Source organism: Geothermobacter ehrlichii, from assembly GCF_008124615.1.
Taxonomy (GTDB): Bacteria; Desulfobacterota; Desulfuromonadia; order Desulfuromonadales; family Geothermobacteraceae; genus Geothermobacter; species Geothermobacter ehrlichii.
The window spans coordinates 168,425-280,451 of the sequence record NZ_VNIB01000002.1; the positions used below are offsets into that span (position 1 = coordinate 168,425).

The 112,027-nt window shown below is 59.5% G+C and carries 100 protein-coding genes, 2 tRNA genes and 1 pseudogene; 83 read left to right on the forward strand and 20 right to left on the reverse strand.

The features are described from left to right. Positions 1-252 precede the first annotated feature (252 nt). The 7 genes from EDC39_RS03470 (at position 253) to EDC39_RS03500 (ending at position 5,550) form a co-directional block, all read left to right on the forward strand. Entirely contained in the window at positions 253-504 is a 252-nt protein-coding gene (locus tag EDC39_RS03470) for a GIY-YIG nuclease family protein (protein WP_148894929.1), read from the forward strand. A gap of 395 nt (positions 505-899) precedes the next feature. Next, complete coding sequence (locus EDC39_RS03475; protein ID WP_148894931.1) at positions 900-1,298, forward strand: nucleotidyltransferase substrate binding protein; 399 nt, start codon at positions 900-902, stop codon at positions 1,296-1,298. After that, positions 1,280-1,612: a nucleotidyltransferase domain-containing protein gene (locus EDC39_RS03480; protein WP_148894933.1), complete on the forward strand. Its 333-nt coding sequence runs from the start codon at positions 1,280-1,282 to the stop codon at positions 1,610-1,612. The genes EDC39_RS03475 and EDC39_RS03480 overlap by 19 nt, the downstream gene beginning before the upstream one ends. 80 nt (positions 1,613-1,692) lie before the next feature. Continuing rightward, positions 1,693-2,469: an SIR2 family NAD-dependent protein deacylase gene (locus tag EDC39_RS03485; RefSeq protein ID WP_148894935.1), complete on the forward strand. Its 777-nt coding sequence runs from the start codon at positions 1,693-1,695 to the stop codon at positions 2,467-2,469. Positions 2,470-2,605: 136 nt separating this feature from the next. Next, positions 2,606-4,240 carry a formate--tetrahydrofolate ligase gene (locus EDC39_RS03490; protein ID WP_148894937.1) on the forward strand — a complete coding sequence of 545 codons (1,635 nt, stop codon included), beginning with the start codon at positions 2,606-2,608 and terminating at the stop codon, positions 4,238-4,240. Positions 4,241-4,421: 181 nt separating this feature from the next. Then, positions 4,422-4,643, forward strand: coding sequence for a hypothetical protein (locus EDC39_RS03495; RefSeq protein ID WP_148894939.1), 222 nt, complete (start codon positions 4,422-4,424; stop codon positions 4,641-4,643). Positions 4,644-4,686: 43 nt separating this feature from the next. After that, the gene (locus EDC39_RS03500; RefSeq protein ID WP_148894940.1) at positions 4,687-5,550 is read left to right on the forward strand and encodes a Rossmann-like domain-containing protein; all 864 of its coding nucleotides are present in this window, start codon (positions 4,687-4,689) and stop codon (positions 5,548-5,550) included. A gap of 58 nt (positions 5,551-5,608) precedes the next feature. On the opposite strand, the gene EDC39_RS03505 is transcribed toward EDC39_RS03500, so the two are convergent. Next, positions 5,609-6,109 (reverse strand): Hsp20/alpha crystallin family protein, encoded by a 501-nt coding sequence (locus tag EDC39_RS03505; protein WP_148894942.1) that lies wholly within the window; start codon positions 6,107-6,109, stop codon positions 5,609-5,611. Positions 6,110-6,297: 188 nt separating this feature from the next. Between EDC39_RS03505 and EDC39_RS03510 the strand changes: the two genes are divergently transcribed. The 14 genes from EDC39_RS03510 (at position 6,298) to EDC39_RS03570 (ending at position 20,817) form a co-directional block, all read left to right on the forward strand. Then, positions 6,298-7,230: a DNA cytosine methyltransferase gene (locus EDC39_RS03510; protein ID WP_246140165.1), complete on the forward strand. Its 933-nt coding sequence runs from the start codon at positions 6,298-6,300 to the stop codon at positions 7,228-7,230. Positions 7,231-7,262: 32 nt separating this feature from the next. Beyond that, the gene (locus tag EDC39_RS03515) at positions 7,263-7,790 is read left to right on the forward strand and encodes a hypothetical protein (protein ID WP_148894944.1); all 528 of its coding nucleotides are present in this window, start codon (positions 7,263-7,265) and stop codon (positions 7,788-7,790) included. A gap of 15 nt (positions 7,791-7,805) precedes the next feature. Further along, positions 7,806-7,979 (forward strand): hypothetical protein, encoded by a 174-nt coding sequence (locus EDC39_RS15265; protein WP_187426627.1) that lies wholly within the window; start codon positions 7,806-7,808, stop codon positions 7,977-7,979. A 20-nt stretch (positions 7,980-7,999) separates the two neighbouring features. Continuing rightward, positions 8,000-8,671, forward strand: coding sequence for a Crp/Fnr family transcriptional regulator (locus EDC39_RS03520; RefSeq protein ID WP_148894946.1), 672 nt, complete (start codon positions 8,000-8,002; stop codon positions 8,669-8,671). Positions 8,672-8,845: 174 nt separating this feature from the next. Next, positions 8,846-10,525 carry a sensor histidine kinase gene (locus tag EDC39_RS03525; RefSeq protein ID WP_246140166.1) on the forward strand — a complete coding sequence of 560 codons (1,680 nt, stop codon included), beginning with the start codon at positions 8,846-8,848 and terminating at the stop codon, positions 10,523-10,525. Next, on the forward strand, positions 10,492-12,630 hold the full coding sequence (locus EDC39_RS03530; protein WP_148894950.1) for an ATP-binding protein: 2,139 nt from the start codon (positions 10,492-10,494) through the stop codon (positions 12,628-12,630). The genes EDC39_RS03525 and EDC39_RS03530 overlap by 34 nt, the downstream gene beginning before the upstream one ends. 21 nt (positions 12,631-12,651) lie before the next feature. Continuing rightward, on the forward strand, positions 12,652-13,551 hold the full coding sequence (locus EDC39_RS03535; protein ID WP_148894952.1) for a response regulator: 900 nt from the start codon (positions 12,652-12,654) through the stop codon (positions 13,549-13,551). Continuing rightward, positions 13,536-14,885, forward strand: coding sequence for an HD domain-containing phosphohydrolase (locus EDC39_RS03540; protein ID WP_148894954.1), 1,350 nt, complete (start codon positions 13,536-13,538; stop codon positions 14,883-14,885). Before EDC39_RS03535 ends, EDC39_RS03540 begins: the two co-directional genes overlap by 16 nt. 440 nt (positions 14,886-15,325) lie before the next feature. Further along, positions 15,326-15,736 (forward strand): type 2 periplasmic-binding domain-containing protein, encoded by a 411-nt coding sequence (locus EDC39_RS03545; RefSeq protein ID WP_148894956.1) that lies wholly within the window; start codon positions 15,326-15,328, stop codon positions 15,734-15,736. 1 nt (position 15,737) lies between these two features. Then, complete coding sequence (locus EDC39_RS03550) at positions 15,738-17,186, forward strand: HAMP domain-containing protein (RefSeq protein WP_148894957.1); 1,449 nt, start codon at positions 15,738-15,740, stop codon at positions 17,184-17,186. 45 nt (positions 17,187-17,231) lie between these two features. Then, positions 17,232-18,305: a WD40 repeat domain-containing protein gene (locus tag EDC39_RS03555; RefSeq protein WP_187426628.1), complete on the forward strand. Its 1,074-nt coding sequence runs from the start codon at positions 17,232-17,234 to the stop codon at positions 18,303-18,305. Then, positions 18,302-19,585, forward strand: a complete 1,284-nt coding sequence (locus tag EDC39_RS03560) for a multiheme c-type cytochrome (RefSeq protein ID WP_148894962.1) — start codon at positions 18,302-18,304, stop codon at positions 19,583-19,585. Before EDC39_RS03555 ends, EDC39_RS03560 begins: the two co-directional genes overlap by 4 nt. Before the next feature lie 44 nt (positions 19,586-19,629). Then, on the forward strand, positions 19,630-20,001 hold the full coding sequence (locus tag EDC39_RS03565; protein WP_148894963.1) for a nitrous oxide-stimulated promoter family protein: 372 nt from the start codon (positions 19,630-19,632) through the stop codon (positions 19,999-20,001). 63 nt (positions 20,002-20,064) lie between these two features. Continuing rightward, a complete protein-coding gene (locus EDC39_RS03570; protein WP_148894965.1) occupies positions 20,065-20,817 on the forward strand; it encodes an ATP-binding protein in 753 nt (250 codons plus the stop codon). Between the two features lie 78 nt (positions 20,818-20,895). Here the strand turns inward: EDC39_RS03570 and EDC39_RS15270 are convergent, their stop codons facing one another. After that, complete coding sequence (locus EDC39_RS15270) at positions 20,896-21,201, reverse strand: hypothetical protein (RefSeq protein WP_187426629.1); 306 nt, start codon at positions 21,199-21,201, stop codon at positions 20,896-20,898. A gap of 419 nt (positions 21,202-21,620) precedes the next feature. Between EDC39_RS15270 and EDC39_RS03580 the strand changes: the two genes are divergently transcribed. The 7 genes from EDC39_RS03580 to EDC39_RS03615 all read left to right on the forward strand — a co-directional run bounded on the left by EDC39_RS03580 (position 21,621) and on the right by EDC39_RS03615 (position 27,418). Next, positions 21,621-22,025 carry a bacteriohemerythrin gene (locus EDC39_RS03580; protein WP_148894967.1) on the forward strand — a complete coding sequence of 135 codons (405 nt, stop codon included), beginning with the start codon at positions 21,621-21,623 and terminating at the stop codon, positions 22,023-22,025. Between the two features lie 49 nt (positions 22,026-22,074). Then, a complete protein-coding gene (locus EDC39_RS03585) occupies positions 22,075-22,863 on the forward strand; it encodes a PilZ domain-containing protein (RefSeq protein WP_148894969.1) in 789 nt (262 codons plus the stop codon). Between the two features lie 66 nt (positions 22,864-22,929). After that, positions 22,930-23,454, forward strand: a complete 525-nt coding sequence (locus tag EDC39_RS03590; protein ID WP_148894971.1) for an HD domain-containing protein — start codon at positions 22,930-22,932, stop codon at positions 23,452-23,454. Positions 23,455-24,047: 593 nt separating this feature from the next. Further along, entirely contained in the window at positions 24,048-25,259 is a 1,212-nt protein-coding gene (locus EDC39_RS03600) for a hypothetical protein (protein ID WP_222862831.1), read from the forward strand. Between the two features lie 65 nt (positions 25,260-25,324). After that, entirely contained in the window at positions 25,325-25,867 is a 543-nt protein-coding gene (locus EDC39_RS03605; protein ID WP_148894973.1) for an FMN-binding protein, read from the forward strand. A gap of 1 nt (position 25,868) precedes the next feature. Beyond that, positions 25,869-26,423 carry a hypothetical protein gene (locus EDC39_RS03610; protein WP_148894975.1) on the forward strand — a complete coding sequence of 185 codons (555 nt, stop codon included), beginning with the start codon at positions 25,869-25,871 and terminating at the stop codon, positions 26,421-26,423. An 80-nt stretch (positions 26,424-26,503) separates the two neighbouring features. Then, on the forward strand, positions 26,504-27,418 hold the full coding sequence (locus EDC39_RS03615; RefSeq protein ID WP_148894977.1) for an IPT/TIG domain-containing protein: 915 nt from the start codon (positions 26,504-26,506) through the stop codon (positions 27,416-27,418). A 494-nt stretch (positions 27,419-27,912) separates the two neighbouring features. Here EDC39_RS03615 and EDC39_RS15275 read toward each other — a convergent pair whose 3' ends face one another. Next, the gene (locus EDC39_RS15275) at positions 27,913-28,929 is read right to left on the reverse strand and encodes a helix-turn-helix transcriptional regulator (RefSeq protein ID WP_187426630.1); all 1,017 of its coding nucleotides are present in this window, start codon (positions 28,927-28,929) and stop codon (positions 27,913-27,915) included. A 90-nt stretch (positions 28,930-29,019) separates the two neighbouring features. Between EDC39_RS15275 and EDC39_RS03625 the strand changes: the two genes are divergently transcribed. The 6 genes from EDC39_RS03625 to EDC39_RS03650 all read left to right on the forward strand — a co-directional run bounded on the left by EDC39_RS03625 (position 29,020) and on the right by EDC39_RS03650 (position 34,245). Continuing rightward, a complete protein-coding gene (locus tag EDC39_RS03625) occupies positions 29,020-31,104 on the forward strand; it encodes an AAA family ATPase (RefSeq protein ID WP_148894979.1) in 2,085 nt (694 codons plus the stop codon). A 75-nt stretch (positions 31,105-31,179) separates the two neighbouring features. Further along, positions 31,180-31,434, forward strand: a complete 255-nt coding sequence (locus EDC39_RS03630; RefSeq protein WP_148894981.1) for a hypothetical protein — start codon at positions 31,180-31,182, stop codon at positions 31,432-31,434. Between the two features lie 152 nt (positions 31,435-31,586). Then, the gene (locus tag EDC39_RS03635; RefSeq protein WP_148894983.1) at positions 31,587-32,177 is read left to right on the forward strand and encodes a hypothetical protein; all 591 of its coding nucleotides are present in this window, start codon (positions 31,587-31,589) and stop codon (positions 32,175-32,177) included. Between the two features lie 79 nt (positions 32,178-32,256). Continuing rightward, positions 32,257-32,469 (forward strand): hypothetical protein, encoded by a 213-nt coding sequence (locus EDC39_RS03640; protein ID WP_148894985.1) that lies wholly within the window; start codon positions 32,257-32,259, stop codon positions 32,467-32,469. A 447-nt stretch (positions 32,470-32,916) separates the two neighbouring features. Next, a complete protein-coding gene (locus EDC39_RS03645; RefSeq protein WP_148894987.1) occupies positions 32,917-33,462 on the forward strand; it encodes a hypothetical protein in 546 nt (181 codons plus the stop codon). A 246-nt stretch (positions 33,463-33,708) separates the two neighbouring features. Further along, positions 33,709-34,245 (forward strand): hypothetical protein, encoded by a 537-nt coding sequence (locus EDC39_RS03650; protein ID WP_148894989.1) that lies wholly within the window; start codon positions 33,709-33,711, stop codon positions 34,243-34,245. 217 nt (positions 34,246-34,462) lie between these two features. Here the strand turns inward: EDC39_RS03650 and EDC39_RS03655 are convergent, their stop codons facing one another. Continuing rightward, positions 34,463-35,455, reverse strand: a complete 993-nt coding sequence (locus tag EDC39_RS03655) for an ARPP-1 family domain-containing protein (protein ID WP_148894991.1) — start codon at positions 35,453-35,455, stop codon at positions 34,463-34,465. Between the two features lie 165 nt (positions 35,456-35,620). Between EDC39_RS03655 and EDC39_RS03660 the strand changes: the two genes are divergently transcribed. The 5 genes from EDC39_RS03660 to hhe all read left to right on the forward strand — a co-directional run bounded on the left by EDC39_RS03660 (position 35,621) and on the right by hhe (position 46,852). Continuing rightward, positions 35,621-37,174: a sigma-54 interaction domain-containing protein gene (locus tag EDC39_RS03660; RefSeq protein WP_246140167.1), complete on the forward strand. Its 1,554-nt coding sequence runs from the start codon at positions 35,621-35,623 to the stop codon at positions 37,172-37,174. Positions 37,175-37,219: 45 nt separating this feature from the next. Then, complete coding sequence (locus EDC39_RS03665) at positions 37,220-38,098, forward strand: DUF4145 domain-containing protein (RefSeq protein ID WP_246140172.1); 879 nt, start codon at positions 37,220-37,222, stop codon at positions 38,096-38,098. Positions 38,099-38,365: 267 nt separating this feature from the next. Beyond that, the gene (locus EDC39_RS03670; RefSeq protein ID WP_148894997.1) at positions 38,366-40,039 is read left to right on the forward strand and encodes an AAA family ATPase; all 1,674 of its coding nucleotides are present in this window, start codon (positions 38,366-38,368) and stop codon (positions 40,037-40,039) included. Then, positions 40,039-40,932, forward strand: a complete 894-nt coding sequence (locus EDC39_RS03675) for a hypothetical protein (protein ID WP_148894998.1) — start codon at positions 40,039-40,041, stop codon at positions 40,930-40,932. Before EDC39_RS03670 ends, EDC39_RS03675 begins: the two co-directional genes overlap by 1 nt. Positions 40,933-41,047: 115 nt before the next feature. Next, complete coding sequence (gene hhe, locus EDC39_RS03680; RefSeq protein WP_148895000.1) at positions 41,048-46,852, forward strand: DUF4011 domain-containing anti-phage protein Hhe; 5,805 nt, start codon at positions 41,048-41,050, stop codon at positions 46,850-46,852. A gap of 281 nt (positions 46,853-47,133) precedes the next feature. Here hhe and EDC39_RS03685 read toward each other — a convergent pair. Together EDC39_RS03685 and EDC39_RS03690 are read right to left on the reverse strand one after the other, a co-directional pair. Beyond that, positions 47,134-48,184, reverse strand: a pseudogene (locus EDC39_RS03685) (IS481 family transposase). A 353-nt stretch (positions 48,185-48,537) separates the two neighbouring features. Beyond that, a tRNA-Val gene (locus EDC39_RS03690) sits at positions 48,538-48,612 on the reverse strand. Between the two features lie 545 nt (positions 48,613-49,157). On the opposite strand from EDC39_RS03690, the gene EDC39_RS03700 reads away from it, so the two are divergent. After that, entirely contained in the window at positions 49,158-49,934 is a 777-nt protein-coding gene (locus tag EDC39_RS03700) for an ADP-ribosylglycohydrolase family protein (RefSeq protein ID WP_148895004.1), read from the forward strand. Between the two features lie 39 nt (positions 49,935-49,973). Here EDC39_RS03700 and EDC39_RS03705 read toward each other — a convergent pair whose 3' ends face one another. Continuing rightward, positions 49,974-51,503 carry a DUF4301 family protein gene (locus EDC39_RS03705; protein ID WP_187426631.1) on the reverse strand — a complete coding sequence of 510 codons (1,530 nt, stop codon included), beginning with the start codon at positions 51,501-51,503 and terminating at the stop codon, positions 49,974-49,976. 227 nt (positions 51,504-51,730) lie between these two features. Here EDC39_RS03705 and EDC39_RS03710 point away from each other — a divergent pair, with 227 nt between their 5' ends. The 4 genes from EDC39_RS03710 to glnA all read left to right on the forward strand — a co-directional run bounded on the left by EDC39_RS03710 (position 51,731) and on the right by glnA (position 54,928). Continuing rightward, positions 51,731-52,258 carry a ferredoxin domain-containing protein gene (locus EDC39_RS03710; protein ID WP_148895008.1) on the forward strand — a complete coding sequence of 176 codons (528 nt, stop codon included), beginning with the start codon at positions 51,731-51,733 and terminating at the stop codon, positions 52,256-52,258. 6 nt (positions 52,259-52,264) lie between these two features. After that, positions 52,265-52,864, forward strand: a complete 600-nt coding sequence (locus EDC39_RS03715) for an NUDIX hydrolase (protein ID WP_148895010.1) — start codon at positions 52,265-52,267, stop codon at positions 52,862-52,864. A 229-nt stretch (positions 52,865-53,093) separates the two neighbouring features. Then, positions 53,094-53,432 carry a P-II family nitrogen regulator gene (locus EDC39_RS03720; RefSeq protein ID WP_148895012.1) on the forward strand — a complete coding sequence of 113 codons (339 nt, stop codon included), beginning with the start codon at positions 53,094-53,096 and terminating at the stop codon, positions 53,430-53,432. Positions 53,433-53,518: 86 nt separating this feature from the next. Then, positions 53,519-54,928, forward strand: coding sequence for a type I glutamate--ammonia ligase (gene glnA / locus EDC39_RS03725; RefSeq protein WP_148895014.1), 1,410 nt, complete (start codon positions 53,519-53,521; stop codon positions 54,926-54,928). Positions 54,929-55,111: 183 nt separating this feature from the next. Here the strand turns inward: glnA and thrC are convergent, their stop codons facing one another. Both thrC and EDC39_RS03735 read right to left on the reverse strand, forming a co-directional pair. Next, positions 55,112-56,500 carry a threonine synthase gene (gene thrC, locus EDC39_RS03730; protein WP_148895016.1) on the reverse strand — a complete coding sequence of 463 codons (1,389 nt, stop codon included), beginning with the start codon at positions 56,498-56,500 and terminating at the stop codon, positions 55,112-55,114. 188 nt (positions 56,501-56,688) lie between these two features. Beyond that, positions 56,689-58,941 (reverse strand): NADP-dependent malic enzyme, encoded by a 2,253-nt coding sequence (locus EDC39_RS03735; protein WP_148895018.1) that lies wholly within the window; start codon positions 58,939-58,941, stop codon positions 56,689-56,691. Positions 58,942-59,387: 446 nt separating this feature from the next. Between EDC39_RS03735 and EDC39_RS03740 the strand changes: the two genes are divergently transcribed. The 5 genes from EDC39_RS03740 to EDC39_RS03760 all read left to right on the forward strand — a co-directional run bounded on the left by EDC39_RS03740 (position 59,388) and on the right by EDC39_RS03760 (position 63,560). Then, on the forward strand, positions 59,388-59,882 hold the full coding sequence (locus tag EDC39_RS03740; protein ID WP_148895020.1) for a metallophosphoesterase family protein: 495 nt from the start codon (positions 59,388-59,390) through the stop codon (positions 59,880-59,882). 29 nt (positions 59,883-59,911) lie between these two features. Then, complete coding sequence (locus EDC39_RS03745; RefSeq protein ID WP_148895021.1) at positions 59,912-60,406, forward strand: HIT family protein; 495 nt, start codon at positions 59,912-59,914, stop codon at positions 60,404-60,406. 37 nt (positions 60,407-60,443) lie between these two features. Continuing rightward, the gene (locus EDC39_RS03750; RefSeq protein ID WP_148895023.1) at positions 60,444-61,043 is read left to right on the forward strand and encodes a MotA/TolQ/ExbB proton channel family protein; all 600 of its coding nucleotides are present in this window, start codon (positions 60,444-60,446) and stop codon (positions 61,041-61,043) included. 3 nt (positions 61,044-61,046) lie between these two features. Beyond that, a complete protein-coding gene (locus tag EDC39_RS03755) occupies positions 61,047-61,469 on the forward strand; it encodes an ExbD/TolR family protein (protein ID WP_148895026.1) in 423 nt (140 codons plus the stop codon). An 87-nt stretch (positions 61,470-61,556) separates the two neighbouring features. After that, positions 61,557-63,560: a methyl-accepting chemotaxis protein gene (locus EDC39_RS03760; protein WP_148895028.1), complete on the forward strand. Its 2,004-nt coding sequence runs from the start codon at positions 61,557-61,559 to the stop codon at positions 63,558-63,560. A 218-nt stretch (positions 63,561-63,778) separates the two neighbouring features. Here EDC39_RS03760 and EDC39_RS03765 read toward each other — a convergent pair whose 3' ends face one another. Next, positions 63,779-64,732, reverse strand: coding sequence for a cation diffusion facilitator family transporter (locus EDC39_RS03765; RefSeq protein WP_148895030.1), 954 nt, complete (start codon positions 64,730-64,732; stop codon positions 63,779-63,781). Continuing rightward, a complete protein-coding gene (locus EDC39_RS03770) occupies positions 64,733-65,236 on the reverse strand; it encodes a hypothetical protein (protein ID WP_148895032.1) in 504 nt (167 codons plus the stop codon). A 170-nt stretch (positions 65,237-65,406) separates the two neighbouring features. Here EDC39_RS03770 and mutS point away from each other — a divergent pair, with 170 nt between their 5' ends. Genes mutS through EDC39_RS03795 form a run of 5 tightly spaced genes read left to right on the forward strand, consistent with a single transcriptional unit; the run spans position 65,407 to position 74,545 of the window. Beyond that, positions 65,407-68,022, forward strand: coding sequence for a DNA mismatch repair protein MutS (mutS, locus tag EDC39_RS03775; protein ID WP_148895034.1), 2,616 nt, complete (start codon positions 65,407-65,409; stop codon positions 68,020-68,022). Next, entirely contained in the window at positions 68,022-69,722 is a 1,701-nt protein-coding gene (locus tag EDC39_RS03780) for an N-acetylmuramoyl-L-alanine amidase (protein WP_148895036.1), read from the forward strand. Before mutS ends, EDC39_RS03780 begins: the two co-directional genes overlap by 1 nt. Positions 69,723-69,740: 18 nt before the next feature. Continuing rightward, on the forward strand, positions 69,741-72,434 hold the full coding sequence (glnD, locus tag EDC39_RS03785) for a [protein-PII] uridylyltransferase (protein ID WP_148895038.1): 2,694 nt from the start codon (positions 69,741-69,743) through the stop codon (positions 72,432-72,434). Between the two features lie 3 nt (positions 72,435-72,437). After that, positions 72,438-73,325: a site-specific tyrosine recombinase XerD gene (xerD, locus tag EDC39_RS03790; RefSeq protein ID WP_148895040.1), complete on the forward strand. Its 888-nt coding sequence runs from the start codon at positions 72,438-72,440 to the stop codon at positions 73,323-73,325. 20 nt (positions 73,326-73,345) lie between these two features. Next, complete coding sequence (locus EDC39_RS03795; RefSeq protein ID WP_148895042.1) at positions 73,346-74,545, forward strand: cofactor-independent phosphoglycerate mutase; 1,200 nt, start codon at positions 73,346-73,348, stop codon at positions 74,543-74,545. Positions 74,546-74,580: 35 nt separating this feature from the next. On the opposite strand, the gene EDC39_RS03800 is transcribed toward EDC39_RS03795, so the two are convergent. Beyond that, positions 74,581-75,159 (reverse strand): Slp/YeaY family lipoprotein, encoded by a 579-nt coding sequence (locus EDC39_RS03800; RefSeq protein ID WP_187426632.1) that lies wholly within the window; start codon positions 75,157-75,159, stop codon positions 74,581-74,583. Between the two features lie 172 nt (positions 75,160-75,331). Between EDC39_RS03800 and EDC39_RS03805 the strand changes: the two genes are divergently transcribed. The 20 genes from EDC39_RS03805 (at position 75,332) to EDC39_RS03900 (ending at position 92,620) form a co-directional block, all read left to right on the forward strand. Next, on the forward strand, positions 75,332-75,751 hold the full coding sequence (locus tag EDC39_RS03805) for a DNA polymerase III subunit chi (RefSeq protein ID WP_148895044.1): 420 nt from the start codon (positions 75,332-75,334) through the stop codon (positions 75,749-75,751). Beyond that, positions 75,729-76,493, forward strand: coding sequence for an RsmE family RNA methyltransferase (locus EDC39_RS03810; RefSeq protein WP_187426633.1), 765 nt, complete (start codon positions 75,729-75,731; stop codon positions 76,491-76,493). Before EDC39_RS03805 ends, EDC39_RS03810 begins: the two co-directional genes overlap by 23 nt. Further along, a complete protein-coding gene (locus EDC39_RS03815; RefSeq protein WP_246140168.1) occupies positions 76,490-77,248 on the forward strand; it encodes an RNA methyltransferase in 759 nt (252 codons plus the stop codon). The genes EDC39_RS03810 and EDC39_RS03815 overlap by 4 nt, the downstream gene beginning before the upstream one ends. Before the next feature lie 8 nt (positions 77,249-77,256). Then, positions 77,257-77,655: a hypothetical protein gene (locus EDC39_RS03820; RefSeq protein WP_148895046.1), complete on the forward strand. Its 399-nt coding sequence runs from the start codon at positions 77,257-77,259 to the stop codon at positions 77,653-77,655. Then, the gene (gene rlmD, locus EDC39_RS03825; RefSeq protein WP_148895047.1) at positions 77,655-78,932 is read left to right on the forward strand and encodes a 23S rRNA (uracil(1939)-C(5))-methyltransferase RlmD; all 1,278 of its coding nucleotides are present in this window, start codon (positions 77,655-77,657) and stop codon (positions 78,930-78,932) included. The genes EDC39_RS03820 and rlmD overlap by 1 nt, the downstream gene beginning before the upstream one ends. Before the next feature lie 159 nt (positions 78,933-79,091). Further along, entirely contained in the window at positions 79,092-79,583 is a 492-nt protein-coding gene (locus EDC39_RS03830; protein ID WP_187426634.1) for a ribosome maturation factor RimP, read from the forward strand. Between the two features lie 45 nt (positions 79,584-79,628). After that, complete coding sequence (gene nusA / locus EDC39_RS03835) at positions 79,629-80,951, forward strand: transcription termination factor NusA (protein WP_148895049.1); 1,323 nt, start codon at positions 79,629-79,631, stop codon at positions 80,949-80,951. 11 nt (positions 80,952-80,962) lie between these two features. Next, positions 80,963-81,550: a DUF448 domain-containing protein gene (locus EDC39_RS03840; RefSeq protein WP_187426635.1), complete on the forward strand. Its 588-nt coding sequence runs from the start codon at positions 80,963-80,965 to the stop codon at positions 81,548-81,550. Continuing rightward, entirely contained in the window at positions 81,550-84,291 is a 2,742-nt protein-coding gene (infB, locus tag EDC39_RS03845) for a translation initiation factor IF-2 (RefSeq protein ID WP_148895051.1), read from the forward strand. Before EDC39_RS03840 ends, infB begins: the two co-directional genes overlap by 1 nt. 3 nt (positions 84,292-84,294) lie before the next feature. Further along, on the forward strand, positions 84,295-84,582 hold the full coding sequence (locus EDC39_RS03850) for a DUF503 domain-containing protein (RefSeq protein WP_148895052.1): 288 nt from the start codon (positions 84,295-84,297) through the stop codon (positions 84,580-84,582). A gap of 13 nt (positions 84,583-84,595) precedes the next feature. Beyond that, positions 84,596-84,964 carry a 30S ribosome-binding factor RbfA gene (gene rbfA / locus EDC39_RS03855; protein ID WP_222862832.1) on the forward strand — a complete coding sequence of 123 codons (369 nt, stop codon included), beginning with the start codon at positions 84,596-84,598 and terminating at the stop codon, positions 84,962-84,964. After that, a complete protein-coding gene (locus tag EDC39_RS03860) occupies positions 84,945-85,901 on the forward strand; it encodes a DHH family phosphoesterase (RefSeq protein WP_148895054.1) in 957 nt (318 codons plus the stop codon). The genes rbfA and EDC39_RS03860 overlap by 20 nt, the downstream gene beginning before the upstream one ends. Further along, positions 85,901-86,812 (forward strand): tRNA pseudouridine(55) synthase TruB, encoded by a 912-nt coding sequence (gene truB, locus EDC39_RS03865; protein WP_148895055.1) that lies wholly within the window; start codon positions 85,901-85,903, stop codon positions 86,810-86,812. The genes EDC39_RS03860 and truB overlap by 1 nt, the downstream gene beginning before the upstream one ends. Before the next feature lie 98 nt (positions 86,813-86,910). Then, entirely contained in the window at positions 86,911-87,177 is a 267-nt protein-coding gene (rpsO, locus tag EDC39_RS03870; RefSeq protein WP_148895056.1) for a 30S ribosomal protein S15, read from the forward strand. Positions 87,178-87,385: 208 nt separating this feature from the next. Next, positions 87,386-89,482 (forward strand): polyribonucleotide nucleotidyltransferase, encoded by a 2,097-nt coding sequence (gene pnp, locus EDC39_RS03875; RefSeq protein ID WP_148895057.1) that lies wholly within the window; start codon positions 87,386-87,388, stop codon positions 89,480-89,482. A gap of 15 nt (positions 89,483-89,497) precedes the next feature. Continuing rightward, positions 89,498-90,760 (forward strand): M16 family metallopeptidase, encoded by a 1,263-nt coding sequence (locus EDC39_RS03880; protein WP_148895058.1) that lies wholly within the window; start codon positions 89,498-89,500, stop codon positions 90,758-90,760. Positions 90,761-90,763: 3 nt separating this feature from the next. Then, entirely contained in the window at positions 90,764-91,228 is a 465-nt protein-coding gene (gene dut / locus EDC39_RS03885; RefSeq protein ID WP_148895059.1) for a dUTP diphosphatase, read from the forward strand. Continuing rightward, positions 91,221-91,499, forward strand: a complete 279-nt coding sequence (locus EDC39_RS03890; RefSeq protein WP_148895060.1) for a YbeD family protein — start codon at positions 91,221-91,223, stop codon at positions 91,497-91,499. The genes dut and EDC39_RS03890 overlap by 8 nt, the downstream gene beginning before the upstream one ends. Before the next feature lie 110 nt (positions 91,500-91,609). Then, positions 91,610-92,221 (forward strand): L-threonylcarbamoyladenylate synthase, encoded by a 612-nt coding sequence (locus tag EDC39_RS03895; protein ID WP_148895061.1) that lies wholly within the window; start codon positions 91,610-91,612, stop codon positions 92,219-92,221. Between the two features lie 3 nt (positions 92,222-92,224). After that, positions 92,225-92,620: a hypothetical protein gene (locus EDC39_RS03900; RefSeq protein ID WP_148895062.1), complete on the forward strand. Its 396-nt coding sequence runs from the start codon at positions 92,225-92,227 to the stop codon at positions 92,618-92,620. A gap of 92 nt (positions 92,621-92,712) precedes the next feature. Here the strand turns inward: EDC39_RS03900 and EDC39_RS03905 are convergent, their stop codons facing one another. From EDC39_RS03905 to gap, 8 genes are all read right to left on the reverse strand, one after another. Continuing rightward, entirely contained in the window at positions 92,713-93,045 is a 333-nt protein-coding gene (locus EDC39_RS03905) for a c-type cytochrome (protein ID WP_148895063.1), read from the reverse strand. A 14-nt stretch (positions 93,046-93,059) separates the two neighbouring features. After that, positions 93,060-94,127 (reverse strand): type IV pilus twitching motility protein PilT, encoded by a 1,068-nt coding sequence (locus EDC39_RS03910; protein WP_148895064.1) that lies wholly within the window; start codon positions 94,125-94,127, stop codon positions 93,060-93,062. Positions 94,128-94,172: 45 nt separating this feature from the next. After that, positions 94,173-95,978, reverse strand: coding sequence for a response regulator (locus EDC39_RS03915; protein ID WP_148895065.1), 1,806 nt, complete (start codon positions 95,976-95,978; stop codon positions 94,173-94,175). Between the two features lie 218 nt (positions 95,979-96,196). After that, positions 96,197-96,283: transfer RNA gene (locus EDC39_RS03920), tRNA-Leu, on the reverse strand. A 49-nt stretch (positions 96,284-96,332) separates the two neighbouring features. Next, positions 96,333-96,665: a preprotein translocase subunit SecG gene (secG, locus tag EDC39_RS03925; protein ID WP_148895066.1), complete on the reverse strand. Its 333-nt coding sequence runs from the start codon at positions 96,663-96,665 to the stop codon at positions 96,333-96,335. A 100-nt stretch (positions 96,666-96,765) separates the two neighbouring features. Then, positions 96,766-97,530: a triose-phosphate isomerase gene (gene tpiA / locus EDC39_RS03930; RefSeq protein WP_148895067.1), complete on the reverse strand. Its 765-nt coding sequence runs from the start codon at positions 97,528-97,530 to the stop codon at positions 96,766-96,768. Between the two features lie 18 nt (positions 97,531-97,548). After that, positions 97,549-98,745 (reverse strand): phosphoglycerate kinase, encoded by a 1,197-nt coding sequence (locus EDC39_RS03935; RefSeq protein ID WP_148895068.1) that lies wholly within the window; start codon positions 98,743-98,745, stop codon positions 97,549-97,551. Positions 98,746-98,809: 64 nt separating this feature from the next. Further along, complete coding sequence (gene gap / locus EDC39_RS03940; protein ID WP_148895069.1) at positions 98,810-99,811, reverse strand: type I glyceraldehyde-3-phosphate dehydrogenase; 1,002 nt, start codon at positions 99,809-99,811, stop codon at positions 98,810-98,812. A gap of 367 nt (positions 99,812-100,178) precedes the next feature. On the opposite strand from gap, the gene EDC39_RS03945 reads away from it, so the two are divergent. The 9 genes from EDC39_RS03945 to EDC39_RS03985 all read left to right on the forward strand — a co-directional run bounded on the left by EDC39_RS03945 (position 100,179) and on the right by EDC39_RS03985 (position 111,568). After that, a complete protein-coding gene (locus EDC39_RS03945) occupies positions 100,179-100,949 on the forward strand; it encodes an MBL fold metallo-hydrolase (protein ID WP_148895070.1) in 771 nt (256 codons plus the stop codon). A gap of 86 nt (positions 100,950-101,035) precedes the next feature. After that, the gene (purB, locus tag EDC39_RS03950; RefSeq protein WP_148895071.1) at positions 101,036-102,331 is read left to right on the forward strand and encodes an adenylosuccinate lyase; all 1,296 of its coding nucleotides are present in this window, start codon (positions 101,036-101,038) and stop codon (positions 102,329-102,331) included. A 57-nt stretch (positions 102,332-102,388) separates the two neighbouring features. Next, positions 102,389-105,373 carry a phosphoribosylformylglycinamidine synthase subunit PurS gene (locus EDC39_RS03955; RefSeq protein WP_148895072.1) on the forward strand — a complete coding sequence of 995 codons (2,985 nt, stop codon included), beginning with the start codon at positions 102,389-102,391 and terminating at the stop codon, positions 105,371-105,373. Position 105,374: 1 nt separating this feature from the next. Continuing rightward, positions 105,375-106,199 carry a phosphoribosylformylglycinamidine synthase subunit PurQ gene (locus tag EDC39_RS03960; protein WP_148895073.1) on the forward strand — a complete coding sequence of 275 codons (825 nt, stop codon included), beginning with the start codon at positions 105,375-105,377 and terminating at the stop codon, positions 106,197-106,199. Between the two features lie 50 nt (positions 106,200-106,249). Then, a complete protein-coding gene (gene purF, locus EDC39_RS03965; protein WP_148895074.1) occupies positions 106,250-107,656 on the forward strand; it encodes an amidophosphoribosyltransferase in 1,407 nt (468 codons plus the stop codon). A 236-nt stretch (positions 107,657-107,892) separates the two neighbouring features. Next, the gene (gene pyrE, locus EDC39_RS03970; protein ID WP_148895075.1) at positions 107,893-108,447 is read left to right on the forward strand and encodes an orotate phosphoribosyltransferase; all 555 of its coding nucleotides are present in this window, start codon (positions 107,893-107,895) and stop codon (positions 108,445-108,447) included. Between the two features lie 188 nt (positions 108,448-108,635). Then, complete coding sequence (locus EDC39_RS03975) at positions 108,636-109,496, forward strand: DMT family transporter (RefSeq protein ID WP_246140169.1); 861 nt, start codon at positions 108,636-108,638, stop codon at positions 109,494-109,496. A 363-nt stretch (positions 109,497-109,859) separates the two neighbouring features. Next, complete coding sequence (locus tag EDC39_RS03980; RefSeq protein WP_148895076.1) at positions 109,860-110,531, forward strand: hypothetical protein; 672 nt, start codon at positions 109,860-109,862, stop codon at positions 110,529-110,531. An 80-nt stretch (positions 110,532-110,611) separates the two neighbouring features. Beyond that, the gene (locus EDC39_RS03985; RefSeq protein ID WP_148895077.1) at positions 110,612-111,568 is read left to right on the forward strand and encodes an FRG domain-containing protein; all 957 of its coding nucleotides are present in this window, start codon (positions 110,612-110,614) and stop codon (positions 111,566-111,568) included. The last annotated feature ends 459 nt before the right edge of the window (positions 111,569-112,027 follow it).

The window sequence follows — 112,027 nt, forward strand, 5'->3', positions numbered from 1 at the left end:
GGGGAAGACTGTCACGGCGAAGCATGGAATGCGAAGCCGGGCAAAACGTTCACGCCCTATACGCCTGTACCCGCAAGCACAGCTTGCGGGGCTTCGCCTNNNNCAGGGGAAGACTGTCACGGCGAAGCATGGAATGCGAAGCCGGGCAAAACGTTCACGCCCTATACGCCTGTACCCGCAAGCACAGCTTGCGGGGCTTCGCTTTGGCAGGCCTGACTTATCGGGGTGACGCCGGGCTGTTTTGAAATGGTCATGGAAGAGACATTTCATTACGTTTATATTCTGACAAGTCTCGCTTGCGCCGAACGCCATTACGTTGGGCTGACGAAAAACCTTGAAGCCCGTCTTGCCGCCCACAACTCAGGGCAAGTTCCCCATACCTCCAAGTATCGTCCCTGGCAGATTGAGACCGCGATTGCATTCCGGTCCCGCGAAAAAGCCGTCGCCTTTGAACGTTACCTGAAAAGCCATTCGGGAAGGGCCTTTTCCCGGAAGCATTTTTGATCAGCAGTGGTTGGTCGAGTGGAAGGGGCGTTGCGGGGAAGGGTAGGAGTCTCTGACCGTAGTGGGCGATTCCAGCCGTCTCCACCAGAATTAAAACGAACCAGCCCGATTGCCGTAGATGGTATGTCGGGCGGTTCGTTTTTCTTTTGGTGGCAGTGGGTTGCGGTGGTTTTGTCGCTTTGACTTTGAACTCATGTCTGTCATCCTTACGCTGCTGTAGCAGCTTTTTGGACTGTTCACAGTTTTTGGGGAATGTCAGTCTGCGAGAAGATTTGCCAAATCCGACATACTGTGCAGAAAAATATGTTTAGTGGGTCCGACATGGACAAATTCTGTCTGATGGGGATTCTTGATGTCCCGCAACATCCCTGATAGTCTACGCTGGGGAGGATAAGATGGATCGCAACCGGCTCGAGGAGCGCAAGAAGGATTTTCAGGCCGCGGTAGCACGGCTGGATGAAGCCTGCCGGCTGCCGTCTGACCCCATTGTGCGCGATTCCGTGATCCAGCGGTTCGAGTTCTGCTGGGAACTGGCCTGGAAGACTCTCAACATCTGGCTGAACTATCTCGGTGTCGATGTGCAGAATCCGCGCGATACCTTTCGCGAGGCGTACAACGCCGGCCTGATTGCCGACGGCAACCTTTGGTCGGACATGCAGAAAATGCGCAACCTCACCAGTCACACCTATAATGAACAGTTGGCCGAGGAGGTCTATTCCTTCATCCGGGAAACCGGGCTGGGCCTGTTCACTGCTCTTGCCGAAAAGAGTCGGACATGGACGATCGACGATTGATCTTCGGTCTGGCCGCGCGGCACTACGCCGATTTTCACGCCATATTCAGCCGTTACCCGCAAATCCAGAAGGTTCTCATCTTCGGCTCGCGCGCCAAGGGCGTTGCCCGTCCCGGTTCGGATTTTGACCTGGCGGTTTTTGCCCCGGATCTGAGTGACCGGGATTTTTCCAGGCTCTGGAACGAGATCGACGCTTTGCCGGTTGTGTTCAAGATCGATCTTTTACACTGGGACTGTCTGCCGTCGTCTCCGCTGAAGGAGAAGATACTTGCGGAGGGGAAACTCTTCTACCCGTTGCCCGAGACTGCCAGTTGACGCGTTCTTGCACTTGCGGTCCTGCCGGTGACCCGGGTTCGAGAGAAGATGGCGAAAATTTCCCGATAGTTTTTTCCGTCATGCAGAAGATCTCGCCCGCAGAATGCGCCGGACTGATTCGCGGCGCCGCCGCCATCGTGGCCCTGACCGGGGCCGGGATTTCCACCGCCGCCGGCATCCCTGACTTTCGTGGCCCACGGGGGCTCTATGTCACCCGGCGCTATGATCCGGAAAAAGTTTTCGAGATCGGCGGATTTCTGAACGAGCCACAAGACTTCTACGAATTCTCCCGCGACTTTGTCGCCACGGTCAGGGATGTCCGGCCGACCTTCAGTCACCGCTTTCTGGCCGATCTGGAATCCGCGGGGAAGCTGGCCGGGATCGTCACCCAGAACATCGACATGCTCCACCAGCAGGCCGGCAGCCGCAGGGTCGTCGAGCTGCACGGCTCCTACGGGTCGGCGACCTGTCTCGACTGTGGCGACAGGCTGCGGGATCTCGACTACGCCTGGTGGCAGCGGGCCATGCAGGAGAGTCCCACTCCGCCGGTGGCCTATTGCCGGACCTGCAACGGCGTCCTCAAGCCCGACATCGTCTTCTTTGGTGAAATGGTCAATGGATTCGAGCGCGCCGAGCGGATGGTCCGGGAGTGCGATCTGCTCCTGGTTCTCGGCTCATCCCTTCAGGTTGCGCCCGCATCGTTGCTGCCGTACGGATGCGACGCCATGACGGTGGTGGTGAACAGGGGAAAGGTGGACTTGGCGCCGGCCGGGCACAGGTTTTTTGCCGACGCGGACCTGGACGGGTATTTTGTCCGGGTTGCCGGCTGCCTGGAGGACCTGCTCGGAGGCTCTTGATTCACTCTGCGCCATATCCCGCCATTGCCAGGCGCTGGATGCTCCCCGGCGAGGCATGCCGGGTGCTGGGCCTGATTCGGCGGCGGTCTCTGTTACACTTGACATGTGTGCAGTCCCTGTCGAGGGAGTCCCGACCATGTCAGTTCCAGTCGCCATAGCCCGGATCGCCGAGAAACTGGCGATTCATCCGGAAGACCTGCTTCCCTTTGGCCGGCAGATCGCCAAGGTGCATATCAGGGCGCTCGAACGCCCTGCGACCGGGAAGGGCCGGCTGGTCCTGGTCTCCGCCACCACGCCGACTCCGAGCGGGGAGGGGAAGACGACCACCAGCATCGGTCTGGCCCAGGCCCTGAGTCAACTGGGGGAATCGGTCTGCCTGGCTTTGCGCGAGGCGTCGCTCGGGCCCTGTCTCGGCCGGAAGGGAGGCGCCACCGGCGGCGGTCGCAGTGTGCTGGTGCCGGCCGAGCGGATCAACCTGCACTTCACCGGTGATTTCCACGCCGTCACCTGCGCCAACAATCTCCTTTCGGCGGTCATCGACAATCACATTTACCATGGCAACGCCCTCGGCATCGACCCGCGCCGCGTTGTCTGGCGGCGGGTGATGGACATGAACGACCGCAGCCTGCGCCATATCGTCGTCGGTCTCGGCGGCACGGGGCAGGGCATTCCGCGGGAAGGCGGCTTTGACATCACCGCCGCCTCCGAGGTGATGGCGATTCTCTGTCTGGCCGGAGATATCGACGATCTGCGCCGCCGGCTCGACAACATCCTGGTGGCCTACACCTGGGACGGTGCCCCGGTCCATGCCCGCCAGCTGCGGGTGACGGGCGCCATGCTCGCCCTGCTGTGTGATGCCATTCATCCCAATCTGGTCCAGACCGGCGAGGGCGTACCGGCCCTGGTGCACGGCGGTCCCTTTGCCAACATCGCTCACGGCTGCAGCAGTCTGCTCGCCACCCGGATGGCCATGCATCATGCCGACTGGGCCGTTACGGAAGCGGGTTTCGGTTTCGACCTCGGGGCCGAGAAGTTTTTCGATATCAAGTGCCGGATGGCGGGGCTCGATCCGGTGGCCGTGGTGCTGGTGACCACGGTACGGGCGCTGAAGATGCACGGCGGAGCACCCGGGAATCGGCTCGAACAGCCCGACCCGGCGGCCCTTGCCCGCGGTCTGGCCAACCTCGACAAGCACATCGAGAATGTGCGCAGGTTCAACAAGCAGCCGGTGGTCGCCCTGAACCGTTTTGACAGTGACAGTGATGAGGAGATTGCCCTGGTGCGACGATGCTGTGACGAACGGCATGTGGCCTGTGCCGTCTGCAGCCATTACCAGCAAGGCGGCAGCGGTGCCCGCGAGCTGGCCCGGGCGGTGATGACGGTGGCCGAAAAGAACCGGCCCTTTGTTCCTCTCTACGACCTCGAGGCTCCGGTGGAAGAAAAGATCCGCATCATCTGTCGGGAAATCTACGGGGCCGACGATGTCGCCTTTACCCGCCAGGCGGAGCGCGACTTGCGGCAGATGAAGGATCTCGGATACGCCGGATTGCCGGTCTGTGTCGCCAAGGCTCCGACATCCCTGTCCGACAATCCGGCCCTCAAGGGACGCCCGCGCGATTTCGAAGTGACCGTGCGGGCGGTGCAGGTCAATGCCGGCGCTGGTTTCCTGGTGGTGCTGACCGGAGATATCCTGCGCATGCCCGGCCTGCCGGAAAGGCCGCTGGCCGAACGGATCGATATCGGGCCGGACGGCGGGATCCTGGGACTGTGAACGGCGGAATACACCGGTTCGCGCCATGTTTTTTCGGTTTTTCGCGGCGTCACAAATTGCTACCATGACTGACGCAGACATTTTCGCCGGCAATGAGCTCACTGATCAGGACCATGACTGACGCGGGCACTTTCGCCGGCGGCAACGGCAATCATCATTCCGAAAGGGCAGGTGCGAAGCGATGACGTCCCGCAACCGAAAACGCCGGGCGGCGAAGCCGTCCGGACGGCAGAGCGTTTTCCAGGAAGCCTGGGAGAACATGAACGCCGACTTCGACCGGCTGCTGCCAGAGAGGTTGCGCAAGGCGGACAAGAAAAAGTTCGCCCTGTGGCTGTTCATTGTCGAACTTCTGGTTCTTGGCCTGGTCGGCAGGTTTGTCTACCGCTGGTGGGTGGGCGGATGAGCCGGGACAGGCGGGATTTCCGGCGAAAGGAGCAGGTGCAGCGATGAGTGTCATGACCGAATTGCGGGAGATGGCCCTGGGCCTTGCCGCCCGTTTTTCGATTCCGAAGATTGCCGGTATCGTGTTTCCCGCGGTTGGCGAAAGCGGTCAGCCCGGAGACTGCGCCGCCGACGCCTGCCGGTTCATGGCCATGGCGCTCGACGGCGGCGCCGGCGGCATAAGCTACCTGCTGCTGCCCGATGACAGTGTCGCCGATTACCGTACCCTGCAGCCCCGGTCGTTCGTCGGGACCCGTCCCGAGAAGTACGCCGAGGCTTTCGGCACCTCCGATCCGGTGCGCGACATGCTGGGACTGGCGGCCATCAACGCCATCTGCCAGCATGTGATGCGGGTGACCGGGCGGGTGCCCGAAAACGCGGCGGATTCGCTCGGACTGATGAACATCGCGGAGGGCGACCGGGTGGGCATGGTCGGCTTCTTTCCGCCCCTGGTCAGGTACATGCGCGACAGCCGGGCGGAGCTGGTCATCGTCGAAAAGAAGGCGGAACTGGTTGACCGCTTCCCCGATTTGCAAGTGACGCTCGATGTCAGTGCTCTTCAGGGCTGCAACAAGATTCTGTGCACCGGAACGACGGTTCTCAACGACACCCTGGACGAGGTGCTTGCGCACTGCCGGAATGCCGAGCATGTTTCGGTGCTCGGGCCGACCGCCGGCTATTTTCCCGATCCTCTGTTCGCGCGGGGTGTCCACGTGCTCGGCGGCCGTTTTGTTGATGATGCCACGCTGTTGCTGAAACTGATTTCCGAGGGCAGAAAGTGGGGCGAGGCGACGCGAAAGCTCTGTTTTGAAGCCGACGGGTATCAGGGAATTGACGACTTGGTCCGCCAAGCTTCCTCAGGTTGTTGAACAAAGTTCGTCTTCGGAGATGTCCACGGGCGACCCCGCAGTGGGGTCGCCCGTTTGCTTAGCGCACCCGGATGACCTTGCCGGTCGGCTGGTCGCTTTTCGGCAGTTCGATGCGCAAGACACCCTTGCGATAGCTGGCTTCGGCCCTGTCGGCGGCGATGCGGGCGGGCAGGGGGATGGCCCGTTCGAAGTGTCCGTAGGCACATTCCATGATGTGATAGCGGCCGTCGGTGTGCTCGCGCTGCAGCCGTTTTTCACCGCGAACGATCAGGGTGTTGTCGATGACCTGGATATCAATCTCGTCCGCTTCGAGTCCCGGCGCTTCCAGCCGCACGACGACCTTTTTGTCGGTTTCCGACACTTCGGCCGCCAGCATGCCCCAGCCAGAGCTTCTGCGGGCGATTTCCCGCGCTTCGCCGTCGTCCTTCCCTTCACGGTTCAGTCCGGGCAGGTAACGGGTCAGGGCACCGGAGGCCCGGTCGATGATCTGCCGCCAGCCTTCAGTGACCGAATGCAGCATGTTCTCGGCGCCTTCCTTCAGCTCATGCCAGTTTGCCATCGTCATCACCTCCTTGTTTTTTATGATCTGCACCTGATGCCCTTTTCCAAGATCCATGCCGGTTCGTGCTGACAAAACCCGAACATTTATGCTAGCTTGTGGCTCGATTTGTCGGCGCGCAATGTCGCCGGTTGTTGCGGTGAACGTCGCTGCGACATTGTCGCGAACCGCTACGGCAGGGCGGAAGGATGGCGAGGCAGGTGCGGGCTCTGGAGTTTTTCTGTGGTATCGGCGGTTTCGCCGCAGCGGTGCGGGGGCATGATGTCGAGGTGGTGTGCGCCTTCGATCAGAACCTCTCCGCCATCGGGGTCTACCGGCACAACTTTCCGGAGCATGAGGTCCGCACCGGGAATCTCGAACGGATTACCCCGGACGATCTGGCGTCGCTGCCGGCCGATTTCTGGTGGCTCTCTCCGCCCTGTCAGCCCTATTCGGTGCGCGGCCGCGGTGCCGATCTCGACGATCCCAGGGCGCGCAGCCTGATGCATCTGCTCGATATTCTGCGACAGTTGCCCGGCGAGCTGCGGCCTCGCAACCTGGCGCTGGAAAACGTGACCGGTTTTGCCCGCTCGCGTGCCCGCAGAATGCTGCTCGCGTGCCTGCAGGACCTCGGCTACCGGATTCGCGAATGCACCCTCTGTCCGACCGAACTCGGCATTCCCATGCGGCGGCCGCGCTACTACCTGGCCGCCAGTCGTTCCTTTCTGGCCGCCCCGGATCCTGTCGCCCGGCCGCCCATGCGGCCGCTGGCGGACTATCTTTTGCCGGAGGCTGCCGTCGATCCGCGGCTGCTGCTGCCGGCCGAGATCGTCGAAAGGTTCGGCAACGGGTTCAGGATTCTCGAACCGGCCGCCGACGACGCCTACACCACCTGCTTTACCGCCGGCTACGGCAAGTCGCTGATGCATGCCGGCTCCTACCTGCGTTGCGGGCCTGGGGTGCGACGGTTCGCCCCGATGGAGATTGCCGCGCTGCTGCACTTTCCCGCCGATTTCCGTTTTCCAGCCGGCATGTCGTTGCGCCAGTGCTGGAAGCTGCTGGGCAACAGCCTGTCGGTGGCGGCCGTCAGGCAGGTTCTGCGGCAGTTTTTCTACCCTTCGACCGGGGAGGATGAAGGTTGACCGACCGGCATGAAGAAGGTCATACTTGCGCGATGCGATTGGGAAGCTTTCTCACTCTTGGTCTGTTGCTGTCGGCATTGATTCTGACGGCCGGACCCGCTGCGGCGGTGACCGTCGACATCTGGCAGACGGGAATGACCCGGCAGCAAGTCTGGGATCTGGCCCGCGACCGCGACATTCCCCTGGCTCCGGAAGGCTGGTTGCACAGATCGACCCATTTCAAGCCGCGCTATCTGGTCGAAGACGCCCGGACCTTCTACTGTCGCGGACGCTATTTCGACCAGCCGGCGACCTTCTATCTGAGGCTGACCGACGGGAATGCGGATGGCGACATCCGCCTGTACGAGATCGAGGTTCGTTACCGGGCCGGGGCGAACAGCCCGCTGGTCGAACGGATTGTCCGTCGGCTGACGGTCGAGATGGGAAGGGGAGAGACCCATGTCACTTCCTGGCGGAAGGAGATTGTCTGGCACCGGCAGAACCTGAATGTGCGTCTGATCCACCGCGGCGACCGGCTGCGGCTGATCTATACCGACCTGCAATGGCAACGGCAGCAATGAAAGGATGATAGCGCCATGGAATTTGTCCTGATGTGGATCGCTTTTGGCTGCGCGGCGGCGTCGCTGGCCAAGGGAAAGAATTTCAACGTCCCGCTCTGGGTTGTTCTCGGTCTGCTGCTCGGCCCCTTCGCCCTTTTGATCATGGCCCTGCGCAAACCGGGTGAAGGTCCGGATCAGGGTTACCAGTAATCGTTTCGGGGGAGCACCGCATGGATATCCGGAACCTGCTGCGTCAGAGCTACCTCTTCGCCGGCGTCAGTGACGGGGATCTCGACCGGCTGGCGGAGATTTCCCGGTTGCGGACAGCCCGCCGGGGTGAAGTCCTTTTCGCCGACGGCGATGAAGCCGAAGGCTTCTTCATTGTTGCCAGCGGCAAGGTGAAGATCTACAAGCTGTCGCCCGAGGGCAAGGAGCGCATCCTGCACATCATTCATCCCGGCTGGTCTTTCGCCGAGGCGGCCATCTTCGGCGATGGACGCTATCCGGCCTACGCCGAGCCGCTGGCGACGTCGGAGCTGCTCTTTTTGCCGCGCACCGCCTTTCTCGATCTGCTCGCCCGGCACAACCAGCTGGCACTCAACATGATCGGTGGCCTGTCACGTTTCCTGCGGCAGTTCGTCACCCAGATCGAAGAACTGACCTTCAAGGACGTTCCCGCCCGTCTCGCCCGTTATCTGCTCGATCTGGCCTGTTCCGCAGATCATGTCGAACTGCCAATTTCCAAGACCCAGCTCGCCTCCAATCTCGGCACGGTCAGCGAAACCCTTTCCCGTACCTTTCGTCGCCTCTCCGACGAAGGATTGATCCGGGTCGCCGGCAAACGCATCGATATTCTCGATCGCGAGGGGTTGATCATGCTTTCCCGGACCTGCAAGGAATGATTCGTTTCATCTGATTTCTCCTGCAAGGCTGAGCCGTCTATTGGCTGGCACCGTACGTCTGGTCGCCCCAATCCGTATCCCTGCTAAAGAGTCGATCCAGTCGGGTCGATAAGAAGAATGCAATTTTGCGCCCTGGCAATGTCGCCCGGTGCGCGAACCTGCGTGGGGGATGCGATGGGTCGCGATAAGAAAAAAAACAGATCGCTGCTGTTGATGGCCTTTCTCTGTCTGCTGATCGGCATTGGCGTTCCGCTGCTCAATCTGGCCTACATCTATCCCTATTTTTCCCGTTTCGCCATCGAGGACGTCAAGGAAGACACGGTGCGCGTCTCCAAATTGCTCAGTCGTGTCGTCCTGAATGACGACAACTGGCGTGACTGGATCAGCAAGGGAATGGTGCCCGACTTTCTGGCCGACGATCTGGCCCGAGCGGCAGGAGAGATCGAGCTGATCAAGCTGAAGTTCTTTCTGGCCAACGGCCGTACCATCTACTCCACCGACATCGCCGATGTCGGCAAGAGAAACACCGCCGATTTTTTTCGGCATCAGGTCGCCAGCGGCCGGATTTTCGCCCGGCTTGTCAGCAGGGCGCATGATTCTGCCGGTGGGCGGGTTTCCCGGCAGGATGTGGTCGAGGTTTTTGTGCCGGTGATGCACCAGGGCCGGTTTGTCGGGGCCTTTGAACTCAATGTCGACGTAACCGACCGCATCGAGGCCCTGCACGGACTGCTGCTGAAGCTGTCGATCATTCCCACCGTTCTTCTGCTGCTGGCCATGGGCATCATGCTCTGGCTGATGCGGAATCTCAATTTCTATATCCAGGCGCAGCTGGACACTGAAGAAGATCTTATCAAGGCCCTCGATGAATCCTGGCAGTTGACCGAGGAGATGGCCGCCAGCCAGCGGCAGCTGGTACAGCAGGCGGAAGAGCTGGAGGAGTTGAATCGGCAACTCAAGGAAGCGCAGGCACAGATGCTGCAGCGCGAAAAGATGGCCTCCATCGGCCAGCTGGCTGCCGGTGTGGCGCATGAGATCAACAACCCGGTCGGATTTGTCAGCAGCAATATCCGTACGCTGAAAAAATATTTCGATAAGTTCATCACTTTTGTGCAAAAGGTTGAGAGTCTTGTCGATGGGCAGCCCGATTCCAGACTGCAGGAACAGCTGCGTAAGATCGAGCGCGAACTGCGCCTGGCGCAGGTGATGGAGGATGTTCCCGAGCTGATCGCCGAATCTTGCGAAGGGATGCAACGGGTCAAGGAGATCGTGCTGAATCTCAAGAGTTTCTCCCGCGTCGACAACACGGAACGGCAGCAGGCCAATCTCAACGACTGTCTCGAATCGACCCTGAAGATCGTCTGGAACGAACTCAAGTACAAGGCCAGGGTCGAGTGCGACTATGGCGAGCTGCCGAACATTTACTGCCGGCCGCAGGAGCTGAACCAGGTGTTCATGAACCTGCTGGTCAATGCCGCGCACGCCATCGAAAAAGAAGGTGAAATCCGCATTCGCACCTGGGCCGATGACGACGAGGTGCACGTGGCCATCAGCGATACCGGCAGCGGCATACCGGAGGAAATCAGACAGCGCATTTTCGAGCCCTTCTTCACCACCAAGGAGGTCGGCAAGGGGACCGGGCTCGGGCTGAGCATCTCCTGGGATATCGTTCAGAAGCACGGCGGACGTCTCGAAGTGGATTCCGAGGTGGGCAAGGGGACGACTTTCACCATTTCTTTGCCACGCCGAGAGTCCGATGCCGACGAAGAGATGGAGGCGAGATCACAACAGGAAGTTACCAAGACGACAGTCGAGGAAGAGAAATGGGCGAAGCTGTCACAACCGGAAGCCGTCTGAGCGGACAGCCCCTTGACTGGGAGCGGATCGAGCATCTGTCGATGCCGGTTCTGCTGTTCGACGACGGTAACAGCGTCTTGGCGGCCAACGCCGCCATGCGCCACCTGGCGGCCGAAAACGGCATCGAACTGGCCGGTGACTGCTGTGGCCTTGTCTGCGACCATCTGCCGGCCAACGTTGTTTGCCTGTGTCGGCAACCCGGTGAGTGGAGCCCCGTTGTCGATTCTCCTCTGGCTGAATGGCAGGTTCTGGCCATACCGCTCGAAGGGGGCACCATGGTTCTGTTCAGGCAGGGAGCGAGCCAGGCCGGCGTCAGTCACTGCCAGGAGCTCCTGTTCGGCATCACCCGCTGGCTGCTTTCGCTTTCGGCGCCACAGTTCGATGAGGGCATCGATTTCGTCCTTGCCGAACTCGGTCATTTTCTCGATGTCGACCGTTGTTACCTGTTCAGGTACGACCGGGAAACCCAGACGGTCAGTGAGAGCCACGAATGGGTTTCCAGGCACGCAAGATCCGAAATCGACAATCTGCAGAACGTTCGGGTGGATGAACTTCCCTGGTTCTGGGAGCGAATCGAAAATGCTGAGCCGGTTCTGATCGACGACACAGCTTGCCTGCCAGATCAGGCCGGCAGGGAAACGGTTTTCTGCAGGACTCGAAAAGTCAAATCGCTGATGGTCGTTCCCCTTCTGATCGATGGCGACCTGTACGGTTTTCTGGGGGCGAGCTCGGTTCGATCGACAAGGCACTGGACCGATGAGGATGCCCGGCTGCTCAGGTTGGTGGGAGAGTTTCTCGGTGCCAATCTCGAACGTCACCGGGCATGGCAGGCGCGGCGGGCCAGTGACGACCGGTTTGTCGCCATGACCGACGCTGTGCCGGCCCTGGTCTGGGAGATGGACACTGAAGGCAGGGTCACCTACGGCAATCGACTCTGGAAAAACTATACCGGCTGGGCGGGGGAAACGACCCGGTTGCCCGATCTGGTGCATGAGGAGGATGTGTCGGCCTTTGTCAGAAGTCTCACCACGACGGTCGAGAAGAGAAAGGTCAGCTCACTTGAACTGCGGCTTCGTCGCGCCGACGGCAGTTACCGCTGGATGCAGGTGACTCTTTCCCCCCGGATCCAGGCCAACCGGGTGCTGCTGGTCGACTGCTGCGCCTTCGACATTACCGACCATCGGATCGCCGAGGAGCAGCTGCTGGCGCTGAACGACGAGTTGGAGATCCGGGTCGCCGAACGGGCCGAAAAACTGCAAAAGGCGTTCGACGACCTGAAGGCGACGCAAACCAAGCTGCTGCAGAACGAAAAGATGGCCTCCATCGGCCAGCTGGCCGCCGGTGTGGCGCACGAGATCAACAATCCGGTCGGTTTCATTCGCAGCAACCTGACGACCCTGGGCAAGTACGTCGACAAGATCCGTGAATACGTCGAAATGCAGAACGAGATTCTTCGCCGCGAACTTTCAGCCGAAGCTCTCGACGAAGTTCGCCAGGCGGCGAAGAGGCTGAAGATCGACTACCTGTTCGAAGACATCCCCGATCTTCTCCAGGAATCGATCGACGGCGCCGACCGTGTTCGCACCATCGTCCAGAACCTGAAGTCCTTTTCCCGGGTCGACCAGGCCCAGTATGTCGAGGCGGACATCAACGAATGTCTCGAAAGCACCATCAACATCGTCTGGAACGAACTCAAGTACAAGACCACCCTGCATCGTGATTACGGTGATTTGCCGCGGATCCGCTGCTATCCGCAGCAGCTCAACCAGGTTTTCATGAACATGCTGGTCAACGCCGCCCAGGCGATCGAAAGCAAGGGTGACATCTGGGTGAGAACCATGGTCGAAAACGATCATATCGTCGTTCAGATCCAGGACAACGGCAGCGGCATACCGGAAGAGATCAGGGAGCGCATCTTCGAGCCCTTCTTCACCACCAAGGAAGTGGGCAAGGGGACCGGGCTCGGCATGAGCATCTCCTGGGATATTATCGGCAAGCACGGAGGCCGAATCGAGGTCGAAAGCCAGGTTGGGGTCGGTACCACGTTCTTCATCTATCTGCCGGTATCAGGTGCCCCGGCCCCGGAAGAAGCGGAAAACGGGTAAAGCTGACGAAAGCGAGGAGGTATGGAAAACCGTTCCATCCTGACCGGAGAGCAGATCCGGATCCTCTGTGTCGATGACGAGCGCAACGTGCTGAAGGCGCTGCGTCGCATATTCATCGACGATGACTGGGAGATTTTTGTCGCCGAGTCGGCGACTGAAGGCCTGGAGATTCTCAGGCAGGAAGAGGAGATCCAGCTGGTGGTGTCCGATTACCGGATGCCGGGCATGAACGGTGTCGAGTTTCTCGGAGAAGTCTGCCGTTACTGGCCGGATACCATTCGCATCGTCCTTTCCGGTTATGCCGACGCCGCTTCCATTGTCGCCGCCATCAACGAGGGCCAGATCTACAAGTTCATACCCAAACCCTGGAACGACGACGAGCTGAAGGTAACCCTGCAGACCGCTCTCGAGCATTATTTCCTGCAGAAGAAAAACCGGGAACTGATGGCCCAGCTGCGGCAAACCAACAGTGAACTCGAACATATCAACGACCATCTCGAACAATTGGTGCTCGAACGCACCGAAAAACTGCAGATCCAGAACGAGGCCCTGCAGATCTCGCAGAGCATCCTCGACGCTCTTCCCGTCGGCGTGATCGGACTCGATCTCGAAGGGATGGTCGTGCGGACCAACAGGGTGGGGATGCACTTTCTGGGGCTGGACAATGAATTCGTGGTCGGTCTGTCCCGTTTCGAAGTGTTGCCGGATGAGCTGAACCGTCTGGTCGACGGCCTTGAAGACAGACACTGTATCCAGGGAGAGTTCGAGATTTCCGGCCGGGTCTTGAAATACTGGGTGACGCGGCTGAGCAACCCCCGGCAGGAGGGACTGATCGTCAGCCTGGTCGATGCGAGCGGAAGGAGGCTCTGCGACACTTTCGCCGAGGACTGGACAGGAGACGGCTTATGTCTGATGGCGTAGAGTTGCGCGACCTGAAGGTTCTTTTCGTTGACGACGAAAAGAACATTCTCTCTTCGCTGCGGCGTCTGACCGTAGACGAAGAATTCGAAACGCTTACCGCATCGTCCGGAGCGGAAGGGCTCGAGTTGCTGCGTGCCGAAGAGAATATCGGCCTGGTGGTATCGGACCAGCGCATGCCCGAGATGACCGGAGCCGAGTTTCTGGCCGAGGTGCGCAGGCTCTGCCCCGACATCCCGCGCATTGTTCTGACCGGCTATGCCGATATCGACGCGGCCATGGACGCCATCAACAAGGGGGGCGCCTGCCGCTATATCAAGAAACCCTGGGACAACGACGAACTGCTTCAGGTTCTGCGAGGTGAACTGCAACGCTATCGGCTGCTGCTCGAAAACCGACAGTTGCAGGAGGTCATCCGACAGAAGAACGAGGAACTGGCCGAGTGGAACCGAAACCTGAAGAAGCGGGTACTCGAACAGACCCGTGAAATCAGGGTCAGGAACGAACAGCTCCACGAGCAGAACGCGGAACTGCAGAGGACCCTGCACGGAACCATCGAGGCGCTGTCGACCCTGGTCGAGCTGCGCGACAGGTCGTCCGCCGGTCACTCGGTCAATGTTGCCCATGTTTCCGAGGCTATCGCGCGTGGCCTGGGCCTGGGTGAAGAGGACGTGCAGATCATTGTCGAGGCCGCGCTGCTTCATGACATCGGCAAGATAGGCATTCCCGGCCGGCTTCTGGGGCAGGATCCAGATGAGATGACAGGGGATGACCGAGCGGCCTACCTCAAGCACGCCATCCTGGGACAACTGGCCATCGACAAGATTGTCAGACTGCGGCCGGCCGGAGAGCTGGTTCGGCATCATCATGAATGGTACGATGGCAGCGGCTATCCTGACCGGCTTGCCGGAGAGCGCATCCCGCTCGGTGCGCGTATCATCGCCCTGGCCGACTATGCCGATCACAACCTGGGCAAAAAGGCTGACTTGGACAACATCAAGAAAGTTCTGCTTCGTATCGAGGAACAGTGCGGCGATCGCTTCGATCCCTACCTGTTTCCGCACCTGCGGCAGCCGGTCATCGAACTGTACGGCAAGCTGGTCTGTGCCGGTGACAAGGTCGGGGCCATTCTCGAACCGCGTGAACTGCGTGTCGGCATGGTGCTGGCGGAGAATCTCTACAGCGGTACCGGTCTGATGCTGCTCAAGGAAGGCACGGTTCTGGAGAAAAAACATCTCGATTCGATCATGCGCTATCACATGATCGATCCATTCCCGGGCGGCGTAACCGTTCTCGTCGACCGTCTCGAGCAGTCGGCGGCCATGGACGCGGACTGATTGATGTGGTTTAATGTCATTTCCCTCGGGCCTGTTTGAATGAACCGCCGTTGATTCCGACGGGTTGGCAAACTGGGCATGACGACGACCTGAATCAATGAGCTCATCACCGGCGGATAGCACAAAGTCTTTGACCTGCCTGCTTTTCTCAAAAATCGCCGACGAACCTGTGGGTGCGCCTCAGATTTTTGAGAAACGCATTCAGGCCAAGCACATGCACTCTCCATCCGGCATGAACTCACTGATTCAGGGTCGAGAGAGGAGTCTCTCCGTTGTTCCGGACATGGGTTTTCATGTTTCTGGCTGTATTGCTGCTTGGCGTTTTTATCCCGTCGCCGGCGGAAACGGCCGAGAAAATACTCATCATCCCGGGGTCCGGGGACAGCCAGCACCTGCTGCGTCACCTGGTTGACATATTCAATCGCAGGACTGGTCTCCTTGTGGCCATACCTGACAGTGTCGGCAACAGCGGTGGCATCCGGCAGGTACTGAAGGGGAGGGTGAAACTGGTCCGAGTGGCGAGAAGGCTGACGGAAAACGAAGCAAGCGCCGGACAGGTTGTTTATCCCACCCTGGAAATGCGTCGGGTTTTGATGCGGACTGTCGGAAGCATCGGCTATCTCCCCCTGTCGGCGACAAGGGATTCGGGGCTGACTATTCTGTGGATCGACGGAGTTGCTCCCGATGGGGTCACCACCGAAAATGGTCGTTACCCCTATGTCGTCCCCCTGGCGCTGGTGTGGAAACCGCCCCTTTCCGGAATCGCCGCCCGTTTCAAGGACTATCTCTTTTCCGCCGAAGCCCGTCGGGTGATGCAGGCGTTCGGCGCCTTTCCGGTAGGAGTCGACTGACATGCTCCGGTCGATCCGTTCCCGCATTCTCGCCAGCCACCTCGGCATCGTTCTGCTGGTGCTGGTGGTGCTTGGCCCGACCGCCTATTATCTGCTCAAGGGACAGCTGCTGCGTCAGCGGCTTGCCAACCTTAACTTCCTCGCCGGGCACATGGCCGGCATGGTCGAACAGCGCTTGCGGCAACGGGAATCCGATCTGGTTCAGCTGGTGGCGGGGCGGTTGGTGCAGGATTTTCCGGAAACAGCCAGGGTTTCCGCCCTGGCCGAGTATTTTTCCGGTTATCAGGACCGTTTTCCCGTTATCGCCTACATGGACGGAAAAGGCTGGGAAGAGCTGCGCGTGGTTCGCGGCCGTGATCTGCCTTATCTTGGCCCCTTTGTCGATGCCGGTTTGTTCGCCGCGGCCCGTGAACGTCCCAACAGGGTGGTTCGGGGAACGGTCATGCAGTCGGAAAGTCTGGGGGAGGCGGTCATTCCCCTGATGTACGGCATCCGGAGATATTTCGGTGATGAGTTCGTTGGTGCGGTCTATGCCCAGGTGACCCTTGCCGATCTGACCGGATTTTTGCGAACGATCGAGGTCGGTCGTTCAGGGTACTTGGTCCTGATCGACAGGGAGGGGCTGATTCTCGCGTATCCCGCACCGGGCCGCGTCATGAGCCGTCTTGACGCTTCCGGAATGCAGGATCCGGTTGTCGCCCAGGCCCTGTCCGGACGATCGGGAGAGGGGAAGGGACGGTTGTTCGGAGTCGAGGCGTTGATGGCCTATGCTCCGGTTCCGGACCTGAACGCCACCCTGCTGGCTGTCCTGCCCATGGCGGAATTCATGGAAGCGCCGCGCAAGCTGCGTGATACCATCCTGCTGGTGATCGGGGGGTTGATTGTCGCCGCGACCCTGCTGGCCACGCTGCTGGCCTCGCGTCTGACCCGTCCGCTTCTCGCCCTGACCCAGACGGTGCGCCGGGTGGCGGCGGGAGATCTGCCGGAGAAGCTCGATATCCCGACCACCGGCGACGAGGTCGATCAGCTGGTGGAATCCTTCGGCCAGATGATCACCGAACTGCGGCACTCGATGATTTCACGTCACTACTTCGACCGCATTCTCGACAGCATGGGCGAAGGTCTGGTGCTGATCGGGCTGGACGGCCATATTCGCACCGCCAATCAGGTGGCGTGCGAGCTCATCGGCCTGAGGGAGCAGGAGCTTGTCGGCCGGAACCTGGGAGATCTCTTCGCCGGTGGGGACGTCGACGAGGAACCCTGGCTGCAGGTGCTTCTGGGCCGTCCGGAAGAACGGATGGGACGGAAGATCCTTCGCACCGCGACCGGTGACGTGCCGGTCCGGTTCGTCTGGACCGTGCTGGAAGATCCTGCCGGCCGGGTGCAGGAGGTCGCCTGCCTGTTTGCCGCCGACATCGCGGTCGAGAAGTGTCGCTCGGGCGAAACCTGACCTGGGTCAAGGCCGTTGTCCGCCGTTTCTGTCAAGGTTGTTCTCATGATGCGTCGATTTATCCGTACTGCCGTTCGATTTCGCTTTCAGTCCGTTGTGCACCTGATCGTTCTGGGCGTCCTGATCGCCGGCAGCGGTTGCGTCAGGATTCGACAAACCCCGGCGGTCGGTGGTTCGGAAAAACACGATTGCCTGATGCGCTGGGATGCCGCCGGCAACCGGCTGGCCGCAACGGTGCCCGGAGGGCTGGTGCTGCTCGATGTCCGGAGCGGCGAGCGCCATCGGTTCGTCCTGCCCGCTGTAACGGCGTTCGACTGGCTTCCCGGCAGCGATGAACTGCTGGTCTCGACGGCAACGAAAGACGGCTGCCGCCTGTGGCGGGCCCGGATGGCAGGCGATCCCGTTCTCTGGCGCGAACTGGCTGGTGCCTGCCGGTCGCTTGTTGCCGACGAAACAGGTGTTTGGGTGCTGACCGAGCGGTTGTCGCAATTCACTTTCGGCGGCAACCTGCGCCTTGCACTGACACGGATCGATGCTGCAGGGATCAGCGACAGTGTTCTCGCCGACCTGACCCTGAGTCCGGCCATGGCCCGTCGACTCGCTGTTTTGCGGCAACAGGCCCGCTGGAGCGCCCTCAGTCCCCAGCGTGACATTCTGCTGTACGCCGAACCGCACGATCCTCCCGCCATGGCCCCCTACCTGAGGTTCATGGCGCGCCACCTGGTTTCGGGCGCCAGCTGGCCCATCGTCAGTCTGCCGTGGACGGTGGAAACCGTCCGGTTCTCGCCGGACGGCGAAACTGTCGAGCTGCGGGAACGGTCGGGGCCGTGGCGCCGGTTCGACCTCTGGACCGGCGAAGAACAGAAGGCCGGTACGGTTTTCCCGGCCGCTGCAACCGAGACGGGCAAATCAGGTATCTGTTCTTCATTCAGTCCGGACGGAAAGTTTCTGGCTGCCCGGCAACAGGGAAAAATCATGCTGGCTCCGAAAGTGCCGGATGCTGGAAGGTTGCCAGACCTTCAGGACACGCGTCGGCTCGAGTTGCGCCGGTGGCGAAGCCGCGGACTGATTGATGGTGAAGACTATCGCACTTTTCTGGAAAGGATCGACCGACTGTGAGACTCTTTCTGTTGTGCCTCTTTCTTCTCTTGCCGGCCGGGCAGCTGCTGGCCGCCGATTGCGCCGGCTGTCATGACGACAGAACGCCCGGCATTGTCGACCAGTGGCGGCAGAGCGCCCATGCCCGGGCCGGAATCGGCTGCGCCGATTGCCACGGCGAGGACCACGAACGCATCCTGGACGGTCAGGTTCGGGTTTCGGCCACCGTCTGCGGCCGGTGTCACGACCGGGAATGGCGGCAGCACGCCGCCAGCCGCCACGGTCTCGGTCTGCATTCCGGTTGGGGGTGCACCCGCAACCTGCCCGGCCGCGACCGCAACGAATGCGCTTTCTGTCACCGGGGAGGGACGGCTCTGCCGGTCAGCACCGTCAATTGTGCCCGGTTTCTCGAACAGAGCAGCGCCATGGGGCAGGTTGGCTGCAACCGCTGTCACCAGGTCGAGAACGCCTGCGGCAGCTGCCACGGCAATCATCTGACAGATCTTTCCATCGTTCGTGATCCGCAGGTCTGCGCCAAGTGCCACATGGGTCCGGACCATCCGCAGTGGGAGATGTGGCAGACCAGCCAGCACGGACAGCTCTGGCGCCTGAAGGGTGAAAAGGTCGCGCCCTCCTGCCAGGGGTGCCACATGCCGGACGGCACCCACGATGTTTCCGGCGGCATCGCCCACACGCCGGGAGGCAAAAGCCTGGCGGACGATCTGGCGCCGGCGAGGCGCGAAGCCATGCTGGACGTCTGCAGCCGCTGCCATGCCGCGTCGTTCGTCCGCAGGGAGCTCGAGCGGGGCGATGCCGTTCTGGCCGAGAGCCGCGATCTGGTGGAAGAGGCGGCGGAACTGATCGAGGATCTGGCCTCCCGCGGCCTGTTGCGACCTATGCCGGAGGATCGACCACCGCATCCGCTGCGCGGCAAAAGCCTTGTTCTCGATGGCCAGATGCTGTACGAAGACACCTCCGGCATCGAAAGTCTCTTTTTCCGGTTGAAGAAGTTCGCCTTCGCCAAGACCTGGAAGGGGGCCTTTCATCAGAACCCGGCCTGGGCCCACTGGTACGGCAACGCCGAACTGAAACTGCTTCTGGAACAGATCCGCTCCGAGGCGGACCGGCTGGAACACTTTGCGACCGGGGAGAAGGCTGTCTCCGAGTCGCAGGTCGATCGGACGACCAGCGAACTCGACCGGCTGCGGCGGGAGCATGAGCGGGGACGGCTGGACGATGCCGCCTACCGCAAGGCCCGGACAGAGCTGCTTGAAAGCTGGCTGAAAAAGGATGCCCCTTGACCCTGGTCAAGGCTGTCGCGGTCGGAACGGTGTAGTCTGCAGGCATGAAGACGAATCTTGAACAGCGCCAGCTTACGCGTCGCGAGATCAAGGATTTGCGGGTGCTGATCCGCTTCACCGAGGTCTATTGCCGGGCCCACCATCCCGATCGCGAGCGGCGGCCGTTGCAGTTGACCGAGGACGCGGGGCTGAATGCCGGCCGCTTCCGTTTCTGCGACGAATGCGTTGAATTTCTCGACTATGCCGTGCAGCGGCGGCTGCGCTGCCCGCTCGATCCCAAGCCGGCCTGCAAGCACTGCCCGGTGCACTGCTACAAGCCGCAGATGCGGCAACGGGTGCGTGAGGTCATGCGCTTTGCCGGGCCCTACCTGATGAAACGCGGCCGGCTCGATCTGCTGTGGCACTACCTGTTCTGAGGGGATTCCGAAAGCATTCGGCCAGTTCGCCGGAGCAAACCAGATTCGAACGGAGAGACGATCATGATTCGCGAAATTGTCAGAATCGACGAAGAAAAATGCAACGGCTGCGGCCTGTGCGTGCCCGCCTGCGCCGAGGGTGCCATCCAGATCATCGACGGCAAGGCGCGGCTGATCGCCGACAACCTCTGCGACGGTCTTGGCGCCTGCCTGGGTGAGTGTCCGCAGGATGCCATCAGCATCGAGCGACGCGAGGCGGATGAATTCGACGAAGAGGCGGTCGAGGCCCATCTCGGACACAAGCCGCAGGCGCATCCGCCTTCTGCCGGCGGTTGCCCTTCAGCCGCCGTCAAGACCTTTACGCCGCCGGCAGGCGGCTGCCCCTCGGCGCAGCTGCGGAGTTTCGGCCAGGGCGACGCGCCGTCGGATGCCGACGTTGCCGGCCGAAGACCATCCGAACTGCGGCAATGGCCGGTTCAGCTGCACCTGGTGCCGCCCACGGCGCCCTTTCTGCAGGAAGCCGACGTGTTGCTGGCCGCCGACTGTGTTCCTTTTGCCTACGCCGATTTTCATAAGGATCTGCTCAAGGGCAAGGCGCTGCTTATCGCCTGCCCCAAGCTGGACGACACATCGCCCTATGTGGAGAAGCTGTCCGCCATGATCCGGCAGGGGCGCATCCGCAGCCTCACCGTCGCCCACATGGAAGTTCCCTGCTGCGGCGGGCTGATCTTCATGGCCCGGCAGGCGATCGAGGCCAGTGGTGTCGAGATTCCCTTCGAGACCATCAATATCGGTATTCAGGGAGAGCGCAAATAGGGACAGACAGGACTTTGCGCGACAGGGCCGGATACAAAAAGCCGGGGAGCCAAGCTCCCCGGCTTTTTGCTGCCCGGATTATTCCTGGTCGTGGAGTTCCGGGTCTCTGACGCGCAACCGCTGCCGGTCCTGGCTGGCGGTCCCGGCCTGAAGCCCCTTTTCTGCCCGGGCCTGAGTCTGGTTCCGGTATTGGTTCTGGTTGCCGGCCTGCTGCCGAGCGGACAGCTGGCAGTTGCCGCGATTGTAGCTGTGGCTGTAACTTTTGCCGCCACCGCCACCGCCACCGCCACCGCCACGACCGCCACCCCGTCCGGCCAGCGCCGTTCCCGCGGTTGCTGTCAGCAGAGTCACACAGACCAGGGCAATGATACTTTTTCTGTTCATTTGCGTTCTCCTTTGCGTAGAAAGATGTTGTTTTCATACCTAAAGACGAGAAGGAACGGGAAAGGTTTACTTGTCGGCAAAAAACAACATAAATTTGTGCAGAATTATTAAGATACAAAAAAACGCCCGGATTCCGGGCGTGTATTACAGAAGGCTTCAGCAGATTGGCGTTACCGCCAGCAGGGGCGCAGGGGGCGGCCGAAAATTTGACAGGACTGTGTATTCGGGGCAACCCCAGTTGCGATCCATGAATCGAGGCGGAGGTGTCCAGACGATGCGTTCATAAATGACAGGTCGACGGTGCCGACAGCGGACCGCCAGCATAAATCTTTTCGCCCTGCTGTCCGATAGTAAAGAGAAAAGCCTTTTCGCCCGGCATCATTGTCGGCAACCTGTCTTCAGTTAATGCGGAGGCAGCCATGGAACTTATCAAGTGGCGAGATGCCTACAACACCGGCATCGGCATGTTCGACGAAGAGCACCGCTGCCTGGTGACGATGATCAACCGCCTCTACACGGCCCTGCGGGAAGGGAAAGAAGAAACGGTGGTGAAGGCGATCCTCGAGGAGCTGATCAACTACACCCGGGAGCACTTCGCCCACGAAGAAGAACTCATGGAACGGCACGGGTACCCCGAACTCGACGCGCACCGTTTCGAGCACAATTCTTTCCGCAGCACCATCCGTGACCTGTCCCGCATGGTGAACCAGGGGATCGATGGCCTGGGACGGCCGCTGCTGCAGATGCTGCGTGACTGGCTGATGCATCACATTCAGGAGGTCGATGCCCGGTACGGACGTTTTTTCAGCGAACAGGAGCTGTGACAGGAGCGTGTGCTGCAGGCTCCCCTATTGACGCAAGGATATCCCGAAGATGGAACGCAGGCCGATCATTCTGCTGGTAGACGAGTCGGAATTCTTTCTCGGTATCGAACGACAGTTTCTGCGCCATTCGCAGGTGCGCGTCCTGACCCTGCAATCGGTCGATTCGGTCGAATCGACGGTCCGTCAGGCTCGTCCCGACCTGATCTACATGGATCGATTCGCGCCCGAGATGGTCGGCGCCCGATGTTGCGCCTGCCTGAAGGCGGACCCGGAACTCGGCCACATTCCGCTGGTGCTGCTCGTCTCGGGAAAAAACGAGCGCGAGCGCGAAATATGTCTCAAGGCGGGCTGTGACGGCTTGCTGACCAAGCCCATAGATCGTAGCGCCTTTCTGGCCATGGGCCGCCGGTTTCTTCCGGCCATCGACCGGCGTGAGCGGCGCGTCCTGTGCCACACGACCGTCTTTTTCAGGAGTGTTCACGGCAGTGGCTACGGCCACACTGTCGACATCAGCGCCGGCGGCGTCTTCATCGAGACGGACCATCCGGCGCAGCGCGGCGATCGTCTCAGCCTCTCCTTTCATTTGCCCGGTGATGCGTCCGGCCTGATCGAGGTCGAGGGCCGGGTGGTCTGGGTCAATACGGCCGAAAATCCCGTCCGTTCCAGTTTTCCAGCCGGTTTCGGCGTCGAGTTTATCGCGTCGGGGCCGCTGGTTCAGAGATGGATACGCGACTATGTCGAGTCCCACGCACCACATCAGGAAAGGGTCAGGGAAGGGCAGGTGCTGAATGACTGGCAGCCCTTTCTGCCCCTGACCGACCCGCCGGCGGCGGGTTGATCCCGGTTCGTTTCATCGCGACGGTTTTTCTGGCATAATGATCCAAAAGTGTTCAGGAGAGCTGTCATGGCGGAATTCGTTGGCCTGGTGCGACAGGCCATGGAACAGACCTTCGGTGACGACCGGCGTCGCATCGATCATGCCCTGGCCGTGGCCGGCTGGGCCGAAACCCTGCTTCGCTACATCGACGCCGATCCGGTCATCACTCTCAGCGCTGCCTACCTGCACGACATCGGCATCCACGCCGCGGAGCGAAAACACGGCTCCAGCGCCGGCCGTTACCAGGAAATCGAAGGGCCACCCATCGCCCGGGAGATTCTCGTTCGCCTTGGCGCCGATCCGCACCTGGTTGAAACGGTCTGCGAACTGGTCGGCAACCATCACACGCCCGAAGGGGTCGATTCTCCCGAATTCCGCATCCTCTGGGACGCCGACGCCCTGGTGAACCTGGAAGAGGTCGCGCCCCACAAAAACGAACAGGAGATGGCGCGGGTGGTCCAGCGAAGTTTCGTCACCGAGGCCGGTTACCGGCTCGGGATGGAAAAATACCTTTCGCCCGGGAGCCTGGCGCCTCATCTGAAAGACGGGTGAGGGCAGGGCATCTGTCCGAGATTCACCAGTCACTGGATATTCTCACCCAACGTCGGGCCGGCCTGCGCCTGGATTTCCAGGTCGAACCGGCGGTTCGACAATGCCATCCCGCTCGACACCATGATGCAGGGCTTCGAAGGCCTGTTGACAGTGCGATGTCATCTCGAACGCGAAGCACTCTTCTGATTTGAGATTTTTGGGGAATTGCAATTATTTATGGGCGCGAAATTCATTGCCTGGTGTGTGATTTTCTGTCTTCGTCGCTGTGCAGGATGATGACAAATTCTTAGGGAGTCCCAGGCCAGGACGCCCGGTTGTCTGCCCGGGGACCAGTCCATTTCCAGTCCCCCGGACACATGGTCAGCGAGATGCTGGTGTATTCCTCTTCGGCAGTGTCTGACCGGGCGCTGCCCGGCCGCACGAATGTCCTCGGTTGAAAATGCTTTTCAATTTCTCTTGACAGCCGCATCCGGTTTCCGTATTTTTCGAAATCGATTTTCATTTCCAAAACGCAAAAACTGGTGAACAAGCAGCCAACCCACGGGACGGGATGATTCCCCGCCCGCAATATTCTTTTTCAGGAGGAATATCTGATGAAAAATCTTTTTTCGATCGTCTTCGCTCTCTGTCTGTTGGCCGTCATGTCCGGCACTGGCCAGGCCACGACCGTCGAAGAACTCGCCCGGCGCCTCGATCTGGTAACCGCCGAACTGCAAAAGCTGAAAAACGAAGCGGCGGTCAGCGAAACCCCTGTCTACCAGTCCTTTTCCGGGCTGGGACCGGCCGCTTCCAAGGTCTATGCCGCCAATCCGGGGCTTTCCATCGGCGGCTACGGCGAAGCCCACTATTCCAAGCTGCTCAATGACAGAGGCGGGAAGAAGGATCAGGTCGACTTCCTGCGCTTCGTGCTCTATTCCGGCTACAAGTTCAACGACTGGATCGTCCTGAACAGCGAGATCGAATTCGAACATGCGACCACCGGCGAAAACGGCGAGGTTGCGCTCGAATTCGCCACCCTCGACTTTCTGCTGCACGAAAAGTTCAATCTTCGCGCCGGCCTGCTGCTGGTGCCGATGGGCATCACCAACGAACTGCACGAACCGACCCTGTTTCACGGCAATGACCGGCCGCTGGTGGAGCGCCAGGTCCTTCCCAGCACCTGGCGGGAAATGGGCCTTGGTGCCTACGGCCGGCTGGCGGAGGGGCTGGAGTACAAACTCTACCTGGTCAACGGCCTGGATGCGGCAGGATTCGACAGTACGGGAATTCGCGGCGGCAGGCAGGAAGGATCGAAGGCGACCGCGGAGGATTTCGCTCTGGTCGCCAGGCTCGACTACGAACCGCTGCTCGGTCTGAATCTGGGTGGCAGCGTCTATCTGGGGAACTCGGGACAGGACCAGGAATTCGCCGGCGGCAAAGCCGACGTCTTCACCCGCATCTATGAGCTGCATGCCAGCTACAAGGCGCACGGACTGGAACTTAAGGCCCTCGGCTCGCAGGTTGATCTGGAAGATACGGCTCAGCTGGCCGGGGTCCCGGAACGGGTGACGGGCTGGTACGGCGAAATCGCCTATGACCTGCTGCCGCTGCTGATTCCGGGCACCAGCCACTACCTGGCCCCGTTTTTCCGTTACGAAAGCATTGATTACCGCGGCTCCAGCGAGGACGTCGACCTCTATGTCACCGGCCTGAGCTACAAGCCGATTCCGAACGTGGTCGTCAAGATCGACTATCGCAACTTCGACCAGAAAAACGGCGTTGCCCGCGCCGACGAAATCAATCTTGGCATCGGTTTCATCTTCTGATCGCCATTGCCGGTTCCGGGGGAAAGCCTCTTCCCCCGGAACCGATTCCGAAAGGCAGTTCCGCGATGAAAGCAATCCGTTTTATCGGCGCCATGTTGATACTGGCGGTTCTGACGCCTCCCCGGCCCTGCGGCGCCGGGGTGCTCATGACCCGCAGCGAGGCCCTGGCCCTGGCGTTTCCGAACGCGGAGCGGGTCGAAACCCGCACCCTGTACCTCTCCGCCGCTCAGCAGGCGAAGGTGGCCAGACTGGCCGGGAGCGACACTGGCCTTCTGGCCACCTTCTACGTCGGTCACCGGGGGGAGGAAATCACCGGTTATGCCGTCATCGAGGCAACGACGGTTCGCACCCGTCCGGCCACGGTCCTGATCCTGATCGATCCGCAGGGCAGGGTGCGGCGCGTCGAAATTCTCGCCTTTTTCGAACCGGAGGAGTACCGGCCCGCCGCCCGCTGGCTTGAACAGTTCGACGACCACGGCCTCTCGCCGGATTTGCGAATCGGTGGTGATATCCAGGGAATCACCGGCGCTACCCTGTCCGCCCAAGCCGTCACCCGGCTGGTGCGCAAGACTCTTGCCCTGTGGTCCATTTTGACGGAAGGAGACTGAAATGCGCATGATGATCGCCGGACCGGGCAGCACACCCGGAGCCAAAATCATTCTCGGCTTTTTCTATCTCTACTTTCTGCTTCACTGGGCAACCGGACTGCTGATGTTTCACGACAAGCTCGGCTTTTCCCTGACCGGCGTGATCCGTTACTATCTGGGAGACCCGGAGCGCTTCATGAATCCGCGCAGTTTTTCCGGCCTGCTGGAAGTGACCCATTTCCACCTGTTCGCCATGGGGCTGTTCTTCGTGATCTTCACCCACCTGCTGCTGTTTACCCCCTACGCCGACCGCATCAAGCGCCTGCTGATCTGGCTACTCGCAGCGACCATTGCCGGTGACCTTGCCGCCGGCTGGCTGATCCGCTATCTCTCGTCCTCTTTCGCCTGGCTCAAACTGGCCTCTTTCTGGGGCTTTCAGCTGACCTCCCTGGTGCTGCTCGGCGGCCTCGTCCGGAATCTGAAACCCGGTCGGTGCGCAAATCAGCCGACCGGTTCGCCCTCCTCGGCCGTCAGGTCCGCCGGGAGCCGACTTGCAGAAACACCGAATGACGGTTAAATGAAAGGGTGAGAGACTGTGGACGCACGTTCCCGCATGCCATCGAAGGGTAGTGGGAACACATTCCTAGAGGAGCGCTCATGCGACCCTTTCTGTTCCTGCTTTTCGCCTGGCTGATGCTGCTGCCCGGCAATGTCAGCGCTCTCGACATCACCTCCGTCGCCCCGAACCAGGGGGAGCCCGGCACCCTCGTCACCGTCAGTGGCGGCCCCTTCACCGAAGATACCCGGGTTTTTCTCGGCGACCGGCAGGTTCCGGTCCGCGACCTTGGTCCGCGCATCCTGCACTTTTTGCTGCCCGAGCTGCCGCCCGGCGACTATGCGCTCAGCCTGGAGGACGGAAGCGAAAAAACCGGCCAGTCCCGTTTCGTGGAAATCCTCGAACCCACCCCGGTGATCACCGAAATTACACCCCGCAACGTCGACGCCTGCGGCACCTCGGCCGACCAGACCATAAGAGTCCGCGGCAAGCACTTTCTCCCCGGGGCCAGCCTGCTATTCGACGGCGTGGTGGTCGCCATGGATCTCAGGGATTCCGGAACCCTCGAATTCAGGATTCCATCGACTCTCAAGGCCGGTGTCTACGGGGTTCAGGTTCGCAACCCCGGCGGAAACGCCTCACTGCCGCGCTCGCTGTGGGTCAACGACATTCCCGTTCTGAACAGCGTCGAACGGGGAGAGGATTACGTCAACCACTACAAGATCATCCTCAGGGGCAAGAACTTCTACTACAATTCGATTCTGACCGTGTCACAGCCGGACAGCAGCCTGCCCAATATTGCCCACCGCCCCCTGACTCTCCATGCCCACAGGCGGGACAATCCGGGTCGTTCGGGCAGCGCCTTTCAGCCTGTTCCCGGCCGGCTGCTCTATGTCGACTGCCAGACGATGATCTACCAGCGCTATCCGTCGAGCAACCAGGACAAAAGGCTGATCTTTCAGATTACCAACCCCGACGGCAAGCAGTCGGAACCGATGGAAGTCTTTCTGCCCTGATTCTTTTTCCCGTCAGGCGAAACGACTGCAGCCTCCTCAGCGTGTACGGAAAGAGGACGGGCCTAATCCCCCTGACCCTTTCCCTCAGCGAGAGGGGAAATTGTGCAGCACCTCAAAGGCCTGGGCTGAAAGTCCATCGTTCTCGACTGGCGTGTCGTGGCAATAAAGAACTGCACGAGTTTCGAATGGGCACGAAACGAAACAAGGGGTTAGCGAATCATCGCTAACCCCTTGATATTTCTGGTGGGCGTTGCTGGGATTGAACCAGTGTGACCGTGGTCACCACGCCGAAGATCTCCAGCTCGGCTCCTTCCGGCACCGGAACCGGCGCGACCGATGGATTCGCTTTCATGCAGGTCTCCAATCTATCCACCTGTTCGCACCGCAAAAGGATACAGCCGCTTGTGACAGAACACGACACGCCATGCGGTCTTTCAAACGGTTGCAATGATCCGTGTCGCCCATCGGAATCCAACGGAACCGCAAGGATAGCGTCAGGAATACATTTCCAACATTTCCTTTGCCATCTCGGCAAATTCGTTACGCAGGCTCTTCGGTTCCAGCACTTCGACCATTTCGCCGAAGCTGGCCAGCCACCAGCGTAACTGTTGGGTGTTTGGAACCTCGGCGGTAATGATGATGTCCTCCTCCTCCCTTTGGTAGGTCTGGTTGGTGCTCAGAGGGCTTTCCACCAGATGTTCGCCCGCTCCGTCGTAAAAAACGGCTTTGAGGCGAATGGTGTCACCTTCTTTCACAGGGAAACCAAACGCGCCAGCTTCCAGGTAGGCGTCGAGGTCGAACTCTGGAATGACGTGGGCCTTTTCGGTCAAGGCCTCGGCGCTCTCAAAACGGTGCAGAGCCAGGTGGTAGATCTTGGGATAGTCCTTGAAGCTTGCCAGAAGATAGATCACCGGATCGGCAATGACCAGTCCCTGCGGGCTGAAAATCCGCTCTTCCGCCTCCTGCTTCCCGACTCCTCGATACATTCCCCGCACTTTCACGCCGCGCAGCAGGGCGTCATAGAGCGTCTTCAGAACCTGGGGATCAATGTCCGGCGGAAGCAGGGGCTGGGCCCGGCTGATAACCCGCACCTTGTACGGCCAGCGGCGGTAGTGGTCGAGATCCGTTTGGTCGAGGACCTTCACGGCCTGACGGGCCCGGGGGCGTATAAGGTCCATACAGGATGGGGGCAAAACGCTCTCAAGGTGGGATTCGGCCATGCGGACAACCAGCGCCGTATGGGGATCCATGCCCGGCAGATCGAAAATGTCCGCCTCCCGATCCCAGTACCAGCCGATCGGCTTGTTGTCGTCCCGGCACAGGGGAAAGATGTTGCCTTCCCAGAGCTGTTTCAGGTCGCGCTGCACGGTGCGCAGGTCAACGTCGAATCCATCTTCCCGAAGCATTTGGTGAATCTCCTGCGCGGTGCGACGCCCTCTGCGGGGCACATGCTTGAGCATCTGCCACTGGCGTAACAGCACCTGGTTCTTGTCTCTCGGTCCTTTCTTCATTATGCCCCTCTGCTGTTTGTATGCGACACAATTCGTCGTCACCGTCCTTACCATGTTTTGTGAATCCAGAAAAGCAGGAGATGCAATTACATGGTCGACCGCTACGAGCAGAAAGTCATTGCCGGGTATCTGTGGAACCTGTTGCAGGTCGGCAAGCTGCCCTTCGCTGTCATGGATGGGCTGTGCGGAAGCATCCCGTCGATCCTGACTTATCTGGGCATCTCGGATGAGGATGGAAAGTTGCGGGAGCTGCTTAAACTGTGTTGCGAGGGGGGCGGGCAGGCGGAAGGCTCCCGCAGGGCTTTTCACGTGATGAGGCAAGCGACCCAGGCGCTTTTGGCCAAAAGGGTTGACTCTCTTCAGAATGCTGAACCCGGTATTCTCGAAAGAAACATTCGCGAACTGGTCTCCCAGATACAGCTCGACAGGGACGAAACAGCTTTTTTGGGGATGTTGCTGCGTTACCGGATTCACGAACCCCTGTATGAGCTGTTCAACGCTCTGACACAAGCCGGCTTTGGCACGATGCCTCTTTGCGCCTCCTGTCTTGGCCTGGGAACAAGGCGCCTGCATATTCTGCTCACGCGCGGAGGACGATTGTTCAGATCCGGGGTTATCGTGCCAGGGCTGGGTATCGGCAAGGACATCGACGACAGCTTCGATCTGTCGAAAAAGATTCTGCATGCCTTCGAGAAATCCCTCGCCGACTGCGAGGACATCCTCTCCTGTCTGTTGGGGCATGTGGAGCAAGCATCTCTTGAGTGGAGCGATTACGATCATATCGCTTTGGAAAGGGACCGTCTTGCCCGCTTTCTGAAACAGGCCGTCGCGCGGCGGCTCAAAGGGATCAACGTGTTGTTGTATGGCCCTGTCGGAACTGGCAAAACAGAATTCAGCAAAACTCTGGCGGCTCAGTTGGGGTTTTCTCTCTATGCCCTGGGAGAACAGGACGAACAGGGTGAAGAGCCGACAAGACATGAAAGGATCAGCAGCCTGCAGGTCATGCAGAATCTGCTGCGCTTCCAGCAAAAGAGCCTGCTGCTGTTTGACGAGATGGATGATCTGCTCGAAAACGCTGGAGCGGCAACGTTCATTCCGGGAGAAAAAAACTCCGGTTCGAAAGTCTTTATCCATCGATTGCTGGAGGACAACCCGGTTCCGGTGATCTGGACCATCAACAGGGTCAGCAATCTGACGCCGTCCATCATCCGCCGCATGTCCTTTGCGATCGAAATGAAAAATCCGCCCCTCGCCTTGCGCCAGCGGGTCTGGCAAAGACACCTCGCCAAGGAAGGGCTGGAGTTGTCAACAGGCGACCTCAAACAGCTTACAAGGTTGGATTTGCCTCCGGCGGTGGTGTCCAACGCGGTGAGATTTGCCAGGTTTACAGGCGGCGCGGTGGAAGATTTCAAATGTGCGGCCGACAGTATCGTCAAGGCAATGAAAGGTGGAGGGCCAGCAAGGCCGGAGCGCGTTGAAGAGTCGTTTGCCCCACGGTTGAGCGTTGCGGACTGCAATCTCATGGAGCTTGCCGACCTTGTTGCCGAACGCGGAAAACGCAACGTCTCATTTTGCCTATACGGACCTTCTGGCACAGGCAAAACGGCCTATGTGCGGTACCTCGCTGACAGGATGCAAATGCCGGTATTGGTCAAGCATGCGTCCGACCTGCTCTCCATGTGGGTGGGGGAGACGGAACGAAACATAGCCAATGCCTTTGCGGAGGCGCGTGAGAACGAAAGTTTCCTGGTTTTTGACGAAGTTGATTCGCTTCTCGGTGATCGGCGCATGGCGAATGCAAGCTGGGAGATTTCCCAGGTCAACGAAATGCTGACCTGGATGGAGCAGCATCCGCTCCCCTTTGCCTGCACCACGAACCTCAAGGCCCATCTTGACCCTGCCGCTATGCGTCGCTTCACCTTCAAGTGCCGATTTGACTATCTGGGACCCGAGCAGGTTGTGCACGCGTTTCGCCACTTCTTCGGACTGGTTCTGGCGCCGGAGAAGGCCCGTGAGCTGACTTGCCTGACACCCGGCGATTTTGTGGTGGTGCGTAAAAAGGCAGATTTTTACGGCGGTTGCGATATTGAACAGTATGTCGAATGGCTGCGGTGGGAAGTCCAGAACAAAAATGAGGCTATTGGTTCGCGCATAGGTTTCACCAGAATGACGTGAAAATTCCTGGGCATTGGAAAATTTGAGAAAAATTTGAGATTGGTGGTGTATTTTGTGGCATGAAAGGAGAGGCTGATGGAATATCCGGAATATCTCAGGCTACTGCAAAACGATGGTAGGTATAAGGTAAAAGTTGTTATTAGCTCATTTGATGGCTCAGTGGCTGATTTGTCGATGGAAGCCATAGAAATCAAAAAAATGATAGATCCAAGTACGGGGCTTTTTTACGAAAAGATGCGCTTCGATGACTGGTTGCTTAATATTTACAAGTATGAAATTGATCCAGTGAATAAAATTATAAAAATTAAAACAAGGTTGCCAAATGATTAATGTTAGATAGTTTTATTTTGAATAGGTGGTCGTAGGAAACTAGTTGTTGTTAAATAGCTCTGTTGCTAAAACATGATTTTTAACTTTGTGTTGTAAAGTCGTGATAATTGCAAGTTGTTTATAGTTTGTTAACTTGTGGCCTTGGAGGCAAGATGGAATACGACAGTGATTATTCTGGATGGGGCAATGAAGTCTTGTATCGAATGTGTCAAGAAAAACCACACCATGACAACCGAGACGTAATTCGCGCAAAATTATGGATTATTGGTAGGGCCTACTCTGCATCAATAGAGAGAAAAGCAAAGCCTGGTTTTAAAATGGAGGATGCTGTAGACATAATCAAGGCTTCCGACATAGATCTTTATATACAAGAATTGAAAAAAATAGAAAGGCTCAACGAATCTAATGTTTTTACATTGCTTAAAGCTCATAAGTATTTTACTGGTGTGTTAAAGGATGCAACAGGAATAGAAAAAAGATCGCTTGCGTCAAAGTATTTGCATTTTCATGCACCAAGTTCGGTGTTTATTTATGATTCTATAGCAAATAAAAAAATAAGAAAAATACTAAGAAAACAAAAGAAGCATTTTAAGATAAGTAGAAAATTTGATGACGCATATGAGGCGTTTGTCTGTAGGTGCATATATTACCGTGACATGGTCCTTGATCCCAAGATTGGACGTCTTGCAACACCAAGAAGAATAGATATGGAGTTGCTTGGATATAGGCCTTTATCAGATTGATTAGTGAATTCAATCTATAGAACATTGATTTAATAGATTGTTGACGTTCTGATTGTGTTTGTTAAATTTTGGTGAAGCAATGGCAAAAAGACTAATTATAACACTTGATGAAAACACAACAAATAATTACCTTTGGATTGCACAGAACAAAACTAAAGCAGAAGTCGACAGTGAATGTGAACCTTCTGGGATAATATTGATAATAGATATTTCTCCAGAGCCTTATGGTGCAAGTGTTATTTGTGAAAATGACGAGATTGGTGTTGCGTCTGTTGAATTGGTTGATACTTAAGAAATTGAAATTTATAAGCCAGGCATTTGTTTTAAGCGTTCCTTCAAAAAAGTTCAATGGCCCGCCTGTTCCGCTTGCAGGGTGTAAAATAGGAATAACTCATCGCCCCTGAAAAATTCTAACTGAAGGAAGAGCACCGGATGGCATGCAATCACCTCAAGGGAGTTGATGACGACAAGATGAACGATGAACGCCATCCTGGCTGCGTGCGGCTTCAACCTGCGAAAGCTTCTGCGGGCTTTCATTTGGCTTGTTTTCAAAGAGCTGGTACGGCTCAAGTAGGCGCTTTTATCGTTCCGGTTTGCTCTAGCGACTTTTGTGAGGCGTTTGGTCGTTTCAGAGCAGAGTACCGAATTTCAAACAATCGTCGCCTGAGGGCGAATTGCGGGGTTTTTCAGGGACAACTAGTTAAAATACAACTTCTTTCAGACAAAGGAGAGCGGTGGGATGGAACCGTATCTTGAAAAAATGGGCAAAGAAATTGTCAATGTCGCGAGGCGGTTGAATGATGAGCTTGAAGAGCTTGCTGGTGAGGGGATCTTTTTCATGCCCGAGTTGGCTTTTGCTTTCGAGGTTGGCAAGAGCATAATGAAAAATGCGGAGGAAATTTTCGGGGGAAAACCAAAATGGTGCCGGGAAACTGACCTTGGTAATGGCGGCCCTTCAGATTTGATCTTTGAATTCGATGGAGGGAAAAAGGTGGTCATCGAATTCAAAATGCGAGCGACAGGTGGCGCATATTTGGGCGATTTGGAGAAGTTAAACAAATTGGATAATGAGAATACGGCAAAGATTTTCTGTGCCTTGGTCGATGTTTTTTCCAAGGACGTTCCCAATGACGATCGGATAAAAAAGGTCGAAAACTTTAATTCAGCTCTTGTTCGTTCGGTTCTTGAACCCAAGCCATCATTTCCGACAAAGCAAAACTGGTACAGCACCCCGGTTTCATGTTTGGTTGGGGTGTGGAGCGTGGGGCAGGTGCCAAAACTATAAATATAGATATGTTCAACTCACAAGGGCACCGAGGGGGACATTGAAGTATTCTACAACCTGCAGAGGCGATATGCCAAGCCTGGGCAACCTCTGCTCGGTGGCATATTGGAAGAAATACGTCACGCGACAAGGGGCTGCTTGACCATAATATAGTGTCCACTATTGCGGGCCGACCTCAGCAGGCCATTTAGAAAAAGATTTGTAATAGATAATAAAGAGCAATTTTAAGAGTCAAAAGGGGAAGATATGAACGGAAAATCTGAAAGTGAATCATTGAGGATATTGCTTGGTGAATTTTTGCAAAAAGAGCACATCAAAAAAACATTACGATTTTTATCAGAGAATAAAATATATGGATGCGAAAAATGGTTTCAAATAGAGTTTATGCGATTTTTGTTTGAAAATGAAAATGTTGTCAGTGATGAGATATGTAAAGAAGAGGAATGCGACTACGATAAAAGAAAAGAATTCGATTACGTAAAGCAGAGAATAGATTTAACATTTAGAATTAAAAATAAACAATATTATCATGCCATTGAACTTAAACATAAACACTGTTTCTCAATTTCTTCTATAGAAGAAGATTTGGCAAAATTAGATAGAGCAAAGCCAAGTCAAAAAGAATACTTCAGAAAAATATTTTCAGTATTGCTGCATCCTTTTGTGGGAGATGATAAAATTAAAAACAAATTAAGGAGAAGGGAGTTTGCTGACAAGTTTGAATTTTCTATAAAAATACCTACGGCAAATTTGTCTTGCTCAGTTTTTTCTGCTGAAATATAAATACTGCTAACTGTACAGAGATAGAGTTATCACCTGACACTTTCGCCCTGGCGGGGTGACGAGTTACGCAGCTTCTTTGGTTGCTTTTTTGTTCGTATCTTCGCACTTTGGCAATTCGTCGATAAAGGCCTGATAAGGCACCCTGACTGGCTGAAGCAGGTTGTCCAAGGCTGCCGGAGCCGTTGTGGCTCCGGCAGCTCCCCCTCCTTGTGAGGCCTTAATGGAACCTCCTGAAGTGGCGACGGCGGTTGAAGCTGGCCATTTCTCCCTGGTACTGCTGCTGTTCGGTTTTGACAAAGAGTGCCATGTGAATGACGGTATCGAGGGCAATCAGGGCGGCGCCCTGGATTTCCGGTCCTTCCAGCCGGGCATCTTCGCCAACGCCTTGCGATGTGTGGATGTCAACAGCGCAACGGCCGACAAGGGAAAGGGAGTGTTCAACCTGTTCCCGGGAGGGGGCTTGCTGCGCGGACGTTTCCCCGGGCGCAAGGGCGCTCATGGCATAGCTGCCAATGAGTTTGGGCAGTAGATCGTTCATGGCGGGGATATGGGAAACAAAATCGACCCCCGCCAGTTTGCCGTCCAGAAAAACGGCGATGCCATTGACATCCTTGATGCCGGCGAAAGCCTGAACATATTTTTCGATGTCGGGTTTTTTGTCCTCGAAGGCATCCCGCATGGCTCCGGTCTCTGAATGGGTACCAATGGCCCAGTGAAGGGCTTGCACACCTTCCCAGACCTCGTGCTGGTCGGAACGGTAGCTTTTGAATGTCTTGACGTTTCTGCTCACAGAGGCCTGTTTGCGAGAGCGCAGGAAGCTGGGCATGACCACCTGCGAGTCTTTGAACTGCTGTGACTTGTACTCCCAGCGACCCTGTTCCGTGCAGCTGACCGGAATGACACACTCGCTTTTGGGGGCGACGAGAATCGAAGTGTTGAGCACCCGGTTTTGCTTGGCGCCCTGGATCTCTTCTCCGTCCAAAAGCAGGACGAACGTATCTCCTTCATTGACCACATAGAGCTCCGGAACCGAACCGGATTCACTGACTTCCTTCACGGTCAGAACGCCCTGCGCAAAGCCCTGGCTCATGGTCAGGTAGTCGGGGCCGATCTGCTCTGATGCGACCAGGGGAGCGACGCTCATCTGGTTGAAGGTTTGAATGTCCTTGACCTGAATAGACTGAAGCAGGCTGTTGATCATCGTTTCCATCGGCAAGTTTCCTTTCTCTCAGATTTCGTGTTTCGCAAGCGCAAAGAGCAAGGGCGGTGCCAAAGAAGTAATGCGTTGAAATAACAGAGCTTATCTGTCTGGGAAGGTCTGGTTGTTGGTTGCGGGAGATAAGATTGTTTGTGTCGATGTAAAAAAGTTTATATAGTGGACGAAACCTTTTTCCGGGAGTTGACGATGGAGCGCATTCTTTTTGCCTGGGTGGGGATGAACGACCTGAAGGCTTCAAGGGGAGAGGCGGATGGTCAAATGGGGCCCATTGCCAGGGTGGCGACGGAGATGACGTTTTCGCGTCTGGTGCTGCTCGACAATTATGGGCCGGCGGAGAATGTTGCCGATTATGTGGCCTGGCTGGAGAGGCAGTGCGGGCTTCCAGTTGAGCTGGTTTCCGTCGAACTGCCAAGTCCGGTTGATTTTGCTGCCATCTATGTTGCAGCCCGTGATCAGGTGGACAAGGTCCTGACGCAGGAGAGGATGGAGCGACGCGAGGTTGTGCCGGTTTTTCACCTGAGTCCCGGCACGCCGGCCATGGCGGCGGTCTGGATCTTGCTCGCCAAGGGCCCGTTCGCCGAGGCCGAACTTGTCCAGGCGTCCCGGGAAAAGGGCGTGGAGAGTGTCGAAATGCCCTTCAACATCTTCGCCGAGTATGTCCCGGATACGATTGCCGGGGCCGATCGTCGCCTGATGAGGCTGAGTGCGCATTACGACCTGGCAGCAGAGCCGGAAACACACGGCATTGTCGGCCAGAGCAAAATCATCAGGAAGCTGGTCATCCAGGCCCGCCTGGTGGCGGCTCGGGATGTGCCAGTCCTTCTCGAAGGCGAAACAGGAACCGGCAAGGAGCTGTTTGCGCGCTTTATTCACCGCGAAAGTCGCCGGTCAGAAAAGCGGTTTCTGGCGGTCAATTGTGGCGCCATCCCCCGAGAGCTGTTTGAGTCGGAGTTTTTCGGCTACGTCAGAGGGGCTTTTTCCGGTGCGAACAGAGAGCATCCGGGGTATTTCGAGCAGGCCGACGGCGGGACCCTGTTCCTGGATGAGATCGGCGAGCTGCCGGCCGATGCCCAGGTCAAGATTCTGCGGGTTCTGAACGATGGCGTGGTGCGTCGTATCGGGGATGCCAAAGACCGGCAGGTCAATGTCCGCATCATTGCCGCCACCAACAGGAATCTGCTCACGGAGGTGTCGCAGGGGCGTTTTCGTTCGGATCTGTTCTACCGCCTGGCCGTTGCCGTACTTCGGCTGCCGCCTCTGCGTGAGAGAGAAGGGGATATCCATCTTCTGCTCGAACACATGCTGACCCAGGTCAACCGGGAACTGGGCAAGGAGCCTGGCTACAAGCAGAAGAAATTTTCTATCAACGCAAAGAATATTATGCTGCGGCACACCTGGCCAGGCAACGCCCGGGAGATGTACAATACCGTGTTGCGGATCTGTGTCTGGTGCCAGGAGGAGGTGATTCAGGAGGAGGACGTGCGCCAGGCACTTCTTCCTGGCACAACCGAGGACAAAAATGATATTCTGTCCCAACCTTTGGGGGGAGGGTTCAATATCCAGGAATTACAAGCCTTTTTGACTTCCCACTACATCAGGAGAGCCCTTGACGAAGCCGGCGGCAACAAGCGCCGCGCCGCCGCCTTGCTGGGGCTGAAGAACTACCAGACGCTCAATAACTGGATTGCCAAGTATGGGGTCGAGGTGTAACTGGTACGCCTGTTGCTGAAACCCAGGAGGAATGCCGTGCCGGGAATGTCTTTCGAGTTATTACGCCAGTGGTCTTCGGAGATCTGTGATTTGTGTAGCGCTACTGACGATGCTCTGAAGAGTGGCGATGCAATATCTGCCGCCGTCAAGATGAGAGGTATTGCGGATTGGGTAGTTCGCGAAGCTTATGCTGCATGGAGCCTCAAGCTGCCGGTTCAGCAGAGCCTTTTCGATTTGGTGAGCAACACGGCTTTCAGGGACCATCTGTCACCCCTTATTGAAAACAAGTTGCACCGGATAAGAAAGTTGGGTAACCGGGGAGCACACAATGAGGCTGTTCCTGGCAACGATGCTTTTAAGGTCTGGAATGACTGTCTTGAGGTTGTTCGGTGGTTTTACCTGAATGTTTTTGTGGCAAGAAGGTTGGCAGAAGGGGGGCCGATTTTTGAGCGCCCCGAGAAAGAAAGCCCAAAATGTTCGAACCCGGCAGACCAGACCGGTGACACGGACAAGGTTAACAAGACTCATGTCGACGGTGTTGGTGAGAATGGGGAGGTTCCCATGGTGACATTTCCTCACGCCAACAATTCTTCGGTTGATGTCAGGACTTTTGTTGAACGGTGGCGGCGCAAGTTTGAAGAGCCGGATTCCCCCTATCGTTGGGAGGAGGCAGTGCCGAGACTGAACGCTGTCGTGGATTACCAGACACAATTGAAGAATGGCCGTCGCTACAGCCTGGATGTTCTTTGCCGCGAGATTGTTCCGGAATCTTACCGCAATACAATGCAGGCGACAAATGATTTCATGGATATCAACTCTAGGGCTCTTGAGCGTTGCATAGTGGTGAATCATTTGACGGGTCAAAGGGTTCAGGGGGCGAGATTGACCAATTTTGCAAAAGATTTTTTGGAAGTAAGGACTTGAAAGATAAACAATTCGTTTTGGCTGTTTTGTTTTTGTCTGTGCGGCCTGAAATTAATAAGATGATAAGAACAAGCACTGTTTATTGTTTGTTTTGATTCATGTGAAATGAAATTAAATCGTATGTTTTCTAGTTGTCGAAAATAAGTTATTGAACATGGCGGTTAGAGTATGTAGATAAGTATTATATTGTGTGCCAATTAGTGTTTTTGAAATTATTTGTCTTGTGTTGTTCTTTTTTTTGTGAACTAAAAAGGTTGAGATTAGGGGATGATTGGAAGGATAATTGCTCTGACAATAGAAAACTTTAAGGGCATCTCAGACCCTGTGCGGATTGAATTTGCGCCTATTACACTTCTTTTTGGAGCTAATAGCGCAGGGAAAAGCACCATTATCCAAGCATTACATTATATGCGAGAAATTCTTGAGCATGGAAATTTGGATGCTGATAACTCTTCTTGGGCAGGTGAAACTTTAGACTTCGGTGGTTTTAGGTCGTTGGTGAATGGTCACGATCTTTATAAATCCATCAGAATTAGGATAGATTTTACTTGCGATTCAAGTTTTTTTAAAGTTTATCCGGCGTTTCCTTTTAGGGGAATAGATCCAGAACAAGTCGAAGTATGTGATATACGCACAGAATATTATGATTCTTGGTTTTCATTTCATTATTTTTTTGAAATAGAAGTTTCATGGGACTTTGCAAGTTCATCTCCGTGCATGAGCCGCATATCAAGTGGGCTTTTTGATGAAAAAATTGCAGATATTGTCCGAACTGATAAGCAAGTTTATTTTGATGGCGTGCAGCCAGGTTTTGATGAATTTCTTAAATATGTCAATTTCAGTCATGAAGTATTCTGTTCATACGGCGATAGTTTTTTACAGGACCTTGTTGCAGGTCTGTTGCCTGATGATTTTTTGGCGGGGAAGAGCGATGTAGGAATTCCCGCCACCTTATGTTGTAGTCCGCCTACTTTGTGGGACGATAATCTAAGCTTTGATGTTGAGTTCATCGAAGAGTTGCTGCGTGGTTACAGTGAGGTCGGAAAGGCTGATGCTCTAAGAAGAATTCTCCAATTTGAAAGCTATCTTACTCAACTCATCAGGGGTCCCGCAGACATCCTGCTTGAAATTTTGCAGGGTATGGCCTATGTGGGACCTATCCGAAAAACACCCGAACGTTACTTCGTCCCTCGCAAAACCAGTGACCCGGCACGATGGGCTACCGGTCTTGCGGCGTGGGACAAGCTCTTTTTGGCGGATCAGGAGTTTATCGATGAATTGAATCGATGGCTTGCCGAACCTGAAAGATTGGGGGTCGGTTACAAGGTTGAAGCCAGGCGCTTTCGGGAAATCGATTCAGACCACGAAATCTGGTCCCTTGTGGATTCGACTGGAGAGGTCGGTCTGGCCTCAATTCTGAAAACAATTCAGAAGGACACCCCTGAAAAAAAGGAATTGTCTCTTTTGGATTTGAGGCGTGGTTGCAATGTTCTTCCCCATGATATCGGCATTGGCATTTCCCAAATGATGCCGGTACTGATTGCCGCCTTAGATAATAGAGTTGGAATTGCCGCTATCGAGCAACCTGAACTACATGTTCATCCTGGACTTCAATGTCGTCTTGCCGATTTATTTATTTTATCTGCATTGAGGAGTTCTTATTCTCAGTCACAAAAACCTGATTACGGACAAACACAATTTCTGCTGGAGACTCATAGTGAACATCTTCTACTTCGTTTGTTAAGAAGGATCCGCGAGACTACCGATGGAACTCTCCCTGAGTGGCATTGTGGGCTGAAGCCGGAGCATCTGAGCATAAATTTCATTGACTTCAAAAATGGGAAACACAGTGTCCGCAGGTTGCAGGTCAGTGATGATGGAGATTCACTTGGTGATTGGCCGGATGGGTTCTTTGAGGAGCGCGCGGAGGAGCTTTTCTGATGTTGAAGGAATATGCCCTTGAACCGGATTGTTTGAAGGAATGGTCTACCTTTCGGTACCTCATTGAAAATTTCGGAGTCCCCCAAGGCCGCCTTATTGCTGAGTTCCCCAAAAAGTGGCTGCGAATGGTTTATGAATCCTGCGGCTCTTTTTCATTTCAGCAGAAACAAAAGCTTCAAATTGAGCTGACAAGAATAAAGAAGTATGGGCTTTGCAAAACATCCCGCCCGTATGATGGCGAATTGGAATGGTTGGAGAATGCTTTCAGACAACAGGCCGAAAATCCATTCCATGCCATTATCGCCAGTGAGGCAGTCCCGGAGAATCATGTGTTGGCAGCAGAGGAGGTTTCAGCAGTTGACCCGCTCTGGAATGTACAAAGAACCAAGGTCGTCCCGAGAAGAGCCGACGATATGGCCTTGGCGGTAAGCAAGTTTTTGTCTATAGCAAAGCATATTATTTTTGTTGATCCGCATTTTGGCCCGGAAAACTCTCGATATCGTAGAGCGTTTCGGGCTTTTTTGCAGGTAGCAACCCAAAACCGGAATGCTGGAATGCCCCTCGTGGAGGTTCATACCTCGGCAAAGTCGACGAAAGAGTTCTTTCGTCAGGAATGTCAAAATAAACTTACAAGGCTTATTCCTGCCGGCCTGACAGTTCGATTTGTGAGGTGGGCAGCTAGAGATGGGGGGCAGCCGCTGCATAATCGTTACATTTTGACTGACGTTGGGGGCGTTTCTTTCCAGCATGGCTTGGATGAGGGGCGAGATGGTGAAACTGATGATGTCGCATTGCTCGACCAGCAAAACTATCAGCAACGGTGGTCTGAGTATGCCGGTGAAAATCCCGCCTTTGATTTGGCAGAAGAGCCGTTTGTCCTGAGCAGTGATTAAGGTTTGACAGGGGCCGTTGCACTTTGTCGATAAGGGCTAGTTCGTCGGTTGTGATCCAATAAATACAAGCATTGCACTTTTATCAGGGTATGGCAGGACAGATGAGGAGGGTATCATGATATCTGAAATCCAAGTCGGTGCCAATTATGAGTTGGATGGAGTGGGACCCGTCAAGATTACCAAAATTGAGGAGGGCTATATCGAGTTTGAAGAACAGGACGGCTGCCTCACGTCAATGTCGCGAGAAGAATTTCTGGCGTTGCTGGTTTCTGATCAGGGTAAAATTCAGAACTCGTCCCGGTTCAATCCTTCCAACAGGGAAAGCCCTCCTGACAATCAGGCCCTTCCTATTGTTGCTGAACAATCCACAAACCAATACCAGATGTCGCCCCAAGGCAAGTCCTTGCCAGGCGAACAGAAGCAGGACCAAGTCGTCCCTGAAGATGTGAATTTTGTGAGGGGCGGGAACGCCGATCCTCATGGTGTTTCTTTTGAAAAGAAAACGACATCGGGATTTGCTTTCGATTCGCTTGAGTCTGTCCGCAAGAAACTCATCGACCTGACGAACCGTAATACCCTGCTCAATTATCGGCACCCCAAGGCAAGTTGCCTCCGAATAATCGATGAGTTGCCAAACCAGATTGTCGAGCGACTTCGGGCCGGCAAGGAATTTACTTTTATCCCCGTTCCAGAGCCAACAGAAGCAGAATTAATTGTGGCCGGATATGTGGAAGTTGATCCCGTAACGGGGCAAAAAAAATATATTTCTTTTCCAGGTGCCGAAGAATGGGCGAAACATATCGGGCTGCAAACTTCATATGAACTCCCGAAAAGGGAAACGGAGGAGCTGGGAGAACGGAGACACCAGGATTCCAAGTTGCAGACTCTGATGTATGCGCCTGAACTGGAGGCGCGTTGTCGCAGTATTCGTAGCAAAGCTGAAACGGCCATAGAGGAAAGTGGTGCCAATATCCTGTATCTGACAATCGGATTTCTCGAATGGTATGAAAGCCGCGATTCAGACGTCGTCCGAAGAGCACCTCTTTTTACTTTGCCCGTTAGGATGGAGAAAAAAGAGTTCGACAGTGGGGCATCGACCTTTCGTTATACGATTGTCTTGAAGGATGATGGTCTGTTGACGAATATCCCATTGCGGGAGAAATTGGCCAATGATTTCGGTTTGAGGCTACCCGAGATAGATGAAGAAATAACCCCCGAAGACTATTTCGAAAAAATATCCCAAACTATCATCAAAAGCATGCCTCGCTGGAAAATTCGCCGCCAGGCAACTCTGGCCTTGCTGAATTTCTCCAAACAGGTCATGTATGCCGACTTGGACCCGGCGAGATGGCCCAAGGGCGCATCTCTTGAAGAACATCCGATTGTACGTCAATTTTTTTCCTCGTCTGGGACAGAACATTGCCCGGCCGACTTCGGTTATTCACCTGAATATCCCATTGATGACATCCAGGGTGTTCATAAAAAGTTCCCACTTGTATATGAGGCAGACAGCTCCCAGCACAGTGCTTTAATCGATGCCCTTGAAGGGAACAACCTTGTCATCGAAGGACCTCCCGGATCAGGCAAGTCGCAAACGATTACCAACCTGATTGCCGCTTCGATTGCAAATGGAAAGAAAGTGCTTTTCGTTGCTGAGAAAATGGCTGCTCTCGAAGTTGTCAAAGACAGGTTGGACAAGGTTGGACTAGGGGATTTTTGTCTCGAGCTTCATAGCCATAAAACACAAAAACAAAAAATTCTTTCTGATCTTGAGTCGAGGATCAACAAAAGTGGCACATATCGTGATCCTGCCGACATAGAAATCGACATTGCACGCTATGAGGATCTCAAAAACAAACTGAGAAACTATGTCGAGGTCGTCAACAGCCACTGGCGAAATACGGGACTGTCAATCCATGAAATTCTCAATAGGGCAACACGCTACAGGAGACAGTTGGAAATTGATCCGGATCAGTTCTCAATTCACTGGATCAATGGTGAGAATTTGACGCCCGTCAGGCAGAAGGAACTCGCTGACAATCTGGAAATGCTTGTATCGATCCACAAACAGGTTTCAGATCAGTCTCCGACAGGAGAGATTGACAGCCATTACTGGTTTGGCGTTTGTAATCATAATCTCTTTGGACATCAGATCGAATCTCTTTGTTCCTTTTTGAAGGAATGGACCGATGCCTTGGCTGATCTCAAGGATTTCTGGGAACAGCAGGCAAAAAAAATTTCCATTCCTGATCAATCTGAAATTTCCTTTTCTCAGATAGAGGCTCACATTGATGGTTTGCGGAAACTGCCCGAATTGCGTGGTGGCGAGCCATTGAGTTGTCTGCCTGCATTATCAGAGGTGTTTGAAGAATTTAGAGTCTTTTGTGGCAATTATAAGAATATTCACATGCAGATCGAAACATTAAGCGGCTCCCTGAAGGAAGAGACTATCGATGATCCATGGTCTGTACGGGCTTTGGGTGAGGCATTGGAGTCTCTCACGGCGGTGAATTGTTCAGGGAGGATGACACTGCATGAACTCAATGAGGAGTGCGGGCTACTTGAGCATCTTGCCGAGGTCGCCTGCAAACTGGAGGCAGGATTTCAGAAAATCAGGCCCAGTATTCCCAATACCCTTGCTTCGGTTTTTGAATTGTCCAGTAATGGAGTTAGGGAATTTCAAACATTTATTTCATTGATTTCCAGATTGCCGACTGAGCTGTGGAGAAGTCGGGCGGCTTTATATGATGATGACGATCTGGATCCTCTTCTAGAGCAACTCGCCTCGAGGTTGGAGGTGCTGACGCCGCTCCACAAAAAATTGTCTGAAATTTATGACCTTCACCGATTGCCACCATTTGAAATTCTGGCTGCGGATTGGGAAACTTTCAGAGGCGGCGGTTTGTTCCGAATATTCTCATCCAGATGGCGAGCCGCTCGGAAGGCACTATTGTCACTGGGGTCTTCCGTTCGGGTTGACAAGAAAAACGTTCTTGGGCTTGTTCCAGAGCTGCTGGAGTACGTCAAAGGAATTGACGAGATTTCGGCGCTGAACCAAAAGGAACCATTGCTGGGCGATTTGTACAGGGGAATAGAGACACCTATTGACCGTATTCTGGTGCTAAGAAACTGGTACAAAGAAGTCCGGGCCCAGTATGGTCGTGGGTTTGGCGATAGAGCCGCCATAGGTGAAGCTCTGCTCGCTATCGACCGAAACCTTGCGATGAACATTCTCAACTTTGCCAGTGAGGAACTTAGCCCTCTGAGCGATGCCCTGATAAAAGGGGTTAAAAGACTGAGGGAGCGTTTCCCTGGCTACGAACCTTTGAAGGACGGCAATTGCAATTTGGCCGGAGAAATCTCACCGATCAAGTGTCTCCAGGAGAAGCTCAAATCCTCGTTGTCGATTCTTTCCAAGTTGGTCAAATCTTTTGATTTGAATATGCCGGCACTGAAATCCACCCATGTCGGCTTGGAAAAGTTGGTTGAGGACCGAGAGCGGTGGAACAACAGTCCTGTCAAGACAATCCTGGAGTCAGCAGGGGTTAACCTCTCGGTGCAAAGTAATGGCTACTCACAGGATGACATGGCTGTCCTTGAAAACCTGGAGACCATTATTGATGTCTCGAAGCGCGTTCCTAGTCTGCGTGCTCCCATTTGGTCCTCTCCTGTTGCCTCGCGGTATCAGGAACTGAAGAATTCCCTCAGGGGCATGCAAAAACGATATGACACGTGCATCAAGGCAGAAAAAGAGTTTCAAGATCTTGGGAAGGTAAACCTTGAGGCTTGGTGCGCGTCAGGTGGGAAGAGGCCGGGATCCATAATTGAAAAGAATGTGAATGCGTTAGGGCATCCAGACTGGTTGGGAACCTGGCTTGATTATCTTAAGGCAAGAAACCGACTTGCCGGCAAGGGTCTTGACCAGTTCATAAAGGGGTTGGAAGAGAAGTGGTTTGCTCCGGAACAAGCTGAGGATGTCCTGCAGCTTTGTATCTCTCACCAGCTATCTACGGAAATTTTTCGGGAGAATGCCTTCCTGGCCGACTTCAGTGGGCTGGAGCAGAATGCCATTCGGGCAAAATTCAAGGAGTACGACAAGAAACTGCAAAAACTTCAACAGGAGAAAATTGCATATCGTGCTGCGGACGTTGAGTTGCCTATTGGCGTTGCGTCTGGCCGGGTCTCTGAGTATTCAGAGCTATCCCTCATTAGGCACGAGATCGGCAAAAAACGAAAACACATTGCAGTGCGGAGTTTGCTTAAGCGGGCACCCAAATCCATCCAAGCTCTGAAACCATGCTTCATGATGAGCCCGATGTCTGTTGCGCAATATCTGGAACCAGGTCTGTTTCAGTTCGATCTCGTGATCATGGATGAGGCCTCACAGATAAGGCCGGAGGATGCACTTGGTTCAATCGCTCGAGGTAAGAATCTGGTGGTTGTCGGAGACCCGAAGCAGTTGCCTCCTACGTCCTTTTTTCAAAAGGTTGTTGATGAGGAGGAGATGGATGAAACGGTTGCCCTCCAGGTCACGGAGAGCATTCTCGATACAGTTATCCCGATGTTTAAAAACAGGCGTCTCCGTTGGCACTACCGTTCCCGACATGAGAGCCTGATCAATTTTTCCAACAAACATTTTTATGATTCAGACCTCGTTCTGTTTCCTTCGCCCTTTCAGGAGTCGGACGATCTGGGGATTCGCTACAAGAAGGTTCCGAAAGGGCGTTTCAGTAGGCGGAGAAATGTCGAGGAAGCAAGGTGGATCGTTTCCGACTTACTCACCCAGTTAGTCGACCGACCAGATGAGTCTGTCGGTGTTGTCGCCATGAACACCGAGCAGAGAGACGAAATTGAACGGCAACTGGATCAGGCTTTGAAGGAGGATGACCGCGCACGCAACAGCTATGAGAAAAACCGAAGCTCTGAAGAACCACTGTTCATCAAAAACCTGGAAAATGTTCAGGGTGATGAGAGGGATGTCATCTTTATATCCATGACTTATGGACCGGAGCAAATAGGTGGGCGAACCATGCAGCGGTTTGGTCCCATCAATTCAGACGTCGGTTGGAGGCGACTGAATGTTCTTTTTACCCGCTCAAAAAAACGAATGCACGTCTACTCCTCAATGTCTTCAGGAGATGTCGTTGTTGGCCCGAGATCGAGCAGGGGAGTCGCTGCTCTGAGAGCTTTTCTGGAGTACTGCGAAACCGGCCACCTGTATCATACGGTTCATACTGGCAGGTCTCCCGATAGTGATTTTGAAATAGCGGTCATGGACGCATTGCGGGAATATGGTTATGAATGCGTGCCACAGCTTGGGGTCGCCGGTTTCTATCTTGATCTGGCGGTCAAGGACCCAGGAATGCCCGGTCGGTTCCTTATGGGGATAGAATGTGATGGCGCCACCTACCATTCAGCAAAATCCACCCGGGACCGGGACCGGTTGCGTCAAGAAATCCTTGAAAGCCTTGGGTGGAAAATCACAAGGATCTGGTCAACAGACTGGTTTAAAAATCCACAGGCCGTTCTTGTTCCAATTGTGAGACAGCTGGAAGAATTAAAGACCCCTGTTGCGGCCTCTGAAGATCTCGAAGTAAATGAACAATTCGAGGCTCAGGAAGAAAAACCGGTCGAAGTTTTTTCTGAAGAATCTGTAAGTGAAACTGCGCACGAAGAGGAAAAAGACCTTAAGAATCGGCTGCTCGAGTTCAACCGAACAGTTATCGAAAAAGAAAATCCGAACATCGACCCGGACAAACGTTTGCTGCGACCAGCGATGTTGCAAGCATTGCTGTTTCATCTACCAACTTCAAAGGGAGAGTTCCTTGAGCTTATTCCTGCCAGTTTGAGGTTGGGAACAGCTGCCGAGGAAGGCAAATATATTGCCCCGGTTTGTGAAATCATTGCAGCTTATGGATGATGTAGCCGGCTATCAGGCTTTTAAAAGACCATTTTCCCATGCATTTGATTTTACTAGAATGCGGGAGGTGGCTTTGCTAGGTAGTGTAAAGGACACCTTTTAATTATACTTTAAAGTAAGACCCTCTTTCCAGCAACAACACTTTACCGGACTTGGTTTGGCAGGGATTGTCAAGTGCGACCAGGCACGAGCATTGCTGAAACAGCAAGGCAGATTTTCAGAATACCCTCTGTACAGAGATAGTTATCACCTGACACATCCGCCCCTGGCGGGGTGACGGGTTACGCAGCTTCTTTAGTTGCTTTTTTGTTTGTCTCCTTGCTCTTTGGCAATCCGTCGATAAAGACCTTGATAAGGCACCCGCCCATTCATGTCGCGACCTTGATGGGGCCGTTCATGGTTGTAGTGGTGCAGGTAGGCATCGAGATCCTTCTGCATCTGCTCGACCGACTCGTACCAGGTTTTGCGTCCTTCGATTCGGAAGTGCTCGTCCAGCAGGGTTCGGTGCAGACGCTCAACAAAGCCGTTGTTCTGCGGCCGGCGAACTTTGGTGGTTCGATGCTCGATGCCTTCGAGCTGCAGAAACAGCTCGTAGGGATGCTGATCCGGCCGACCGCAGTACTCCCGGCCATTGTCCGAGAGAATGGTTGTGATTGTGGCATTGTGCTTCTCGAAGAACGGCAGGACGTCTTCATTGAGCACATGCACGGCCGTGACCGGCAACTTGCTGGTGTAGAGCCGTCCCCAGGCGTAGCGGGAATGACAGTCGATCACCGACTGCAAATAGACCCGACCAACGCCTTTCAGGGTGCCAACGAAGAATGTGTCCGCCGCAACCAAATCGCCAGTGTGCTTGGTTTCGATGTGGCGCTCTCTGACCTCCGGACTGAACCGCTCCAGAAGGCGGACCTGATCGTCGCTCAGTTCAAGGTTCTGTTCTCTGACCCTGCGTTCAAGGCGAAGCAGGCGCTCATGCCGGGTCAGAAGGTTGTGGCGACTCCAGACACCACGAACACCACCGGAACTGATCTGGATCCCCTGAAAAGCCAACTGTTGCGCGACCCTGAGAGGCCCATGAGTCGGAAACTGCAGGCTGTACTCGAGAATCGCCTTTTCGACGGATTCATCCACCCGGTTCGGGTGTGGCCCTTTGGGCCCCGGCAAGCGGTCAAGCAGGCCTTGTGCGCCATAGGTTTGGTAGTTGCGGCGGATTTCATAAAACTGCTGACGGGAGTAACTCATAACGCGACAGGCCTTGCTGACGTTGTTCAGTTCGGCAGCGAGCTCTAGCAGGCTGAGCTTCCTTCGTGCTACTTTGCGTTTGGTGGTCATGACGTTCTCCTTTCTGAGGTTGGATGAAGCTTCGACAACTCCATCTTTACCCCAGCCAGGGGCGGCATGACCACCGCTTCGTTTCGTGGCCAACTGTCAGGTTATAACCATCTCAGAACACATAGAGATTCTTTAATGCTTGTTGTTCTCAATTTGGAGTGACAGACAGACAATCCCGATTTTCCTGGTCGCCGTGCCCGACCCCTGCCATGTGTGCCTTGTGGAAAATTTCATGGCAGGGGTCGAATTTTTTCGGGCAGGGGTCAAATTTCGGATGGGCACAAATATGGGCACAGAATGGGGACGAAACGAAACAAGGGGTTAGCGAATCTTCGCTAACCCCTTGGAATTTCTGGTGGGCGTTGCTGGGATTGAACCAGCGACCCCTGCCGTGTGAAGGCAGTGCTCTCCCGCTGAGCTAAACGCCCATTATCTGTTGGCTGCGGACGAGATATATAGCAACAACCCATTGAGGTGTCAACTGCTTTTCATGTCTGTGCCGGTGTTGCCGGGCCGGGTGGCTGCCGGCCGGTTTTGCGCTCTTTTGCGTCTCTTTCGCCAGTTCTCCCGGCATCCTGATTCCTTTTTCGAGCGATTTGTTCCAGTTGCCGGTGCAGCTGGGACGTATGAAATTGTTGTACCTGTCCTGGGGCGAGAAGATGGGCCCCGGGGCCAGGCCGACATCTCTTTGCCGTGCGCGCCGGCTACCTGCGTGTCATCGAACGGCTGCGTGCAGCCGGTGCCCAGGGGATCATTCTCGGCTGTACCGAGATAACGCTGCTGCTCGGAGCGCAGCATACAAGATCTGCCGCTTTTCGACAGCACCGAACTGCATGCCTGTTACACTCTGGAGCGGATGTTCGCCGATTGGCAGGGAGAAATCGGGACTTGACAGCGAGGCGTCATCGATGGCCTACATGCAGCGAGCGGCCTATTGGTCGAAAGACGCCGAAAACAGGATGGGAGGAAGAGCATGCTGGGTGCCATCGCCGGAGACATCATCGGTTCGCGGTTCGAGCACAATCCGGTTGCCGCGGACGATTTTGCCCTGTTTGCCGCCGATTGCCGCTTTACCGACGATACGGTGCTGACCTGCGCCACGGCCGACGCCCTGCTGCACGGCCGTTGCTATGCCGATGCCTATCGGCAGTGGTTCCGTCGCTATCCCGACGCCGGCTACGGCGCGCGTTTCGTTCGCTGGGGAATGTCCGATGACGCCGGGCCGTACAACTCGTACGGCAACGGCTCGGCGATGCGCGTCAGCCCGGTGGGCTGGCTGGGTGACGATCTGGCGGCGGTTCTCGACGAGGCGGCGAAAAGCGCGGCGGCGACCCACGATCACCCGGAGGGGATCCGGGGAGCGCAGGCGGTGGCCGCCGCCGTGCTGCTGGCGCGCAAGGGGGAGAAGAAGTCCGGGATCAAGGAGTTTGTCGAAACGACCTTCAACTACGATCTCGACCGCCGTCTGGCCGACATCCGGCCGGGGTACGGCTTCGATGTCACCTGCCAGGGGTCCGTGCCCGAGGCGCTGATCTGCTTCCTCGAGGCGGACAGCTTCGAGCAGGCGGTGCGCAACGCCGTGCTGCTCGGCGGCGACGCCGACACCCAGGCCGCCATCGCCGGCGCCGTCGCCGAAGCGTACTGGGGTGTGCCCGACGAGATCGGCCGGCGTTGCCGGGATTATCTCGCCGCCGACATGCGGGAGCTGCTCGAGGCGTTCGAGCGCCGAAAAAGTGTCGGCCGGCCGTGAAATCCACCGCCGGCCGATTTTTTTGCCCATTGCAGTCGGTCAGCCCGGCTGGTGCCCCGGGCGCAGCAGGTCGTTGACGGTCTTGACCGGCTGGAAGACGGCCGCCGGGATTTCCACGAACAGGGTGTTCCAGCCGGCCATGGCACCGTTCCACAGTCCAGGTCGCTCAAGGGCCTTGATGGGCCGGCCGGCCAGGCTTTTCTCGGTAATGATGACCGCCGACTCATCGACGTAGCGCCCGAGACGGTGCGGCCGGCCGGTGGCGTCTTTCAGGGCGCAGGCCATGAACACCGGGTTGAAATGGGTCGCCTGTCGCAGCAGCTTTTGCGTCTGTGGCTGTTTGGTGTCAAGCTGGGCCATTTCAACGATCTGGCGGCTGACGCCGGTTTCCGACCGGGTCCAGAAGGGCCCGCCGCCGGGCTCGCCCCGGTTCTCGACCATGCCGCAGACCCGCAGGGGACGGTCGAGCCGCTCGGTCAGCCAGGACTTCAGCCCGTCGACATCGGAACAGGCCGGCGGTGCGTAACCGAAGGTTTCCGTCAGAAAACCCGCGGCCTCTTTGGCCAGGGCATCCGTCAATCCATCGTCGAGGGCCCGCAGATAGCCCTTGATCCGCGCTTCCAGCTCCACCAGCAGACCGCCGAGCACCTTCCACCAGCGCACCACGTCCGGCTGCAGATGGGCGGGAACCACGTTGTCGATGTTCTTGATCAGAACCAGGTCGGCGTTCATCCCTTCCAGGTTGCCCAGCAGGGCGCCGTGCCCGGCGGGTCTCAGAACGAGGCGGCCGTTGTCGTCCCGCACCGGCTCGTTCTCCATCGTGACGGCGATGGTGTCCGTGGCCGGATTCTGGCAGCTGAAATCGACCTCGACCTCGATGCCGGACGCGCGCCGGATACTCTCACGGGCCGTCTCGGCGACGCGGGCGAAAGCGTCCTGCCATTCGGGCGAGACGGTGAAATGGACGCGGGTCGAAGTGCAGCCGTCCGCCAGCAGGGCGACGGCTTCGGCGAGATGCTCCTCCACCGGGGTGCGCGCCTGTCTGCCGTCATGGTGAAAATCGATCAGTCCCTTGGGGGTCCGACCGTAGTCCAGACCTGCGTCGGTCAACAAGGCGTCGAGAAAAGGGCGCATCATCCGCTGTTCGAGCAGGCTGTCGGGATTCAGGCCGCCTTCGCGCATCGCCGTCGCCAGCTGAGGATAGAAGGCGAAGCGTCTGAGATTGGCGAAGAAGGTCTGGTGAAAGGGATGGTCCGGGCAGGCGCCGTCGCGTTCCCATTGCCGGAGGGCGCCATCGCACTGGAAAAGCTCTTTGAACATCCGGGTGGCGGCGCCGCTGGCCGGGACGAAGCGGGAGAAGCGTCCTTCGCCCGCCGCCTGGTCGAAGAGTGTCGCGAGTCGTTGCCGCCGCTCGTCGTCCAGTCGCAGAATACCGTCGCCGGCAAGGCAGGGACGGTCGATGTCGACCGGCGGCGGAGGATCGCGGAACAGTTCGAGCTGCCGTTCGATTTCATCCCGGCCGATGCCCCTGCTTTCGAGCTGTTGCAGATCCTGGTGGGTCAGGTGCATTTGTGTATCTCCCTCCATTGTGGTTGAATCAGGTTCAGTCGGTCGTGGCTCTGCCGGCCACGAGAGCAGGATTCCGAAAATACTAGCTTTTCGTCCCCGTGTCCGCAAGGTGTACGGAATTGCGAAAAGTTGCCAATGAACATTGACAGATGGCCGGCTGAAAGTGTAACAAGGATGCTCTGACGAAGAGCGCGACTGTCCTGAACCATTTCCCGAAAGAGGACGCCATGCCGTATTTCAGTCCTGAAACGAACGAAAAGTACCTGTTGCAGGCGGCGGCCGAGATCTGCATGGCCGCCCGGACCGCTCCCAAGGGGAAGGGCAAGGATCTGCTGGTGACCGCCGTGGTCAGCGAGACGGAGAAGAAGGCCCTGATCGAGCGGATGCTCCTCATCTCCGAACGGGACTCCCTTCCATTTTTCGCCAGGGACGCCGGCAATCTCGAGCGGTCGCCGGTGGTGATCCTGTTCGGCAGCCGCAAGGATCCGCTGCGGCTGCCCCATTGCGGTTATTGCGGCTTTGATGACTGCGACGCCATGCTTCAGGCGGGCGGAACCTGTTCGTTCAACACCGGTGATTTGGGCATCGCCCTCGGCTCGGCGGCCAGCCGGGCCGCCGATCTGCGCCTCGACAACCGGATCATGTATTCGGCGGGCAAGGCCGCCCTCGAGCTTGGGCTGCTCGGCGAGGATGTGCAGATCGCCTACGCGCTCCCTTTGTCGGTTACGGCCAAGAGCCCCTTTTTCGATCGCTAGGTCGCGGTGGGCGAGCTGTTCGACATTGTCGACGAGCACGACCGCGTCATCGGTCAGGCACCGCGGTCGCGCTGCCATGGCGACCCGTCGCTGATTCACCGGGTGGCGCACGTTCTGGTTTTCAATTCGGAAGGCCGGCTGCTGTTGCAGAAGCGCAGCGCAGGCAAGGACATTCAGCCCGGCAAGTGGGACACCAGCGTCGGCGGTCATCTCGAGCCTGGAGAGGACTACCTGACGGCCGCCCGCAGGGAGATGCGCGAGGAACTGGGCATCTCCGGCGTTCCCCTGACCTTTCTCTACCGGTCGAAGATACGCAACGCGATCGAATCGGAGAACGTCGCGACCTTCATGGCCCGGTATGACGGACCGATCGATTTCGCGCCCGAAGAGATCAGCGAGGTTCGCTTCTGGAGCGGAGAGGAGATCGATCGGCATCTCGGAAGCGGGATGTTTACCCCCAATTTCGAGGAGGAGTGGGCGATGTTCAGGTCCTGGTGCCGGAAATATCCGGCGGGTCCGAACAGCGGACCGGCCTTCTGTGCCGGCGATTCCTTTCCGGATATCGTCCAGACCGAGGACCTTCTGACTAAAAATGAGGCAGACTGAACGGCCAGTCGCCCAAAATTTATGCAGGTCGGACGGGCGAGCGGATCGCCGACGCCGGAAACGGCGGGGATAAACGGTTTAAGTTTCCGTAAAACAAGCGCTTTTTTGCCGGTGCCGACAGGTCCGTTTTGTGGCAGATTTTTTGCTCACTACAGCGGGCTGAACCTGACCGGCACGACCTGCCCGCGACGGGAAAGCAGGGCCGGTATCATTCGGAGGACAAGACGACATGCGAAAAGTTGAAGCCATCATCAAGCCGTTCAAGCTGGATGAAGTCAAGGAAGCCCTGAACGAAATCGGCATTCAGGGGATCACAGTCAGTGAAGTCAAGGGCTTCGGTCGCCAGAAGGGGCATACCGAACTCTACCGTGGTGCCGAGTATGTGGTCGATTTCATTCCCAAGATCAAGATGGAAATCATTGTCGCCGACGACATGGCAGCCAAGGTGGTGGAGGTCATCGAGGAGTCGGCCCGCACCGGGCGCATCGGCGATGGCAAGATTTTCGTCACCCCGATCGACGAAGTGGTGCGTATCCGGACGGGCGAGCGAGGCGAAGAGGCGCTCTGATTCTTCCCGACCGGTCAGGGATGCAGGGATGCAGGCAGGCCGCGTCGCGGCCCATGTTTCATTAACATTCTGGAAGGAGAAAGTAGATGACCCCGAAAGACGTTGTGGCCTTTGCAAAAGAAAACAATTGCCAGATGGTCGATTACAAGTTTCTCGACTTCGTCGGCATTTGGCAGCATTTTTCCACTCCCATCAGCGAATTCAACGAGGACATCTTCGAGGAAGGCATCGGCTTCGACGGCTCGTCGATCCGCGGCTGGCAGCCGATCCACAACTCGGACATGCTGATCGTTCCCGATCCCACCACCGCCAAGATCGATCCCTTTCCCGAGGTTCCGACCCTCAGCCTGATCTGCAACATCGTCGACCCCTTCACCCGTGAAGGCTACACCCGCGACCCGCGCTTCATCGCCCAGAAGGCCGAAGCCTACCTGAAGTCCTCCGGCATCGGCGACACCGCCTACTTCGGTCCGGAGCCCGAGTTCTTTATCTTTGACGACGTCCGCTACAGCCTGGAGCAGAACCAGTCCTTCTACTGCGTCGATTCCGTCGAGGGCATCTGGAACACCGGCCGCGAGGAGTTCCCCAACCTCGGCTACAAGCCGCGCAACAAGGAAGGCTACTTCCCGGTGGCGCCGACCGACTCGATGATCGATCTGCGCAACGAGATGGTGCAGGTGCTGCAGAGCGTCGGCCTGCACATCGAGGCCGTGCACCACGAAGTCGCCACTGGCGGCCAGGCCGAGATCGACATGCGCTTCGACTCGCTGCTGAAGATGGGCGACAACCTGCAGTGGTTCAAGTACATCATCAAGAACGTCGCCATCCGCAACGGCAAGACCGTCACCTTCATGCCGAAGCCGATCTTCGAGGACAACGGCTCCGGCATGCACTGCCACCAGTCGATCTGGAAGGACGGCAAGAACCTGTTCGCCGGCGACGGTTACGGCGGCCTGAGCAAGACCGCCCTCTACTACATCGGCGGCATCATCAAGCACGCCAAGGCCCTGTGCGCCTTCACCAACCCGAGCACCATCTCCTACAAGCGTCTGGTGCCCGGTTTCGAGGCCCCGATCAACCTGGCCTATTCCAACCGCAACCGTTCCGCCTCGCTGCGCATTCCGGCAACCAACAACGAAAAGGCCAAGCGCATCGAGTACCGCACGCCCGACCCGAGCTGCAACGGCTACATGGCTTTCGCCGCCATGCTCATGGCCGGCCTCGACGGCATCGAGAACAAGATTGATCCGGGCCAGCCGCTCGACAAGGACATCTACGGTCTTTCCCCCGAGGAGCTCAAGGACGTGCCGAAGGTTGCCTCCTCCCTCGAAGAGGCCCTGGCCGCCCTCAAGGAAGACAACGCCTGGCTGCTCAAGGGCGACGTCTTCACCCAGGACGTCATCGACATGTGGATCGAGTACAAGACCGAAAACGAGATCATGCCGGTGCGCAACCGTCCGACCCCGACCGAGTTCGCCCTCTACTTCGACTGCTGATCGGCGGCTTTGTCACGCACAAAAAAACCCCGGGTTTTCGACCCGGGGTTTTTTTGTGCGTGTTTTGCGGTAGCCCTGAATCAGCGAGATCATGCCGGATGAAGAGTGCGCGTGCCCGGCCTGAATGGTTTTTTTCAAAAGTCTCAGGCGCACCCGTAGGTTCGCCGGCGATTCAGGGTCGTGTCAAAGAGCGTGAGCTTCGATGAACGCCCTGATCTTCTGCGTGTCGGCGTCGACGATTTTGCAGCGGCTTTCGCGCTCTTCGATGCCGGCAAGGCTCTGCGGCATCGGTGGCAGTTGGCCGATCGCCTGTTGCACCGCATCGCCGAACTTGGCCGGGTGGGCTGTCGCCAGGCAGACGACCGGACGGGAACCCTCGGCAAGAACCCGGGCCGTCGCCACGCCGGTCGCGGTGTGGGGATCGAGGATGTAGCCGGTACCGGCGTGAAAATCCCGGATGGTTTCCAGGGTCCGGTCGTTTCCGATGCTCGCCGACGCGAAATCGCGGCGGACCTTTTCGGCCAGGGCTTCGTCGCGCGGCAGGCGTCCCGTTTCGTTGAAGGTCTGCATCCAGGCCGCGAGTTTCGCGCTGTCGCCATCGAGCAGGTAGTAGAGGTAGCGCTCGAAGTTGCTGGCCTTCTGGATGTCCATCGAGGGGGAGAGGGTGGGTCGGACCTCGCCCACCGAGTAGTCGCCCTCGTTGATGAAGCGGGTCAGAATATTGTTCTCATTGGTCGCGAGCAGCAGCTTGCCAACCGGCAGTCCCATGCGTTTGGCCACGTAGCCGGCGAAGATGTCGCCGAAATTGCCCGTGGGCACGGCAAAGTCGATGCTGTTGCACCCGGTCTGTTCCCTGACCCGGTTCCAGGCGTGAAAATAGTAGACGATCTGCGCCAGAACCCGCGCCCAGTTGATGGAGTTGATGGCACCAAGGCTGTATCTCTGCTTGAAATCGACGTCGCCGAAGATCTCCTTGACGATGGCCTGACCGTCGTCGAATGTGCCCCGGATGGCGAGGTTGAAGACGTTGTCGTCGGTGACCGTGGTCATCTGCAGCTTCTGGATCGGGGAGACCCGGCCGTGGGGGTGAAGGATGAAGATATTGATGTTCTTCTTCCCCCGCACGCCGTAGATCGCGGCCGACCCCGTGTCGCCCGAGGTGGCGCCGAGAATGTTCATGCGGGCGTTGTCGGCGGCGAGCAGGTATTCGAACAGGTTGCCGAGAAACTGCAGGGCGACGTCCTTGAACGCCAGAGTCGGGCCGTGGAACAGTTCGAGAATGAAAACTCCGTCCTTGTGCACCACCGGTGTGATGTCAGGGTGGGTGAATGCGGCGTAGGAGCGGTCGACCAGCTCTCTGAGATCGGCGGCCGGAATGTCGGTGGCATACAGGGAGATGATCTGGAAGGCCAGCTCCCGGTAGTCGAGTTTGCCCAGGGCGTCGATGTCTCCCGGAGTCAGGCGCGGTATCTCGGCCGGAAGGAGCAGGCCGCCGTCGTCGGCCAGCCCCATGAGGACGGCCTTGCTGAAGGGAATGCCACCCACCTTGCCCCGGGTGCTTTGATAGTCCATGGATTTCTCCTGTCGCTGGATGATTGGCCGCGCCATCATAGCAAAAAGGGAAGAGGGGCAAAAGTGGGTAATGACTGTACGTAAGGGGGAGAAAACGGTCGGGAAGGACAGGTGCCGGCGGCGTCCGTGGTCTTCACGGACGCCGCCGGTGTTCGGATTCGGGCCCTGCCGTGGTGCGCTCCAGCGGCTTACTGCCCTTGGGCGTCGACGACGGCGACCGCCGCCATGTTGACGATGTCGGCTACGGCGTCGCCACGCTGCAGCACGTGCACCGGCTTCTTCATGCCCATCAGAATCGGCCCGATCTGCTCGGCGCCGCCGAGCTTGTGCAGCAGCTTGTAGGAAATGTTGCCCGACTGCAGGTCGGGGAAGATGAAGACGTTGGCGTTACCCTTCAGGGTCGAGAAGGGGTACTGGTTGGCCACCAGTTCCGGGTCGAGGGCGACGTTGGCCTGGATTTCGCCGTCGACCGTCAGTTCGGGAGCCCATTCCTTGACCAGGGCGGTGGCTTTCTTGACCTTGAGGGTCAGCGGATGTTTGGCGCTGCCGAAGTTGGAGAAGGAGAGCATGGCCACCCGCGGCTCAATGTCGAAATGACGCGCCTTCTCGGCGGTGAGGATGGCGGTTTCGGCCAGCTCTTCCGGCGTCGGTTCGATGGTGACGGTGGTGTCGGCGAAGAAGACGACCTCTTTCTTGGTGACCATCATGTAGGCGCCGTGAACCTTGGACAGGCCGTCTTTTTTGCCGATGATCTCCAGCGCCGGCCGGATGGTTTCGGGATAGTGATGGTCGATGCCCGAAAGCAGCGTGTCGGCGTCGCCGAGATGAACCATCATGGCACCGAAATAGTTGCGGCTTTTCTTGATCAGCCGCTTGGCCTCGGCCCGGGTGATCCCCTTGCGCTGCCGCATCTTGAACAGGGTGTCGATGTATTTTCCGCGCTCTTCGTAGGTCATCGGGTCGATGATCTGGACACCGTTCAGGTCGAGGTTGAGCTCCTCGATCTTGGCGCGGATTTCCTTCTCGTCGCCGAGCAGGATCGGCCTGGCGATCCCTTCGTCGACCAGGATCTGGCAGGCGCGGAGAATCTTTTCCTCTTCGCCTTCGGGGAAGACGATCCGTTTCGGGTTGGCCTTGGCCTTGTTGATCAGGGTTCGCATGACCTGCTTGGAGCGGGCCTGGCGCGCCTCGAGACCTTCGATGTACTTCTCCATGTTCTTGATCGGCCGCCGCGCCACGCCCGAGTCCATCGCCGCCTGGGCCACGGCCGGTGCGACGTGCAGCAGGACGCGGGGATCGAAGGGCTTGGGAATGAGGTATTCGCGGCCGAACTTGATGTTTTCGCCGCCATAGGCCCGGCGGACGGAGTCGGGGACGTCGAGCTTGGCCAGGTTGGCCAGCGCCTTGACGGCCGCCATTTTCATCTCTTCGTTGATGGCGCTGGCGTGGGTGTCGAGGGCACCACGGAAGAGGAAAGGGAAGCAGAGAACGTTGTTGACCTGGTTCGGATAGTCGGAACGGCCGGTGCCGATGATGACGTCGGGACGGACGGCCTTGGCTTCCGGCGGCGTAATTTCCGGGTCGGGATTGGCCATGGCGAAGACGATCGGATCCTCGGCCATGGTCTTGAGCATCTCCGGCGTCAGGGCACCCTTGACCGAAACGCCGAAGAAGATGTCGGCCCCCCGCATGGCATCCCCGAGCGTCCTGGCGTCGGTTTCGACGGCGAGGCGCTCCTTGTACGCGTTCATCCCTTCGGTGCGCCCCTTGTAGATCACTCCCTTGGAGTCGCAGAGGATGACGTTCTCCTTGCGTACGCCCAGGCTGATGGCCAGGTTGGCGCAGGCGATGCCGGCGGCGCCGGCACCGTTGACCACCATCTTCACATCCTCGATCTTCTTGCCGATGATCTCCAGGGCGTTGAGCATGCCGGCGGCGGCGATGATGGCGGTGCCGTGCTGGTCGTCGTGAAAGACCGGAATACTCATGATCTCCTTGAGCTTTTCTTCGATGTAGAAGCATTCCGGCCCCTTGATGTCTTCGAGGTTGATGCCGCCGAAGGTCGGTTCAAGCAGCTTGACGGTGCGGATCAGCTCGTCGGGGTCCTTGGTGTCGAGTTCGATGTCGAATACGTCGATATCGGCAAAGCTTTTGAAAAGGACGCCCTTGCCCTCCATAACCGGCTTGCCGGCCAGGGCGCCGATGTCACCGAGGCCAAGAACGGCGGTGCCATTGGAGACGACGGCGACGAGATTACCCTTGGCGGTATATTCGTAGGCGTCGTTGGGGTTCTTGGCGATTTCGAGGCAGGGCTCGGCAACGCCCGGGCTGTAGGCAAGGGAAAGGTCGCGGCTGGTGGCGCAGGGTTTGGTGGTGATGACCTCGATTTTTCCCTTGCGTCCCGTGCGGTGGTATTCGAGAGCTTCTTCACGTTTCGACATGATATCGAACCTCCGTTGTTGCTGGTTTTACTCTCCTTAAATTAAATGCCCCGGTGTCGCAAGGGGCAGGAAAGCGATTAATATGCTAAAAAATTGAGAAAATTTGATCCGAACCTTTGCCGGCATTCTTTTAGTTTCAGTAAAGGACCTTAGTCTTGCCTTGGGCTGCTGTCAAGAAAAATATGGTCATGGCCGCAGTTGAACTCTCTGCCGTTTACGACATGAAGAGCAAGGGCGATGCCAAAATGCTGTAATTTGTCTATACCCTGAACATATCTCCACTTTTGAAAAGCGCAAGGAATGGTGACGGAACTTTTTCCGGCACGAAAGCTGCGGTTATTTGCCCCAGTCGGCCAGTTTTGGCCGATGTCGGGGCCGAATTCATTGACAGACCGGCGGCTGAGGGTTAAAAGGACAGGAGTTTGCTGTGAAGGAAACTGTCAAGCATGCGCATCGGGGTGATCGCCGACACACATCTTCAGAGCCAGCAGGAATGCCGGCGGTTCTCCGATCGGCTTCTGGATGGACCCTTCCATTCGGTCGACATGATCTTTCATGCCGGCGATCTGGGCAACAGCGAGCTGTTGTTCTGCCTGGCTCCCTGTCCGGTGGTGGCGGTCGCCGGCAATACCGATCGGCCGCATCCCGAATTGCCGCCGCAGCGTCTGCTCACCCTTGAAGGGCGACGTATCGTGCTGGCGCATGGCTGGGGGGGCGGCGATAGTGTCGCCGCCGATCTGCTCAGGCATTTCGGGCCGGAGCGACCCGACGTGATCGTTTTCGGCCACAGTCATGTCCCCGAGAACAGGAGGGTGGGGAAAACGCTGCTGTTCAACCCGGGAAGCCCGACGCGACCCCGGTCGAGTGTGGGCGCGACCGTTGGCGTACTCGAGATTGTTGGCGGAGAAGTGGCGGGAGAGATCCTGCCCTGGCGCGACTGAATCAACAACAAAGACGAATACCGGCTGAGATGAAACGACTCTGGGCTCCCTGGCGGATGACTTACATCAACGGCGAGGACAGGCAGGGCAGAAAAGGCTGCATCTTCTGCCTCGACGCTTCGACCGACGAAGATGAGGAACGGCTGATTCTCCACCGCGGCGAGCGGGCCTTCGTCATCATGAACCGCTACCCCTATTCGAACGGCCATCTGATGGTTGCGCCCTACCGGCACACCGCGGATCTGGCTTCGCTCAATGCCGACGAGGTGCACGAGATCTGGCGGCTGACGGTGCTGGCCCGGGATGTTCTGCGCCACTGGGGGAATCCCGACGGCTTCAATGTCGGCATGAACTGGGGCAAGGTCGCCGGCGCCGGGGTCGAAGACCATCTTCACCAGCATGTCGTTCCCCGCTGGAACGGGGACACCAACTTCATGCCGGTTCTGGCCGATGTGCGGGTCATTCCGCAGCATCTGGAAGAAACCGCCACCGTGTTGCGGGAGATATTCCGGCAGATAAGATGAGGCAAAAAGACCTGTTTTCAAAGAGGATAGGCTGACCATGCTCGAGTTGTTTGTCAAGGGTGGGCCGCTGATGTGGCCTCTGCTGGCCTGTTCCGTTCTGGCCCTGGCCATTTTTATCGTGAAGCTGCTCTGGTTTGCCCGGCAGCGGCGCGAGGGGCGCGAACTGTTCAAGGAAGTGGTGACCCTGGCACAGGAAGAGCGATTCGATGAGGCGATCATTGTCTGTCGCCAGTCGTCTTCGCCGCTGGCCCAGGTCCTTCTGGCCGCCCTGCGCCAGGCCGGGCGGCCCCGGGAACATGTCAAGACGGTGGCCGGTGAGGTCGCCGGTCAACAGAGTGTCGCCTTTGAGCGCTACCTGGGACTGCTGTCGACCATCGGCACCATCTCTCCTCTGCTGGGGCTTCTGGGTACTGTGGTCGGCATGATCGAGGCCTTCAATGTCATCGCCACAGTTGGCGTGGGGACGCCGCAGACCCTTGGCGGCGGGATTTCCCAGGCCCTGATCACCACCGCCACCGGCATGGCGGTCGCCATTCCGGTGATTCTGGCGCACCGCTTTCTTCTCGGGCAGATGAAGAGCCTGGTCGTGGCCATGGAGGAATACATCCTGCGTATCGTCGACCTGGTTGGAGACTAGCCGATGCTTATTCGTCGCCGCAGTGAAGAGGAGCCGCGCGTCGACCTGACGCCGATGGTCGATGTCGTCTTTCTGCTGCTCATCTTCTTCATGATCTCCACCACCTTTGTCGAAACCCCCGGCATCGACATCAAGCTTCCCGAGTCCTCCCTGACCGTTTCCGAAAAGAAGCCCGACGAGGTGCAGGTCTATATCGACCGGGACGGCAACCTGTTTTTTCAGGGCAAGAAGACCGGTATCGGTCAGTTGCGGAAAAAGCTCGCCAGATCCATGGCCGGGAATCGCAAGGCGACGTTCGTGCTGATGGCCGACAAGGAGGTTCGGCACGGGCTGGTCGTGGAGGTCATGGATGTCGCCCGCTCGGCCGGATTCTACAACATGGCGATCGCCACCGAGAGCAGGCGCGGAACCGACAGGCAGGAATAGCCTGGCGTGCGCTTGATTGTTGTTCTGTTTTCTGAAATAATTCCGGTCATGTTCTAAAACAGCTCTCTTTTACCACCGGGGGCGGGTATGGATCGGTCTCGTGCCGACACTGACATGGGCAAAGCCTGGCTTTGCTGCCTGGCCGGTTTCTTCCTCGGGTTTCTGGCGCCGGTCGGCTGGCTCGTCCTCCGTCTCGTCTTCTTCCGGCAAGCCGGTCAGTCCCTGTTCGAGCAGATTGTCGGCGAGGTTGCCGGTTCCTCTCCGCAGGTCGCCCTCTATGTCTACATGGGGCTGGGAACGGCCCTGGTGTTCGCTCTTTTCGGCTATCTCATCGGCAGGGCCTGGCAGCAGCTGCATGAGCGGGCGAAACGGCTCGACAGCCTCAACGCCACCATGGAAGCCCAGCGCGACGAGTTCGAGGAGCGGTTCAATGCCCTCAACAGCAACATCAAGAACTTTCACGCCATCAACACCCTCATCCAGAAATCGGGCAGCGTCAACGAGGTGATCCGGCTTGCCGCCGACGGGCTGTACAACATTCTCGGCTACGACCGCGTCAACATCTGGATGCTTGATGCCGATCGGAAAAACCTGGTGCTTGCCATATCGAAGGGGACCGGCTACGAAGGCGAGCTTTCTCTGCCGCTGGATGAACGCCTCGGTGTCATCTACAAGGCGGTTCTGGAGGGACGTCCGTTTCGGGTCGACGACATGCGCAAGATGCCTGCGGACTATCGCCTGGCCGAGGAATACACCGGTCACGAACCGATCAGGTCGCGCAGCTTCATCCTCTGTCCCATCCGGGTGCACGACCGGGTTGTCGGCCTGTTCGGGGTCGACAACAAGCGCAAGAAGGCCCAGCTTGACGATACCGACGTCGATACGGTGCGGCTTTTCGCCGACCAGGTCGCCATGACCCTGACCAAGATCGACCTGTTGCGAGCGGTCGATTCGCTGACCAGGGAGCTCGAACGGACCTTCGGCGAGCTGCTCGGCTACCGCGAGGACTACGTGGCCATCAACAGACAGCTCAAGGAGGCCGGCCAGGGCAACGCCGACACCATTCGCGAGATATCCGGCAGCGCCGAGGTGGTCAGGGAAGCGGTCGAGGAAACTCGGTCCGCCGCCGGGGAAATTTCTGTCACCATCGCCCAGGTGTCGGAAAACATCAACAGCCTGCACGAATTTATCGACAGTTCGGTGGCGTCGATTACCGAAATGGCCGCCACCCTGAAGAGCGTCGAGGAGAACGCCGTGCAGTCGCAAACGATGATCGAGGGGGTCCAGGAACGGGCGCAGGATGGTGTCCGCCGGGTCGAGGAGACCATTGCCGCCATGGAGCGCATCCGCCAGGCGGTCGAAACGGCTACCGCCGATATCGCGCGGCTGTCGGGAATCAGCGACGAAGTGGGTGGCATCACCATGGTGATCGGCGAGATCGCCAAGAAGACCAACCTGCTGGCCCTGAATGCCGCCATTATCGCCGCCCAGGCCGGAGAGCATGGCAGTTCGTTTGCCGTTGTCGCCGACGAGGTCGGCGCCCTGGCGCGGGAAGCCGGCGAATCGACCGAAGCCATCGCCCGGCTGGTGGGGGAGATCCGGGCCGCGACCGGCGATGTGGTGCGCAACATCGAGACGACCAGAGACATGGTCGACAAGGGGATTTCGACCGGTGTCGAGCTGGAGGGTTCCCTGCAGCAGATGGTGGAGCAGGCGGACAATTCGACCGGCATGTCGCGGGAGATCCGCAAGGCGACCAACGAGGTCGCCAAAAGCGCCGAAGCCATCAACACCTCGGTGATCCGGCTCGGCGAGATGGCCGCCCAGATCTCTCATGCCTCGAAGGAGCAGACCAGAGGCATCCGGAGTATCGTCCACGCCATCGAAGAGATCAAGACCATGACCGACGACATGGTCGCCGCCACCGAGAGGCAACAGGTGAACATGCGCAACATCGATACGGCGGTCGATCGGGTCGGCCGCATGGCGAGCCGGATTTTCCGCGAACTCGATTCACGGCAGCAGGGTAGCCAGGAGGTTATCGAGAAGCTCGAGGTCGTGCGTGCCCTCGGGCGGAAGAAAGACGATTGATCCGCGGTCGAAGACGACGGAGCATGGGATTCCGTTATTGGCTTCTTGACAAAGCAGGCCGCTCAACAAGGTTCGGATGCAAGGCATCCGAAATGTCGAGGCATGAGGCGTACCGGGCATCGTACGTCGAATGCCGAGAGATGGATAACGCCGACAGACAACTTTTTCAGCAGCCCGAACGGAGCCTCTGGCTCCGTTTTTTTGTGCCCCAGACAGTTTCAGGGGGCCTGTTGTTGCGCGTTGTCGTCGGCGATCTCCAGGCGCATGCGGTCTTCGCGGCAGGCGTCCGCGCCCGGACAGCGGTCGACGGAGCAGGGCTCGATGTGGATGGTGACGTCGGCGCCCGGGATTTCGCTGCGGATGCGCTCCTCCAGCAGGTCGGCGATGTCGTGCGCCTCTTCGATGGTGAGATGCCGGCAGACGGTCAGGTGAAAATCCATCATTTTCTGTGAGCCGGCACGGCGGGTGCGCAGGTTGTGATAGCTGGCCATCACTCCCTGGTGCTTTTCGATCAGTTGCCTGATCTCGTCGCGCATCGGTTGCGGCAGCTCCTCGTCCAGCACGTCGCGCATGCCGTGGCGCAGCAGCTTGAACGCTTCGAAGAGGATGTAGAACGCCGCCAGCAGCGACAGCAGCGGATCGATCCATGGGGCGTCGAAGGCGGTGACCAGGATCAGGCCGAGCAGCAGCGCCAGGTTGGTGTAGACGTCCATGGCGAAGTGCAGGCTGTCGGCCTTCAGGGCCGACGAGTCGCATTCGGCGGCGACCCGGCGCAGGTGGCGGCTGATGGCGACCGAGGCGACGGCGCTCACCAGCAGTACGATCATGCCGTTTTCCAGCCGGACGAGTTCGACGCCGTTCAGCAGCCGTCGCACCGATTCGTAGCCGATGAGGATGCCGGTTCCGGCGATGGCCGAGGACTGGATCAGGGTGGCGACGGTCTCGAACTTGCCGTGGCCGAAGGGATGGTTCTCGTCGGCGGGCTGAGACGCGTGATGAATGGCGAAGTAGTTGACGCCGCTCATGATGATGTCGAGAACCGAATCGAGAGCCGAGGCCAGAACGGCCAGGGACCCGGTCAGCAGGCCTGTCACCAGTTTGGCCACGGCCAGGCTCGACGCCGTCAGGACGGCGAGGCGGGCGGCGCGGATTTTCCGGCGTGCGTGTTTCATTCAGGGTTCGATGGGGCAGGCGCTGTTCCAGATCCGGTAGCCGTCGTCCTCGAGCTGCCAGAACTGGTCGATCCGCTGCCGGTAGTAGTCCAGATCGGTGCAGTACCGCAGAATCTTCCGGCCCTGCTCGTGCGGATAGTGCCCTTGTTCCTGCAGCCAGGCGTAGAAGGCGGCCACCCCTTCGAGAATGTCGCCGAGTTCGGCCATGTTGGGTTCGAGGGTCTTGACGATGTACCAGTTGCCGGCAAACTGGCGGACCCTTGGCGGGTCGATGCGAAAAATGTTCTCCCGCCGGTCGCCGATGATGAAATCGCGCAGAAAAAGGTCGGCACCACGGGCCATGCGGCCGGCGGTCGCCGGTTCCTCGCCCTGGCGTTCGACCAGTTCGTGACAGAACTGCCTCAGCAGTTCACCGACAAGCTGGTCGGCCCTGATCTCGTCCTCGAGGGTGCCGATGTCGAAATTGCCGGGTTCAAAGAGGTTGTCGTTGTTGTCGCGCTGCATGAAATCCGTTCTCCCTTTTTATGGCCCGACTTAAATAACATCGCCCCGGCGCGGGGTCAAGAATCGCCCCGCCCGCGACGACGGAACGCGGTTTACAGCCTCGGCCGCGCTCTGTTAACATGACGCGATTTTTAACTAACGCACCTTCCGCCAATTGCAGTCTGAAGACCATGTCGCAACAAACACCGATGATGCGTCAGTACCTGGAGATCAAGAGCGGGTACTCTGACGCCATTCTCTTTTTTCGCCTGGGCGATTTCTACGAAATGTTCATGGAGGATGCGGTCATCGCTTCCCGCATCCTCGACATCACTCTGACCTCCCGCAACAAGGGCGCCGATGAGGAGATCCCCCTGTGCGGCGTCCCCTATCACAGCTGTCAGCCCTATATCAACAAGCTGGTGGCTCATGGCTACAAGGTCGCGATCTGCGAGCAGGTCGAGGACCCCAGGGCGGCCAAGGGGATCGTCAGGCGCGAGGTGGTCCGGGTGATTTCACCCGGCCTGGTGGTCGACACCGACAGCCTGGCGCCGAACGAGAACAACTTTCTCTGCGCCATCGCGCCCGGCGGCGACGGCGGCTGGGGGCTGGCGGTGATCGACATCACCACCGGCGAGTTCCGGACCACGGAGCTGTCGGACATCGCCGGCGTGCGGAGCGAACTGGCCTCCGTGCAGCCGAGGGAAATCGTCCTGTCGGAAGAGGGCTGGGGGGATGAACTGCAGAAGAAACTCGCCGACCTGATTGCCGGCTGCATGCTGACCCGGCTGCCGGAGTGGGTGTTCGATGTCGACCGGGCACGGGAGGAACTGCAGTCCTTTTTTGCCGTCGGTGGCCTCGAGGCCTTCGGTTGCGCGCATCTGCCCGGCGCGGTGGCCGCCGCCGGCGCCGTGCTGCATGTACTGAAGGAGACCCAGAAGGAGAACCTGCCGCACATCGAACGGCTCGCCACCTACCAGGCCCACGAGTATATGGTGCTGGACGAAGCGACCCGGCGCAATCTCGAGTTGACCGCCACCCTCTACGACGGCCAGCGGCGCGGTTCGCTGCTGGGCGTCCTCGACCGGACCATGACCGCCATGGGTGGCCGCAAGCTGAAGAAATGGATCAGCCAGCCGCTGCTCGACATCGACCGCATCCGCCGTCGCCAGGAGGCGATCGGCGAGCTGGTCGAAAGCGGACTGGCGCGCAATGACCTGCGTGCCGCCCTGGACGGGGTGTACGATCTGGAGCGCCTCAACGCCAAGATCTCCATGGCGACGGCCAACGCCAAGGACCTGGTGGCGCTGAAAAACTCCCTCCTGCGCCTGCCTGAAATCATCGATCGCCTCGAAGGCTTCGAAAGGCAGTTGCTCGCCGACCTGGCCCGGCGGATCGACCCCCTGTCCGACCTGGCCGAGCTGATCGGCCGGGCCATTGTCGACGATCCTCCCTTCGTGCTGCGCGAAGGCGGGCTGATCCGCGACGGCTATCATGCCGAGCTCGACGAGTTGCGGCTGATCAGCCGCGAAGGCAAGAACTGGATCGCCGGTCTCGAACAGCGCGAAAGGGAACGCACCGGCATTGGCAATCTCCGCATCCGTTTCAACAAGGTTTTCGGCTATTTCATCGAGGTCACCCGCAGCCATCTCGACAAGGTGCCCGAGGACTACGAGCGCAAGCAGACCCTGGCCAACGCCGAACGCTTCATCACCGCCGACCTGAAGGACTACGAAAGCAAGGTGCTTGGCGCCGAGGAGAAACTGGTCGAGCTGGAATACGACCTGTTCCAGGACGTCCGGCGGCAGGTGGTGGCCGAAGCGGGTCGCATCCAGCAGACCGCCGACGCCCTGGCCGAACTCGACGTTCTCTGCTCGCTGGCCGATTTGGCTCACGATCGCAACTACGTCTGCCCGCAGGTCGACGACAGCGATGTGCTGGAGATTGTCGAGGGCCGCCATCCGGTTGTCGAGGCGATGAATCTCGGCGAGCGTTTCGTCCCCAACGACGTCCGGATGGACTGTCGGGAAAACCAGCTTCTGATTATCACCGGGCCGAACATGGCGGGCAAGTCGACCTTCATGCGTCAGGTGGCGCTGATCACCCTGCTGGCGCAGATCGGCAGCCATGTCCCGGCCAGGAAGGTCCGCATCGGCCTGGTCGACCGGATTTTCACCCGTGTCGGCGCCAGCGACAATCTGGCCCGCGGCCAGTCGACCTTCATGGTCGAGATGACCGAGACCGCCAACATCCTCAACCACGCCACGCCGCGCAGCCTGATCGTGCTCGACGAAATCGGCCGAGGCACCTCGACCTTCGACGGTGTCAGCATCGCCTGGGCGGTGGCCGAATACCTGCACGACAATCCCCAGGTGGCGGCCCGCACCCTTTTCGCCACCCACTACCATGAACTGACCGATCTGGCTTTGACCCGGGAGCGGGTGGAGAACTACAATGTGGCGGTCAAGGAATGGAACGACCAGATCGTCTTTCTGCGCCGCATCGTCAAGGGGGGCGCCAGCCATTCCTACGGCATCCAGGTCGCCCGTCTCGCCGGCCTGCCGCCGGCGGTGATCGATCGGGCCAAGGAGGTGCTGCGCAACCTGGAGGCGGGCGAATTCGTCGGGGAGGGCGTGCCGCGCCTCTCCCGGGGCAAGAGGGAGCAGGTCCGGGAAGCGGACCAGCTTCCCCTGTTTGCCGCCGGCGGTGACGACCGGCTGCGACAGAAACTCGAAGAGATCGACATCGAGGTGCTGACGCCGCTGGAGGCGCTCAACACCCTGGCCGAACTGAAGAAGATGCTCTGATGGACCGGATGCTGAAACACCTTGCCGCTTTCTGTGCCGGCCTGTGCGTGCTGCTGGCCTGTGCCGGCGGCGCTCTCGGACTCGACCCGGAGACCGCCTACCAGAAGGCGAAGGGGCGCTACCTCGATCTGCAGGCATCGGCCCGCAAGCAGATGTACCGCGAAAACTGGGTGCGGGTGATCGAGGAATTCGTCGGCATCGCCCAGGCCTGGCCCGACCATCGCCGGGCGCCCGACGCCCTCTACATGGCGGGCAAGTCCGCCCGCGGCCTGTACCGGATCAGCCGGGTGACGGACGACGCGCGGCTGGCCGTCCGCTACTTCGACCGGCTGGTCGCCGAGTATCCGCGAAATCGGCTGGCGGACGACGCCCTCTTTCAGGCCGGCGAAACCCTGGAGAAAGACCTGAACGACCGTCCCCAGGCCTATGTTCGCTATTCGCGGATCGTTCGCCGCTACCCGCGCGGCGACATGTTCCCCCTGGCCAAGCCGAGGCTGCGCCGCCTGGCTGCCTTCGCACCGGCCCAGCCGGAGCGGACTGCCCGTGCCGGCAGTACGCCGCGTCTGGAACGGATCCGGGACTGGAGCGACGGCGAGCGCACCCGCATCGTCTTCGACCTGAGCACAGATGTCCGCTACGACGTCCACTACCTGCCGGGCAAGGACGACGGGGAGCCGGACAAGCTCTTTTTCGACATCCGGCAGGCCGAGGAGGGAGAGGCGATCGCCAGCCCGCTGCTGCTCGACAAGGGGCTGGTGGCCCGAATCCGCACCGGTTCGCCGCAGTCCGGGGTGCTGCGCGTGGTCTTCGATCTGCGCCGGCCGGCGCAGCACAGGGTCTTCACCCTCGACGATCCCTTTCGCATCGTCGCCGACCTGACGCCCGCCGAAAAGGGAGCGGCCCCTTCGCCGTCCGTATCGGCGCCGTCGGGCGATGACCTGGCGCGCATCCTCGAATCGAACCGCGACACCGGCCATCTGGCGCTCGACATTCCGGAGCGGCGCGAAGGGCAGGGGCTGCGGCGGATCGTCGTCGATGCCGGCCACGGCGGCAAGGACCCCGGCGCCATCGGTCCCAGAGGAACGCGGGAAAAGGATGTCACCCTCGCCCTGGCGAAGAAGCTGGCCAGGGAGCTCGAGGCGCGGCTCGGCTGCGAGGTGATCCTGACCCGCGACCGGGACGTCTTCATCCCCCTCGAGGAGCGCACCGCCATCGCCAACCGGGTGAACGCCGACCTCTTCATCTCCATTCACGCCAACGCCAGCCCGAACCGGAAGGCCTACGGCATCGAGACCTATTACCTGAACTTCTCCAAAAACAAGGACGCGGTGGCGGTGGCGGCCCGCGAGAACAACACCTCGTTGCAGGAAGTCGGCGACCTGGAGCTGATTCTCTTCGACCTCATGGCCAACTCGAAGATCAACGAATCGAGCCGGCTGGCGACGGAGATCCAGTCCTCGATCATTGCCAGACTCAGGCCGCGCTACAGCCGGATCAAGAATCTCGGCGTCCGTCCCGGCCCGTTCTACGTCCTGCTCGGCGCGACCATGCCCTCGGTGCTGGTCGAGACCGCCTTCATCAGCAATCCGAAGGAAGAAAAACGGCTGCGCGACGCCGCCTACCAGAAACGGACCGCCAGCGCCATCGTCGAGGGGGTGCGGCGCTACGCCCGGGCCCTCAACCTGCTGGCGGCAAAATAGCCCGCCGTGAAAGACGCCATGCCACAAACCGCAAACGCCGACGACCGACTGTTCGACGACAACCCCCGGGCTCCCTGGGACGAACGCAGGCCCGCGCTGCTGCAGCAGGCCAAGAGCTGGCTGGCGGACGAGCGCAAGCGGATCGAGCAGGCTCACCGACAGGGGGGCAGTGGCACCGAGGTCGTCAACCAGCTGACCCTCATGGTCGATCGGCTGATGCTCTCCCTGTTCCGGGCGGCGGTCAGCGGTCTGCCCGGCGAGGGGCCGTCGCCCTGCGCCCTTTTTGCCATCGGCGGCTACGGCCGCGCCGAACTGAATCCGAAATCGGACATCGACCTGATGTTCTACTACCGCGCCCGGGACCGGGCACAGGTCGAGGTCCTTTCCGAACGGCTGCTCTACCTGCTCTGGGATCTCGGCCTGGAGGTTGGATACAGCGTCCGGACCGGCGACGACTGTCTCGAAATGGCCGCCAGGGACATCACCGCGCGGACGGCGCTGCTCGATACCCGGTTTCTCTGTGGGTCGCCGGAGCTGTGCCGGGAATTCGACCGCAACGTCTACCGGCAGGTGCGCGACCGGAACACCAAGTCCTTCATCCGCGGCAAGGTCGAGGAGAGGGAGGTCCGCATCCGCAAGTACGGCTCATCGGTCTTTCTGCTCGAGCCGAACATCAAGGAGGGCGAGGGCGGGCTGCGCGACATTCATTCCGCGCTGTGGCTGCTGATGGTCAAGTACAAGTGTCGCTCGATCCGGGAGCTGCTGCACAAGGGGGTCCTCACCGAAGAGGAGACGAAGCGGATCGCCGCCTTTCTCGATTACCTGTGGCGCATCCGCAACGAGCTGCACTTCCTGTCCGGCCGCAAGAACGACCAGCTCCACTTCGACAAGCAGGAAAAGATCGCCCGTTTTCTCGGCTACCGCGACAACCGCAAGGCGCCGGCGGTCGAGCAGTTCATGCAGGACTACTACCTGCATGCAACCCAGGTGGAGCACGAGACCTCGCTGCTGTTCAACCGGGTGCTCGAGCGTGACCGGCGTCCGACCGGATTCGGCTACTTTCCCCGGCGTGAGCTCGAGCACGGTTTCTACGTGCTGCGCGACGAGCTGCGGATCGCCCGCCCCGAGGTCCTTGCCGAGGAACCGCGGCTGCTGATGCGCGCCTTTCTGCTGTCACACCGCCAGGGCGTCACTCTCAGCGTGGCGCTGAAGACGGCCATCCGTGAGCACCTGCACCTCATCAACGACCATTTCCGCCGCGACCGGCAGGTCAACCGCGACTTTTTCGAGATTCTGCGCGGCAAGGGTTGTTCCGCCGTGCTGCGCGACATGCATCACCTGCGCTTCCTCAACCGCTACATCCCCGAGTTCGAGCGCATCTACTGCAAGGTCCAGCACGACGCCTATCACATCTACACCGTCGACATCCACAGCCTGTTCGCCGTCGAGGAGATCGAGAAGCTCTGGCAGGGCGAGTACGCCGAGAGCAAGCCGCTGCTGACCAGTGTCGCCAACGACATCGAAAAGCGCGAGCTGCTGCTGCTGGCGGTGCTGCTGCACGACATCGGCAAGGGCGAGGGGAAAAACCACAGTGAAAAGGGGGCTGTGCTCGTCCGAACCATCGCCCGCCGGCTCGGCCTCAACAAGGAAGACAGCTCACGGCTCGAATTCCTGGTGCTGCACCATCTCGACATGGCCCACATCTCCCAGCGCCGCGACCTGCACGATCCGCTGCTGATCGAACAGTTCGCCCGGACCATGGAGATGACGGAAACGCTGAAGATGCTCTTTCTGCTGACCTTCGCCGACCTGAAAGCCGTGGGACCCGATGTCTGGTCGGAATGGAAGGGATTTCTGCTGCAGGAGCTGTACGAAAAGACCTACGAAGCCCTGGAGCGGGGCAACTTCACCGCTGACGCCCGCTCCGAGCGGGTCCGCAACCGCAAACGGAAGGTGTTCGACGCCCTGGTCGAGGATTACGGCGAGCGCCGGGTCAAGACCGCCCTGCGCGCCATGGGCAACCGCTACCTGCTCAGTCACCGGTCACATGAAATCATCGAGCATCTGCGGGTGACCTTCGAGCGCGGCAAGGACACCCTCGGACTGAAGATCGAGCATCTGCCGGACCGGAAATACTCGCAGCTGATCATCTCGACCCTCGATACTCCCGGGCTGTTCTCCAAGATCGCCGGGGTGATGGCCGCCAATCGCATCAACATACTCGGCGCCCGGATCTACACTCACGCCGACGGCGAAGTGATCGACCTTTTGCAGGTGGCCAGCAGCGCCGGCGAGATCATCGACAGTCCGGCCCGCTGGAGCAAGGTCGAAGAGGATCTGCGGGCCGTGCTCGAAGGACGGGTACGGGTCGAAAGCCTCGTCGGCAAGAGCCGCAGCCGGGGGTTCGTCGTCGAGAAGGCCCGCCCCCGCTATCCGACCCGGATCGAGTTCGACAACCGGATTTCGATGAACTACACGGTGGTCGACATCTTCACCCACGACAAGGTCGGTCTGCTCTACGACATCACCCGCACCTTCAACGAAATGAATCTCTACATCGGGGTTTCCAAGATATCGACCAAGGTCGACCAGGTGGCCGACACCTTCTACCTGCAGGACATCTTCGGCCAGAAAATCACCGAGGGGCAGCGGCTGGACGAAATACGCGCCCGTCTGATCGCCGTGCTCGATTCCGAGTCGGCCGAAGGTTGAGGCATGGACGAACTTCTCGACCGGTTTCTCAATTATCTCCTCGTCGAAAAGGGGCTGTCGAGCAACACCCTCGACGCCTACGGGCGTGACCTCGCCCAGTACCTTGAGTTTCTCGAGCAGGATGGAATCACCACCCTCGCAGCCATCCGCAGCGCCCATGTGCTCGGCTATCTGGCCCGACTGCGCAAGCGGGGGCTGTCGGCCCGCAGCCGGGCCCGCAAGCTCGTCAGCCTGCGCCAGTTCCATCGTTACCTGGTACAGGAAGGCCTGACGGCGGACGACCCGACGGCGCGCATCGAGGCACCGAAGAATTTGCCTCCGCTGCCGAAAAGCCTGACCCAGGATGAAGTCGAACGGCTGCTCGCCTCGCCGGTCGGGGACGAGCCGCTGGCGTTGCGCGACCGGGCGATGCTCGAGGTGCTCTACGCCACCGGCCTTCGAGTCAGCGAGCTGGTCTCCCTCGAACTGGGGCAGCTGCAACTCGACGCCGGCTTCCTCCGCGCCTTCGGCAAGGGGAGCAAACAGCGCATCGTGCCCCTGGGCGAACCGGCGACCGAGGCGCTCATCCGTTATCTCGCCGAAGGTCGCCCCTGTCTCGTCGGCGACAGACGCCAGGAAAAGGTCTTTCTCAACCGTTCCGGGCTGGGGTTGACACGCCAGGGCTTCTGGAAGATGATGAAGCGCCGGGCCGCTATGGCCGGGATCACCAAGAACATAACGCCGCACACCCTGCGACATTCGTTCGCGACTCACCTGCTTGACAACGGTGCCGATCTGCGTTCGGTGCAGACCATGCTCGGGCATGCCGACATCAGCACGACCCAGATCTACACCCATGTCAGCCGCGAGCGTTTGCGGCGGATTCACGAAAAACACCACCCGCGTGGTTGAAACCTTTCGGAGAACAGAGCATGAAATATCTTGTACTTCTGGGGGACGGCATGTCCGACGAACCGCTCGGACAGCTTGGGGGCGCCACTCCGCTGGAAAAGGCCGATACCCCGCACATGGACCGGCTTGCCCGCCAGGGTTCGATAGGGCTGGTCCGGACCGTCCCTGACGGCTTCCATCCAGGCAGCGATGTCGCCAACCTGTCGGTGTTCGGTTATGACCCGCACCAGTGCTATACGGGCCGCTCGCCGCTGGAGGCGGCCAGCATGGGCGTCGAGCTCGGTCCGGATGATGTCGCCTTCCGGCTCAACTTCGTTCATCTGGTGCCGCATTTCAACAAGCTGTACATGGGTGATTTTTCCGCCGGCCACATCCCAACCGATCAGGCGCAGTCCCTGATCGCCGCCCTGAAAGAATATCTCGAGGACGATCAGTTCCAGTTCCACCCCGGCGTTTCCTACCGCCACCTGATGGTCTGGCGGGGCGGTAGCGAGGCCATGCAGTGCACACCGCCGCACGACATCACCAACAAGTGCATCGGCGAGTATCTGCCGAAGGGGGAAGGTGCCGAGGAACTGATCCATCTGATGACCCAGGCGCAGATTGTGCTCAAGAACCATCCGCAGAACCTCAGGCGCGAGCAGGAAGGTGAACTGACGGCCAATTCGATCTGGCTCTGGGGGCAGGGGCGTGCTCCGCGGATGAAAAGCTACCGGGAGCTGTACGGTCTTTCCGGTGCCGTCATTTCCGCCGTCGACCTGATCAAGGGGATCGGCATCTATGCCGGGATGGAAGCCATCCGGGTTCCCGGCGCCACCGGCTATATCGACACCAACTATCGCGGCAAGGCCGAGGCGGCTCTTGCCGCCCTGGAGGAGAAGGATTTCGTCTACGTTCATGTCGAAGCCCCTGACGAAGCCGCCCATTCGGGAAACCTCGAGCACAAGATCAGGGCGATCGAGGATTTCGACCGGGAGATCGTCGGCGCCATCGTCGAGGGGCTGCAGGGACGGCACGATTTCCGGCTCGCCGTGCTGCCGGACCATCCGACGCCGGTCGAAAAAATGACCCACACCGCCGATCCGGTTCCCTTCATTCTGTATGATTCAACCAGCCCCCGCGAATCGGGGCATTCGGGCTACAGCGAGCGCAACGCCAGGGAGTCGGACCTGTTCTACGCCAGCGGCGTCGAACTGTTCGCGGCGCTGCTCGGCCGCTAGTCCGCTGCTTCCGCCGCAGCAGGCCCGGAAACAGCTCAGTGGGTCCTCAGGTAGTACGGGGACCAGGGGTAGGGGGCGTAGCCGGGATTGTAGGGATTGTCCGTCCCCGGCGGCAGCACGTAGGACGGCGCGTAGGGATTGACGCGGCGGCCGGGGTGGAAATCGTAGGGCGGCTCCCATACATGGTTTTCTCGCAGCCGAACGACCGGATAGCGGTAGTCGGTTCCGTACAGCTCACGGGTCTCGACGCCTTCGACCTCGCCGACGAGGGTGATCAGTCGCCCCGGCATGTAGATGGCCGGATCAAGCCAGCGGTCGGTGCGAACCAGAAAGCGGCCTCCGGCCTCGTCCTGGGCAAAGGGTTCGCCCCGGCGGTCGAGGTGCCAGTTCAGCACCTCGACGGTGGCGTCGTCTTTTCCCGTATCGAGGCCGAGAATCACCCCGCCCAGAAGCACGGTTCTGCCTTTGTACTGCGCCGGGTCGCGCTGCAGCGCCGCGAAGTCGATGCCGGCGTCCACCCTCTCGAGGGCGGCTTCAGGCAGCACGTGACCGCAGCCCGTCAGTAACAGGGCCGCCAGCAGCACAACCGACAAAATCCGGATTGATGTCGCCATTTTTTGCGTTCTCCATCCTGCGGGTTGGTGACTCAGGTTACAATCTACCATATCGACCGGCGGGCTCCAGCATTTTAGCGGGATATCCCGTGCCGGTTTCCGTGGCGCTTCGTTCGCGATTGACGCTGCGGAGGCTCTCTGCTAACGTGCGCCCGTCTGCGGAGGACGCTTTATGACCCGGGTATTTTTCTGCAAGCTCGACCGGCCGGAAAAGGCGCTGCATCTGTGCCGAGTGGCGGAACGTTTCTTTCTGCAGGGCAAGAGGGTCCTGGTCATGGTCGCGGACGAGAACCAGGGCGTGACCCTCGACCGTTTCATGTGGACCTGGAACAAGGGGTCCTTTCTGCCCCATGTCTACGACAACGGCGCCGTCGAATGCCATGACGAGCCGGTGGTCATTTCCTGCCGGACGAGAAACGCCAACAATGCCGGTGTGCTGGTGATGGGCCGTCCCTGCGAGATCGATTTCATGCGCCAGTTCGAAACGGTGGTCGACTTTGCCGAAACCCATGACGAGGCGGCCCGGCAACGGTCGCGACAGCGGTTCAGACAATACAGGGAGGCCGGATTTGAGCCTGCGATGCTTGAATGACGGCGGGGAAGGCAGCCGGCTGCTGCTCGATTCCGTCCCCCGTGCCGAAGAACGGATCGCCGTCGGGGCCTCGCTGCGGGCGGCCCTCGAAATCTGGCAGGCCCGGCCGGGGGAGATTTTCACCGCCCTCGATCCCGAGGGAACGGCGTGGCGGGTACGCTACGGCCTGGCCGACGCCGGACCCTTTCTCGTCCCTTTCGAGCAGCTGCCGCAGTCGCCCGAAAGCCCGCTCAGAATCGACCTCTACCAGGCGCTGCCGGAGCGGGAGCGGTTCGAGCTGGTTCTCGAAAAGGCAACCGAACTCGGCGTCGGCAGGATCGTACCCTTCGAGTCGTGCCGGTCGATTACTCTGGAACAGCGGGACGCCCGGCAGAAAAAGTCGCATCGCTGGCCGCATGTGCTGCTGCGGGCGGCCCGACAGTGCCGCCGCGCCGAACTGCCCTGCCTGACCGCGGTCACCGGCTGGGACCAGGTGCTGTACCAGGCCCACCAGGCCGATCTCGCCCTTCTGCTTTACGAAAAGGAATGCGGCTGGCGGCTGGGCGAGATCCTGCGCGACGAACGGCCGCGCCGGGTCGCCCTGATCATCGGTCCGGAGGGCGGCTTTACTCCCGAAGAGGTGGAAGAGGCCAGGCAGCTGGGGATCGTGCCCGTTTCCCTTGGCCCCCGGCTGTTGCGCACGGAGACCGCCGCCATGGCGGCCATCGCCGCGGTGCAGGCCCGGCTTGGAGATCTCGGATGAACGACATGACATCACTCGACCACATCGCCGTCGTTCTGGTGGAGCCCAAGGGGGCCCTGAATATCGGATCGGTCTGCCGGGTCATGGCCAACTTCGGTCTGGGCCGGCTGCGGCTGGTCAATCCCCAGGCCGACCATCTTTCCGATCCGGCCCGAAAAATGGCGGTCAAGGCCTCCTTTCTGCTCGAAAGCGCCGAATGTTTCGACTCGCTGGAGGCGGCCCTGGCCGACTGCAGCCTCAGTATCGGCACCACGAGAAGGTTCGGCAAATACAGGGAGAATCTGCTGCATCCCGAGCAGGCCGCCGGTCTCTGTCTCGAGCAGGCTCCCGGCGGCCGGGTCGGGCTGGTGTTCGGACGAGAGGATCACGGCCTTTTCAACGAAGAACTTGACCTCTGCCAGCGCCTGATGACCATTCCGACCTGCGGGCCGGTCAAGTCGATGAACCTTGCCCAGGCGGTGGCCGTGACGCTGTATGAAGCATCCCGGGCCCGGGCGAGGGCGGCCGGGCTCGCCGCCGGCGGCAGAAAACTGGCGGCGAACGAAGAGCTGGAACAGATGTACGCCCACATGCGGCGGACCCTGCTCGACATCGATTTTCTCGACCGGCAGAACCCGGACCACATCCTACGCGCCCTGCGGCAGATCTTCGGCCGGGCCGGGCTCTCTTCGCGGGAGGTGCGGATTCTTCGGGGGCTGATGAGCCGGATCGACTGGGTCGAGGGTGAACGGAGAAAACTGCACAAGGGGGCCTGAACAGAACCATGCACGGAAATCTGGGTGAACCTTTCCGGGTGGAGCCGATCGGCGACGGATTCAGTCTGCGGTTCTACGACCGCTCGAACCGCTACTACGGCGACTACCACCGGATCAGGGTGGTTGTGCGCATGGAGATACCGGTCCGCCGGGAATTCTTTCTCGACGAGCGCGATCCCGACCGCGCCTGTGACCGGGCCCGGCGCTGGCTGGGCGACGTTGTCTGCTTCGAAAAGAGCCTCGAGCGGATGGGCGTTCCCGGTTCACAGGTCGCATCGGTGCGCGACGAGCTGGTCGCGTCCTTCCTTGCCACCGCCGCCGGCTACATGAACAAGCCGGATTTCCCCGGAAAATTCGTCCGCAAGAGCGTGCAGGAACGACAGAAGGGTCCGCGGCCGGTCGCCTGATGGAGATCGTCATCGACAGCCTCGCCTATGGCGGCGACGGGGTTGGCCGCTACGAAGGGCAGGCGGTGTTCGTTCCCTTCACCCTGCCGGGCGATGTCGTCCGCTGCCGGGTCGTGCAGCGGAAGAAGCGTTATCTGCGGGCCGAGGCGGTCGCCTGGCTGCAGCGCGGCCCAGGCTACAGCGCGCCTCCCTGTCCGGTTTTCGGTCGCTGCGGCGGCTGCCAGTGGCAGCATATCGCCTATCCCGAGCAGGTCACCTTCAAGGACCGGCTGTTCCGCCAGATCCTGCAGCGTGAACTGCGGCGCGACGATCTGCCGGTCGAGCCGGCGGTCGCTGCGCCTTCGGCCTGGCGCTATCGCCACCGCGTGCAGTACAAGTGTCATTTCGTCCCGCAAGGCTGCCAGATCGGCTTCTACGGCCGGGGAAGCCATTTCGTCCATGACGTGGCGAGCTGCAGGATCGCCGCTTCGGCCGCCGATGCCGTTCATGCCTGGCTGCGTACGGTCATCGAACGTTTTCCCCGTCCGGACAGGATTCCGCAGGTCGACGTCGCCGTCGGCGACCGGGGTGCGCCGACCGTCATCCTGCACCTGCTGGCCGGCCAGCAGGTGCCGCCGGCCGTTGTCGCCTCGGCCCGCGACCGGGGATTCGGTCTCTGGCTGCAGCGGGGCCGGAAGGCCACGTTGCGACCGGTTGCGGCCGGAGAGGTTCCGGCCATTGTCGTCGACGAGCCGCCGCTGGTGCTGGAAACGGTTGTCGGCGGTTTCTTTCAGGTCAATCTCGAGCAGAACCGACATCTGGTGCGCACGGTGATCGACTACTGCGATTTGCGGGGGGACGAATCGGTGCTCGACCTTTTCTGCGGGGTCGGCAACCTGACGCTGCCGCTGGCGCGGAGATGCCGGGAGGCGACAGGGGTCGAGGATTTCGCTCCGTCGGTCGAAAAGGCCGTGGAGAACGCCCGCCGCAACGGGATATCGAACGCGCGTTTCATCGCCCGCGACGCCGGCCGTCATGTAGCCTCCCTCGACCGGGCGCCCGACGTGGTGGTTCTCGATCCGCCGCGCGCCGGAGCCATCGACTGCATCAGGGCGCTGCTGCGCCTCCGGCCGCGCCGCATCGTCTATGTTTCCTGCGATCCGACCACCCTGGCGCGCGACCTCGCGCCCCTGCTGGGGCAGGGTTACCGGCTGCGCCGGGCTGTCTGTCTCGACCTGTTTCCGCAGACCTATCATTTCGAGAGCGTCTGCCAGCTGACGGACCAGGCTGCCGAATAAAACGGGGCGGACGTTTCCGGCTGCGGCTGCGCGCCGCAGCCGTGGGGCTGGTCGCCGTTTTTTCTTGCAATCCTGCGCGCGGCGTGCTAGAAAATGCCTGTTTAAACGTTCACTAGAAAAGTGAGCTTCCGGCTCGCTTTTTTTATTTTGGGAAAGAACATGGTGCAGGGGACGTTGATCGAGGAGCGTATCGTCGCGCTGATCTCGCCGATCGTCGAGGATTTCGGTCTGGAACTGGTCGAGGTCGAATATCGGCGGGAGGGGTCTAGCTGGGTCCTGCGGATCTTCATCGACAAGGATGGCGGTGTGACCCTGGACGACTGTGCCGATTTGAGCCGGGAAATCGACCCGGTCATCGAGACCGAGGATATCATTCCGCACGCCTATCGTCTCGAGGTTTCCTCACCCGGTCTCGACCGCCCCCTGAAGAAGCCGGCGGATTTCATCCGCTTTCGGGATGAGTGGATCAAGGTGAAGACCTACGAGCGGCTCGATCCCGACGGCAGGGGGCACGAAAGGAAGACCTTCGTCGGCATTCTGAAGGAAGCCGACGAAGAGCGGTTTCGCATCGAATTCCAGGACAAGCGGGGCGGCGAGGCGGTCTTCACCTACGACCAGGTCGCCGGCGCCAATCTCGACCCGCAGTTTTAGAGCATAAATATCACGTTGCAACCCGCCAGGGTGCAGGGGGAATTGATGGAGCAGAACCTGAATCAGATCATCGACCAGGTCGTCAAGGACAAGGGTATCGATCGGGCCGTCCTGATCGAAGCGCTCGAGGCGGCCATCCTTTCCGCGGCCAACAAGAAGTATCGCAACACCCGGGACCTCGAGGCTCACTACAACGAGGAGCTTGGTGAGGTCGAGCTTTTCGAGTTCGTGACGGTCGTCGAGGAAGTCGAGGATTCCTACAAGGAGATCGACCTCGAGGAGGCGCGCGAGATCGACCCCGAAGTCGAGGTCGGCGACTCGCTGGGGATGAAGATGGACGCTTCCGGCTTCAGCCGCATCGCCGCCCAGACGGCCAAGCAGGTCATCATCCAGAAGGTCCGCGAGGCCGAACGGGAAGGGATCTACAACGAGTTCAAGGACCGTGTCGGCGAGCTGGTCAACGGCATTGTCCGCCGCTACGAGCGCGGCGATCTGATCGTCGACCTCGGCAAGGCCGAGGCGCTGCTGCCGCACCGGGAGCAGGTGCCGCGGGAAAACTACCGCCAGGGCGATCGTGTCCGGGCCTATGTCATCGACGTCCGCATGGCCACCAAGGGGCCGCAGATCATCCTGTCGCGGACCGCTCCGGGGCTGGTCGAGGCCCTGTTCCGCACCGAGGTGCCGGAGATCAGCGAGGGGATCGTCGAGATCGTCGGCGTCGCCCGCGAGCCCGGCAGCCGGTCCAAGATCGCCGTTGTTTCGCACGACCCCGACGTCGATCCGGTGGGTGCCTGTGTCGGCATGCGGGGCTCCAGGGTGCAGAATGTGGTTTCGGAGCTGCGTGGCGAGAAGATCGACATCATTCCGTGGACGCCCGATGTCGCCCGTTTCGCCTGCGCCGCGCTGTCGCCGGCGGAAGTGACGCGCGTCTATGTCGACAACGAGGAGAAGGCCCTGGAAGTGATCGTTCCCGACGACCAGCTGTCGCTGGCCATCGGCAAGAAGGGGCAGAACGTGCGGCTGGCGGCGCGCCTGACCGAGTGGAAGATCGACATCAAGAGCGAAACCGCCGCCGCCGAGGCCGAGGCCGAGGCCGAGGCCGAGCTGGAAGAGGAGCTGGAGGAGGACTACGCCGATGCCGATGTCGATGCGGCGGAGGGCGCCGGAGGCGAGCTGCCTGAATCTGTCGACGAGGAAACCGGCGGCGGCCTCGACCCCGAGGAGATGACCCGCGACCAGCTTTACGAGCTGGCCAAGCAGTACCAGATTCCGGGGCGCAGCGGCATGAGCAAGGGGGAACTGATCGAGAGCTTGAGCGCGGCCGGCGCCTTTGACGCCGCCGATGAGGCGGCGGGGGAAGAGGACTAGGATCGGTGGGCGTGCGGAGGCGGCCGCAGCGAACCTGTCTCGGATGTCGGGAGTCCTTCGATCAGGACAGGCTGATCCGCCTGGTCGCCGCTCCCGACGACCGGCTGCTGGTCGATTACCGCGGTCGGCTGCCCGGACGCGGCGCCTATGTCTGTCCGAACGGGGAATGCATCGCCAGAGCGGTGGTTCCCGGTCGGCTTTCCCGGGCCTTTCGCCGGGAGGGGATCAGGGCCGACGCGCAGGACCTTCGGGAGCAGCTGGCCGGACAGATCCGGGACAAGATATCCAGCCTGCTGGGCATGGCCCGCAAGGCGGGGCAGGTGGTGGTCGGCAGCAACCTGGTCACCGACAGTCTGGCCAGAGGGAACGATCTGGCGCTGGTTGTCATCGCCAGGGACATTTCTCCCGGCATCAGGGAGAAAGTTGAGCGGAAACGGGGAGAGGTCGGATTCTTCTATCCGGACTGGCTCGCCAAGGCCGACATCGGACGGATTCTCGGCCGGGCCGAGTGCAGCGTGATGGGGATCAGGCCGGGTTCGGTTGCAGATGCGCTTTCAAGAGAACTGAGCAGGTTCAATACCATAGCAGGGGATAGTTGATGTCAAAAATCAGGGTTTACGAACTGGCGGCGAAACTGGGTCTCGAAAACAAGGAGCTGTTGGCCCGGCTCAAAAAGGCCGGGGTCGAAGCCAAGACGCACATGAGCATGCTCGACGAAAGTGATGTCCAGCAGCTGGAGGCGGATCAGGCCCCGAAGGAAACCGAGGCTCCCGAGATCGAGGAGAGGAGGATTTCGTCCGGAATCATCCGTCGACGCCGCAAGGAGAAGGCACCCGCGGTCAAGAAGGAAGCGAAAGCCGAAGAGAAGGCTGTGCAAAAGGCCGAAGCCGAAGCCGAAGCGGGCAAGGCGCCCGAGGTTGCCGAGGTTCCTGCCGAGAAGCCGGCCGAACCCAGGGCTGTCGAGCCGGTATCCGCCGAGGCCGCGCCTGCCGCCGAAAAACCCGCTGCTGCCAAAGAAGAACCCGCGCCGGCCGAACCGGTCGCCAAGACCGAAGCTGAAGCTGAAGCCGAAGCCGAAGCCGCCAAGGCCGCGACGCCCGAAGAAACCCCTGCACCGGCCGTCGAGGAACCGGCGAAGGAGGCAGCGCCGAAGACGGAAGAGCCCGGTCCCGCCCGTATCGTCGTCGAGGAACCGACCAAGGTCACCGCCAACAGGGCCAAGATTCTGGGCCGCGTCGAGCTGCCGCAGAGTGTGGTCGGCACCCCGTCGGCCGGCAAGCGCGACCGTACCGGCAAGCCGGCACGCCCGGCGGGCGGCCGTCCCGCCCGGCAGGTGGTCACGCCGGTGCCTGCGCCGGCGGATCTTCAGGCACCGGGCAAGGAAGGCCGCGGCAAGAAGAAGAAAAAGGGCAAGGGTGCCGACCAGTTCGCCGACCGCCGGGGAGATCGCCGCAGCAAGAGAGCGAGAATGGAGGTCTTCGAGCCGGAGCGCGGTGAGCGCTACCGGAAGCTCAAGAAGGCGTCCAAACAGCCGAAAAAGACCGAGATCACCGTCTCGAAGGCGATCAAGCGCAAGATCCGCATCGCCGACGCCATCACTGTCGGTGAGCTGGCCAAGCGCATGGGGGTCAAGGCGAACGATCTCATCCGCGAGCTGATGAGCATGGGGAACATGGTGACCATCAACCATCCCCTCGACTTCGAGACTGCGGAGATTCTCGCCGCTGAGTTCAACTATGAAGTCGAAAACGTCGGTTTCGACGAGGAGGCGATCCTCAATGTCGAGGCCGATGGCTCCCAGACCGAGGACAAGCTGGAGGACCTGGTCGAAAGGCCGCCGGTGGTCACCATCATGGGCCATGTCGACCACGGCAAGACCAGCCTGCTCGACGCCATTCGCGAAACCAACGTCATTGCCGGCGAGGCCGGCGGCATCACCCAGCATATCGGCGCCTACGACGTCGAACTCGACGGACGGAAGATCGCCTTCCTTGATACGCCGGGCCACGAGGCCTTTACCGCCATGCGCGCCCGCGGCGCCAAGGTGACCGACATCGTCGTGCTGGTCGTCGCCGCCGATGACGGCGTCATGCCGCAGACCAAGGAGGCCATCAACCACGCCAAGGCGGCCGGCGTTCCCATCGTCGTCGCCGTCAACAAGATCGACAAGCCGGGCGCCAACCCGGACAAGGTCAAGCAGGAGTTGACCGAGTTCGAGCTCGTTCCCGAGGAGTGGGGCGGCGACACCATCTTCGTCGAGGTTTCGGCCAAGGAGAAGATCAACATCGACGGTCTGCTGGAAATGATCCTGCTGCAGGCCGAGGTGCTCGAGCTGAAGGCCAACCCGAACAAGCGTGCCTCGGGCGCGGTGGTCGAAGCCCGTCTCGACCGTGGCCGCGGCCCGGTGGCCACGGTGCTGGTCCAGGCCGGTACCCTCAGGGTTGGCGATCCGATCGTCTCCGGCATCCACTGGGGCCGGGTGCGGACCATGATCAATGACCGCGGCGAACAGCTCAAGGAAGCCGCCCCCTCCACCCCGGTCGAGATCACCGGCCTTTCCGGCGTACCCGACGCCGGCGACACCTTCCATGCGGTGAAGGACGAGAAGTCGGCCAAGGAGGTCGCCCAGCACCGGGCCCAGAAGCTGCGCGAAGCCGAGCTGGCCAAGACGAGCAAGATCTCCCTCGAGCAGCTCTACGCCCGCATCCAGCAGGGAGACGTCAAGGAACTCAAGGTCATCATCAAGGCCGACGTCCAGGGTTCGGTCGAGGCGGTCCGGGAATCGCTGCTCAAGCTGTCGACCGACGAGTGCCGGCTGGTGGTCATCCACACCGCCGTCGGTGGCATCACCGAGAGCGACATCAGCCTGGCTTCGGCGTCCGACGCCATCGTGCTCGGTTTCAATGTCCGTCCCGAGCCGAAGGCAGCGACCATGGCCGAGGCCGAGGGGGTCGACATCCGGCTCTACAACATCATCTACGACGCCGTGGCCGACATCAAGAACGCCATGGAGGGTCTGCTGGCGCCGACCATGAAGGAAGTGGAACTCGGCCGGGTCGAGGTGCGCGAGACCTTCCATATCTCCAAGATCGGCACCATCGCCGGCTGCTATGTCCTCGAGGGCAAGGTCACCCGCAACGCGCATGTCCGCCTGGTGCGCGACAGCGTGGTGATCTACGAGGGCAAGCTGAGCAGCCTCAAGCGGTTCAAGGACGATGCCCGCGAGGTGGCGGCCGGCTACGAGTGCGGCATCGGCCTGGAGAACTACAACGACATCAAGGTCGGTGACATCATCGAGGCATTCGAGATCGAAGAGGTCAAGACCACCCTCGAAGGTTGATCGATGCTTGTCGGTGTGCTGCAGCTCGACCTGAATATCTACCAGGTCGCCAGCCTCAAGGGGAAGAGGGCGGTGGTCAGAAAGATTCTGGGCCGCCTGCGCAACCGTTTCCCGGTGAGCGCCGCCGAAGTCGGCCTTTACGACAGCTGGCAGAGAGCCGCGCTCGGCTTCAGCGTCGTCGCCGTCGAGCGCGGCCAGATCGAAGCGCTTTTCGAAAAGATCGAGGCAGAGATCGAAGGGTCCGGCCTCGCCGACCTCGGCGAGCGCCGGGCCGAGATCCTGAGTTTCTAGACGGATGCCGAATTTGGAATATCATCGTTCACAGAGAGTTGCCGAAGTGCTGCACCAGGAGATTTCCCGGATGGTGCAGTTCGAGCTGAAGGACCCGCGACTGGGCTTTGTCACCATCACCGGTATCGATGTCACCACCGATGTCCAGTTCGCCCGCGTCTACTTCACCGTCGTCGGCGACGAAGACGCGCGCCGCGATTCGGCGGCGGCGCTGGAGCGCGCGGTCGGATTCATCCGCCGGCAACTCGGCAAGCGCCTGCACATGCGAACCGTGCCCGAGTTGTCGTTCCGCTACGACCACTCGCTGGAAAGGGGAAACCGCATCGAGGAGCTGCTGCGTTCTCTGCGCGAGGAAGGGGCTGATGGTTCGGAAGATAGCTGAGCTGATCCGGGACAACCGGCGGTTTCTGGTCGCCGCTCACGGCAAGCCCGACGGCGACGCTCTGGCAGCCACCCTGGCCCTCGCCAACGCCCTGAAATCCATGGGCAAGGAGGTCGTCGCCTACAATCAGGACCATCCCCCCGTCGACCTGCAGTTTCTGCCGGGCTGCGACGCCCTGGTCACGACCCTGGAAGCCGGCAGCCGTTTTGATGTCGGCTTCATCCTCGACGCCGGCAGTCTCGACCGGGCCGGCAGCCATCTGAAGGAGCACTGCCGGCTGCTGGTCAATATCGATCATCATCCGTATTCGGAATCTTTCGGCGCCGTCAACTATGTCGACGTGCGGGCCTGCGCGACCGGGGTGCTGGTCTACCGGATTCTCGCCTTCATGAACTACACCTTCGATCTGCCGGTGGCCACCTGCGTCTATACCGCCATTCTTTCCGACACCGGTTCCTTCCGCTATTCGAACGCCGACCGGGAAGCTTTTGAGGTCGCCGGCAGGATGATCGAGCTCGGCGTCGACCCCTGGGAGATTTCTTCCCGGCTCTATGAAAGCCAGCCCGAGGAACGGCTCCATCTGCTCGGTATGGCGCTCGGCACTCTCGAAGTGTCGCCCTGCGGCCGGTACGCCTCGCTGACCGTAACCCTCGACATGTACCAGATGGCCGGAGCCTCGGCCGAACATACCGATCGCTTCGTCAACTATCCCCGGTCGATCGAGGGGGTCGAGGTCGCCCTGTTCTACCGCCAGGTCGACGAAAACCGGTTCAAGGTCGGTTTCCGCTCCCGCGGCCGCGTCGATGTCGGCGCCATTGCCCGTCAGCTTGGCGGCGGCGGTCATCACAATGCCGCCGGTGCTTTGGTCGACGGCTCCATCGACCTGGTCAAGCAGAAAGTCTCCCGCCTTCTGACTCCGGTTCTCGCTGCACTCTGATGGACGGGCTGCTGCTGATCGACAAACCCGAAGGCGTCAGCTCCTTCGACGTCATCCGTCGTGTGCGCCGCATCGCCGGCGTCAAAAGGGTGGGGCACGGGGGCACGCTTGATCCCTTCGCCAGCGGACTGCTGACCGTCGCTCTTGGCAGCGCGACCCGGTTGCTCGAGTACCTGCTCGGCGAGGACAAGATCTACCGGGCCACCATGCGGCTCGGTCAGCAGACTGACACCCAGGATCTGACCGGCCGGATCGTCTGCGAAACCAGGCCCGACGAAGAGGTCATTGCCCGGCTCGAGGAGGTGCTGCCCCGTTTCGTCGGCGAGATCGAGCAGACGCCGCCGATGTACTCGGCGCTCAAGAAGGACGGCGTACCGCTCTACAAGCTGGCGCGCCGGGGCGAGGAAGTCGATCGCCGGCCGCGCCGGGTGCAGATCCATGCGTTGCGTCTCGGGGCTGTTCAGGGGTACGATGTCAGCTTCGAAGTGCACTGCTCCAAGGGAACCTACGTTCGGACCCTGGCGCACGACATCGGCCAGGCCCTCGGCTGCGGAGCGCACCTGAGGACCCTGCGCCGGTTGGCCGCCGGCGCCTTTCATGTCGACGCCGCCCTGCGGTTCGACGAGCTCGAGACGATGGACCGGGAGCGACTGCGTCGCCAGCTTCATTCCCCCCTGCAGGCGATGGCCGGTTATCCCGTCGCCCGGCTCGACGATGAGGGTTTTCGCCATGTCTGCAACGGCCGGCTTCCAGCTCCCGGCCAGATCGTCCTGCCCGAGTCGCTGTCATCGCCGGCCACCGTCTGTCTGGCCTACGGGGACCGGCTGGCCGCCGTGGCGGAATACCGCTGCGTCGACGACGGAAACAACGGTTGCCGACTGCGGCTGCGAAAGGTTTTCAGTGCCCCTTAACTGCTTTACAGGGTAGGGGTTTTGTGATAAAAGTCCCGATGTTTCGGCGCCGCATGACCGGGCGTCCCAATCAAAACCAAGTCAAAGGAGGTGGCAAGGTGCTCGCCACGGAACAGAAACAGAACATTATCGCCAAATTCCAGAAGCATGAAGGGGATACCGGTTCACCGGAAGTTCAGATCGCCCTTCTTTCGGAACGGATCAACTACCTGACCGAACACTTTCGCACCCACAAGAAGGATCACCATTCCCGTCGTGGTCTGCTGAAGATCGTCGGTCAGCGCAGACGCCTGCTCGACTATCTCAAGCGCAAAGACGTCGAGCGGTACCGCGCAATCATCAAGGAACTCGGCATCCGTCGTTAAGCGGGCAGCAGGTTCTTCGTCTGGACGAAGGGCGGCTGCCCTTCCTGTTTCAGGGGCGGGGAGGTTGTCCTAAGAGAGGGTTCCGTGCCACCTCGCGGGTACGGATTCTGTCTCAGGCCATCCTCCTTCAAGCCGAAATCAGTTCCAGCCCGGGGAACCTGCCGTCCTCTGCGCATGCCACAACCCACAAGGTTTGAGGAGGATATTCATGGCCTATCAGAAGGTTCAGATCGACTTCAATGGCCAGCCCCTGATCCTGGAAACGGGCAAAATGGCCCGCCAGGCAGACGGAGCTGTCGTTATCACCTACGGGGGAACCAAGGTACTCTGTACCGCCGTTTCCGCCAAGAAGATGCGGGAAGGGCAGGACTTCTTCCCGCTGACCGTCAATTACCAGGAAAAGTTCTACGCCGCCGGGAAGATTCCCGGTTCCTTCTTCCGTCGCGAGCGCGGCACCACCGAACGCGAAACCCTCATCTGCCGGCTGATCGACCGTCCGATGCGGCCGCTCTTTCCCAAGGGCTATCTCTTTGAGACCCAGATCATGCCGACGGTCATCTCCGCCGACCTGGTCAACGATCCCGATACCCTGGCCATGGTCGCCGCCTCGGCCGCCGTCGTGGTGTCCGACATCCCCTTTGACGGCCCCATCGCCGCCGTCCGTGTCGGGCGGGTCGACGGCCGGCTGATCGCCAACCCGACCAACGCCCAGCGCGCTGAGAGCGATCTCGAGATCGTTGTCTCCGGCAGCCGTGACGCCGTCATTATGGTCGAGGGCGAGGCCGACCTCGTCTCCGAGGAGGACATGCTCGAGGCCATCTTCTTCGGTCATCAGGCGCTGCAGCCCCTGATCGACCTGCAGGAAGAACTGCAGAAGGCCGCCGGCAAGGAGAAGCGCCCCTTCGAGAGCCCGGAAACCGATCTCGAGCTCGAAACACGGGTGCGCGAGATGGCCGAAGGGCCGATGAACCAGGCGATCCGGATTCGCACCAAGCAGGAGCGCTACGCGGCCATCGACCAGGTCAAGCAGGATGTGCTCGAGGCTCTCGGCGAGGAGTATGCCGAACGGGCCGAAGAGGTTTCCGCCATTCTCGGCTCCCTGTCCAAGGAGCTGGTGCGGCGCATGATCGTTCAGGAAAAGGTGCGCATCGACGGCCGGGATTTCACCACCGTGCGTCCCATCAGCTGCGAGGTCGGAGTGCTCCCCAGAGCCCACGGCAGCGCCCTTTTCACCCGCGGCGAAACCCAGGCGCTGGTGGCCCTGGCTCTCGGCACCGCCATGGACGAGCAGCGCCTCGACAATGTGCAGGGGATGGAATACAAGCAGTTCATGCTGCACTACAATTTCCCGCCGTTCTGCGTCGGCGAAACCAGCATGCGTCTTTTCCCCGGGCGGCGCGAGATCGGGCACGGTTTCCTCGCCGAGCGTTCGGTCGCCAGCATCCTGCCGAAGCATGAGGACTTCAGCTATACCATCCGGCTGGTGTCGGACATCCTCGAGTCGAACGGTTCTTCCTCTATGGCCAGCGTCTGCGGCGCTTCCCTGGCCCTGATGGACGGCGGCGTGCCGGTCAAGAATGCCATCGCCGGCATCGCCATGGGCCTGATCAAGGAAGGGGACGACGTCGTGGTGCTGTCCGACATTCTCGGCGACGAGGACCATCTCGGCGACATGGATTTCAAGGTCACCGGCACCGCCGAGGGCGTCGCCGCGCTGCAGATGGACATCAAGATCTCCGGCGTCGACCGCGACATCATGAAGCGGGCCCTGCAGCAGGCGCGGGAAGGGCGCATCCACATTCTCGGCGAAATGGCCAAGGCCATCGACCGGCCGCGCCCCGAGCTGTCGCCCTATGCGCCGCGCATCACCACGGTTCAGGTCAAGTCGGAGCAGGTGCGCACCATCATCGGCCCGGGCGGCAAGACCATCCGCGGCATCATCGACGCCACCGGCTGCCAGATCGACATCGACGACAGCGGCCGCGTCAACATCTTCGCCACCGACGAGGAGGCGGCCAAGGCCGCGGTGCGGATGGTCAAGGAACTGACCGCCGAACCGGAAGTCGGCCAGCTCTACAAGGGGACCGTCAAGCGGATCATGGAGTTCGGCGCCTTTGTCGAGATCCTTCCCGGCACCGACGGACTGGTTCACATCTCCGAGCTGGCCAAGGAGAGGGTCCGTTCCGTTACCGACGTGGTCAAGGAGGGAGACGAAATTCTCGTCAAGTGCATCGGCATCGACAAGCAGGGCAAGATCAAGCTCTCCCGCAAGGAAGCCCTCGGCGAAAAGCTGCCCGAGGCCTGATCTCGATTGCCGGGCATGATAAGGTCGACCCGTCTCGATAACGGGATTCTCGTCCTGTCCGAAAACATGCCGGGTGTCCGCTCCGTCTCTCTCGGATATTGGTTTCGGAGCGGCTCCCGGCATGAACCGCCGGAGCTGAACGGCATCACCCATTTCATCGAGCACATGCTCTTTCGCGGCACGTCCAGCCGGAGTGCCCACGCCATCGCCCGGGAAATGGACGCCGTCGGTGGTTTTCTCAACGCCTTCACCAGCAGGGAATTCTGTTGCCTCTACGCCAAGGTCCAGGGGGACAAGCTCCCCCTGGCCATGGATCTGCTCTCCGATATCCTGCTCAATTCGCGCTTCGACGCCCGGGAAATCGACAAGGAAAGACGGGTCGTCCTCCAGGAACTCCACATGGTCGAGGAGACGCCGGAAGACTGCATCCACGACCTTTACAGCCAGCTTTTCTGGCAGGGGCATCCCCTCGGCATGCCGACGTCGGGAAGCGCCGGGAACGTCGGCAGTTTCGACCGGGAGCAGATTGTCGGCTATTTCGGCGGTCATTTTACCGCCGACAAGCTGATGGTCTGCGCCGCCGGTGACGTGCAGCACGAGGAACTGGTCGCCGCGGTCGAAGAGCTGCTGGCGGAAATGCCCGTCGGCGAAATCGACCTGGTCGATCCGCCGCCCGCGCCGAGTCCGAAGATCGCCGTCGAGAAGCGGCCCATCGAACAGGTCCACTTCTGCCTCGGCACTTCGGCCGTGTCGCAGGCCCATCCCGACAGATTCGCCTGTTTTCTGCTCAACGCCATCCTCGGCGGCGGCATGAGTTCGCGGCTCTTCCAGTCGATCCGCGAGGAACACGGGCTGGCCTATTCGATCTACAGCTACCTGAGCACCCATATCGATACCGGCAGCCTGGTCGTCTACACTGCTACCGCTCCGGACGATTTCGAGCGGACGATCGAGCTGGTTCTGCAGGAGCTGCGCAACCTCAAGGCGCAGCCGGTCGACCGGGGGCTGCTCGACGATACCCGCGAACGGCTGAAGGGGAATCTGGTTCTTTCCCTCGAAAGCACCGACAACCGCATGACCCGGCTCGCCAAGAACCAGCTCTATCTCGGACAGCAGCCGGACATCGACCAGGTGCTCGCCGCCTTCGACCGTGTCGGGGCCGAGGACGTTCTTGAGCTCGCCGGCCGGATCCTGGAGGATGCGAGCCTGAATCTGCAGGTTCTGGGGCAGGTCGACGCCGAGCGCCTTTCCCTGTCCGATTTTTCTCTGACCATCTGAACGATGAAGATACCGACAGTCAGAATCAGGCGGCTTCGAGACGAAGCCATTCTTCCCGAATACATGACTCCCGGAGCGGCCGGCATGGATCTGTACGCCTGCCCGGACGTCCCCATGGTGCTGGCGCCCGGAGAACGGGCCCTGGTGCCCACCGGCCTGGCGATGGAAATTCCCGACGGCTACGAGGGGCAGGTCCGTCCCCGTTCCGGCCTGGCGCTAAGGCTCGGCCTGGGCATGGTCAACGCCCCGGGCACCATCGATTCCGATTACCGGGGCGAAGTGGGCGTGCTGCTCATCAACCTCGGTCAGGACGAGGTGACCGTCAATCCCGGGGACCGCATCGCCCAGCTGGTCATCACTCCTGTGGTGCAGGCCCGGCTGGTCGAGGTCGGAGAGCTGAGCCCGACCCGCCGGGGAGAGGGGGGATTCGGCCATACCGGCAGGGGAAGGAAGAAGGGCCATGGCTGACGGCAGACGGCCGGAAGAACTGCTGGTATTCCCCTGCGATTACCAGTTCAAGGTCTTTACCGACCGGGCGGATGTCGGTGTTTTTCGCCGCACCATGATCGAACGGGCGCGTGGCGTTGTCGGCGGAAGCAGGCTGTCGGTGTCGGAGCGAAAGAGCTCCCGCGGCCGCTATACCTGCTTCACCATGACGGTCGCGGTCGCCAGTCGGCAGCAGGTGGACGGGGTCTATCAGGCGCTGCGTTGCCTGGAAGGGGTCTGCTACCTTCTCTGACCGCGGCATTGCCGGCACGGCGCTGATGGCAGGGACTTGCCGAAGCCGCCGGCTCGGTGTATTCTCCGGAAGACATCCTGTCGATCCCGGCTGAACCCGAAAGGTGCCCCATGCTGCTGAGAATCAATCCGGAAAATCCCCAGGTACGCCTGATCAACCGGACGGTCGACGTCCTCAGGCAGGGTGGCGTCATCGCCTATCCGACCGACACCGTTTACGGCATCGGCTGCGACATCTTCAATCGCAAGGGTGTCAAGAAGATCTACCAGATCAAGCAGCGCGATCCGCGCAAACCCTTTTCCTTCATCTGTTCCGACCTGTCCGAGGCGGCCAATTACGCACACATAAGCAACTTCGCCTTCAAGCTGATGAAGCGCCACCTGCCCGGACCCTACACATTCGTTCTCGAGGCCACCCGCGTGGTGCCCGATCTGCTGACGACACGGCAGAAGACGGTCGGCATCCGCATCCCCGATCATCCCATCCCCCTGGCCATCGTCCGCGAGCTGGGGCATCCGCTGGTCACCACCAGTGCCAATCTGTCGGGAAACGACACCATCGAGGACCCGGACGACATATTCGACCGGATGGGCAGGATGCTCGACTGTGTTGTCGACGGCGGCATTCTCAGCGGTGAGCCTTCGACCGTCATCAGTCTGGTCAACGATCAGCCCGAGTTGCTGCGCATGGGGAGCGGCCCGGTGGACTGGCTGGAGGTCTGAATCGTGACGGCCGGCAAGGAGATCGTCGTCGCTTTCTACGGAATGCGCTTCCCGCGCCGCGACTGGTCGGTCCATTTCGACTGGAACGAGGTGATGAGCTTCCTCGAGGAACAGACGGCGGAGCTGGCACCCCTCGGCATCCGGCTGAAGGTCGAGCGGGATTCTTCGCGGGTGATCGACATCAACGGCTATGGTGACCTGCTCAACGCCGTTCGTCTCCGGTCATCGCAGGACGGACTCGGCAATCCCTGTCTCGGGCATGTCATCGGCGCCAGCGCCGATCTCGACTTTCTGGCCGATTTGAAACGCGGCATCGGCCGCATCGCCTTCGCGCCCGAGATGATCGCCCCCGACACCGAATACCGCAAGGTCTGCCACAACTGCGGTTGCGGCTGCTGAACGGAAAGAGTCCTTCCGTCCCTTCCTGTTCCATCCTTTTCAAACGTGGATGCAATGAACGATCGTGTCCGGTTTTTTCGGCCGCAATTCGTCTACCGGTTTGTAGGTGTTGAGCGGTCGAGGGTGCGCAGGTAGAGCAGAAGGGATTCGAGTTCCTGTGAGTCGGCCGGGAGCATTTCGCCCTTGAGGGCGTCCCGGATGCAGAAGTTGATCATCTCGCGCAGCATCGGGTCGTCGTAGGCCGCGATCTCCTGCAGCCCCTTGCCGTTGGCATGGCAACCGGCGCAGCTGCGGCCGTTGGTCGACAGGGCCGTCGAGGAGAAAAGACGTTCGCCCAACGCCCTGTTCGGGGTCTCGATGGCGGCGCCGCCCGAAGGCAGAAACAACGCCGCCAGCAACGCCGGAATGATCAGCCGCCCGGCCATGACTTCTTCCGCTCTCAGGTGAAGGTCAGCTTCCGCTCGAGATCGGTCGAATGGCTGACCCTCTTGGCCTGCTCCATGCTGATGATGTCGTGCTTGAGCAGGTGAATGAGGTGCTGGTCCATGGTCTGCATCCGGTACTGGACCCGGCCGTTCTCGATATGTTTCTCGATCTCTTCCAGCCGTCCTTCGCGAATGCAGGCCTCGATGGTGGTCGTGTTGCGCATGATTTCCACTACCGGCAGGATGTGTTCACCCGATTTGTCCTTCACCAGGCGCAGGGAGATGGTCGCCACCAGGATCTCGGCCAGCCGCTGCAGGACGATGTCCTGGGCCTCCGGCGGAAAGAAGCCGGTCAGCCGGCTGATGGTCGAGGTCGCGCTCTGGGTGTGCAGGGTGGACAGGACCAGATGCCCGGTTTCAGCCGCCCGCAGGCAGGCTTCGGCGGTTTCGGCGTCGCGCATCTCGCCGACCATGATCACGTCCGGGTCCATGCGCATGGCGGCTTTCAGCGCCTCGGAAAATCCCCTGGTGTCGATGCCGATTTCTCGCTGAACGATGCAACTCTTGTTTGACTTGAAGACAAATTCGACGGGATCTTCGATGGTTATGATGTTGTAGGTGAAGCGTTCGTTCATGTCCCTGAGCATGGCGGCCAGGGTGGTCGACTTGCCGTTTCCGGTCGGTCCCGTCACCAGGATCAGGCCGTTGGGGGCCTGCACGATCTCCTCGAGCACCGAAGGCAGGTGCAGTTCCTTGTAGGTGCCGACGTACGGCGGGATGACCCGCATGACGATGCCGTAATGGCCGCGCTGACGAAAGATGCTGACCCGGAAGCGTCCGCCGTGCGGCAGGGCATAGGAGGTGTCGATCTCTTCCGGTCCCGCCGGCAGCTCGCGGCCGTGCTGGGCGAGGATGGTTTTGGCGATGAATTCTGTGTCCTCGGGTGTCAGCACCGGCAACCGGGAGCGGATCAGCTGCCCCCGACCGCGGAAGAAGGGTGGATTGTCGATCTCGAAGTGAACGTCGGATACTTTTTTGTCAAAAGCGATCTCCAGAATCTGTGCAAGTGTCTTGGCATCCATGTAATGACTCCGATGTCGAAACGGTGAAGGGCTACCGTCCTACCGTCAGGCGCTGCGTTTCTCGATCTGCTTGCGCAACAGGGCGTTTTCCAGCGACAGACCAGCCTGGCTGGCCATGATTTCGAAAATGTTCGCCGGTATCGGCTTGGGTTCGTCACAGCCGAAATCGGCATAGGTGATCGACACCACCCGGCCTCGGACCTTCATCGGCAACAGCAGGATGCGGCGCGAGGCGGGTGCCCCGACAAGCTCGAACAGCCGGCCGAGGCCGTGATTTTCACTCTCGGCGAAGAAGATGTTGCCGCTGGCGATGACCTGTGCCAGCGCCGTTCTTTCTTCTACCGGAAAACTGAACCCCAAAGAGGGGCGGCTGTCGAACCTGTCACCGAAACCGAGGCATTTTTCGACGTGGATTCCCCGCGAGGAGACGATCATGGTCAGGGTTCGGGGAAAGAATTTCCGGACCACCCGCAGCAGGGCGTAGGAAACGTCGGGTGCGTCCTTGAGGCCCTGCAGTTCGCTCAGCTGCTCCCTGATCGATTCCGCCAGAACCGACGGTTGCGCCGCGAGCCGCCGTACCAGGCAGGCGAAGGCCTCGAGAAAGAGGATCATCTCGTCGACGAACCGGTCGGTTCCCACCGACAGGTCGGGTTTGGGCAGCACCGCCGTGGCGCCTTCGCGGATCGCCTGCAGCAGGAACATCGTCTGACCGGGGTTGCCCATCTGGATCAGGGGTACGTCCGGGTATCGGCTGCGGATCTTTTGGCGCAGGTCGGAGAGTTCTTCCGGCGAAAAGCCGGTGGTGTCGCTGTCTGGCGCATCGAGCACCAGTACCGGCATGATGCTCTTTGCCAGCGACTGATCGAGGATTGGAACCAGATCCGATTCGCTCTGGGACGAAAAGCTCATCAATCCGGTATGGCGGCAGGCCGTGGTGGCCGTGTGCCGGGTGAAGGGATCCTGGCTGAACAGCACCACCCCCTGCCGCTGGATGTCGACCTTGGCGCCGTCCGTCTTGGTGTCCGGGCTGTTGGCGTAGCTGGTGAGAAAATCGACCAGGCGCTTCTGGTCGGCCGGCGAGAGCTTGGGCAGAAACTTCGTCACCGCCTGACGGTGTTCCTCCGCCTCGTCCCTGTCTTCGAGGGTGGCGAATACCTCAGGGATGCGGGGCTCGATGCGATCGAGAATGTCGAGGCCGAGATCCTCGACCGAAATCACGGGCTTTTCGCTCTCTTCCCGTCGCTCGGCAGCTGCGGTTATTGTCTGACCGGCCGTGTCGTCAGTCGGCTGCGGAGCGGGTTCGTCATCGAAAATCCCGTCGGCAAGTTCGCCGTCGCGCAACTTTTCGTCGTAGATGCGCAGGGCGTCCATGAGGATGTTCTGGGTGTCGAGATTGATCTCCTGGTGACACTTTTCCGGAAAATAGCGGTATTCGTCGGCGATGACGCTGTTGTCGAGATCGAGGGTGAAAGTGCCTCTTTCCCAGGTCAGGATTTCGACGATGGTCAGCTCGATGAGGATTTCCAGTCCCCGGTAGGCGTCCTCGCGCGACAGACGACCCGACTCGATGAGGGTGGCGATCAGCGGTTTGCGCTGGTCGCCCGCTTCCCGCTGGACCCTGAGAGCCCATTCCCGGTCCTCGGGGGTGATGGCCTTCATCTCGACCAGGATCTGGCCGATGCGCACACTGAGGTTTGAATGGTTGGCGCTGACAATGTAGCCTTCGCTGAAGACCAGCTGGCTCTGCCGGCCGTTCCCCTGAACGGTCAGGGTGCCCGACTTGCGGGTCGAATGCAGCAGCTGAATGACGTCGACTATGGGCAGGTGTTCGAGGTCGCCGGTAAAGGACATCTTCTGTCGCCTGTTTCAGGGGCCCGACGCCGGGCCGGTTGTGGACATCCGCTTGAAATTTCTAACGGTTCTGTTCTACATACCTTTTCGTCGCCGGGATTTCAAGTCACAAGTCCCTTTTTCTTTACTCCATTTGTCATCGATTCGCCGGCGGACCGCGGTCCACAAATGGTGGACCAAAAAAAGCCCGGCTCGATTGAGCCGGGCTTTTCTTTTTCTGGTGCCGAAGGCGAGACTCGAACTCGCACGGCCGGATGGCCACCACCCCCTCAAGATGGCGTGTCTACCAGTTCCACCACTTCGGCAGGCGACGTATTTATACAGATTCGCTTCAGGCGTGTCAACCGCCTTGAATTATTTTTTTTCCGCCGGCGTCGCCGGGGTCGGAGCCGCAGCCGGAGCGCTGTCGGCGGCCTTGGGTGCGACGACATCGGGCATAACGCTCGAGGCACCGGGCAGGCCGTGGAAGTAGGCCAGAATGAGGCTTGTCAGCATGAAAATGACGGCGGCGGCGGTGGTCAGCCTGGCGATGAACGACTGTCCGCCGGTGGCGCCAAAGACGGTCTGCGAAGCGCCGGCGCCGAAAGAGGCTCCGAGCTCGGCTCCCTTGCCAGTGCCCTGCAGCAGGACAATGACGATCAGGGCGATGCAGACGACGACATGCAAAACTACCAGAAAAGTGACCATGGCGTTACGACAAGGCTCCTTTGCTTGAATTGGGCGCGACGCAGGACTGTAGCACAAAATGCCGCGTTGAAAAAGCCCAAAATGCCCGGAATTTCACCGCTCATCCGCTTCGGGCGAAATTCATGATCCGAATGAAGTCTTCGGCCTGCAGGCTGGCGCCGCCGACCAGGGCGCCGTCGATGTTCTCCCGGGCCATGAGACCGTCGATGTTCTCCGGCTTGACGCTGCCGCCATAGAGAATCCGCATCGCTTCGGCCTCGCTCTGGCCGAAAAGGCCTCCGACAAGCCCCCGGACGAAGCTGTGTGCTTCTTCCGCCTGGTCGCTGGTCGCCGTACGGCCGGTGCCGATGGCCCAGACCGGTTCGTAGGCGATGACCACCCGCGCCAGCTGCTCGCCGGCCAGTCCCTTGAGCCCTTCGCTGACCTGGGTCTTGAGAACGTCGTACATCCGTTCCTGCTCGCGCTCCTCCAGGGTCTCGCCGATGCAGAGAATGACGTTCAGCCCCGCCGCCAGGGCTGCATGGACCTTCCGGTTGATGAGGGCGTCGTTCTCGCCGAAGATTTTCCGCCGCTCGGAGTGACCGAGAATGACGTGGCTGCAGCCGGCGTCGACCAGCATCGACGGAGCGATTTCGCCGGTAAAGGCCCCCTTGTCCTCGCAGTAGCAGTTCTGGGCCGCCACCCTCAGAGCGCTGTCGGCGGGCAGGGCACCGACGACCCCGGCCAGGGCGGTGAAGGGCGGGGCGACGATCACCTCGACATCGTCGAGGGCCGCGGCCGCCGCGGCCAGTTCGGCCGCCAGGCCGGTCGCCTCGGCTATGGTCTTGTGCATCTTCCAGTTGCCGGCAATGATCGGTTTGCGCATCTTCATCTCTCCCCGTCTCTATTTGTCGGTCAGGGCCGTTATGCCGGGCAGTTCCCTGCCTTCGAGGAACTCGAGGGAGGCGCCGCCGCCGGTCGATATGTGCGTCATCGCATCCTGCAGCCCGGTCTTGTTGACGGCGGCCACCGAATCGCCGCCGCCGATGATGGAAAGGCAGTCGCTTTCGGCCAGGGCGCGGGCAATGGCCAGGGTGCCTTCGGCAAAGGCGTCGAACTCGAACACCCCCATGGGGCCGTTCCAGACCACGGTTCTGGCGCCGGCGATGATTCGGGCGTAATCCTTTTGCGTCCGCGGACCGATATCGAGGCCCATCAGGTCGTCAGCGATAGCGGCCCCGTCGCTGATTTGCGGTCTGGCCGTGGCCGAAAACTCGTCGGCCATGAGATGATCCTGCGGCAGCCTGAGGTCGACCTTGCGGGCTTCTGCCTTGGCCAGCAGCTCCTTCGCCAGTTCGACCTTGTCTTCCTCGACCAGCGATTTGCCGATGTCGATCCCCCGGGCCCGGAGAAAGGTGTAGGCCATGCCGCCGCCGACGAGCAGCGCATCGACCTTTTCCAGCAGGTTCTCGATGACCAGGATCTTGTCACTGACCTTGGCGCCGCCGATGACGGCGACGAAGGGGCGCTCCGGATTGGCCAGGGCCTGTCCCAGATAGCGGATCTCCTTTTCCATCAGGTAGCCGGCGACGGCCGGTTTCAGATAGCGGGTGACGCCGGCGGTCGAGGCGTGGGCGCGGTGAGCGGTGCCGAAGGCGTCATTGACGTAGAGCTCGGCCAGGCCGGCCAGCTGCCGGCAGAATTCGTCGTCGTTGGCTGTCTCACCGGCGTGAAAACGCAGGTTTTCCAGCAGAACCACATCGCCGTCCTTCATCTCGCCGATCATGGCTTCGACCTCGGCGCCAATGCAGTCGGGAGCCATGACGACCTTGCGGCCGAGCAGCTCAGCCAGATGCGGTGCCACCGGCGCCAGGCTGTATTTGGCATCGGGCTTGCCCTTGGGACGGCCGAGATGGGAGGCCAGAATGACTCTGGCACCGGCGTCGATCAACCTGCGGATGGTCGGCAGGGCCGCCACGATGCGGGTGTCGTCGGTGATGCGTGCCTGGTCGTCGAGGGGGACGTTGAAGTCGACACGGCAGAAGACCTTTTTTCCGGCGGGGTTGATATCGTCGATGGTCAGCTTGCTGAACACGGTCATATCCTCCAGTGGCAATCAATGAAAAGGGCAGGCCTTGCGACCTGCCCCCGGTGGTTCTCCCGGGTTAACGGGATGCGATATGGCGGACCAGATCGAGCACCCGGTTCGAATAGCCCCATTCATTATCGTACCAGGCGAGAACTTTGACAAGGTTGTTCTCCAAGACCATGGTCGACAGGGCGTCGAAGGTGGATGAAACGCTGGTCCCCTTGAGGTCGATGGACACCAGCGGCAGTTCACAGTAGTCGAGAACCCCCTTCAGGCTACCTTCGGCGGCCTCTTTCATGGCGGCGTTGACCTGCTCGGCGCTGGTCGCCTTTTCGGTTTCGACCACCAGGTCGACGAGCGAGACGTTGGGGGTCGGCACCCGCACCGCCATGCCGGTCAGTTTGCCGTTCAGTTCGGGCAGAACCAGGCCGACCGCCTTGGCGGCTCCGGTGGTGGTCGGAATCATCGACAGCGCCGCCGCCCGCGCCCGTCTCAGATCCTTGTGCGGCAGGTCGAGAATGCGCTGGTCGTTGGTGTAGGCGTGCACGGTGGTCATCATGCCGCGGCGGATGCCGAAGTTCTCGTGCAGCACCTTGGCGACCGGGGCCAGGCAGTTGGTGGTGCACGAAGCGTTGGAAACGACCCTGTGTTTGTCGGGATCGTAATCCTCGTGGTTGACTCCGAAGCAGAAGGTAGCGTCGACCTCCTTGCCGGGAGCGCTGATCACCACCCGTTCGGCGCCGGCCTCGAGATGTTTGGCTGCATCGGCTCTCCTGGTGAAGAGGCCGGTCGATTCGATGACGATGTCGACGCCGAGTTCCTTCCAGGGAAGGTTGGCCGGATCCCTTTCGCTGCACACCCGGACCCGACGGCCGCCGACGAGGATGGCATCGCCATCGACGCGGACGTCCTCGGCCAGCTGTCCATGCACCGAGTCGTATTTGAGCAGGTGGGCGAGGGTGGCGGGATCGGTCAGGTCGTTGATGGCGACGAATTCGAGCCGATCGTCGTCGAGGGCCGCGCGCAGAACGTTGCGTCCGATACGTCCAAATCCGTTGATTGCGACTTTAGCCGGCATGTGTTCCTCCATTGTCGGGTTGTGGGATAGTGGCTCGTGCATCCTGCACACAGTCGTGGGTTTCGGTCGGTCGTGTGGAATTGGTTAGCAAAACCTGTCGCGGCGCGTCGTCGCGGGGTGGGCACCACGACGGCAGGCTTCAGGAGTTGACCGCCATTAATTTAACGCAACTATCGAAAATTGCAAACCTGCAGGCGATGGTTGCCCCTCCCGTGCCCGACAGGCCGGACCGTATCGTCGTCAGCGGGCGTTGCGTGGTTCCGGCCCGGCCCGTTCGGGCCCGGCGCCGGCCCCCTTTTCTGCTTGCGGCTGCCAGGCTTTTTCGGTATAAAGGGCGCGCCCAGAATCAAGCCGTCAGGAGAGAATTTTGCGGGTCTGCCTTTTGGCCAGCGGCAGCAAGGGAAATGCCATCTATCTGGAAGCCGCGAACACCCGCCTTCTTGTCGATGCCGGCCTGTCGGCGCGTCAGCTCTGCCTGCGCCTCGAGCGGATCGGAGTGCGAGGGGAAGAGCTCGACGCGATTCTGGTCAGCCATGAACACATGGACCATTGCCGGGGCCTGGGGGCCATGGCCCGCCGATGTGCCCTGCCAGTGCATGTTCACCATCAGACCCTGACGGCCCTGCCCAATCCCGGCAAGATCGCGACCCTGCGCGAATTCGATACCGGCAACCCGTTTTCCATCGGGGAGGTCGAGATTCACCCGGTTCCCCTGACGCATGATGCCGTCAGCCCGGTCGGCTTCGTGATCAATACTCCCGACGGCGCCGTCGGCGTCGCCACCGACCTCGGGGTGTCGACCCGGCTGGTCAGGTCGGCCTTTCAGCGCTGCCGGGTGCTGGTACTGGAGACCAATCACGACGAAGATCTGCTGCGCGACGGACCCTATCCCTGGCGACTGAAACAGCGTATTCTGGGTAAGCACGGCCACCTTTCCAACCGGGCCGGCGCCGACCTGCTGGCGGATCTCGTCTGGGACGGGCTGGAGGCCGTCTTTCTGGCCCACCTGAGCGAAACCAACAACACGCCCGCCCACGCCAGGGCGGCGGTCGACGCGGTGCTGGCCAGGCAGAACGTCTGCCGGCCGAAGGTGGTCATGGGCTGCCAGGATCGGATCAGCGAATGTGTTGCCTGCTAGCAGCCGGTGAGGCACCCGTGGTCTTTGCCGGGCGCCGGCGGCATAACGATAATCCAAATTTGCGCTGAACAAGGAGCGAAACGAGCATGATTCCCCGTTACACGCGACCGGAAATGGCCCGTATCTGGGAGCCGGAAAACCGCTTCCGCATCTGGCTCGAAATCGAGACCCTGGCCTGCGAGCAGATGGCCAACCTCGGCATCATCCCGAAAGAGGCGGTGAAGGTCATCCGGGAGAAGGGCAACTTCGATATCGAGCGCATCGACGCCATCGAAGCCGAGGTCAAGCACGATGTCATCGCCTTTCTCACCTCGGTCGCCGAATTCGTCGGCCCCGAGGCGCGCTTCATCCACCAGGGCATGACCTCGTCCGACGTGCTCGACACCTGCCTGTCGGTACAGCTGGTGCAGGCAGCCGACGAGCTGCTGGCCGATCTCGACATGGTGCTCGACTCGATCCGGGACCGGGCCATGGAGCACAAGTACACGGTCTGCATGGGGCGCTCCCATGGCATTCACGCCGAGCCGATTACTTTCGGCCTCAAGCTGGCGAGCTGGTACGCCGAAATGGATCGCAACCGCACCCGGCTGCGCACCGCCCGCGAAACCGTCGCCACCGGCGCCATTTCCGGGGCGGTCGGCACCTTCGCCAATATCGATCCGAGCGTCGAGGAGTATGTCTGCGCCAGGATGGGACTGAAACCCGAGCCGATCTCGACCCAGGTCATTCCCCGCGACCGTCATGCCGAGTTTTTCTGCACCCTGGCGATCATCGCCTCGTCGATGGAGCGGATCGCCGTCGAGATCCGGCACCTGCAGCGCACCGAGGTGCTCGAGGCCGAGGAATACTTCAGCAAGGGGCAGAAGGGGTCCAGTGCCATGCCGCACAAGCGCAACCCGATCCTGTCGGAAAACCTCACCGGCCAGGCCCGCTACATCCGCAGCCTCTGTTTGCCGGCCCTGGAGAACATCGCCCTGTGGCACGAAAGAGACATCTCCCATTCCTCGGTCGAGCGCTACATCGGCCCCGATGCCACCGTGGCCCTCGACTTTTCCCTGCGCCGGCTCAACGGCCTGATCCGCAATCTGGTGGTCTATCCCGACAACATGCTGACCAATCTCAACCGGATGCGCGGTCTGGTCTTCTCGCAGAAGATTCTGCTCGACCTGACCCAGGCCGGCATCTCGAGGGAAAATGCCTACCGGATGGTGCAGCGCAACGCGATGAAGGTCTGGGAGCAGGGGGCCGACTTCATGACCGAACTGCTGGCCGACGAAGAGGTCGTGGCCGCCCTCGGTGAAGAAAAGATTCGCCAGGCCTTCGATCTCGACTATCATCTGAAACATGTCGACACCATCTTCAGGCGGGTGTTCGGCGAATAAAGAAACAAAGCTGAAAGCCTACAGACTGCAAGCTTCAAGTCGTTAAGGAGTCACTCCATGCCCTGGAGAATAGTCGTCGGCCTCAAGGACGGGGTCAGGGACGCCCGCGGCGAACGGATTCGCGAAGAGCTGAAGCGGCATCTCGGCATTAGCCTCGAGGCGGTGCGAACGATCGACGTCTATACGGTCGACGCCGATCTGAGCGAAGAGGAAGTGCTGGCGGCGGCCCGCGGCCCGCTGAGCGACCCGGTGATCCAGGAGACGGCCGTCAACCGGCCCCTGGCCCGGGATTTCGATGTTCTGATCGAGGTCGGATTCCGGCCCGGCGTCACCGACAATGTCGGCCGGACGGCCAAGGAAGCCATCCAGTACCTGACCGGCCGACCCTTCCGCGAAGGGGAGGGGGTCTATACTTCGACCCAGTACCTGCTCAAGGGCGCGGTCGACCGGCAGCTCGCCGAGCGCATCGCCGCCGATTTTCTCGCCAACGGGCTGATCCAGCGCTGGGACATCTGCACGGCGGCCGAATTCGACCCCGAGCGGGGCGTTCCCGTCCACGTGCCCCGGGTCGGCGGCACCGATGCCGAGCCGACGGTGCGGACCATCGACCTGGCTGTCGGCGACGAGGAGCTGCTGCGCATCAGCCGCGAGGGGATGCTGGCGCTGAACCTCGAGGAGATGAAGCGCATCCAGGCCTACGCCGGCGACCCGGAGGTGCGCCGTCAGCGGGCCCGTTTCGGCTTGGAGGCGGGGCTGACCGATGTCGAGCTCGAGGCGCTGGCCCAGACCTGGAGCGAGCACTGCAAGCACAAGATCTTTTCCGCCCGCATCGAGTATGTCGACGAGAAGGGCCAACGCGAGGTGATCGACTCGCTGTTCAAGACCTACATCGTCGGCGCCACCCGCAGGGTGCGGGAGAACCTCGGCGAGCGGGACTTCTGCCTGTCGGTCTTCAAGGACAACGCCGGCGTCATCCGCTTCAACGACGACTGGAGCCTCTGCTTCAAGGTCGAGACCCACAACTCCCCGTCGGCCCTCGATCCCTACGGCGGCGCCCTGACCGGCATCGTCGGCGTCAACCGCGACGGCGCCGGCACCGGCCTGGGGGCCCGGCTGATCTTCAACACCGATGTCTTCTGCTTCGCCTCGCCGTTCTACGACAAGCCGCTGCCGGCGCGCCTGCTCCATCCGCGGCGGATCTTCGAGGGCGTGGTCGAGGGTGTCGAGCACGGCGGCAACAAGAGCGGCATCCCGACCGTCAACGGCTCCATCGTCTTCGACGATCGCTTCGCCGGCAAGCCCCTGGTCTACTGCGGTACCGCCGGCATCATGCCGGCCGAGCTGAACGGGAAGCCGACGCACGAGAAGAAGGCCGAGGTCGGCGACCACATCGTCATGGTCGGCGGCCGCATCGGCAAGGACGGCATCCACGGCGCCACCTTCTCCTCCGAGGAGCTGCACGAGGACTCGCCGGTGACCGCGGTGCAGATCGGCGATCCCATCACCCAGCGCAAGATGTTCGACTTTCTCGCCGTCGCCCGCGAGCGCGGCCTGTACCATTCGATCACCGACAACGGCGCCGGCGGCCTTTCGTCGTCGGTCGGCGAGATGGCCGAGGACACCGGCGGCTGCGAGCTGCATCTCGACCGGGCGCCGCTCAAATACCCCGGCCTGCAGCCGTGGGAAATTCTCATCTCCGAAGCCCAGGAGCGCATGACCCTGGCGGTGCCGCCGGAGCACCTTCAGGCCTTTCTCACCCTGGCGCGGGAGATGGACGTCGAGGCGACCGACCTCGGCACCTTTACCGATTCAGGCTATTTCCACTGCCTCTACCGGGGACGGACCGTCGCCTGCCTGTCGATGGAATTTCTCCACGAAGGGGTGCCGCAGATGGTTCTGCCCGCCCGCTGGGAAGAGAAGGGTCACAGCGAGCCGCAGTTCGAACCGCCGGAAGATCTCGGCCAAACCCTGGTCGAGATGCTCGGCCGGCTCAACATCTGCTCGAAGGAGACGGTCGTACGCCGCTACGATCACGAAGTGCAGGCCGGCACCGTGGTCAAGCCGCTGACCGGCATCGCCAACGACGGTCCCTCGGACGCCGCCGTCTTCCGGCCGCTGCTCGATTCCTTCGAGGGCGTGGTCGTCTCGCACGGCATCTGTCCCCGTTACAGCGACATCGACACCTACCACATGATGGCCTGCGCCATCGACGAGGGACTGCGCAACTACGTTGCCGTCGGCGGTGATATCCGCCATGTCGCCGGTCTCGACAACTTCTGCTGGTGCGACCCGGTCCTCAGCGACAAGACGCCGGACGGCGCCTACAAGGCGGCCCAGCTGGTGCGGGCCAACAAGGCCCTCTACGACTACTGCGTCGCCTTCGGAGTGCCGCTGATCTCCGGCAAGGACTCGATGAAGAACGACTACCAGATCGGCGACACCAAGATCTCCATTCCGCCGACCGTGCTCTTCTCGGTGATCGGCCGGATGGACGATGTCCGCAAGGCCGTCACCATGGACGTCAAGCGTCCCGGACATCTGCTCTATCTGCTCGGCATCACCCGCAACGAACTGGGCGCCTCCGAATACTACGACCACCTCGGTTTTCTCGGCGCCAACGTGCCCAGGGTCGACGCGAAAGCCGCGCTGGAGCTCTACCTGCGGGTCAACCGGGCCGTCGGCGAGGGGCTGCTGGCCTCCTGCCACGACCTGTCCGACGGCGGGCTGGGCGTCGCCCTGGCCGAAAAGGCCTTCGCCGGCGGTTTCGGGCTGCGCGTCGACCTGACCGCGGTCAGGGTGGATGCGCCGCTGCGGGAGGATCTGCTCCTCTTCTCCGAGTCCCAGAGCCGGCTGCTGGTGACGGTGGCGCCGGACAAACGGAATGCGTTCGAGTCCCTGTTCGCCGGTTGCGACTGCGCCCTGATCGGCGAGGTCACCGAAAGCGCCGATCTGGTGCTGAGCGGCCGCAACGGGGAGATTCTGGTCAACAAGACGATTCACGAGCTGAAAGAGGCCTGGCAGGCGCCTCTGCGGGAGCTGTAACATGGCAGGACAGGTCAAGGCCGTCGTCATCGCCGGCAACGGCACCAACTGCGAAAGGGAGGTCGCCTTCGCCTGCAGGCTGGCGGGCGCCGAGGTGGCCGACATCGTTCACATCGCCGAGTTCCTCGCCGGCCGTGTCCGGCTGGAGGACTACCATTTTCTCAATCTCGCCGGCGGTTTCCTCGATGGCGACGATCTCGGCAGCGCCAAGGCCGGCGCCAACCGCCTGCTGCATGCCCCGGTGGCGGGCGGACCGTCGATGGCCGAGCAGATCCGGCGGTTCGTCGAGGACGGCAAGCTGATCATGGGGGTCTGCAACGGCTTCCAGCTGATGGTGAAGATGGGCCTGCTGCCGGCACTCGACGGCAACCTCATGCAGCAGAGTGCGACCCTCACCTTCAACGATTCCGGCCGCTTCGAGGACCGCTGGACGTATCTGGCCGTCGACGGGGCCTCGCCCTGCGTCTACACGCGGGGCCTGGACGGGCTCTATCTGCCGGTCCGCCACGGCGAAGGCAAGTTCGTGCCGGCCAGTGATGAAGTGCTGGCCCGCATCGAGGCCGAACATCTCGCCCCGCTGCGCTACGCCGACGAGCAGCTGCGGCCGACCATGGACTATCCCCTCAATCCGAACGGCTCGACCAGGGCCATCGCCGGCGTCTGCGACCCGACCGGACGGCTTTTCGGCCTGATGCCGCATCCCGAGGCCTACCTGCACCGCACCCACCATCCCCGCTGGACCCGGGAGGAGGACCTGCCGGAAGAGGGGATGGGCCTGTGGCTGTACCGGAACGCGGTGCAGTTCATCAGGGAGAATATCCTTTAAAAATACTAAGTTGACGACAGATTCTTCATCCTTTTTCAAAGGTTTGTTCGATGGACGACAGATTTCATGACGAGTGCGGGGTGTTCGGCATTTTCGGCCATCCCGAAGCCGCCAACCTGACCTATCTCGGGCTCTACGCCCTGCAGCACCGTGGACAGGAAAGCTGCGGCATAGTCGCCTCCGACGGCAATTATCTGACCAGTTACCGCAAGATGGGCCTGGTCGCCGACGTCTTTCGCGATCCGAAGGTTTTCGACCGGCTGCCGGGCAGCAGCGCCATCGGCCACGTCCGCTACTCCACCGCCGGCGGCAGCGACGTCAAGAACATCCAGCCGATCATGGTCGACTATCATCGCGGCAGCATCGCCGTCGCCCACAACGGCAACCTGGTCAACGCCCAGGAGATCCGCAACCAGCTCGAACTGGACGGCTCCATCTTCTCCACCACCGCCGACACCGAGGTCATCATCCACCGCATCGCCAAGGCCAAGGCCGACACCCTGGCCGACCGGGTGGTCGAGGCGCTGTACGGCATCAAGGGCGCCTACTGCCTGGTCTTTCTCACCGAAACCCGGCTGGTGGCGGTGCGTGACCCCAACGGCTTCCGGCCGCTGGTGCTCGGCAAGCTGGACGGTGCCTATGTCGTCGCTTCCGAAACCTGCGCCTTTGACCTGATCGAGGCGCAGTTCATCCGCGAAATCGAACCGGGCGAGATGGTCGTCATCGACAAGAACGGCCTGACCAGCTATCACCCCTTCGACAAGGTGGACCCGACACCCTGCATTTTTGAGCACATCTACTTCGCCCGGCCCGACAGCATCGTCTTCGGCCAGTCGGTGTACGAAGTGCGCAAGGAATTCGGCCGCGTGCTGGCGCGGGAAAATCCGGTCGAGGCCGACATCGTCATCCCGATTCCCGATTCGGGCGTACCGGCGGCCATCGGCTACAGCGAGGAATCGGGCCTGCCGTTCCAGCTTGGCCTGATCCGCAACCACTATGTCGGCCGCACCTTCATCGAGCCGGCCCAGTCGATCCGCCATTTCGGGGTCAAGATCAAGCTCAACGCCGTGCGTGACGTCATCAAGGGCAAACGGGTGGTTGTGGTCGACGATTCGATCGTCCGCGGCACCACCGCCCGCAAGCTGATCAAGATGATCCGCCAGGCGGGAGCGAAGGAGATCCATGTCCGCATCTCCAGTCCGCCGACGACCTTTCCCTGCTACTACGGCATCGACACGCCGACGCGCAAGGAGCTGATCGCCTCGTCGCATTCGATCGAGGAGATCAACCGCTACATCACCTCCGACACCCTCGGCTACCTGAGCTTCGAGGGGATGCGCAAGGCCGCCGGCGTGGCGGACGGCTCGGCGGGTCATTACTGCGACGCCTGCTTCACCGGCAACTACCCGGTCAAGTTTCCGCGGCTGAAGTCGGACAGCCAGCTGGGACTGTTTTAGTCCGGATTGCTCATGAAGTCTTCTGCTGCAACCGTCTCTTACACGTCATCTCGGGCCGTGCTCGCCCGCAGCGTTTCGACAGAGCGCTGCCATGCCTGCAAGGCTGCTCGCTGTGCTTGGCCCGATCTGACACCCAACAGCCGGTTTCGCGACAAACACTCATGAACAATCCGGGCTTGATGTTTTCGATATGCTGATTGCATAACGACACATTTTTTCAAGGAGAGAGAAAGAGAATGACGGAAGCCGAACGCAAGGAACTGATGGAGATCATCCGCGAGCTGTCCTACGAGGAGCGGGAGGTAACCCTGGCCTCGGGGCGCAAGAGCAACTTCTACTTCGACAGCAAGCAGACCACCCTGCACGCGAAAGGCGGGCTGCTGGTCGGCAAGGCCTTCTGGGCGAAGGTCAAGGAATTCGGCCAGGTCGACGGCGTCGGCGGCCTGACCCTCGGCGCCGATCCGATCGCCACCGCCACCTCGATCACCGCCGCTCTCGAGGGGGTCAGCGTGCACGCCTTCATCATCCGCAAGGAGCCGAAGGGGCACGGCACCGGCCAGTGGCTGGAGGGGCGCAAGAACCTGCCGCCCGGCTCAAAAGTGGTGATCGTCGAGGACGTCACCACCACCGGCGGCTCGTCGATGAAGGCGGTCGAGCGGGCCCGCGAAGAAGGGCTCGAGGTGCTGGGCATCGTCACCCTGGTCGACCGCCAGGAAGGCGCGCAGGAGAACATCGAAGCCGCCGGCATGGTGCTGAAGCCGGTCTTTACCCGCAGCGAGATTGTCGGGTAGGGCAGGGGGCTTGAAAAGAATCGTCTTTCTGAAACGGGCTGCGGAGGTTTTCGCAGCCCGTTTCTTGTTCGACTTGACAGGGGCACCGACGTTGAGGTCTGTTGGTAGCGACACAACCGGACGGCGGCGGTGGCTTAAACCGCGGCTTGCGGGATGAAGAGCAGCATCTCCTCCGGAGAATAAGGCCGTTGAAAGCTCTGCTTTGTACAACAGGCGCGCTCATTGCCTTTGCGGGCAATTCGATCCTCTGCCGGCTGGCCCTTGGCGGAGGCTGGATCGATGCCGCCAGCTTTACCGGCGTCCGGCTGGTTTCCGGCGCCCTGGTCCTGCTGCTGATCCTGCAATTGTCCGCTCGAACGAAGATCTCGGCAACGCGGGGCAACCTGCTCTCGGCCGCGGCACTTTTCTGCTACGCTGCAGCGTTTTCCTTCGCCTACCTGACCATCGCCACGGGAACCGGCGCCCTGATCCTGTTCGGATCCGTCCAGATCACCATGATCACGGCCGCCATCCTCTCGGGAGAAAGGCTCAAAAGAGCTGAAGGCATCGGTGCCTTGCTGGCCTTCGGAGGGCTCGTCTACCTGGTCTTCCCCGGGGTCACGGCCCCGTCTCCGGCGGGATCCCTGCTGATGACCGCCGCCGGAATCTGTTGGGGAATCTACTCCCTGCGCGGCCGGAACCGTGGAAATCCGCTGGCGGAAACCACCGTCAACTTTCTCCTCTCCCTGCCGCTCGCCGCCTTGCTGGGGCTCTTTTTTCTCGAACGCGGGCACCTTTCATTCCAGGGAATCCTGCTGGCAGGGCTTTCCGGCGGGCTGGCATCGGGAGTCGGCTATGCCGTCTGGTATGCCGCGGTCAAGGAGATGACCGCGACCACGGCCTCGATCGTCCAGCTGGCCGTCCCGATCCTCGCCGCCACGGGCGGGGTTCTTTTTCTCAACGAGGAAATCTCCATCCGCCTGGTCATCGCCACCATGATCATTCTCGGCGGCATCAGCCTGGCGGTCGTCAATCCCGAGAACCTGTTTTCAACACGCAAGGGCGGCTGAATCGCTTCCGGGGCATCAGATTCATTCACGACCTCATTTGCCTGCTTCCTGCAACATCGCAAAACCACCATGATTCCGGACAAATGGACGATTGACAGACCCTGAGAAATTTTTTAGGCTGTCGAACTGCATTCTACAGCACGCCGGGAAATCCAGGGAGGGGGATATCTACGCAGTTACGCAGTTACAGCCAGCCAGACCAAACCACCAGCAGGCATCTCCTTTCCTTTATTTTCCGATAGTTGCAGCCGTTATTATAGGCTTGTCATAGGTCTTTCCGTTTTATCCAATAACGCGGAATCCCTTTTATCCGATATGCGGGATTCCGTCTAATACCTGTTGGGCTGTGAATATGAGGGGGAAATGAGCGCAAATCTATTGACACTATGCTTATCACTCGCTGCCACATTCTTAACCTGCGCAGCTGCTTCTTTTTTAATTTGGGGCAGTGAAGCGTTAAACTACCTCCTCCCATCACTCTTATTTGCATCACCCGTATTCATCTTCATCTTCGCTGCTTTCTATTTCTTTTCAGCCAAATACGTCAACAACAACTCTGAACTCCTTAAACAAAAAGGAATATTGTTTAATCCAGAATATGCTAGCCCAAATCACGAATATTGGTCTAAAGCAATCAAATTTCTTGGCTACCTTGAAGTAGCAAGTGGCTTATTATGCACTGGGGTGTTTATTACAAACCTTATTTTCACAACCCAGCCAATATTATTGAGCATTTTAAACATAACAATCTCAATATTTGTCTACATTTCCGGCCTTTTACTTCTCAACAAAAAAGAAAAAGGGTTGAAATTTTCACTAATCTGCCAGATTTTGACACTATTCAGCATTAAGAACGCACGGGTCTATTTTCGACCATCAATGATCATACAGTTCAATTTCAGTATTAAATTTGGGGATTCGGCTATTGGGATAAATATCATTGCATTGATTTTTGCAATTTTGATTTTTAAAACAATGACAAGCCAGCCCAACAACTTAATCAACCGGACGGAAAATACGTCTGTGCAAAATTGAGAAACCAAAAATTGCGGTGGTGACCGAACCTTCACGTCGCCGCCGGTTATCATGAACCGTTGGCTGCAGGGATAAGGGCAATGAATCCTGAAGATTTTTGGGCTCCATATGAGAAGGAGATAACATCATTCGATGACCTTTATAATGTAATTGAAGCTGTATTTAAAAAGTGGTCATCTAAGAATAAATTATTTGCTTGGAGGGGGAATGTAGATGCAAGGTGGCCATTGCATTCATCACTGTATAGAAGGCTGTATTGGACAAGAGGTGCGTTGCCGGACGAGAGAGAATTGTATAAAAAAGAAGGCGATATCCTTAAGGATGTACATCGTTGGGGGCTTCATGTTTCAACCAATGTAGGCAGGCTATCTGTTCTGAACCAACTTGCTGCATTGCAGCATTATGGTGCTCCTACCAGAATGATTGACGTTACATTTAATCCATGGATTGCCGCATGGTTTGCGGTAGAAAAGAAATGGGACAATGGTGGTGAGGTTTATGAGGATGTAGATGCGCGTTTGTTTGCAATTGATGTTACAAATAGATTAATAAATGAAAATGATGAATTCAGAAAATGGGAAGATAATTTCAAAAGACCTTGGCCCAAGCCAGCAGCTCAGAATGCGAACGACGAAGAAAAGAAAATCTATAGAACTTGGTGCACGAAAGTTTTTGCGTGGAAGCCACCTCGCTTTGACAGTCGGATAGCTGCTCAGAATGGGGGATTTATTTTTGGTGGTGTCCCTATGAGTCAGGGGCCAGAAGGTCCAAACCAGTGGCCCAAGGATGGAGCCGGATACTGGAGAATACATGAAGTAAGGCAAGCTACATCATTGTCAATACGTCCCCATAAGCTTAATGCTAGCAGGGGAGGAGTAACACAAGATGCAGTATATACATTTAGAATAAAGAGCGAGGCAAAAGAAAGCATTAGAATGCAGTTAGAAAAGAATTTTGGCTATAAGCATTCTACAATATACCCGGACTTCACAGGCTTCTCATTGTTTGGTACGCCTGAGTTGAAAACAAGGCCCTGAAAAGGCAGCCAACAAGGCGCTCCACCTGACCGCTGTTCCGCGGGCGCTCCACAGCGGCAGGTGAGCTTGGCCTGCTGTTAGGCTTTGAGTGGATACAATGAAGAAATTTTGCATTGGTTTTGCCATATTTCATGTCGCTGCCTTTGTATTTTTTTTGCTTTTTATGCAATCGCAGGCTGATGTTGCGCAACACCAACTTTATTGGATTTTCTGGTTAGTCGCTGATTTCCCAATATCGCTATTGATTTTCATTGCCGCTAAGTTGGGGTTTCTTTTACTTACAATTTCATGCTCCTGCTTCATGGCGTCCTTGGAACAATTTGGTGGTATTTTCTGCCAATTGTTTTGCTTGCAATTAATCCTCGGTAGATTCAACTCATAAGTGCACCACCTTCGAGGTGGGTTAAGAGACAGGACATGATGGGGCTTCTGGTAGTGTTGAAAGCACGACCAAACAAC

Excerpts from the sequence above, each read along its gene's own strand:
- EDC39_RS03470 (WP_148894929.1), top strand. The coding sequence starts at position 253 with ATGGAAGAGACATTTCATTACGTTTATATTCTGACAAGTCTCGCTTGC.
- EDC39_RS03475 (WP_148894931.1), top strand. The coding sequence starts at position 900 with ATGGATCGCAACCGGCTCGAGGAGCGCAAGAAGGATTTTCAGGCCGCG.
- EDC39_RS03480 (WP_148894933.1), top strand. The coding sequence starts at position 1,280 with ATGGACGATCGACGATTGATCTTCGGTCTGGCCGCGCGGCACTACGCC.
- EDC39_RS03485 (WP_148894935.1), top strand. The coding sequence starts at position 1,693 with ATGCAGAAGATCTCGCCCGCAGAATGCGCCGGACTGATTCGCGGCGCC.
- EDC39_RS03490 (WP_148894937.1), top strand. The coding sequence starts at position 2,606 with ATGTCAGTTCCAGTCGCCATAGCCCGGATCGCCGAGAAACTGGCGATT.
- EDC39_RS03495 (WP_148894939.1), top strand. The coding sequence starts at position 4,422 with ATGACGTCCCGCAACCGAAAACGCCGGGCGGCGAAGCCGTCCGGACGG.
- EDC39_RS03500 (WP_148894940.1), top strand. The coding sequence starts at position 4,687 with ATGAGTGTCATGACCGAATTGCGGGAGATGGCCCTGGGCCTTGCCGCC.
- EDC39_RS03505 (WP_148894942.1), bottom strand. The coding sequence starts at position 6,109 with ATGGCAAACTGGCATGAGCTGAAGGAAGGCGCCGAGAACATGCTGCAT.
- EDC39_RS03510 (WP_246140165.1), top strand. The coding sequence starts at position 6,298 with ATGGCGAGGCAGGTGCGGGCTCTGGAGTTTTTCTGTGGTATCGGCGGT.
- EDC39_RS03515 (WP_148894944.1), top strand. The coding sequence starts at position 7,263 with ATGCGATTGGGAAGCTTTCTCACTCTTGGTCTGTTGCTGTCGGCATTG.
- EDC39_RS15265 (WP_187426627.1), top strand. The coding sequence starts at position 7,806 with ATGGAATTTGTCCTGATGTGGATCGCTTTTGGCTGCGCGGCGGCGTCG.
- EDC39_RS03520 (WP_148894946.1), top strand. The coding sequence starts at position 8,000 with ATGGATATCCGGAACCTGCTGCGTCAGAGCTACCTCTTCGCCGGCGTC.
- EDC39_RS03525 (WP_246140166.1), top strand. The coding sequence starts at position 8,846 with ATGGGTCGCGATAAGAAAAAAAACAGATCGCTGCTGTTGATGGCCTTT.
- EDC39_RS03530 (WP_148894950.1), top strand. The coding sequence starts at position 10,492 with ATGGGCGAAGCTGTCACAACCGGAAGCCGTCTGAGCGGACAGCCCCTT.
- EDC39_RS03535 (WP_148894952.1), top strand. The coding sequence starts at position 12,652 with ATGGAAAACCGTTCCATCCTGACCGGAGAGCAGATCCGGATCCTCTGT.
- EDC39_RS03540 (WP_148894954.1), top strand. The coding sequence starts at position 13,536 with ATGTCTGATGGCGTAGAGTTGCGCGACCTGAAGGTTCTTTTCGTTGAC.
- EDC39_RS03550 (WP_148894957.1), top strand. The coding sequence starts at position 15,738 with ATGCTCCGGTCGATCCGTTCCCGCATTCTCGCCAGCCACCTCGGCATC.
- EDC39_RS03555 (WP_187426628.1), top strand. The coding sequence starts at position 17,232 with ATGATGCGTCGATTTATCCGTACTGCCGTTCGATTTCGCTTTCAGTCC.
- EDC39_RS03565 (WP_148894963.1), top strand. The coding sequence starts at position 19,630 with ATGAAGACGAATCTTGAACAGCGCCAGCTTACGCGTCGCGAGATCAAG.
- EDC39_RS03570 (WP_148894965.1), top strand. The coding sequence starts at position 20,065 with ATGATTCGCGAAATTGTCAGAATCGACGAAGAAAAATGCAACGGCTGC.
- EDC39_RS15270 (WP_187426629.1), bottom strand. The coding sequence starts at position 21,201 with ATGAACAGAAAAAGTATCATTGCCCTGGTCTGTGTGACTCTGCTGACA.
- EDC39_RS03580 (WP_148894967.1), top strand. The coding sequence starts at position 21,621 with ATGGAACTTATCAAGTGGCGAGATGCCTACAACACCGGCATCGGCATG.
- EDC39_RS03585 (WP_148894969.1), top strand. The coding sequence starts at position 22,075 with ATGGAACGCAGGCCGATCATTCTGCTGGTAGACGAGTCGGAATTCTTT.
- EDC39_RS03590 (WP_148894971.1), top strand. The coding sequence starts at position 22,930 with ATGGCGGAATTCGTTGGCCTGGTGCGACAGGCCATGGAACAGACCTTC.
- EDC39_RS03600 (WP_222862831.1), top strand. The coding sequence starts at position 24,048 with ATGAAAAATCTTTTTTCGATCGTCTTCGCTCTCTGTCTGTTGGCCGTC.
- EDC39_RS03605 (WP_148894973.1), top strand. The coding sequence starts at position 25,325 with ATGAAAGCAATCCGTTTTATCGGCGCCATGTTGATACTGGCGGTTCTG.
- EDC39_RS03610 (WP_148894975.1), top strand. The coding sequence starts at position 25,869 with ATGCGCATGATGATCGCCGGACCGGGCAGCACACCCGGAGCCAAAATC.
- EDC39_RS03615 (WP_148894977.1), top strand. The coding sequence starts at position 26,504 with ATGCGACCCTTTCTGTTCCTGCTTTTCGCCTGGCTGATGCTGCTGCCC.
- EDC39_RS15275 (WP_187426630.1), bottom strand. The coding sequence starts at position 28,929 with ATGAAGAAAGGACCGAGAGACAAGAACCAGGTGCTGTTACGCCAGTGG.
- EDC39_RS03625 (WP_148894979.1), top strand. The coding sequence starts at position 29,020 with ATGGTCGACCGCTACGAGCAGAAAGTCATTGCCGGGTATCTGTGGAAC.
- EDC39_RS03630 (WP_148894981.1), top strand. The coding sequence starts at position 31,180 with ATGGAATATCCGGAATATCTCAGGCTACTGCAAAACGATGGTAGGTAT.
- EDC39_RS03635 (WP_148894983.1), top strand. The coding sequence starts at position 31,587 with ATGGAATACGACAGTGATTATTCTGGATGGGGCAATGAAGTCTTGTAT.
- EDC39_RS03640 (WP_148894985.1), top strand. The coding sequence starts at position 32,257 with ATGGCAAAAAGACTAATTATAACACTTGATGAAAACACAACAAATAAT.
- EDC39_RS03645 (WP_148894987.1), top strand. The coding sequence starts at position 32,917 with ATGGAACCGTATCTTGAAAAAATGGGCAAAGAAATTGTCAATGTCGCG.
- EDC39_RS03650 (WP_148894989.1), top strand. The coding sequence starts at position 33,709 with ATGAACGGAAAATCTGAAAGTGAATCATTGAGGATATTGCTTGGTGAA.
- EDC39_RS03655 (WP_148894991.1), bottom strand. The coding sequence starts at position 35,455 with ATGGAAACGATGATCAACAGCCTGCTTCAGTCTATTCAGGTCAAGGAC.
- EDC39_RS03665 (WP_246140172.1), top strand. The coding sequence starts at position 37,220 with ATGTCTTTCGAGTTATTACGCCAGTGGTCTTCGGAGATCTGTGATTTG.
- EDC39_RS03670 (WP_148894997.1), top strand. The coding sequence starts at position 38,366 with ATGATTGGAAGGATAATTGCTCTGACAATAGAAAACTTTAAGGGCATC.
- EDC39_RS03675 (WP_148894998.1), top strand. The coding sequence starts at position 40,039 with ATGTTGAAGGAATATGCCCTTGAACCGGATTGTTTGAAGGAATGGTCT.
- hhe (WP_148895000.1), top strand. The coding sequence starts at position 41,048 with ATGATATCTGAAATCCAAGTCGGTGCCAATTATGAGTTGGATGGAGTG.
- EDC39_RS03700 (WP_148895004.1), top strand. The coding sequence starts at position 49,158 with ATGCTGGGTGCCATCGCCGGAGACATCATCGGTTCGCGGTTCGAGCAC.
- EDC39_RS03705 (WP_187426631.1), bottom strand. The coding sequence starts at position 51,503 with ATGCACCTGACCCACCAGGATCTGCAACAGCTCGAAAGCAGGGGCATC.
- EDC39_RS03710 (WP_148895008.1), top strand. The coding sequence starts at position 51,731 with ATGCCGTATTTCAGTCCTGAAACGAACGAAAAGTACCTGTTGCAGGCG.
- EDC39_RS03720 (WP_148895012.1), top strand. The coding sequence starts at position 53,094 with ATGCGAAAAGTTGAAGCCATCATCAAGCCGTTCAAGCTGGATGAAGTC.
- glnA (WP_148895014.1), top strand. The coding sequence starts at position 53,519 with ATGACCCCGAAAGACGTTGTGGCCTTTGCAAAAGAAAACAATTGCCAG.
- thrC (WP_148895016.1), bottom strand. The coding sequence starts at position 56,500 with ATGGACTATCAAAGCACCCGGGGCAAGGTGGGTGGCATTCCCTTCAGC.
- EDC39_RS03735 (WP_148895018.1), bottom strand. The coding sequence starts at position 58,941 with ATGTCGAAACGTGAAGAAGCTCTCGAATACCACCGCACGGGACGCAAG.
- EDC39_RS03740 (WP_148895020.1), top strand. The coding sequence starts at position 59,388 with ATGCGCATCGGGGTGATCGCCGACACACATCTTCAGAGCCAGCAGGAA.
- EDC39_RS03745 (WP_148895021.1), top strand. The coding sequence starts at position 59,912 with ATGAAACGACTCTGGGCTCCCTGGCGGATGACTTACATCAACGGCGAG.
- EDC39_RS03750 (WP_148895023.1), top strand. The coding sequence starts at position 60,444 with ATGCTCGAGTTGTTTGTCAAGGGTGGGCCGCTGATGTGGCCTCTGCTG.
- EDC39_RS03755 (WP_148895026.1), top strand. The coding sequence starts at position 61,047 with ATGCTTATTCGTCGCCGCAGTGAAGAGGAGCCGCGCGTCGACCTGACG.
- EDC39_RS03760 (WP_148895028.1), top strand. The coding sequence starts at position 61,557 with ATGGATCGGTCTCGTGCCGACACTGACATGGGCAAAGCCTGGCTTTGC.
- EDC39_RS03765 (WP_148895030.1), bottom strand. The coding sequence starts at position 64,732 with ATGAAACACGCACGCCGGAAAATCCGCGCCGCCCGCCTCGCCGTCCTG.
- EDC39_RS03770 (WP_148895032.1), bottom strand. The coding sequence starts at position 65,236 with ATGCAGCGCGACAACAACGACAACCTCTTTGAACCCGGCAATTTCGAC.
- mutS (WP_148895034.1), top strand. The coding sequence starts at position 65,407 with ATGTCGCAACAAACACCGATGATGCGTCAGTACCTGGAGATCAAGAGC.
- EDC39_RS03780 (WP_148895036.1), top strand. The coding sequence starts at position 68,022 with ATGGACCGGATGCTGAAACACCTTGCCGCTTTCTGTGCCGGCCTGTGC.
- glnD (WP_148895038.1), top strand. The coding sequence starts at position 69,741 with ATGCCACAAACCGCAAACGCCGACGACCGACTGTTCGACGACAACCCC.
- xerD (WP_148895040.1), top strand. The coding sequence starts at position 72,438 with ATGGACGAACTTCTCGACCGGTTTCTCAATTATCTCCTCGTCGAAAAG.
- EDC39_RS03795 (WP_148895042.1), top strand. The coding sequence starts at position 73,346 with ATGAAATATCTTGTACTTCTGGGGGACGGCATGTCCGACGAACCGCTC.
- EDC39_RS03800 (WP_187426632.1), bottom strand. The coding sequence starts at position 75,159 with ATGGCGACATCAATCCGGATTTTGTCGGTTGTGCTGCTGGCGGCCCTG.
- EDC39_RS03805 (WP_148895044.1), top strand. The coding sequence starts at position 75,332 with ATGACCCGGGTATTTTTCTGCAAGCTCGACCGGCCGGAAAAGGCGCTG.
- EDC39_RS03815 (WP_246140168.1), top strand. The coding sequence starts at position 76,490 with ATGAACGACATGACATCACTCGACCACATCGCCGTCGTTCTGGTGGAG.
- EDC39_RS03820 (WP_148895046.1), top strand. The coding sequence starts at position 77,257 with ATGCACGGAAATCTGGGTGAACCTTTCCGGGTGGAGCCGATCGGCGAC.
- rlmD (WP_148895047.1), top strand. The coding sequence starts at position 77,655 with ATGGAGATCGTCATCGACAGCCTCGCCTATGGCGGCGACGGGGTTGGC.
- EDC39_RS03830 (WP_187426634.1), top strand. The coding sequence starts at position 79,092 with ATGGTGCAGGGGACGTTGATCGAGGAGCGTATCGTCGCGCTGATCTCG.
- nusA (WP_148895049.1), top strand. The coding sequence starts at position 79,629 with ATGGAGCAGAACCTGAATCAGATCATCGACCAGGTCGTCAAGGACAAG.
- infB (WP_148895051.1), top strand. The coding sequence starts at position 81,550 with ATGTCAAAAATCAGGGTTTACGAACTGGCGGCGAAACTGGGTCTCGAA.
- EDC39_RS03850 (WP_148895052.1), top strand. The coding sequence starts at position 84,295 with ATGCTTGTCGGTGTGCTGCAGCTCGACCTGAATATCTACCAGGTCGCC.
- EDC39_RS03860 (WP_148895054.1), top strand. The coding sequence starts at position 84,945 with ATGGTTCGGAAGATAGCTGAGCTGATCCGGGACAACCGGCGGTTTCTG.
- truB (WP_148895055.1), top strand. The coding sequence starts at position 85,901 with ATGGACGGGCTGCTGCTGATCGACAAACCCGAAGGCGTCAGCTCCTTC.
- pnp (WP_148895057.1), top strand. The coding sequence starts at position 87,386 with ATGGCCTATCAGAAGGTTCAGATCGACTTCAATGGCCAGCCCCTGATC.
- EDC39_RS03880 (WP_148895058.1), top strand. The coding sequence starts at position 89,498 with ATGATAAGGTCGACCCGTCTCGATAACGGGATTCTCGTCCTGTCCGAA.
- dut (WP_148895059.1), top strand. The coding sequence starts at position 90,764 with ATGAAGATACCGACAGTCAGAATCAGGCGGCTTCGAGACGAAGCCATT.
- EDC39_RS03890 (WP_148895060.1), top strand. The coding sequence starts at position 91,221 with ATGGCTGACGGCAGACGGCCGGAAGAACTGCTGGTATTCCCCTGCGAT.
- EDC39_RS03895 (WP_148895061.1), top strand. The coding sequence starts at position 91,610 with ATGCTGCTGAGAATCAATCCGGAAAATCCCCAGGTACGCCTGATCAAC.
- EDC39_RS03905 (WP_148895063.1), bottom strand. The coding sequence starts at position 93,045 with ATGGCCGGGCGGCTGATCATTCCGGCGTTGCTGGCGGCGTTGTTTCTG.
- EDC39_RS03910 (WP_148895064.1), bottom strand. The coding sequence starts at position 94,127 with ATGGATGCCAAGACACTTGCACAGATTCTGGAGATCGCTTTTGACAAA.
- EDC39_RS03915 (WP_148895065.1), bottom strand. The coding sequence starts at position 95,978 with ATGTCCTTTACCGGCGACCTCGAACACCTGCCCATAGTCGACGTCATT.
- secG (WP_148895066.1), bottom strand. The coding sequence starts at position 96,665 with ATGGTCACTTTTCTGGTAGTTTTGCATGTCGTCGTCTGCATCGCCCTG.
- tpiA (WP_148895067.1), bottom strand. The coding sequence starts at position 97,530 with ATGCGCAAACCGATCATTGCCGGCAACTGGAAGATGCACAAGACCATA.
- EDC39_RS03935 (WP_148895068.1), bottom strand. The coding sequence starts at position 98,745 with ATGACCGTGTTCAGCAAGCTGACCATCGACGATATCAACCCCGCCGGA.
- gap (WP_148895069.1), bottom strand. The coding sequence starts at position 99,811 with ATGCCGGCTAAAGTCGCAATCAACGGATTTGGACGTATCGGACGCAAC.
- purB (WP_148895071.1), top strand. The coding sequence starts at position 101,036 with ATGATTCCCCGTTACACGCGACCGGAAATGGCCCGTATCTGGGAGCCG.
- EDC39_RS03955 (WP_148895072.1), top strand. The coding sequence starts at position 102,389 with ATGCCCTGGAGAATAGTCGTCGGCCTCAAGGACGGGGTCAGGGACGCC.
- EDC39_RS03960 (WP_148895073.1), top strand. The coding sequence starts at position 105,375 with ATGGCAGGACAGGTCAAGGCCGTCGTCATCGCCGGCAACGGCACCAAC.
- purF (WP_148895074.1), top strand. The coding sequence starts at position 106,250 with ATGGACGACAGATTTCATGACGAGTGCGGGGTGTTCGGCATTTTCGGC.
- pyrE (WP_148895075.1), top strand. The coding sequence starts at position 107,893 with ATGACGGAAGCCGAACGCAAGGAACTGATGGAGATCATCCGCGAGCTG.
- EDC39_RS03980 (WP_148895076.1), top strand. The coding sequence starts at position 109,860 with ATGAGCGCAAATCTATTGACACTATGCTTATCACTCGCTGCCACATTC.
- EDC39_RS03985 (WP_148895077.1), top strand. The coding sequence starts at position 110,612 with ATGAATCCTGAAGATTTTTGGGCTCCATATGAGAAGGAGATAACATCA.